Source organism: Pseudomonas sp. Marseille-Q5299 (assembly GCF_943737035.1).
In the GTDB taxonomy this organism is placed as follows: Bacteria; Pseudomonadota; Gammaproteobacteria; order Pseudomonadales; family Pseudomonadaceae; genus Aquipseudomonas; species Aquipseudomonas putida_E.
Genome location: NZ_CALSFR010000002.1, coordinates 790,988 through 904,059, shown reverse-complemented (window position 1 = coordinate 904,059; position 113,072 = coordinate 790,988). Strand labels below are relative to the sequence as shown.

102 protein-coding genes, 2 tRNA genes and 3 rRNA genes (2 of these 107 running past the window's edge) are annotated in these 113,072 nt (G+C 62.5%); 62 read left to right on the top strand and 45 right to left on the bottom strand.

All coding sequences use genetic code 11. The features are described from left to right. The 10 genes from msrP to recD all read left to right on the top strand — a co-directional run. Positions 1-616 carry the 3' portion of a protein-methionine-sulfoxide reductase catalytic subunit MsrP gene (gene msrP, locus NGJ21_RS08595; RefSeq protein ID WP_046788178.1) on the top strand. 398 nt of this gene lie to the left of the window's left edge, so the window shows 616 of its 1,014 coding nt (coding positions 399-1,014); its start codon lies beyond the left edge, outside the window; its stop codon occupies positions 614-616. Beyond that, on the top strand, positions 616-1,230 hold the full coding sequence (gene msrQ / locus NGJ21_RS08590) for a protein-methionine-sulfoxide reductase heme-binding subunit MsrQ (RefSeq protein ID WP_251962011.1): 615 nt from the start codon (positions 616-618) through the stop codon (positions 1,228-1,230). The genes msrP and msrQ overlap by 1 nt, the downstream gene beginning before the upstream one ends. Before the next feature lie 558 nt (positions 1,231-1,788). Beyond that, positions 1,789-3,325 (top strand): 16S ribosomal RNA (locus NGJ21_RS08585). 86 nt (positions 3,326-3,411) lie between these two features. Continuing rightward, a tRNA-Ile gene (locus tag NGJ21_RS08580) sits at positions 3,412-3,488 on the top strand. A 24-nt stretch (positions 3,489-3,512) separates the two neighbouring features. Then, positions 3,513-3,588 (top strand) — tRNA-Ala (locus NGJ21_RS08575). 236 nt (positions 3,589-3,824) lie between these two features. Next, positions 3,825-6,716: ribosomal RNA gene (locus NGJ21_RS08570) — 23S ribosomal RNA — on the top strand. Positions 6,717-6,847: 131 nt separating this feature from the next. Continuing rightward, positions 6,848-6,963, top strand: a 5S ribosomal RNA gene (rrf, locus tag NGJ21_RS08565). The 16S, 23S and 5S rRNA genes sit together here with 2 tRNA genes alongside, the layout of an rRNA operon. A 133-nt stretch (positions 6,964-7,096) precedes the next feature. Beyond that, a complete protein-coding gene (recC, locus tag NGJ21_RS08560; RefSeq protein ID WP_251962010.1) occupies positions 7,097-10,573 on the top strand; it encodes an exodeoxyribonuclease V subunit gamma in 3,477 nt (1,158 codons plus the stop codon). Then, positions 10,570-14,241 carry an exodeoxyribonuclease V subunit beta gene (recB, locus tag NGJ21_RS08555; RefSeq protein WP_251962009.1) on the top strand — a complete coding sequence of 1,224 codons (3,672 nt, stop codon included), beginning with the start codon at positions 10,570-10,572 and terminating at the stop codon, positions 14,239-14,241. Before recC ends, recB begins: the two co-directional genes overlap by 4 nt. Beyond that, the gene (gene recD / locus NGJ21_RS08550) at positions 14,238-16,313 is read left to right on the top strand and encodes an exodeoxyribonuclease V subunit alpha (RefSeq protein ID WP_115273562.1); all 2,076 of its coding nucleotides are present in this window, start codon (positions 14,238-14,240) and stop codon (positions 16,311-16,313) included. The genes recB and recD overlap by 4 nt, the downstream gene beginning before the upstream one ends. A 221-nt stretch (positions 16,314-16,534) precedes the next feature. Here recD and NGJ21_RS08545 read toward each other — a convergent pair whose 3' ends face one another. Then, positions 16,535-17,485: a LysR family transcriptional regulator gene (locus NGJ21_RS08545; RefSeq protein ID WP_115273563.1), complete on the bottom strand. Its 951-nt coding sequence runs from the start codon at positions 17,483-17,485 to the stop codon at positions 16,535-16,537. Positions 17,486-17,617: 132 nt separating this feature from the next. Here NGJ21_RS08545 and NGJ21_RS08540 point away from each other — a divergent pair, with 132 nt between their 5' ends. Continuing rightward, on the top strand, positions 17,618-19,144 hold the full coding sequence (locus tag NGJ21_RS08540; protein ID WP_115273564.1) for a CoA-acylating methylmalonate-semialdehyde dehydrogenase: 1,527 nt from the start codon (positions 17,618-17,620) through the stop codon (positions 19,142-19,144). Positions 19,145-19,154: 10 nt separating this feature from the next. Beyond that, positions 19,155-20,042, top strand: a complete 888-nt coding sequence (mmsB, locus tag NGJ21_RS08535) for a 3-hydroxyisobutyrate dehydrogenase (RefSeq protein WP_046784696.1) — start codon at positions 19,155-19,157, stop codon at positions 20,040-20,042. A gap of 132 nt (positions 20,043-20,174) precedes the next feature. Here the strand turns inward: mmsB and NGJ21_RS08530 are convergent, their stop codons facing one another. Next, positions 20,175-20,519, bottom strand: coding sequence for a cupin domain-containing protein (locus tag NGJ21_RS08530; RefSeq protein ID WP_003258412.1), 345 nt, complete (start codon positions 20,517-20,519; stop codon positions 20,175-20,177). Between the two features lie 123 nt (positions 20,520-20,642). Next, positions 20,643-21,527, bottom strand: coding sequence for a LysR family transcriptional regulator (locus NGJ21_RS08525; RefSeq protein WP_115273565.1), 885 nt, complete (start codon positions 21,525-21,527; stop codon positions 20,643-20,645). 78 nt (positions 21,528-21,605) lie between these two features. On the opposite strand from NGJ21_RS08525, the gene NGJ21_RS08520 reads away from it, so the two are divergent. Continuing rightward, positions 21,606-22,370: a sulfite exporter TauE/SafE family protein gene (locus tag NGJ21_RS08520; RefSeq protein ID WP_115275470.1), complete on the top strand. Its 765-nt coding sequence runs from the start codon at positions 21,606-21,608 to the stop codon at positions 22,368-22,370. Here the strand turns inward: NGJ21_RS08520 and NGJ21_RS08515 are convergent. After that, entirely contained in the window at positions 22,360-22,674 is a 315-nt protein-coding gene (locus tag NGJ21_RS08515) for a putative quinol monooxygenase (protein ID WP_046784702.1), read from the bottom strand. The two genes, NGJ21_RS08520 and NGJ21_RS08515, sit on opposite strands and share 11 nt — an antisense overlap. A 157-nt stretch (positions 22,675-22,831) precedes the next feature. Here NGJ21_RS08515 and mdaB point away from each other — a divergent pair, with 157 nt between their 5' ends. From mdaB to ggt, 3 genes are all read left to right on the top strand, one after another. After that, the gene (gene mdaB / locus NGJ21_RS08510) at positions 22,832-23,422 is read left to right on the top strand and encodes an NADPH:quinone oxidoreductase MdaB (protein ID WP_115273566.1); all 591 of its coding nucleotides are present in this window, start codon (positions 22,832-22,834) and stop codon (positions 23,420-23,422) included. A gap of 89 nt (positions 23,423-23,511) precedes the next feature. Continuing rightward, complete coding sequence (locus NGJ21_RS08505) at positions 23,512-24,408, top strand: LysR family transcriptional regulator (protein ID WP_115273567.1); 897 nt, start codon at positions 23,512-23,514, stop codon at positions 24,406-24,408. Positions 24,409-24,525: 117 nt separating this feature from the next. Further along, positions 24,526-26,193, top strand: coding sequence for a gamma-glutamyltransferase (gene ggt, locus NGJ21_RS08500; protein WP_046784705.1), 1,668 nt, complete (start codon positions 24,526-24,528; stop codon positions 26,191-26,193). 130 nt (positions 26,194-26,323) lie between these two features. Here ggt and NGJ21_RS08495 read toward each other — a convergent pair whose 3' ends face one another. Both NGJ21_RS08495 and ypfJ read right to left on the bottom strand, forming a co-directional pair. Next, positions 26,324-28,243 (bottom strand): methyl-accepting chemotaxis protein, encoded by a 1,920-nt coding sequence (locus tag NGJ21_RS08495; RefSeq protein WP_115273568.1) that lies wholly within the window; start codon positions 28,241-28,243, stop codon positions 26,324-26,326. A 187-nt stretch (positions 28,244-28,430) separates the two neighbouring features. Then, positions 28,431-29,315, bottom strand: a complete 885-nt coding sequence (ypfJ, locus tag NGJ21_RS08490; RefSeq protein ID WP_046784707.1) for a KPN_02809 family neutral zinc metallopeptidase — start codon at positions 29,313-29,315, stop codon at positions 28,431-28,433. Positions 29,316-29,503: 188 nt separating this feature from the next. On the opposite strand from ypfJ, the gene pcaH reads away from it, so the two are divergent. Beyond that, positions 29,504-30,223, top strand: a complete 720-nt coding sequence (pcaH, locus tag NGJ21_RS08485; protein WP_046784708.1) for a protocatechuate 3,4-dioxygenase subunit beta — start codon at positions 29,504-29,506, stop codon at positions 30,221-30,223. 10 nt (positions 30,224-30,233) lie between these two features. Further along, positions 30,234-30,839, top strand: coding sequence for a protocatechuate 3,4-dioxygenase subunit alpha (pcaG, locus tag NGJ21_RS08480; protein WP_046784709.1), 606 nt, complete (start codon positions 30,234-30,236; stop codon positions 30,837-30,839). 38 nt (positions 30,840-30,877) lie between these two features. Here the strand turns inward: pcaG and trmA are convergent, their stop codons facing one another. The 3 genes from trmA to NGJ21_RS08465 all read right to left on the bottom strand — a co-directional run bounded on the left by trmA (position 30,878) and on the right by NGJ21_RS08465 (position 34,630). Then, positions 30,878-31,963: a tRNA (uridine(54)-C5)-methyltransferase TrmA gene (gene trmA, locus NGJ21_RS08475; RefSeq protein ID WP_046784710.1), complete on the bottom strand. Its 1,086-nt coding sequence runs from the start codon at positions 31,961-31,963 to the stop codon at positions 30,878-30,880. Then, positions 31,960-33,255: an NCS2 family permease gene (locus NGJ21_RS08470; protein WP_046784711.1), complete on the bottom strand. Its 1,296-nt coding sequence runs from the start codon at positions 33,253-33,255 to the stop codon at positions 31,960-31,962. The genes trmA and NGJ21_RS08470 overlap by 4 nt, the downstream gene beginning before the upstream one ends. Before the next feature lie 154 nt (positions 33,256-33,409). Beyond that, a complete protein-coding gene (locus NGJ21_RS08465) occupies positions 33,410-34,630 on the bottom strand; it encodes an MFS transporter (protein WP_125923832.1) in 1,221 nt (406 codons plus the stop codon). A 347-nt stretch (positions 34,631-34,977) separates the two neighbouring features. Between NGJ21_RS08465 and NGJ21_RS08460 the strand changes: the two genes are divergently transcribed. The 3 genes from NGJ21_RS08460 to NGJ21_RS08450 are packed head-to-tail and all read left to right on the top strand — an operon-like array spanning position 34,978 to position 37,589. Next, positions 34,978-36,414, top strand: a complete 1,437-nt coding sequence (locus NGJ21_RS08460) for a cytochrome ubiquinol oxidase subunit I (protein WP_046784713.1) — start codon at positions 34,978-34,980, stop codon at positions 36,412-36,414. 3 nt (positions 36,415-36,417) lie between these two features. After that, on the top strand, positions 36,418-37,425 hold the full coding sequence (cydB, locus tag NGJ21_RS08455) for a cytochrome d ubiquinol oxidase subunit II (RefSeq protein ID WP_012312717.1): 1,008 nt from the start codon (positions 36,418-36,420) through the stop codon (positions 37,423-37,425). Positions 37,426-37,433: 8 nt separating this feature from the next. After that, complete coding sequence (locus NGJ21_RS08450; protein WP_080765861.1) at positions 37,434-37,589, top strand: DUF2474 domain-containing protein; 156 nt, start codon at positions 37,434-37,436, stop codon at positions 37,587-37,589. Between the two features lie 32 nt (positions 37,590-37,621). Here the strand turns inward: NGJ21_RS08450 and NGJ21_RS08445 are convergent, their stop codons facing one another. Beyond that, complete coding sequence (locus NGJ21_RS08445; RefSeq protein ID WP_046784714.1) at positions 37,622-38,746, bottom strand: methyltransferase; 1,125 nt, start codon at positions 38,744-38,746, stop codon at positions 37,622-37,624. 92 nt (positions 38,747-38,838) lie between these two features. Next, positions 38,839-39,549 (bottom strand): autoinducer binding domain-containing protein, encoded by a 711-nt coding sequence (locus NGJ21_RS08440; protein ID WP_046784715.1) that lies wholly within the window; start codon positions 39,547-39,549, stop codon positions 38,839-38,841. A gap of 212 nt (positions 39,550-39,761) precedes the next feature. Between NGJ21_RS08440 and NGJ21_RS08435 the strand changes: the two genes are divergently transcribed. After that, positions 39,762-40,538: a ferredoxin--NADP reductase gene (locus NGJ21_RS08435; RefSeq protein ID WP_115273571.1), complete on the top strand. Its 777-nt coding sequence runs from the start codon at positions 39,762-39,764 to the stop codon at positions 40,536-40,538. A gap of 62 nt (positions 40,539-40,600) precedes the next feature. On the opposite strand, the gene mscL is transcribed toward NGJ21_RS08435, so the two are convergent. Next, positions 40,601-41,020, bottom strand: coding sequence for a large-conductance mechanosensitive channel protein MscL (mscL, locus tag NGJ21_RS08430; protein WP_012312722.1), 420 nt, complete (start codon positions 41,018-41,020; stop codon positions 40,601-40,603). A 176-nt stretch (positions 41,021-41,196) separates the two neighbouring features. Between mscL and radA the strand changes: the two genes are divergently transcribed. Further along, complete coding sequence (gene radA, locus NGJ21_RS08425; protein WP_042111159.1) at positions 41,197-42,564, top strand: DNA repair protein RadA; 1,368 nt, start codon at positions 41,197-41,199, stop codon at positions 42,562-42,564. A gap of 96 nt (positions 42,565-42,660) precedes the next feature. Here the strand turns inward: radA and NGJ21_RS08420 are convergent, their stop codons facing one another. The 3 genes from NGJ21_RS08420 to NGJ21_RS08410 all read right to left on the bottom strand — a co-directional run bounded on the left by NGJ21_RS08420 (position 42,661) and on the right by NGJ21_RS08410 (position 45,192). Further along, positions 42,661-44,178: a nucleobase:cation symporter-2 family protein gene (locus NGJ21_RS08420; RefSeq protein WP_046784717.1), complete on the bottom strand. Its 1,518-nt coding sequence runs from the start codon at positions 44,176-44,178 to the stop codon at positions 42,661-42,663. A gap of 263 nt (positions 44,179-44,441) precedes the next feature. Continuing rightward, positions 44,442-44,807, bottom strand: coding sequence for a PilZ domain-containing protein (locus NGJ21_RS08415; RefSeq protein WP_046784718.1), 366 nt, complete (start codon positions 44,805-44,807; stop codon positions 44,442-44,444). Positions 44,808-44,910: 103 nt separating this feature from the next. Continuing rightward, the gene (locus tag NGJ21_RS08410; protein WP_231386145.1) at positions 44,911-45,192 is read right to left on the bottom strand and encodes a lytic polysaccharide monooxygenase; all 282 of its coding nucleotides are present in this window, start codon (positions 45,190-45,192) and stop codon (positions 44,911-44,913) included. Positions 45,193-45,440: 248 nt separating this feature from the next. Here NGJ21_RS08410 and NGJ21_RS08405 point away from each other — a divergent pair, with 248 nt between their 5' ends. From NGJ21_RS08405 to yjiA, 3 genes are all read left to right on the top strand, one after another. Beyond that, on the top strand, positions 45,441-47,507 hold the full coding sequence (locus NGJ21_RS08405) for a carbon starvation CstA family protein (RefSeq protein ID WP_119688274.1): 2,067 nt from the start codon (positions 45,441-45,443) through the stop codon (positions 47,505-47,507). Between the two features lie 13 nt (positions 47,508-47,520). After that, entirely contained in the window at positions 47,521-47,718 is a 198-nt protein-coding gene (locus NGJ21_RS08400) for a YbdD/YjiX family protein (protein WP_008094130.1), read from the top strand. 72 nt (positions 47,719-47,790) lie between these two features. After that, complete coding sequence (yjiA, locus tag NGJ21_RS08395) at positions 47,791-48,768, top strand: GTPase (RefSeq protein WP_119688275.1); 978 nt, start codon at positions 47,791-47,793, stop codon at positions 48,766-48,768. Here yjiA and NGJ21_RS08390 read toward each other — a convergent pair. Continuing rightward, complete coding sequence (locus NGJ21_RS08390; RefSeq protein ID WP_115273575.1) at positions 48,704-50,215, bottom strand: methylenetetrahydrofolate reductase C-terminal domain-containing protein; 1,512 nt, start codon at positions 50,213-50,215, stop codon at positions 48,704-48,706. The two genes, yjiA and NGJ21_RS08390, sit on opposite strands and share 65 nt — an antisense overlap. A 215-nt stretch (positions 50,216-50,430) precedes the next feature. On the opposite strand from NGJ21_RS08390, the gene metE reads away from it, so the two are divergent. Beyond that, positions 50,431-52,731, top strand: coding sequence for a 5-methyltetrahydropteroyltriglutamate--homocysteine S-methyltransferase (gene metE / locus NGJ21_RS08385; RefSeq protein ID WP_119688277.1), 2,301 nt, complete (start codon positions 50,431-50,433; stop codon positions 52,729-52,731). Positions 52,732-52,805: 74 nt separating this feature from the next. On the opposite strand, the gene NGJ21_RS08380 is transcribed toward metE, so the two are convergent. Next, positions 52,806-53,984 carry an acetyl-CoA C-acetyltransferase gene (locus NGJ21_RS08380; protein ID WP_125923837.1) on the bottom strand — a complete coding sequence of 393 codons (1,179 nt, stop codon included), beginning with the start codon at positions 53,982-53,984 and terminating at the stop codon, positions 52,806-52,808. Positions 53,985-54,306: 322 nt separating this feature from the next. On the opposite strand from NGJ21_RS08380, the gene fabV reads away from it, so the two are divergent. Together fabV and NGJ21_RS08370 are read left to right on the top strand one after the other, a co-directional pair. Next, a complete protein-coding gene (fabV, locus tag NGJ21_RS08375; protein ID WP_115273577.1) occupies positions 54,307-55,506 on the top strand; it encodes an enoyl-ACP reductase FabV in 1,200 nt (399 codons plus the stop codon). Positions 55,507-55,594: 88 nt separating this feature from the next. Beyond that, positions 55,595-56,503 carry an alpha/beta hydrolase family protein gene (locus NGJ21_RS08370; protein WP_119688278.1) on the top strand — a complete coding sequence of 303 codons (909 nt, stop codon included), beginning with the start codon at positions 55,595-55,597 and terminating at the stop codon, positions 56,501-56,503. 24 nt (positions 56,504-56,527) lie between these two features. On the opposite strand, the gene NGJ21_RS08365 is transcribed toward NGJ21_RS08370, so the two are convergent. The 4 genes from NGJ21_RS08365 to NGJ21_RS08350 all read right to left on the bottom strand — a co-directional run bounded on the left by NGJ21_RS08365 (position 56,528) and on the right by NGJ21_RS08350 (position 58,498). Next, complete coding sequence (locus NGJ21_RS08365; protein WP_251962008.1) at positions 56,528-56,869, bottom strand: HopJ type III effector protein; 342 nt, start codon at positions 56,867-56,869, stop codon at positions 56,528-56,530. Beyond that, positions 56,862-57,158, bottom strand: coding sequence for a DUF1244 domain-containing protein (locus tag NGJ21_RS08360; protein ID WP_012312735.1), 297 nt, complete (start codon positions 57,156-57,158; stop codon positions 56,862-56,864). The genes NGJ21_RS08365 and NGJ21_RS08360 overlap by 8 nt, the downstream gene beginning before the upstream one ends. A 9-nt stretch (positions 57,159-57,167) precedes the next feature. Next, the gene (gene folM, locus NGJ21_RS08355) at positions 57,168-57,860 is read right to left on the bottom strand and encodes a dihydromonapterin reductase (protein WP_115273580.1); all 693 of its coding nucleotides are present in this window, start codon (positions 57,858-57,860) and stop codon (positions 57,168-57,170) included. A gap of 77 nt (positions 57,861-57,937) precedes the next feature. Then, positions 57,938-58,498, bottom strand: coding sequence for a putative antibiotic biosynthesis monooxygenase (locus NGJ21_RS08350; protein WP_046784728.1), 561 nt, complete (start codon positions 58,496-58,498; stop codon positions 57,938-57,940). Between the two features lie 220 nt (positions 58,499-58,718). On the opposite strand from NGJ21_RS08350, the gene NGJ21_RS08345 reads away from it, so the two are divergent. Continuing rightward, entirely contained in the window at positions 58,719-59,651 is a 933-nt protein-coding gene (locus NGJ21_RS08345; protein WP_251962007.1) for a MerR family transcriptional regulator, read from the top strand. Here NGJ21_RS08345 and NGJ21_RS08340 read toward each other — a convergent pair. After that, entirely contained in the window at positions 59,636-60,253 is a 618-nt protein-coding gene (locus NGJ21_RS08340; RefSeq protein ID WP_046784730.1) for a hypothetical protein, read from the bottom strand. The two genes, NGJ21_RS08345 and NGJ21_RS08340, sit on opposite strands and share 16 nt — an antisense overlap. Positions 60,254-60,299: 46 nt before the next feature. Continuing rightward, positions 60,300-60,740, bottom strand: coding sequence for a PAS domain S-box protein (locus NGJ21_RS08335; RefSeq protein WP_251962019.1), 441 nt, complete (start codon positions 60,738-60,740; stop codon positions 60,300-60,302). Between the two features lie 102 nt (positions 60,741-60,842). Between NGJ21_RS08335 and NGJ21_RS08330 the strand changes: the two genes are divergently transcribed. The 3 genes from NGJ21_RS08330 to NGJ21_RS08320 all read left to right on the top strand — a co-directional run bounded on the left by NGJ21_RS08330 (position 60,843) and on the right by NGJ21_RS08320 (position 63,444). After that, positions 60,843-61,298 (top strand): flavodoxin, encoded by a 456-nt coding sequence (locus tag NGJ21_RS08330; protein WP_046784732.1) that lies wholly within the window; start codon positions 60,843-60,845, stop codon positions 61,296-61,298. A 206-nt stretch (positions 61,299-61,504) separates the two neighbouring features. Further along, positions 61,505-62,410, top strand: coding sequence for an alpha/beta fold hydrolase (locus tag NGJ21_RS08325; RefSeq protein ID WP_039601836.1), 906 nt, complete (start codon positions 61,505-61,507; stop codon positions 62,408-62,410). A 113-nt stretch (positions 62,411-62,523) separates the two neighbouring features. Continuing rightward, a complete protein-coding gene (locus NGJ21_RS08320; protein WP_115273584.1) occupies positions 62,524-63,444 on the top strand; it encodes an SDR family oxidoreductase in 921 nt (306 codons plus the stop codon). Positions 63,445-63,710: 266 nt separating this feature from the next. Here NGJ21_RS08320 and NGJ21_RS08315 read toward each other — a convergent pair whose 3' ends face one another. After that, on the bottom strand, positions 63,711-64,493 hold the full coding sequence (locus tag NGJ21_RS08315; RefSeq protein ID WP_046784734.1) for an IclR family transcriptional regulator: 783 nt from the start codon (positions 64,491-64,493) through the stop codon (positions 63,711-63,713). 113 nt (positions 64,494-64,606) lie between these two features. Here NGJ21_RS08315 and hmgA point away from each other — a divergent pair, with 113 nt between their 5' ends. Genes hmgA through maiA form a run of 3 tightly spaced genes read left to right on the top strand, consistent with a single transcriptional unit; the run spans position 64,607 to position 67,849 of the window. Further along, positions 64,607-65,908, top strand: a complete 1,302-nt coding sequence (gene hmgA, locus NGJ21_RS08310; protein ID WP_012312745.1) for a homogentisate 1,2-dioxygenase — start codon at positions 64,607-64,609, stop codon at positions 65,906-65,908. 3 nt (positions 65,909-65,911) lie between these two features. Then, positions 65,912-67,204 carry a fumarylacetoacetase gene (fahA, locus tag NGJ21_RS08305; protein WP_046784736.1) on the top strand — a complete coding sequence of 431 codons (1,293 nt, stop codon included), beginning with the start codon at positions 65,912-65,914 and terminating at the stop codon, positions 67,202-67,204. Positions 67,205-67,216: 12 nt separating this feature from the next. Then, a complete protein-coding gene (gene maiA / locus NGJ21_RS08300) occupies positions 67,217-67,849 on the top strand; it encodes a maleylacetoacetate isomerase (protein WP_174142302.1) in 633 nt (210 codons plus the stop codon). On the opposite strand, the gene NGJ21_RS08295 is transcribed toward maiA, so the two are convergent. Next, complete coding sequence (locus tag NGJ21_RS08295) at positions 67,843-68,649, bottom strand: SirB1 family protein (protein ID WP_046784738.1); 807 nt, start codon at positions 68,647-68,649, stop codon at positions 67,843-67,845. The genes maiA and NGJ21_RS08295 overlap by 7 nt on opposite strands. Positions 68,650-68,774: 125 nt before the next feature. Between NGJ21_RS08295 and NGJ21_RS08290 the strand changes: the two genes are divergently transcribed. Next, on the top strand, positions 68,775-69,794 hold the full coding sequence (locus NGJ21_RS08290) for a Glu/Leu/Phe/Val dehydrogenase family protein (RefSeq protein WP_046784739.1): 1,020 nt from the start codon (positions 68,775-68,777) through the stop codon (positions 69,792-69,794). A 27-nt stretch (positions 69,795-69,821) separates the two neighbouring features. On the opposite strand, the gene NGJ21_RS08285 is transcribed toward NGJ21_RS08290, so the two are convergent. Next, positions 69,822-70,085: a YebG family protein gene (locus NGJ21_RS08285; RefSeq protein WP_046784740.1), complete on the bottom strand. Its 264-nt coding sequence runs from the start codon at positions 70,083-70,085 to the stop codon at positions 69,822-69,824. A gap of 227 nt (positions 70,086-70,312) precedes the next feature. Between NGJ21_RS08285 and NGJ21_RS08280 the strand changes: the two genes are divergently transcribed. Continuing rightward, positions 70,313-70,783: a phosphate-starvation-inducible protein PsiE gene (locus NGJ21_RS08280; protein ID WP_115273586.1), complete on the top strand. Its 471-nt coding sequence runs from the start codon at positions 70,313-70,315 to the stop codon at positions 70,781-70,783. Positions 70,784-70,786: 3 nt separating this feature from the next. On the opposite strand, the gene NGJ21_RS08275 is transcribed toward NGJ21_RS08280, so the two are convergent. Continuing rightward, the gene (locus tag NGJ21_RS08275; RefSeq protein WP_046784955.1) at positions 70,787-71,077 is read right to left on the bottom strand and encodes a DUF3509 domain-containing protein; all 291 of its coding nucleotides are present in this window, start codon (positions 71,075-71,077) and stop codon (positions 70,787-70,789) included. 173 nt (positions 71,078-71,250) lie between these two features. Here NGJ21_RS08275 and NGJ21_RS08270 point away from each other — a divergent pair, with 173 nt between their 5' ends. Then, the gene (locus NGJ21_RS08270; RefSeq protein ID WP_251962006.1) at positions 71,251-73,206 is read left to right on the top strand and encodes a pilus assembly protein TadG-related protein; all 1,956 of its coding nucleotides are present in this window, start codon (positions 71,251-71,253) and stop codon (positions 73,204-73,206) included. Here the strand turns inward: NGJ21_RS08270 and NGJ21_RS08265 are convergent. After that, on the bottom strand, positions 73,191-75,836 hold the full coding sequence (locus NGJ21_RS08265; protein WP_251962005.1) for a PAS domain-containing sensor histidine kinase: 2,646 nt from the start codon (positions 75,834-75,836) through the stop codon (positions 73,191-73,193). The two genes, NGJ21_RS08270 and NGJ21_RS08265, sit on opposite strands and share 16 nt — an antisense overlap. Further along, positions 75,833-76,273 carry a TadE/TadG family type IV pilus assembly protein gene (locus tag NGJ21_RS08260; RefSeq protein WP_039603864.1) on the bottom strand — a complete coding sequence of 147 codons (441 nt, stop codon included), beginning with the start codon at positions 76,271-76,273 and terminating at the stop codon, positions 75,833-75,835. The genes NGJ21_RS08265 and NGJ21_RS08260 overlap by 4 nt, the downstream gene beginning before the upstream one ends. A gap of 75 nt (positions 76,274-76,348) precedes the next feature. Between NGJ21_RS08260 and NGJ21_RS08255 the strand changes: the two genes are divergently transcribed. Beyond that, on the top strand, positions 76,349-76,783 hold the full coding sequence (locus tag NGJ21_RS08255; protein ID WP_115275473.1) for a prepilin peptidase: 435 nt from the start codon (positions 76,349-76,351) through the stop codon (positions 76,781-76,783). A gap of 15 nt (positions 76,784-76,798) precedes the next feature. Here NGJ21_RS08255 and NGJ21_RS08250 read toward each other — a convergent pair whose 3' ends face one another. Genes NGJ21_RS08250 through cpaB form a run of 8 tightly spaced genes read right to left on the bottom strand, consistent with a single transcriptional unit; the run spans position 76,799 to position 84,222 of the window. Next, positions 76,799-77,062 (bottom strand): DUF3613 domain-containing protein, encoded by a 264-nt coding sequence (locus NGJ21_RS08250; protein WP_012312770.1) that lies wholly within the window; start codon positions 77,060-77,062, stop codon positions 76,799-76,801. 15 nt (positions 77,063-77,077) lie between these two features. Beyond that, positions 77,078-77,779 carry a tetratricopeptide repeat protein gene (locus tag NGJ21_RS08245; protein ID WP_046784779.1) on the bottom strand — a complete coding sequence of 234 codons (702 nt, stop codon included), beginning with the start codon at positions 77,777-77,779 and terminating at the stop codon, positions 77,078-77,080. Positions 77,780-77,789: 10 nt separating this feature from the next. After that, a complete protein-coding gene (locus NGJ21_RS08240) occupies positions 77,790-78,677 on the bottom strand; it encodes a type II secretion system F family protein (protein ID WP_115273589.1) in 888 nt (295 codons plus the stop codon). A 2-nt stretch (positions 78,678-78,679) separates the two neighbouring features. Next, a complete protein-coding gene (locus NGJ21_RS08235) occupies positions 78,680-79,561 on the bottom strand; it encodes a type II secretion system F family protein (RefSeq protein WP_115273590.1) in 882 nt (293 codons plus the stop codon). Then, on the bottom strand, positions 79,558-80,814 hold the full coding sequence (locus NGJ21_RS08230) for a TadA family conjugal transfer-associated ATPase (RefSeq protein ID WP_119688288.1): 1,257 nt from the start codon (positions 80,812-80,814) through the stop codon (positions 79,558-79,560). The genes NGJ21_RS08235 and NGJ21_RS08230 overlap by 4 nt, the downstream gene beginning before the upstream one ends. Then, entirely contained in the window at positions 80,811-82,001 is a 1,191-nt protein-coding gene (locus NGJ21_RS08225) for a CpaE/TadZ family protein (RefSeq protein WP_046784783.1), read from the bottom strand. The genes NGJ21_RS08230 and NGJ21_RS08225 overlap by 4 nt, the downstream gene beginning before the upstream one ends. Beyond that, a complete protein-coding gene (locus NGJ21_RS08220) occupies positions 81,998-83,257 on the bottom strand; it encodes a type II and III secretion system protein family protein (RefSeq protein ID WP_251962004.1) in 1,260 nt (419 codons plus the stop codon). Before NGJ21_RS08220 ends, NGJ21_RS08225 begins: the two co-directional genes overlap by 4 nt. 17 nt (positions 83,258-83,274) lie before the next feature. After that, positions 83,275-84,222: a Flp pilus assembly protein CpaB gene (gene cpaB / locus NGJ21_RS08215; protein ID WP_237860149.1), complete on the bottom strand. Its 948-nt coding sequence runs from the start codon at positions 84,220-84,222 to the stop codon at positions 83,275-83,277. A gap of 294 nt (positions 84,223-84,516) precedes the next feature. On the opposite strand from cpaB, the gene NGJ21_RS08210 reads away from it, so the two are divergent. Together NGJ21_RS08210 and NGJ21_RS08205 are read left to right on the top strand one after the other, a co-directional pair. Continuing rightward, complete coding sequence (locus NGJ21_RS08210) at positions 84,517-84,696, top strand: Flp family type IVb pilin (protein WP_046784786.1); 180 nt, start codon at positions 84,517-84,519, stop codon at positions 84,694-84,696. A gap of 48 nt (positions 84,697-84,744) precedes the next feature. Then, on the top strand, positions 84,745-85,155 hold the full coding sequence (locus tag NGJ21_RS08205; protein ID WP_115273593.1) for a response regulator: 411 nt from the start codon (positions 84,745-84,747) through the stop codon (positions 85,153-85,155). Between the two features lie 69 nt (positions 85,156-85,224). On the opposite strand, the gene NGJ21_RS08200 is transcribed toward NGJ21_RS08205, so the two are convergent. Further along, on the bottom strand, positions 85,225-85,572 hold the full coding sequence (locus tag NGJ21_RS08200) for an HPF/RaiA family ribosome-associated protein (protein WP_012312780.1): 348 nt from the start codon (positions 85,570-85,572) through the stop codon (positions 85,225-85,227). Positions 85,573-85,847: 275 nt separating this feature from the next. Here NGJ21_RS08200 and NGJ21_RS08195 point away from each other — a divergent pair, with 275 nt between their 5' ends. The 6 genes from NGJ21_RS08195 to NGJ21_RS08170 all read left to right on the top strand — a co-directional run bounded on the left by NGJ21_RS08195 (position 85,848) and on the right by NGJ21_RS08170 (position 92,088). Next, a complete protein-coding gene (locus tag NGJ21_RS08195; protein WP_046784788.1) occupies positions 85,848-86,153 on the top strand; it encodes a DUF3649 domain-containing protein in 306 nt (101 codons plus the stop codon). Further along, positions 86,150-87,730 (top strand): PepSY-associated TM helix domain-containing protein, encoded by a 1,581-nt coding sequence (locus NGJ21_RS08190; RefSeq protein ID WP_251962003.1) that lies wholly within the window; start codon positions 86,150-86,152, stop codon positions 87,728-87,730. Before NGJ21_RS08195 ends, NGJ21_RS08190 begins: the two co-directional genes overlap by 4 nt. Further along, positions 87,724-88,050, top strand: coding sequence for a DUF3325 domain-containing protein (locus NGJ21_RS08185; RefSeq protein ID WP_115273595.1), 327 nt, complete (start codon positions 87,724-87,726; stop codon positions 88,048-88,050). Before NGJ21_RS08190 ends, NGJ21_RS08185 begins: the two co-directional genes overlap by 7 nt. 55 nt (positions 88,051-88,105) lie before the next feature. Continuing rightward, the gene (locus tag NGJ21_RS08180; RefSeq protein WP_223255085.1) at positions 88,106-88,603 is read left to right on the top strand and encodes an RNA polymerase sigma factor; all 498 of its coding nucleotides are present in this window, start codon (positions 88,106-88,108) and stop codon (positions 88,601-88,603) included. Further along, positions 88,600-89,580: a FecR family protein gene (locus tag NGJ21_RS08175; protein ID WP_125923849.1), complete on the top strand. Its 981-nt coding sequence runs from the start codon at positions 88,600-88,602 to the stop codon at positions 89,578-89,580. The genes NGJ21_RS08180 and NGJ21_RS08175 overlap by 4 nt, the downstream gene beginning before the upstream one ends. A 117-nt stretch (positions 89,581-89,697) precedes the next feature. Beyond that, positions 89,698-92,088 carry a TonB-dependent siderophore receptor gene (locus tag NGJ21_RS08170; RefSeq protein WP_115273597.1) on the top strand — a complete coding sequence of 797 codons (2,391 nt, stop codon included), beginning with the start codon at positions 89,698-89,700 and terminating at the stop codon, positions 92,086-92,088. Here the strand turns inward: NGJ21_RS08170 and NGJ21_RS08165 are convergent. Continuing rightward, positions 92,085-92,960 carry an AraC family transcriptional regulator gene (locus NGJ21_RS08165; protein ID WP_046784794.1) on the bottom strand — a complete coding sequence of 292 codons (876 nt, stop codon included), beginning with the start codon at positions 92,958-92,960 and terminating at the stop codon, positions 92,085-92,087. The two genes, NGJ21_RS08170 and NGJ21_RS08165, sit on opposite strands and share 4 nt — an antisense overlap. 217 nt (positions 92,961-93,177) lie before the next feature. Between NGJ21_RS08165 and NGJ21_RS08160 the strand changes: the two genes are divergently transcribed. The 4 genes from NGJ21_RS08160 (at position 93,178) to NGJ21_RS08145 (ending at position 96,984) form a co-directional block, all read left to right on the top strand. After that, positions 93,178-94,074, top strand: coding sequence for a DMT family transporter (locus tag NGJ21_RS08160; RefSeq protein ID WP_204919776.1), 897 nt, complete (start codon positions 93,178-93,180; stop codon positions 94,072-94,074). Positions 94,075-94,163: 89 nt separating this feature from the next. Then, complete coding sequence (locus tag NGJ21_RS08155; RefSeq protein WP_251962002.1) at positions 94,164-95,684, top strand: glucosyltransferase domain-containing protein; 1,521 nt, start codon at positions 94,164-94,166, stop codon at positions 95,682-95,684. Continuing rightward, entirely contained in the window at positions 95,678-96,049 is a 372-nt protein-coding gene (locus tag NGJ21_RS08150) for a GtrA family protein (protein ID WP_115273600.1), read from the top strand. Before NGJ21_RS08155 ends, NGJ21_RS08150 begins: the two co-directional genes overlap by 7 nt. Next, complete coding sequence (locus NGJ21_RS08145) at positions 96,046-96,984, top strand: glycosyltransferase family 2 protein (protein WP_251962001.1); 939 nt, start codon at positions 96,046-96,048, stop codon at positions 96,982-96,984. Before NGJ21_RS08150 ends, NGJ21_RS08145 begins: the two co-directional genes overlap by 4 nt. A 40-nt stretch (positions 96,985-97,024) precedes the next feature. Here NGJ21_RS08145 and NGJ21_RS08140 read toward each other — a convergent pair whose 3' ends face one another. After that, complete coding sequence (locus NGJ21_RS08140) at positions 97,025-97,999, bottom strand: 2-hydroxyacid dehydrogenase (RefSeq protein ID WP_251962000.1); 975 nt, start codon at positions 97,997-97,999, stop codon at positions 97,025-97,027. A gap of 108 nt (positions 98,000-98,107) precedes the next feature. Beyond that, positions 98,108-99,055, bottom strand: coding sequence for a LysR family transcriptional regulator (locus NGJ21_RS08135; protein WP_046784800.1), 948 nt, complete (start codon positions 99,053-99,055; stop codon positions 98,108-98,110). Positions 99,056-99,233: 178 nt separating this feature from the next. Between NGJ21_RS08135 and NGJ21_RS08130 the strand changes: the two genes are divergently transcribed. From NGJ21_RS08130 to NGJ21_RS08110, 5 genes are all read left to right on the top strand, one after another. Further along, positions 99,234-100,763, top strand: a complete 1,530-nt coding sequence (locus tag NGJ21_RS08130) for an efflux transporter outer membrane subunit (protein ID WP_251961999.1) — start codon at positions 99,234-99,236, stop codon at positions 100,761-100,763. Then, complete coding sequence (locus NGJ21_RS08125; protein ID WP_251961998.1) at positions 100,760-102,937, top strand: FUSC family protein; 2,178 nt, start codon at positions 100,760-100,762, stop codon at positions 102,935-102,937. Before NGJ21_RS08130 ends, NGJ21_RS08125 begins: the two co-directional genes overlap by 4 nt. 4 nt (positions 102,938-102,941) lie before the next feature. Then, positions 102,942-103,142 carry a DUF1656 domain-containing protein gene (locus NGJ21_RS08120; RefSeq protein WP_008097766.1) on the top strand — a complete coding sequence of 67 codons (201 nt, stop codon included), beginning with the start codon at positions 102,942-102,944 and terminating at the stop codon, positions 103,140-103,142. 10 nt (positions 103,143-103,152) lie between these two features. Next, positions 103,153-104,010 carry an efflux RND transporter periplasmic adaptor subunit gene (locus NGJ21_RS08115; RefSeq protein WP_115273604.1) on the top strand — a complete coding sequence of 286 codons (858 nt, stop codon included), beginning with the start codon at positions 103,153-103,155 and terminating at the stop codon, positions 104,008-104,010. A 177-nt stretch (positions 104,011-104,187) separates the two neighbouring features. Further along, the gene (locus tag NGJ21_RS08110) at positions 104,188-105,228 is read left to right on the top strand and encodes a PDDEXK nuclease domain-containing protein (protein ID WP_115273605.1); all 1,041 of its coding nucleotides are present in this window, start codon (positions 104,188-104,190) and stop codon (positions 105,226-105,228) included. 24 nt (positions 105,229-105,252) lie between these two features. Here the strand turns inward: NGJ21_RS08110 and NGJ21_RS08105 are convergent, their stop codons facing one another. Beyond that, positions 105,253-105,699 carry a universal stress protein gene (locus NGJ21_RS08105; protein ID WP_115273606.1) on the bottom strand — a complete coding sequence of 149 codons (447 nt, stop codon included), beginning with the start codon at positions 105,697-105,699 and terminating at the stop codon, positions 105,253-105,255. Between the two features lie 267 nt (positions 105,700-105,966). Between NGJ21_RS08105 and NGJ21_RS08100 the strand changes: the two genes are divergently transcribed. From NGJ21_RS08100 to NGJ21_RS08080, 5 genes are all read left to right on the top strand, one after another. After that, entirely contained in the window at positions 105,967-106,875 is a 909-nt protein-coding gene (locus NGJ21_RS08100; protein ID WP_115273607.1) for a LysR family transcriptional regulator, read from the top strand. Between the two features lie 135 nt (positions 106,876-107,010). Then, entirely contained in the window at positions 107,011-108,552 is a 1,542-nt protein-coding gene (locus NGJ21_RS08095) for an MFS transporter (protein ID WP_251961997.1), read from the top strand. A gap of 27 nt (positions 108,553-108,579) precedes the next feature. Continuing rightward, positions 108,580-109,641: an HlyD family secretion protein gene (locus tag NGJ21_RS08090; RefSeq protein WP_115273609.1), complete on the top strand. Its 1,062-nt coding sequence runs from the start codon at positions 108,580-108,582 to the stop codon at positions 109,639-109,641. Further along, entirely contained in the window at positions 109,638-111,089 is a 1,452-nt protein-coding gene (locus tag NGJ21_RS08085) for an efflux transporter outer membrane subunit (RefSeq protein WP_174142259.1), read from the top strand. The genes NGJ21_RS08090 and NGJ21_RS08085 overlap by 4 nt, the downstream gene beginning before the upstream one ends. Positions 111,090-111,105: 16 nt before the next feature. Beyond that, positions 111,106-111,516, top strand: a complete 411-nt coding sequence (locus NGJ21_RS08080) for an SDR family NAD(P)-dependent oxidoreductase (RefSeq protein ID WP_119688302.1) — start codon at positions 111,106-111,108, stop codon at positions 111,514-111,516. On the opposite strand, the gene NGJ21_RS08075 is transcribed toward NGJ21_RS08080, so the two are convergent. The 3 genes from NGJ21_RS08075 to NGJ21_RS08065 form a co-directional block, all read right to left on the bottom strand. After that, on the bottom strand, positions 111,466-112,290 hold the full coding sequence (locus NGJ21_RS08075) for an SDR family oxidoreductase (RefSeq protein WP_046784809.1): 825 nt from the start codon (positions 112,288-112,290) through the stop codon (positions 111,466-111,468). The genes NGJ21_RS08080 and NGJ21_RS08075 overlap by 51 nt on opposite strands. A gap of 34 nt (positions 112,291-112,324) precedes the next feature. Next, positions 112,325-112,789: a hypothetical protein gene (locus NGJ21_RS08070; RefSeq protein ID WP_046784810.1), complete on the bottom strand. Its 465-nt coding sequence runs from the start codon at positions 112,787-112,789 to the stop codon at positions 112,325-112,327. Positions 112,790-112,934: 145 nt separating this feature from the next. Next, positions 112,935-113,072: the 3' portion of a mannose-1-phosphate guanylyltransferase/mannose-6-phosphate isomerase gene (locus NGJ21_RS08065; RefSeq protein WP_046784811.1), read on the bottom strand. 1,317 nt of this gene lie beyond the right edge of the window; only the last 138 of its 1,455 coding nucleotides appear in the window; its start codon lies off the right edge, out of view; its stop codon occupies positions 112,935-112,937.

The following is a 113,072-nucleotide window of genomic DNA, read 5'->3' as shown; positions in this document are numbered from 1 at the left end:
GCTGGAAGACTTTGTCAAACCCTACGCGCTTGAGGAGCGTATCTATCGGTTACGCTGCGTGGAGGCCTGGTCAATGGTCATCCCCTGGTTGGGCTTTCCCCTGGCGCAAGTGCTCAAGCAGGTTGAACCGACCTCAAAAGCGCGTTATGTACGGTTCGAGACCCTGCAGGATCCGCAGCACATGCCGGGGCAGCGTTCGGGCTTCGCGTTGATCGATTGGCCGTACGAAGAGGGCTTGCGCCTGGATGAGGCGATGAACCCGCTGGCCATCCTGGCGGTCGGCATGTATGGGCGCGAGTTGCCCAACCAGAACGGTGCGCCGCTGCGCCTGGTGGTGCCGTGGAAGTACGGGTTCAAGAGTATCAAGTCGATCGTGCGGATCAGCCTGGTGGCCGAACGGCCGCGCACGACCTGGGAGAGTCTTGCGCCTGATGAATATGGTTTCTATGCCAACGTGAACCCCGAGGTCGATCACCCGCGCTGGAGTCAGGCGCGCGAGCGGCGGCTACCCAGTGGCCTGTTCAGTCCCAACGTGCGACAGACCCAGATGTTCAATGGCTATGCCGATGAAGTGGCGTCGCTGTACGCTGGCCTCGACCTGCGGAAGAACTATTGATGCGTTATCCCTGGCTGCGCCTGGTTATCTTTATAGTCGGTTGTCTGTTTCCGCTGTGGTGGTTGTATGAGGCGGCCATGAACCTGCTTGGACCGGACCCAGGGAAGATTCTTATGGATCGGCTTGGGCTGGGGGCGTTGATCTTCCTTTTGATCACGCTGAGCATGACGCCGCTGCAGAAGCTGACAGGGTGGTCGGGGTGGATCGTTGTGCGTCGGCAACTGGGGTTGTGGTGTTTTGCCTATATCGTGCTGCACCTCTTTTGCTACCTGTTCTTTATCCTGGGGCTGGATTGGGGGCAGTTTGCCGTCGAGCTGCGCAAGCGGCCGTACATCATTGTGGGGGCGCTCGGCTTTCTTTGCTTGCTGGCGTTGGCGGTGACTTCCAATCGTTACAGTCAGCGGCGCTTGGGCGCGCGCTGGAAGAAACTGCACAAGCTTGTATATGTGATTCTCGTTTTGGGCCTGCTGCATTTTCTATGGATCGTGCGCTCCGATCTGCGCGAGTGGGCGATCTACGCGGTCATTGGTGGTTTCTTGATGGTGCTGCGAGTGCCAGCGGTGGCGCGGCGAGTGCCTCGCATTATGGGGCGGCGGGGAAGGGTGGCTTCGTAGGCGCTTGAAGGATAGCGTCCCACACCAGGTACGCTTAGGGCTATTTCCACCTATATTTCAATTTCTTGAATTAAAGCCTTGACGGGCGTTCGAATCCCCTTATAATGCGCCCCACTTCCAGCGTAGTCGGAACGAGAAACTCCTTGAAATTCAATGAGTTGCTTAATCCAGGTAGTGCTGGTGGTGCTTCGGTCGACTGATCGATAGCGGTTAAAAAGGTGGTTGACAGCGGTTCTAAACGCTGTATGATTCGCCTCCCGCTACGAGAGATCGCAGCGAGCCAAGTGTTTGAAGCTAAACGAGTTTCTCGCAAAAAACTTCAAAATAAACGCTTGACAGGCTCTGAGGAAAGCGTAGAATGCGCGCCTCGGTTGAGACGAAAAGCTCTTAACCAAACGCTCTTTAACAAATCGAATCAAGCAATTCGTGTGGGTGCTTGTGAGTACGGACTGATAGTCAGAAAGATTATCAGCATCACAAGTGACCATGCGAGAAATCACATAGTCATTTGAGATTGCTGAGCCAAGTTTAGGGTTTCTTAAAAACCCAAGCAGTATTGAACTGAAGAGTTTGATCATGGCTCAGATTGAACGCTGGCGGCAGGCCTAACACATGCAAGTCGAGCGGATGACGGGAGCTTGCTCCTTGATTCAGCGGCGGACGGGTGAGTAATGCCTAGGAATCTGCCTGGTAGTGGGGGACAACGTTTCGAAAGGAACGCTAATACCGCATACGTCCTACGGGAGAAAGCAGGGGACCTTCGGGCCTTGCGCTATCAGATGAGCCTAGGTCGGATTAGCTAGTTGGTGGGGTAATGGCTCACCAAGGCGACGATCCGTAACTGGTCTGAGAGGATGATCAGTCACACTGGAACTGAGACACGGTCCAGACTCCTACGGGAGGCAGCAGTGGGGAATATTGGACAATGGGCGAAAGCCTGATCCAGCCATGCCGCGTGTGTGAAGAAGGTCTTCGGATTGTAAAGCACTTTAAGTTGGGAGGAAGGGCATTAACCTAATACGTTAGTGTTTTGACGTTACCGACAGAATAAGCACCGGCTAACTCTGTGCCAGCAGCCGCGGTAATACAGAGGGTGCAAGCGTTAATCGGAATTACTGGGCGTAAAGCGCGCGTAGGTGGTTTGTTAAGTTGGATGTGAAAGCCCCGGGCTCAACCTGGGAACTGCATCCAAAACTGGCAAGCTAGAGTACGGTAGAGGGTGGTGGAATTTCCTGTGTAGCGGTGAAATGCGTAGATATAGGAAGGAACACCAGTGGCGAAGGCGACCACCTGGACTGATACTGACACTGAGGTGCGAAAGCGTGGGGAGCAAACAGGATTAGATACCCTGGTAGTCCACGCCGTAAACGATGTCAACTAGCCGTTGGAATCCTTGAGATTTTAGTGGCGCAGCTAACGCATTAAGTTGACCGCCTGGGGAGTACGGCCGCAAGGTTAAAACTCAAATGAATTGACGGGGGCCCGCACAAGCGGTGGAGCATGTGGTTTAATTCGAAGCAACGCGAAGAACCTTACCAGGCCTTGACATGCAGAGAACTTTCCAGAGATGGATTGGTGCCTTCGGGAACTCTGACACAGGTGCTGCATGGCTGTCGTCAGCTCGTGTCGTGAGATGTTGGGTTAAGTCCCGTAACGAGCGCAACCCTTGTCCTTAGTTACCAGCACGTTATGGTGGGCACTCTAAGGAGACTGCCGGTGACAAACCGGAGGAAGGTGGGGATGACGTCAAGTCATCATGGCCCTTACGGCCTGGGCTACACACGTGCTACAATGGTCGGTACAGAGGGTTGCCAAGCCGCGAGGTGGAGCTAATCTCACAAAACCGATCGTAGTCCGGATCGCAGTCTGCAACTCGACTGCGTGAAGTCGGAATCGCTAGTAATCGCGAATCAGAATGTCGCGGTGAATACGTTCCCGGGCCTTGTACACACCGCCCGTCACACCATGGGAGTGGGTTGCACCAGAAGTAGCTAGTCTAACCTTCGGGAGGACGGTTACCACGGTGTGATTCATGACTGGGGTGAAGTCGTAACAAGGTAGCCGTAGGGGAACCTGCGGCTGGATCACCTCCTTAATCGACGACATCAGCCTGCTGATGAGCTCCCACACGAATTGCTTGATTCTTTGTATAAAGACGATGCTGTAACGCGACCCTGTTATAGGTCTGTAGCTCAGTTGGTTAGAGCGCACCCCTGATAAGGGTGAGGTCGGCAGTTCAAATCTGCCCAGACCTACCATTACATGGTTCAGCCGTAGAATACGGGGCCATAGCTCAGCTGGGAGAGCGCCTGCCTTGCACGCAGGAGGTCAGCGGTTCGATCCCGCTTGGCTCCACCACTTTTGCAGTAACTTGTCAGAACTTAGAAATGAACATTCGGCTTGAATGTTGATTTCTGGCTTTTGTCAGATCGTTCTTTAAAAATTCGGATATGTGATAGAAATAGACTGAACACCAGTTTCACTGCTGGTGGATCAGGCTAAGGTAAAATTTGTGAGTTCTGCTCGAAAGAGCAACATGCGAATTTTCGGCGAATGTCGTCTTCACAGTATAACCAGATTGCTTGGGGTTATATGGTCAAGTGAAGAAGCGCATACGGTGGATGCCTTGGCAGTCAGAGGCGATGAAAGACGTGGTAGCCTGCGATAAGCTTTGGGGAGTCGGCAAACAGACTGTGATCCAGAGATCTCTGAATGGGGGAACCCACTCAGCATAAGCTGAGTATCTTGTACTGAATACATAGGTGCAAGAGGCGAACCAGGGGAACTGAAACATCTAAGTACCCTGAGGAAAAGAAATCAACCGAGATTCCCTTAGTAGTGGCGAGCGAACGGGGACCAGCCCTTAAGTTGGTTTGAGATTAGTGGAACGCTCTGGAAAGTGCGGCCATAGTGGGTGATAGCCCCGTACACGAAAATCTCTTATCAATGAAATCGAGTAGGACGGAGCACGAGAAACTTTGTCTGAACATGGGGGGACCATCCTCCAAGGCTAAATACTACTGACTGACCGATAGTGAACCAGTACCGTGAGGGAAAGGCGAAAAGAACCCCGGAGAGGGGAGTGAAATAGATCCTGAAACCGTATGCGTACAAGCAGTGGGAGCCTACTTTGTTAGGTGACTGCGTACCTTTTGTATAATGGGTCAGCGACTTATATTCAGTGGCGAGCTTAACCGAATAGGGGAGGCGTAGCGAAAGCGAGTCTTAATAGGGCGTTTAGTCGCTGGGTATAGACCCGAAACCGGGCGATCTATCCATGGGCAGGTTGAAGGTTAGGTAACACTGACTGGAGGACCGAACCGACTACCGTTGAAAAGTTAGCGGATGACCTGTGGATCGGAGTGAAAGGCTAATCAAGCTCGGAGATAGCTGGTTCTCCTCGAAAGCTATTTAGGTAGCGCCTCATGTATCACTGTAGGGGGTAGAGCACTGTTTCGGCTAGGGGGTCATCCCGACTTACCAAACCGATGCAAACTCCGAATACCTACAAGTGCCGAGCATGGGAGACACACGGCGGGTGCTAACGTCCGTCGTGAAAAGGGAAACAACCCAGACCGTCAGCTAAGGTCCCAAAGTCATGGTTAAGTGGGAAACGATGTGGGAAGGCTTAGACAGCTAGGAGGTTGGCTTAGAAGCAGCCACCCTTTAAAGAAAGCGTAATAGCTCACTAGTCGAGTCGGCCTGCGCGGAAGATGTAACGGGGCTCAAACCATGCACCGAAGCTACGGGTATCACCTTTGGTGATGCGGTAGAGGAGCGTTCTGTAAGCCTGTGAAGGTGAGTTGAGAAGCTTGCTGGAGGTATCAGAAGTGCGAATGCTGACATGAGTAACGACAATGCGAGTGAAAAACTCGCACGCCGAAAGACCAAGGTTTCCTGCGCAACGTTAATCGACGCAGGGTTAGTCGGTCCCTAAGGCGAGGCTGAAAAGCGTAGTCGATGGAAAACAGGTTAATATTCCTGTACTTCCAGTTATTGCGATGGAGGGACGGAGAAGGCTAGGCCAGCTTGGCGTTGGTTGTCCAAGTTTAAGGTGGTAGGCTGAGATCTTAGGCAAATCCGGGATCTCAAAGCCGAGAGCTGATGACGAGTTGCCTTTAGGCGACGAAGTGGTTGATGCCATGCTTCCAAGAAAAGCTCCTAAGCTTCAGATAACTGGGAACCGTACCCCAAACCGACACAGGTGGTTAGGTAGAGAATACCAAGGCGCTTGAGAGAACTCGGGTGAAGGAACTAGGCAAAATGGCACCGTAACTTCGGGAGAAGGTGCGCCGGTGAGGGTGAAGGACTTGCTCCGTAAGCTCATGCCGGTCGAAGATACCAGGCCGCTGCGACTGTTTATTAAAAACACAGCACTCTGCAAACACGAAAGTGGACGTATAGGGTGTGACGCCTGCCCGGTGCCGGAAGGTTAATTGATGGGGTTAGCGCAAGCGAAGCTCTTGATCGAAGCCCCGGTAAACGGCGGCCGTAACTATAACGGTCCTAAGGTAGCGAAATTCCTTGTCGGGTAAGTTCCGACCTGCACGAATGGCGTAACGATGGCGGCGCTGTCTCCACCCGAGACTCAGTGAAATTGAAATCGCTGTGAAGATGCAGTGTATCCGCGGCTAGACGGAAAGACCCCGTGAACCTTTACTATAGCTTTGCACTGGACTTTGAATTTGCTTGTGTAGGATAGGTGGGAGGCTTTGAAGTGGGGACGCCAGTTCTCATGGAGCCATCCTTGAAATACCACCCTGGCAACTTTGAGGTTCTAACTCAGGTCCGTTATCCGGATCGAGGACAGTGTATGGTGGGTAGTTTGACTGGGGCGGTCTCCTCCCAAAGAGTAACGGAGGAGTACGAAGGTGCGCTCAGACCGGTCGGAAATCGGTCGTAGAGTATAAAGGCAAAAGCGCGCTTGACTGCGAGACAAACACGTCGAGCAGGTACGAAAGTAGGTCTTAGTGATCCGGTGGTTCTGTATGGAAGGGCCATCGCTCAACGGATAAAAGGTACTCCGGGGATAACAGGCTGATACCGCCCAAGAGTTCATATCGACGGCGGTGTTTGGCACCTCGATGTCGGCTCATCACATCCTGGGGCTGAAGCCGGTCCCAAGGGTATGGCTGTTCGCCATTTAAAGTGGTACGCGAGCTGGGTTTAGAACGTCGTGAGACAGTTCGGTCCCTATCTGCCGTGGACGTTTGAGATTTGAGAGGGGCTGCTCCTAGTACGAGAGGACCGGAGTGGACGAACCTCTGGTGTTCCGGTTGTCACGCCAGTGGCATTGCCGGGTAGCTATGTTCGGAAGAGATAACCGCTGAAAGCATCTAAGCGGGAAACTTGCCTCAAGATGAGATCTCACTGGGATCTTGAATCCCCTAAAGGGCCGTCGAAGACTACGACGTTGATAGGTTGGGTGTGTAAGCGCTGTGAGGCGTTGAGCTAACCAATACTAATTGCCCGTGAGGCTTGACCATATAACACCCAAGCAATTTGCTTCTGCAGATTGTGGTGGTGAAGACGAAAGAACCGAAAGTTCGCAACATCACAACTATCGCATATCCGAATTCGCTGGGCTGTCCATCTGGACATTCTGGCTACAGAATTTCTTGACGACCATAGAGCATTGGAACCACCTGATCCCATCCCGAACTCAGTAGTGAAACGATGCATCGCCGATGGTAGTGTGGGGTTTCCCCATGTGAGAGTAGGTCATCGTCAAGATTCATTTCGCAAAACCCCTATCTGCGCGAGCAGGTAGGGGTTTTGTCTTTTCTGGCTTTTACAGATCCCGGACTCGGCGGCTAGCCGTGATATCGTTCCCCATCAGCCCGAACTGCCTTCCAGAGAACCATCAATGGCCAACCCGACTTCACTCCATCCCGGCTTCATGATCGTGCACGGCAATCGCCTGGACGACTTGCGCAGCCTGGTGGTGAGCTGGATGCGGCGCTATCCGCTGGCCCCCCTGGAAAACGAAATCGCCCTGGTACAAAGCAATGGCATCGCCCAGTGGCTCAAGCTGGCCTTGGCCGAGGACCCGCTCGAAGATGACCAGGGTGGTTGTGGGATCGCTGCTGCCATCGAAGTGCAGTTGCCGGGCAGCTTCATGTGGCAGCTGTACAGAAAAGTCCTCGGGCGTGACGAGATTCCAGAGGTTTCCTTGCTCGACAAGGCCCCGCTGACCTGGCGACTCATGCGTTTGCTGCCAGCGCTGATCGAGCGCACGCATTTCGAACCGTTGCGACGCTTCCTCACCGACGACGGTGATCTACGCAAACGCTATCAGCTGGCAGAGCGCCTGGCTGACCTGTTCGACCAGTATCAGGTCTATCGTGCCGACTGGCTCAAGGATTGGGCTGCCGGCCAGCACGTCCTCAATACGGCCCGTGGCGAACGCAAACCCCTGGCACCTGGCAACCGCTGGCAGGCCGAGCTGTGGCGGGCCTTGCTCGAGGATGTAGGTGAACAAGGCATGGCCCAGAGCCGTGCAGGGGTGCACCAGCGATTCATCGAACGGATCAACAGCCTTGAGCAACCCCCTGCGGGCCTGCCTTCACGGGTAATCGTATTCGGTATCTCATCGCTGCCTGCCCAAGCGTTGGAGGCACTGGCAGGCCTTGCGCGTTTCAGCCAGGTATTACTGTGTGTGCACAACCCTTGTCGCCATCACTGGGCGGACATCGTCGCCGACAAGGACCTGCTGCGCCACCAGTACAAGCGCCAGCAGCGCAAGCAGGGCATGCCCGTGCAGTTGGATGACGAGTCCTTGCACCAGCACGCCCACCCCTTGCTGGCCGCCTGGGGCAAACAGGGCCGCGACTACATCAACCTGCTCGACAGTTATGATGACCCAGGCAGCTACCAGGGCGCATTCAGCGATGGACGCATCGACCTGTTCAGCGAAAGCGAGCCGGCAACACTGCTCAAGCAGCTGCAGGACGATATCCTCGAACTGCGCCCGCTTGCCGAAACCCGTGAGCTGTGGCCTGAGGTCGATCTGGCGCAAGACCGCTCCGTGCGCTTCCACATCGCCCACAGCCCACAACGCGAAGTAGAGATCCTGCACGACCAATTGTTGGCCCGCTTCAGTGCCGACCCCACCCTGCGCCCACGTGACGTCATCGTGATGCTCCCGGCAATCGACAACTATGCACCGCATATCCGTGCCGTTTTCGGCCAGCTACAGCGCAACGACCCGCGTTACATACCCTTCACCCTGACCGATCAGGGCCAGCGCGGGCGTGATCCATTGTTGATTGCCCTGGAGCATCTGCTCAAGCTGCCAGACAGCCGTTTCGCCGTCAGCGAAGTGCTCGATCTGCTGGACGTACCGGCTGTACGAGCGCGTTTCGGGATCCGCGAAAGCGACCTGCCCACGCTGCACCGCTGGATCGAGGGCGCCGGTATCCGTTGGGGGCTCAATGCCGAGCAGCGAGCGTCCCTGGGCCTGCCCGAAGGGCTGGAGCAGAACAGCTGGCGGTTCGGCCTGCGGCGTATGCTGTTGGGTTATGCCGTGGGTATGGGGGAGGGCTGTGACGGTATCGAACCTTACGACGAAATCGGCGGCTTGGATGCTGCGCTGATCGGCCCGTTGGTGGCCTTGCTCGACGCCCTCGATGTGGCCAACCATGCCCTCTCTCAGCCAGCCACTGCGGCCCAGTGGGGCGAGCGACTGAACGCGCTGTTGCAAGTGTTCTTCCTGGCAGAAGGCGAGCACGACGAATTCCTGCTCATGCAACTGCAGGAGCTGCGCGATAGCTGGCTACAGGTGTGCGAGACCGTAGGCTTGCAGGACTTGTTGCCCCTCACGGTCATACGCGAGGCGTGGTTGTCGGGCCTGGATCAGGGCAAGCTGTCCCAGCGTTTTCTTGCAGGTTCGGTAAACTTCTGCACCCTCATGCCGATGCGTGCCATCCCGTTTAGAGTGGTCTGCCTGCTTGGCATGAACGATGGCGATTACCCGCGCGCCCAGCAGCCGCTGGACTTCGACCTGATGGCCAGTGACTACCGCCCCGGCGACCGCTCGCGCCGCGAGGATGACCGTTACCTGCTGCTCGAAGCGTTGTTGTCCGCGCGCGATCAGCTGTACATCAGCTGGGTCGGCCGGAGCATCCTCGATAATAGCGAGCGCCCGGCATCTGTGCTCATAGGCCAACTGCGCGATCACCTGGCGGCAGGTTGGCGGCTGGCCGGTGGCAGCGGCAGCCAGCAAGCGGGCGAGCAGTTGTTGCATGCGTTGACTCAAGAGCACCCGCTGCAGCCCTTCAGCCCGCGTTATTTCCAGAAAGGCAGCGCGTTGTTCAGTTATGCCCATGAATGGCAGCTGCTGCACCAAGTCTGCGATGAGGCTAAACAGGCGGATGTTGGCCTGCCGGCTTACAGCAGCGATGAAGCCCTGACCCTTACGCAACTGCAGGACTTTCTGCGTCATCCGGTGCGTCACTTCTTCAGCCAGCGCCTGAAAGTGTTCTTCGAGGCGCTGGAGGCGCCGACGCCGGATGAGGAGCCGTTTGTCCTCGATGCCTTGCAGCGCTATAGCGCCAGTGAAAGCCTGCTCGGCGCGGCGCTGGCCGAGCCGGAAAACGCCGAGCAGGCGCTGCAAGCCCAGGCGCGCCGGCTGCAGGCGTGCGGCATGCTGCCGTTGGCCGGGTTCGGCGAGCTTCTGCAGGCAGAGCTGATCCAGCCGCTGCCCGATCTGCTGCAACGCCATCGCCAATTGTTGCAGCGCTGGCCCAACGTGGTCGAGGGCGCACTGCCGATCCATTTCGAGCATGGCAGCCATCGCCTGGAGGGTTGGCTTGGCCGGGTGTATCAGGCCGATGACCAAAGCCTGTTGAGCATCTCCACGGTGCCCAACACCATCAGCGCCGGGCGTAACAGCCTCAAGTGGCACCGGCTGATCGCCAGTTGGGTCATGCACCTGGCGGCGTGCGCCGAAGGCTATCCGCTGCATAGCGCCCTGTTGGCCAGCGACATCACCCTGCTGCTCGCGCCACTGCCACAACACGAAGCTGCCGAGCAGCTCGGCCATCTGCTGGTGTCACGCCAGGCCGCAATGAATGCGCCGCTGCCGGTCGCCGCCAAGACAGCGTTCGCCTGGCTGGCCCAGGACGATCCTGACAAAGCCCTCGCCGCAGCTGCCCGTGCTTACGAAGGTGATGGCCGCACCAGTTTCGGTGAGCGCAGCGAAAGCCTGGCCCTGGCCCGACAGTTCCGTGACTTCGCCGCACTCAGTGCCGACGAAACTTTTGAAGGCTGGTGCGAAACCCTGTACCGCCCGTTATTCAGCGCAGCCTGGCAGACGCTGGGCAACCCGGAGAGTGGCGCATGACCCAGGTCCGTCCCCTGGCACTGAGTTTCCCCCTGCATGGCAGCCAACTGATCGAAGCCAGTGCCGGTACCGGCAAGACGTTCACGATTTCGGCGCTTTATCTGCGGCTGATCCTCGGCCATGGCGGCGAGTGCGCTTTTGGCCGCGAGTTGTTGCCACCGCAGATCCTCGTGGTGACCTTCACCGATGCGGCCACCAAGGAACTGCGCGAGCGTATTCGCGCGCGCCTGGCCGAAGCTGCACGCTTCTTTCGCGGCGAGTTACAGGAAGCCGACCCGCTGCTGCACCAGCTACGTGACGATTACCCACCCGAGCACTGGCCGCGCTGCGCCAACCGCCTGGAGATCGCCGTACAGTGGATGGACGAAGCGGCAGTCTCGACCATTCATGGCTGGTGCCAGCGCATGCTTCGCGAGCATGCCTTCGACAGCGGCAGCCTGTTCACCCAGAGCCTGGAAACCGACCACAGCGACCTGCTTGGCCAGGTCATGCGCGACTACTGGCGGCGGTTCTGCTACGGCATGCACGGCGAGGCCCTGGGCTGGGTGCGTAGCCATTGGGGCAGCCCCGATGCATTGTTGCCCAGGATCCGCCCCCTGTTTGGTCGCGTGCGTGCGCAGCTGGATGAGCAGGAACCGCAAGCGCTGATTGATGCAGCGCTGCTGCAGCGCGCCGATCAGTTGCACCAGCTTAAAGCCCCATGGGCGCAATGGGTCGAGCAGTTGCAACAGATCTGCCGGGACGCCGTCGCCGCCAAGCAGGCCGATGGCCGCAAGCTGCAGGCGCGCTTCTTCGAACCCTGGTTCGACAAGTTACGCGCCTGGGCTGCTGATGAGCAGATAGTGGAACTTGACCTTGGGACTGGCTTTACGCGCCTGACTCCAGCAGGCATGGCCGAAGCCTGGAAGGTCGGTGAGCCTCCAGATCACCCAGCGCTGCACGCCATGCAAGACCTGCCACAACAGCTGCAGGCTCTGGCAAGCCCCGATGCACGCCTGCTCGAACACGCCGCTGTCTGGGTTTCGGCGCGCTTCGAGGTGGAAAAGCGCCGCCGCGCCGAAATGGGCTTCGATGACATGCTGCTGCGCCTGCAACATGCGTTGGCCAGTGAAGCCGGGGAGAGATTGGCAGGCCTGATTCGCGAACAGTTCCCGGTAGCCCTGATCGACGAATTCCAGGATACCGACCCGGTTCAATACGGCATCTTCGAGCGCATCTACCGCATCAGCGAAAATCGTGAGGAAACCGGCCTGTTCATGATCGGCGACCCCAAGCAGGCCATCTATGCCTTCCGTGGCGCCGACATTTACACCTACCTGTCCGCGCGGCGCGCCACCGCCGGGCGGCTGCACAGCCTGGACACCAACTACCGTTCCAGCGAGGCCATGGTGGCTGCTGTCAACCGGGTGTTCCTGCAGGCTGAAGCCCGTGAGCAAGGGTGGGGCGCCTTCCTGTTCCGAGAGGACGATGACAACCCGTTGCCGTTCATCGAGGTGCGCGCCAAGGGGCGCAGCGAACGCCTGCTGATCGACGGCCAAGCCATCGCGGCCCTGCAGTGCTGGCAACTGGAAAGCGACGACCCCGTCTCCAGCACACTGTACCGGCAGCAACTGGCGGCCAGTTGCGCCAGCCACATCGTCGCCCTGCTCAACGGTGCCCAGCGCGGCCAGAGCGGTTTCAGCAAGGCTGACGGTGAGCTGCGCCCGTGCCTGCCCTCTGACATCGCCATCCTTGTACGCGACGGCCATGAAGCGCAGCTGGTGCGAGCCGAGCTTGCCGCCCGTGACGTTCGCAGCGTGTACCTGTCCGACAAGGACTCGGTTTTCGCCGCCCAGGAGGCGCATGACTTGCTGGCCTGGCTCAAGGCCTGCGCCGAGCCGGACTCCGAGCGCCTGCTCAAGGCCGCCTTGGCCAGCCTGACCCTGGACCTGTCGCTGGCCGAACTGGACCAGCTGAACCAGGACGAGCGGGTCTGGGAAGACTGGGTAATGCGTTTTCGCCGCTACCGCGACACCTGGCAGCGCCAGGGCGTACTGCCGATGTTGCGGCACCTGCTGCACGACTTCCAGTTGCCGCGTACGCTCATTGCCCGCAGCGATGGCGAGCGGGTGTTGACCAACCTGCTGCACCTGGCCGAGCTGCTGCAGCAAGCGGCGGGCGAACTGGACGGCGAACAAGCGCTGATCCGCCATCTGGCCGAGCACCTGGCCAATGCCGGGCAGGCCGGTGAGGACCAGATCCTTCGCCTGGAGAGTGATGAACAACTGGTCAAGGTCGTGACCATCCACAAGTCCAAGGGCCTGGAATACCCCTTGGTCTACCTGCCGTTCATCTGCACCAGCAAACCGGTCGACGGTAGCCGCCTGCCGCTGGCCTGGCACGACAGCCAGGGCAATGCGCAGATGACCCTGACCCCCGACCCGGTACAGATTGCCCTGGCCGATGATGAACGCCTCGCTGAAGACCTGCGCCTGCTCTACGTGGCCCTCACACGTGCCCAGCACGCATGCTGGCTGGGCGTCGCCGACCTCAAGCGCGGTAACCAGAAAAGCTCGCAGCTGCACCGTTCCGCGCTCGGCTATCTGCTTGGCGGCGGAGTGCCACTGCAGGGCTCGGAACAACTGGCGGACTGGCTGCAGAGCTTGCAGGCAGGCTGCCCGTACATTGCCTGCCCCGGCCTGCCGGAGGCTGACGAAGTGCGCTACTGCTCGCCCCATGCCGAACGCGAGCTGCTGCCTGCACGCAAGCCTCGTCGCGCAGCGGCGGAGCATTGGTGGATCGCGTCGTACAGCGCCTTGCGGGTGGGTGAACAGACACTGGGGGGCGACAGTTCCCAGGCCCAGCAGTTGCTCGACGATGAGGGGATCGATGCTCAACTGCCCCGAGAGGTGCCCGCCGACAGCGGCGACATTCACCGCTTCCCGCGCGGGCCGAACCCCGGCACCTTCCTCCATGGTTTGCTTGAGTGGGCCGGGCGCGAAGGCTTCGCCGAGGTCGCTGCCAACCCCAAACTGATCGAGCGCACCGTCGGCCAGCGCTGCAACCGGCGCGACTGGACCGGCTGGATCCCGACGCTCAGCCAATGGTTGCAGCAACTGCTGAACGAGCCACTGCCGGCCCGTGACATGAGCCTGACGTTGGCGCAGTTGCAGCACTATCAGATAGAAATGGAATTCTGGTTCGCCAGTCATCAGGTCGATGCAGAGCAACTGGACCGGTTGGTCGCCCGCCACACCCATCCAGGCGCAGCGCGCCCCGCTGCTCAGCCGACACTGCTCAACGGCATGTTCAAAGGCTTTATCGACCTGGCGTTCGAGCTCGATGGCCGCTACTACGTGGCCGATTACAAGTCCAACTGGCTTGGCCCGGATATCCAGGCCTATGACACGCTGGCCATGGAAAAGGCGATCCTTGAGCACCGCTACGACTTGCAATACGTGCTTTATCTGCTGGCCCTGCATCGCCAGCTGCGTGCACGGCTGCCCGATTACGATTACGACCGGCATGTGGGCGGTGCGCTGTTCATCTTCTTGCGCGGGGCCAGCAGCAGCGGCCACGGCGTGTACTTCGTCAAGCCGCCACGTGAGTTGATCGAGGCGCTCGATGCGCTGTTCCGTGGCGTTCACGCGCCTCAACAACAGGACCTGTTCGCCGGAGCTGCGCCATGAGCCGCACCCTTGATGACCTCTTGCCTACCCCATTGAACGCAGAGCACCTGCTGACGCTGGCGCCACAACGTAACAGCGCAGACCTGCTGCAACTGCTCGACCGCTGGGTTGAGCGCGGCTGGTTGCGGGCTTTGGACCGGGCATTCGTGTCCTTCCTGGAAGAGCGCGCACCCGGCAGCGATCCGCTGTTGCTGCTGGCCGCTGCGTTGGCCAGCCATCAACTGGGCCACGGGCATGTCTGCCTGGACCTGCAGCAAACCCTTGCCGAGCCGGATTTCGCCCTGTCGCTGCCGCCGGAGGGCGATGCTTTGGCAGGCCCGTTGCTGCTACCGTCGCAATTGCTCGCCAACCTCGACCTGCACACCTGGCGCGAGCGCATTGCCGCCAGCCCCCTGGTTGCAACTGGCAATACCCCTGGTCATAACGCCCGGCCATTGGTGATCAGCGGCGAGCGCCTCTACCTGCGCCGCTACTGGAGTTATGAGCGGCAGATAGACGAAACCCTGCGCCAGCGCCTGAGCCAGGACGAGGCCACGCCCGCCGACCTGCCTGCACGCCTTGCGCAGTTGTTCGACGGAGGCGCTCTGGCAGGCCAGGTGGATTGGCAGAAACTGGCCTGTGCCCTGGCCACCCGCGCCGGCTTCAGCATCATCACCGGGGGGCCCGGCACCGGCAAGACCACCACGGTAGTGCGCCTGCTGGCCTTGCTGCAGGCACCTGCGGTCGAGCAGGGCAGGCCTCTGCGCATTCGCCTCGCAGCGCCCACCGGCAAGGCTGCAGCACGCCTGACCGAGTCCATTGGTCAGCAGGTCGAGCGCTTGCAGGTGAGTGCCGATGTCCGCGGGCAGATTCCTACCGATGTCAGCACTGTGCACCGGCTGCTCGGCAGCCGTCCGGGGTCGCGGCACTTCCGCCACCATGCAGGCAACCCGCTGCCGCTGGATGTGCTGGTGGTGGATGAAGCGTCGATGATCGACCTCGAAATGATGGCCAACCTGCTCAATGCCTTACCCCCCAAAGCCCGGTTGATCCTGTTGGGGGACAAGGACCAGCTGGCCTCGGTCGAGGCGGGCGCGGTGCTGGGCGACCTGTGCCGGGATGCCGAAGAGGGCTGCTACTCACCCGCTACCCAGGCATGGCTGGAGCAGATTGGCGGTCAGTCGCTGGCCGACAGTGGCCTGAAGGCCGGCGACGCGCAACGCAACCCATTGGCCCAGCAGGTGGTGATGCTGCGTTTTTCCCGCCGCTTTGGCGAAGGCAGCGGCATCGGCCAGCTGGCGCGCCTGGTCAACCGCCAGCAAGCCCAGGCGGCCCGAGACCTGTTGACCATGCCCCCGGCCGATGTATTCGGCCTGGCCCTGCGCGGCGAGCACGACCGCGCCTTTGATCGGCTGATACTGGACGGTCTGAACCGCAGCGCTGAGGGGCCACAAGGCTATCGTAGCTATCTGCGTACCATTGGCCGCCATCGTCCAGCGCCTGGTAGTGCTTTCGACGACCCGCACTGGGAGCAGTGGGCTGGCAAGGTGCTGCGCAGCTTTGAGGACTTCCAGTTGTTGTGCGCGGTGCGCAAGGGCGCCTGGGGGGTTGAAGGCCTTAACGAGCGAGTAGCGCGGGTGCTGCACAGCGCCGGGCTGATCGACAGCCAGCAGCCTTGGTACGAAGGGCGCCCGGTACTGGTGACGCGCAACGACTACGGCCTGGGCCTGATGAACGGTGACATCGGCATCGCCCTGCGCTTGCCGGACGAGCAGGGCGAGCCTTTGCTGCGCGTGGCCTTCCCACGTAACGACGGCAGTGGCGGGGTACGTTTCGTGCTGCCCAGCCGGCTCAATGAGGTGGAAACGGTGTTCGCCATGACCGTTCACAAGTCCCAGGGCTCTGAGTTCAGCCACACCGCGCTGGTACTGCCCGATGCGCTCAACCCCGTGCTGACCAAGGAGCTGGTATACACCGGTATAACCCGGGCCAAGCATTGCTTCAGCCTGGTCGAGCCACGCCAGGGCATCTTCGAAGAAGCGGTGGCACGCAAGGTACGGCGTATCTCCGGGCTGATGCTCGAACAGGTGTGATGCACTGCTGTAGGAACTGCCGTTTGCCGCGAAAGGGCGCTCTCCCCGCAATGATGGCGTTGCGCTATCGTTGAGCCGCGGCCAACGAGGCCTTTGAGCTGACTGCCAGAACCTCAGAGCAGCGGGCGCAAAGTGTGGCCAAGGTGTGCTTCCACAACTACCTCGAAGGCAGTGGAAAACGTGGGGCCGGCTTGCCGGCGATGGGCTGCACAGCAGCCCCATCACTCCTGAGCGAAACGCATCTCACGCGTTTGCCCCATCAACAACGGCGCATTCGCCTCCGTCACCCCACGAATGTACTCCCACAGCAAGGTAATGCGCTTCAACTTGCGCAGATCCTCCCGGCAATACATCCAGAATTGCCGCGTCACCTCGATCTGCTCAGGCAGCACCGTGACCAATCGCGCATCCTGCGCCGCCAGGAAACACGGCAAGATCGCCAACCCTCGCCCCTGCAACGCCGCCGTGTACTGTGCAATCACGCTGGTACTGCGAAGGTGCGCGCTGGCGTTGGGAATCAGGTTGGCCAGGTACAGCAGCTCTGAGCTGAACGCCAGGTCATCCACATAGCTGATGAACGGATGGCCAACCAGGTCGCTGACCTGGTTGATCGGCGCATGGTTGTCCAGGTAATCCTGGGTCGCATACAGCCGCAGGCGATAGTCGCACAGCTTGCAGCACACATACGGCCCATGCTCGGGCCGCTCCAGGGCGATGACGATGTCCGCCTCGCGTTTGGAGAGGCTTATGAAGTGCGGCAGCGGCAGGATATCCACCGATATCGCCGGGTAGGCATCGACGAAATGGCTCAGCTGCGGGGTAACGAAAAAGCTGCCGAAGCCTTCGGTACAGCCCATGCGCACATGGCCCGACAACGCCACACCTGAACCGGACACCTGTTCGCAGGCCATGTGCAGTGTGCTTTCGATCGACTCCGCGTAGCCCAGCAAGCGCTGCCCCTCGGCGGTCAGGACAAAGCCGTTGGTCCGCGATTTTTCGAACAGCAGCGTGCCCAGCGCGCCTTCCAGTGAAGTGATGCGCCGCGACACCGTGGTGTAGTCCACGCTCAGGCGTTTGGCGGCGCTGCTGGCCTTGCGGGTGCGGGCCACTTCGAGGAAAAACTTCAGGTCGTCCCAGTTGAGCGCGCTCAGGGAGGTGAGATCTTTTTGCATGTTGATCCGGTTTTTTTGTGCGTTCTTGTTGGATGTTTGCACATCTATACTCGAAAAAAGCCCCATGACGCCACCTCGCGTTTGCACGGCGCTGGCGATCTCGTCCTGACAATAATTCCAAGGAGAACGCAGATGAACGCACCCCAATCCCCCGACCAGACCAAGGTCGAGCAGGTCAAGCTGCTGATCGACGGCCAGTGGGTCGAGTCGAAAACCACCGAATGGCGCGACATCGTCAACCCGGCCACCCAGCAGGTGCTGGCGCGAGTGCCGTTCGCCACCGTCGAAGAAGTGGATGCCGCCGTGGCTGCTGCCGAGCGCGCCTTCAAGACCTGGCGCGACACCCCGATCGGCGCACGCATGCGCATCATGCTCAAGCTGCAGGCGTTGATCCGCGAACACAGCAAGCGCATCGCCCAGACCCTGAGCGCCGAGCAGGGCAAGACCATTGCCGATGCCGAAGGTGATATTTTCCGCGGCCTGGAAGTGGTCGAGCACGCCGCGTCCATCGGCACCTTGCAGATGGGCGAGTTCGCCGAAAACGTCGCCGGCGGTGTCGACACCTACACACTGCGCCAACCCATCGGTGTGTGCGCCGGCATCACCCCGTTCAACTTCCCGGCGATGATCCCTCTGTGGATGTTCCCGATGGCCATCGTCTGCGGTAACACCTTCGTGCTCAAGCCGTCCGAGCAGGACCCGCTGTCGACCATGATGCTGGTCGAGCTGGCGCTGGAAGCCGGCGTGCCGGCCGGTGTGCTGAACGTGGTGCACGGCGGTAAGCAGGTGGTGGATGCGATCTGCACACACAAGGATATCAAGGCGATTTCCTTCGTCGGTTCCACCGAAGTCGGCACCCATGTGTATAACCTGGGCAGCCAGCACGGCAAGCGCGTGCAGTCGATGATGGGCGCGAAGAACCACGCCGTGGTCCTGCCCGATGCCAACCGCACCCAGACCATCAACGCCCTGGTCGGCGCAGCGTTCGGCGCGGCGGGTCAGCGCTGCATGGCCACCTCGGTGGCGGTGCTGGTGGGCAAGGCGCGTGAATGGCTGCCGGACATCAAGGACGCGGCCAGCAAGCTCAAGGTCAACGCCGGTAGTGAGCCAGGCACCGATGTCGGCCCGGTGGTCTCCAAGCGCGCCAAGGAGCGCGTACTAGGCCTGATCGAGAGCGGTATCAAGGAGGGCGCCAAGCTCGAACTCGACGGTCGCGATGTGAAGGTGCCGGGCTACGAGCAAGGCAACTTTGTCGGCCCGACGCTGTTCTCCGGGGTGAAGACCGACATGCAGGTTTACACTCAGGAAATTTTCGGCCCGGTACTGGTGACCCTGGAAGTCGACACCCTCGACGAGGCCATCGCCCTGGTCAATGCCAACCCGTTCGGCAACGGCACCGGCCTGTTCACCCAGAGCGGCGCGGCGGCGCGCAAGTTCCAGAGCGAAATCGACATCGGTCAGGTCGGCATCAATATCCCGATCCCGGTACCGGTGCCGTTCTTCAGCTTCACCGGTTCGCGTGGCTCCAAGCTCGGTGACCTTGGCCCGTACGGCAAGCAGGTGGTGCAGTTCTACACTCAGACCAAGACCGTTACCGCCCGCTGGTTCGATGACGACAGCGTCAATGACGGTGTGAACACCACCATCAGCCTGCGCTAAGGAGATCGCCATGCGTATCGCATTCATCGGCCTGGGCAACATGGGCGCCCCCATGGCCCGCAACCTGATCAAGGCCGGGCACCAGCTGAACCTGTTCGACCTGAACAAGACCGTACTGGCCGAGCTCGCCGAACTGGGCGGGCAGGTCAGCGCCTCGCCCAAGGAAGCGGCAGCCAACAGCGAACTGGTGATCACCATGCTGCCGGCCGCAGCCCATGTGCGCAGTGTCTACCTGAACGACGACGGCGTGCTGGCGGGCGTGCGCCCGGGCACACCGACCGTGGACTGCAGCACCATCGATCCGCAGACTGCGCGCGAGGTGTCCAAGGCCGCTGCGGCCAAAGGCGTGGACATGGGCGATGCGCCGGTTTCTGGCGGCACCGGCGGCGCGGCGGCCGGCACACTGACCTTCATGGTCGGCGCCAGCACTGAACTGTTCGCCACGCTCAAGCCGGTGCTGGAACAGATGGGCCGCAACATCGTGCACTGTGGTGAGGTCGGCACCGGGCAGATCGCCAAGATCTGCAACAACCTGCTGCTGGGCATCTCGATGATCGGCGTGTCCGAGGCCATGGCGCTAGGCAATGCGCTGGGCATCGATACCAAGGTGCTGGCGGGCATTATCAACAGCTCGACAGGGCGTTGCTGGAGTTCCGACACCTACAACCCGTGGCCGGGCATCATCGAAACCGCCCCGGCATCACGCGGCTATACCGGCGGGTTTGGCGCCGAGTTGATGCTCAAGGACCTGGGGCTGGCTACCGAGGCTGCGCGCCAGGCGCATCAGCCAGTGATTCTCGGTGCTGTGGCCCAGCAGCTCTATCAGGCAATGAGCCTGCGGGGTGAGGGTGGCAAAGATTTCTCGGCGATTGTCGAGGGGTACCGCAAGAAGAATTGACGAGCGAGGTGGACTTCATCGCGGGCCGGGCGGCCTTCCCTCTGTAACTGCGCACCAGAGGGAAGGGCACTTGCTCCGCGATTTTTTTGTCTGTTGAGGCCCTTCGCCGGGGACAACAAACAACACGTTGGATCAGGCGAAAACGAAATACTTGCGTACCGTCTCAACCACTTCCCAAGTCCCTTTCATCCCAGGTTCGATCACGAACACATCACCCGCCTTCAGGTGCTTGGGCTCCTCACCTTCCGGAGTGATGATGCAATAGCCATCGAGGAAGTGGCAGAACTCCCACTTCTCGTAGTTGACCTCGAATTTGCCCGGTGTGCAGATCCAGGTGCCCATGATCTTGCTGCCGTCGGCCGACAGGTAGGCATTGAGGTTGACGGTGTGTGGATCGCCGCCGATGCGCTTCCACTTGGTGGCGTCCACGACCGGCGTCGGGCAGGTTTCGCGCAGGACGGTAATGAAATCGGACATGGCACAACTCCTGTGACTGGCTGAATGACTCGACACCATAGGGCCATTGGCCGAGCCGCAGTTGCCTGGGCTCGACGCTCAGGTGCCTGACTGCGCTATGCGCATGCGTGTGGGGATGAGCGTTCAGGCCTTTGCCAGCCGTTCGACCAACCCGGCCGCATAGCCCGGCAACGCCGCAAAATCCCGTGCGCACAGCAGCAAGCGGCGATTCGCCCAATCCTCGCGCAGCGCCACCCAGTGCAGCGGCAACAGGCCTTCCCAGCGCTTCACTGCCGCCAGCGGCACCACGCCAACCCCGGCGCCACCCGCAACCATGCGGATCACCCCGTCAAAGCCTTCGGCGCGCACCCGTACGCGCATGCGCCTACCTTCGCGCAGGGCCTGTTCCTCCAGATACAACGCCAGGGCGCTGTTCGCACCGAGCCCGACATGCCCGTGGGCAAGGCTGTCGATGAAGCTTGGGGCAGGCTCCGAGCTGAGGGGGTGAGCCCGCGGTGTGATCAGCGCTAGCGGGTCGTCTCGAAACGGTCGGGTTTGCAGGTGCGTGCTGGGCGCAGCGGTGGAGATGATGCCCAGGTCGGCCATGCCTTGGGTGATCGACTGCACGATCCTCAGGCTCGGCATTTCCTGCACGTCGACGCTCACGCCAGGGTTGTCGGCCAGATACCCGGCCAGCAGCTCCGGCAGGTATTCGGTCAGCGCCGCCGTGTTGCACAGCAGGCGTACCTGACCCTGCTGCCCCTGAGCGTACTGGCCCAGGTCGAACTGCAGGCGTTCGACCTGCTGGCCGATCAACCGCGCATGCTGAAGCAGCGCCTGGCCAGCCGGGGTCGGTTGCACACCGCGGCGGTTGCGTTCCAGCAACGCAGTACCGAGTGAGGCTTCCATGGCGCGGATTCGCGCACTGGCAGCAGGCAGCGACAGGTGGCTGCTGCGGGCCCCGGCCGTGATGTTGCCGCACTCCAGGGTGTGCCGGAACAGCGTGAGATCAATCAGGTCGAAATGCATCAGCCTCTGTCCTGGCGAGAGTCAGGGTGAGTATATGGCAGATTTTCAGCCACTGCGGTGCACGCCATCATGGTGGTCATGAATAACCTGATCGCTTTCTATCAACATATCGGGCCGGCCTTGTCCCTGCTGGTAATCGTGACTTTCGTGCTGGCTGGCGCGGTAAAAGGCGTGATCGGCCTGGGCCTGCCGACCATTGCGATGGGGCTTTTGGGCCTGGCTATGCCTCCGGCGCAGGCTGCCGCCTTGCTGATCGTGCCATCGACCATCACCAATCTCTGGCAACTGGCGGCGGGCGGCCATCTGTCGGCGTTGCTGCGGCGTCTTGGGCCGATGCTCGCCATGATCTTCATCGGCACGCTGGTCGGCAGTGCCTGGCTGGGGATCAACAGTGGCCCATGGGCGGCGCACGCGTTGGGCGCGGCGCTGCTGGTGTATGCGGTGTATGGCTTGAGCGGGCCTGGCCTGCGGCTGGCGCCGGGCAGGGAAGGGTGGCTGGGACCAGTGTGCGGGGTGGTGACCGGTATCGTGACTGCCGCCACGGGTGTGTTCGTGATGCCCGCAGTGCCCTACTTGCAGAGCCTTGGCCTGAGCCGCGACGAAATGATCCAGGCATTGGGCCTGTCGTTCACCGTCTCGACCGTGGCGCTGGCCTTGGGGCTGGCCGGGCAAGACGCCCTGGGCAGCCAGGCACTGGGCGCTTCATTGCTGATGCTGGCGCCCGCGCTGCTGGGCATGCTGGCTGGCCAGTGGTTGCGGCAGCGCATCAGCGCCGAGCTGTTCAAACGGTGCTTCTTCATCGGCCTGGCCGCGCTGGGCGGCCATCTGCTGATCAACGGCTAGCGGAGGACGCACTGAGCATTTCGATCAGCTGGATATCGAAGTCGCGCTCCAGGTAGTCCATACGTTTTTCGAAGAACTCGACCATATGCGGCAGGGCCGAATGCACGTCCAACGCTGCTTTGTTGGCCCACACCTCAAAGAATACGAACAGGCTCGGGTCTTCCTTGTCGCGCAGCATGTGGTATTCGATGCAGCCAGGCTCATTGCGGCTCGGTTCAACGTAAGCACGGAACAGGGTATCGAAGGCGTCGGCCATTTCCGGACGGGTCTTTGCCTTGAGAATGAAGGCGTATTGCTCGCTCATTGATCACAACTCGTTGGTGGAGGGTGAAGCGATTCTAAGGCAATAATAAGCTTCGTATTCGTGACTTATGGTCAATTGTATTTTGCCCCGCTCACCCTGTATCCCGTGACCCTGAATCGCTAATCTGCCGGCCATTGATTCTTGACGTGAGGTCAGCATGAAAAAGATTCTCCTGCTCAATGGCGGTAAACAATTCGCCCATTCCGAAGGTCGCCTTAACCAGACTTTGCACGACGCCGCCCTTGCTCATCTCGACCGAGCCGGTTTCGACGTGCAGCAAACCTTCATCGACGCGGGCTACGACGTGCAGGCAGAGGTGGCGAAGTTCCTCTGGGCCGATGTGGTGATCTACCAGATGCCGGGCTGGTGGATGGGCGCACCCTGGACCGTGAAGAAATACATCGACGAAGTCTTCACAGCAGGCCACGGCAGCCTCTACGCCAACGACGGCCGGACTCGCTCGGATGCTTCGCAGAAGTACGGCAGCGGCGGTCTGGTGCAGGGCAAGCAGTACATGCTGTCGCTGACCTGGAACGCACCGCAGCAGGCCTTCGACGACCCGAGCGATTTCTTTGAGGGCAAAGGGGTGGATGCAGTGTATTTCCCGTTCCACAAGGCCAATGAGTTTCTTGGCATGACCGGCCTGCCGACCTATCTGGCAGTCGATGTGATGAAGCGCCCGGATGTGCCGGCTGCATTGGCAGCTTATGAGGCGCATCTGAATAAAGTGTTCGGCATGGCTCGGTAAGTGCCTTTCAATAGGGCCGCTTCGCGCCCCCTTGCATAGAGGCTGATCAGCCGCTATCAATCACGGCATATCATTGTCAGGCCAATCCTGTGAAAACCCGATCCGAAGAACTCCAGGTATTCGTCGCCGTTATCGACTGCGGTTCGATTTCCGCTGCCGCCGAGCAACTGGGGCAGACCCCTTCGGCGGTCAGCCGCACATTGTCGCGCCTGGAGGCAAAGCTGGGCACTACGCTGGTCAATCGCACCACCCGGCGCATGGACCTGACCGAAGAAGGGCGCTTCTTCCTGGAACGCTCACGGTTGGTGCTCGAGCAGATGAATGACATGGAAGAGCGCCTGTCGATGAACCGCCAGACACCTTCCGGGCGCCTGCGCATCAACGCCGCAGCGCCGTTCATGCTGCACGCGATCTTGCCGTGGATCGGTGAATTTCGCAGCCAGTACCCCGACATCGAGTTGGAACTGAACACCGATGACCTGATCATCGACCTGCTGGAGCAGAGCACCGACGTGGCGATCCGCATCGGTGAGCTGGCCGACTCCAGCCTGCACGCGCGTTCGCTGGGGTGCAGCCCGGTGCAGGTACTGGCAAGTCCGGCGTACCTTGAGCGGCACGGTACACCGCAGCATGTAGAAGACCTGAACCATCACTGCCTGCTCGGTTTCAGCCAGCCCGAGTCACTCAACCAGTGGCCGCTGCGCCATGCCCAGGGCGACCGCTGGGCGATCCGCCCGGCGCTGATCGCCTCCAGCGGCGAGACCCTGCGCCAGTTGGCGCTGGCCGGGGAGGGTATCGTCAGCCTGTCGCACTTCATGACCCACGAGGACATCCGCGCCGGCCGCCTGCAGGTCATTCTGAGCGAGGCCAACAACGGCTACCGCCAGCCGATCCACGCTGTTTACTACCGCAACACGCAACTGGCCCTGCGCATCCAGTGCTTCCTCGACTTCATCCAGCGCAAACTGGCGATGTACGCCTGCTGAGTTGCCTGAACGCGACAAATCCTGTCCAAGGGCGGCGAAACTTCCTACATGTGATTGCACAGTCGAGCCGCTTCGGCCTTACTGAGTGATCAACAAAAACAACACCAAGGAAGTGTCATGCGTATTGTCCTGTTCCAGTCCATGGCCCTCGGCGCCGCGATCTTGAGCTGTTCATCGGCCTATGCGGTAACCCTGGAGGGTGGCGCAGTGGCCGCGCCCGATCAATATGGCGCACAGGTAGCCGCCGACATCCTGAAAAAAGGTGGCAACGCGGTGGATGCAGCAGTGGCCACCGCCTTCACTCTGGCGGTGACCTACCCTGAGGCCGGCAACATCGGTGGCGGCGGTTTCATGACCCTGTTCGTCGACGGCAAGCCGTATTTCCTCGACTACCGGGAAGTGGCGCCCAAGGCCGCGACCCGCAACATGTACCTGGACGAAAAAGGCGAGGTGATCGAGAACCTCAGCCTGGTCGGCGTGCGCGCAGCCGGCGTGCCCGGCACGGTGATGGGCCTGTGGGAAGCGCACGAGAAATTCGGCAAGCTGCCCTGGAGCGAGCTGCTGACCCCCGCCATCGGCTATGCGAAAAACGGCTTCAAGGTTGCCGAAAAGCAGTACCAGTACCGCAATGACGCGCAGGGCCTGTTCAAGACCGCGACCAACTTCAACGACTATTTCGGCACCATGAAGGTGGGCGAGCTGTTCAAACAGCCAGAGATGGCCCAGACCCTCGAACGTATTGCCGACAAGGGCGTGAGCGAGTTCTACCAGGGCAAGACCGCCGACCTGCTGGTGGCGCAGATGCAGGCTGACAAAGGCCTGATCACCAAAGAAGACCTCAAGGACTACAAGGCCGTCTGGCGTGAGCCCATGGCCCTGAGCTGGCGCGGCAACGTGGTCTACACCGCGCCACCGCCAAGCTCGGGCGGCGTTGCACTGGCCCAGTTGCTGGGCATCAAGGAAGACCGTGCGGCCGACTTCAAAGGCGTGGCGCACAATTCGGCGCAATACATTCACCTGCTGGCCGAGATCGAGAAGCGCGTGTTCGCCGACCGCGCCGACTACCTGGGCGACCCGGCCTTCACCAAGGTGCCGGTCGACCAGCTGATCGCCAAGGATTACCTGGCCAAGCGCGCCGCGCAGGTCAACCCGAAGGCCATTTCCGCGACCGACGATGTCAAACCGGGCCTGGAGCCGCACCAGACCACGCACTTCTCGATCGTCGACAAACAGGGTAACGCGGTCAGCAATACCTACACCCTCAACCTCGACTACGGCAGTGGTGTGGTGGTCAAGGGCGCGGGCTTTTTGCTCAACGACGAAATGGACGACTTCAGTGCCAAGCCGGGCGCAGCCAATGCCTTTGGTGTAGTGGGCGGTGATGCCAACGCTATCGAGCCGGGCAAGCGCATGCTGTCGTCCATGAGCCCGAGCCTGATGACCCGCGATGGCAAGGTTGCACTGGTGATCGGTACGCCCGGCGGCTCGCGGATCTTCACTTCGATCTTCCAGGTAATGAACAACCTGTACGACTACGGCATGCCCCTGGACAAGGCCGTGGCGGCGCAGCGTGTGCACCACCAGTTGTTGCCCAAGGACACCATCTACTTCGACAGCTACGCACCGCTGAGCGGGCCGGTAGCCGACGACCTGAAGAAGATGGGTTACGTGCTGGAGGATCAGGGCTGGGAGATGGGGGATATCCAGGCGATCCGGGTGAACGGGGCGAAGCTTGAGACGGCTTCGGATCCGCGTGGGCGCGGGGTGGGGATGGTCGTTAAATAATCGGCTGTCAGCTCTACCATCATCACCGGCAAGCCGGCTCCTACTGGTATCGCGCAGCCTCGAGCCTTGCGTATCCCTGATGGAGCCGGCTTGCCGACAATGGGCCGCAAAGCGGCCCTAAAGCACGAGGTCAGACGCGGAACTGGCTGACCAGCGTCTGCAGGTGCCCACCCAGGCGCGCCAGCTCGACACTGGACGCCGCGGTCTCATCACTGGCCGCTGCGGTCTGCTCCGACACATCGCGCACATTCAGGATGCTGCGGCTGATCTCCTCAGCCACCGCACTCTGCTGCTCGGCTGCCGCGGCAATCTGCTGGTTCATCGACTGGATGCTCGACACCGTGCTGGTGATGTTTTCCAGCGAAGTGCCGGCTTTGCGCGCCAGTTCGACACTGCTGTCGGTCAGGGTGCGGCTGCCTTGCATGGCGTTGGCCACTTGCTGGGTGCCATGTTGCAGGCCAGCCACCAATTCTTCGATCTCTTCGGTGGATTTCTGCGTACGCTGGGCCAAACCACGTACCTCGTCGGCGACCACGGCAAAGCCACGGCCAGCCTCACCGGCACGGGCGGCTTCGATGGCAGCGTTGAGCGCCAGCAGGTTGGTCTGTTCGGCTACCGACTTGATCACATCCATGACACTGCCGATTTTCTGGCTTTCCTGCTGCAGCAGGTTCATGGCTTCGGTGGAGCGGTGCACTTCCTCGGCCAGGCGTTCGATCTGGCTGATCGCTTCACCGACCACGCGATCACCTGCGCGTGCTTCGTCATCGGCGCCGGTCGCTGCGTGCGAAGCCTGCTCGGCATTGCGCGCCACTTCCTGAACGGTCGCGGCCATTTCGTGCATGGCGGTAGCGACCTGGTCGGTTTCGACCTTCTGGCTGTTTGCGCCAGCGCTGGTCTGCTCGGTGACCGCCGACAGTTCCTCAGCGGCGCTGGCGATCTGCGTGACACCGTCGCGGATGCCGGTGATGAGCTCGCGCAGGGTGGTGCCCATGCGGGCGATGCCCTGCTGCAGCACGCCGATTTCGTCGCGACGGGTAACCCGCAGGTCGTGGGTGAGGTCGCCACCAGCGATGCGCTCCACCGCTTGCAGCGTGTCATGCAGCGGGCGGGTGATCTGGCGGGTGATCAGCACCGCCGCCAGTACACCGACCAGCAGGGCCAGCAACGTGGCGATGGTCTGCAGGCTGCGCGCCTGGGCGCTCTCGGCGTCGCGGCGGTCGATCTGGATCTTGTACAGCGCGTCGCTGCGCTTGACGATATCGCCGCCCTGCACGGTCATCTCTGCACGGGCGGTGGTGATGTCGGCGACTGCATCGCGGAACTGGCGCACGGCCTCGCGGTAGGCCTGTATCGATTGCTCCAACTGCTGCACGCGCGTGGCTTCGGCAGGCAGCTGACGCTTCAGGTTGTCGATCTCGGCAAGTGCCGACTCCAGCTGGCGCAGGGCGGCCTGTTCGTTGGCCGCAGAGTTTTCGGCAATATAACCGCGCACATCCACTCGCAGTTGCAGCAGTTGCTGGCGCGCCTTGCTGATCAGTTGGTATTGCGACAAGCGCACGCTATCGGCTTCGGGGCGGCCCATGACGTCCTCGCCGAGCAGATCCATGGCCGCGTCGGCCTTGGCAGCCGATACATTCATCGCGTCACGTGCAGCCAGCGAGCCTTTGTAGCCGGCACGCATCTTGTTCAGCGAAACCTCGTACTCGCTGATGGTCTGGCCCAGTTCTTTGAGCAGCTTGACGTTTTCCGGGCTCTTGAAAGTACTGACCAGGTACTGTTGCTGCTTGCTGAAGGCATCCAGCTTGGCCTGGGTGTTGGCTGCGGCAGCATCGTCGCCATTGGCGATCATGTACTGCAGGCGCGCCACGCGCAGGTCGGTCAGGTCTTTGTTGAGCTTGCCGATATCGCCCATCCAGTTGCTGCGGTCGATGAGGCTGCCCAGGCTGTTCCAGCCGGTCAGGGCCAGCAGGCCGGTGAGGACCAGCACCAGGCCGAAGCCCAGGCCGAGTTTGAGGTTGACGCTGATGTTGGCAAACCAGCTGTTCATGCACGCTCTCCAGAAATGATTTCGCTCACTTGATCAATGTTCGATCGCGAGGCGTTGTTGTTCTGGATGCCCGCTGAATCGTGCAGGGGTTATCGGCAAATGGCGGGGAAGCTGAAACGCTTTTTCAGCTCAATTGCAACACCACGCGCGGCAGCGGGCTTGCCGCGCGCAGGGACCCCTTGAAATTTCAAAGGCTTCGCGCACTGAACGTGTCGCAGCTGTTCACATCGCCCTGGGCAAACCCGGCCTTGAACCAACGCACCCGCTGCGCCGAGGTGCCGTGGGTAAAGGAGTCAGGTACCACGCGCCCCTGGCCCTTTTGCTGCAGTCGGTCATCACCGATGGCATTGGCAGCATTGAGTGCTTCCTCGACATCCCCTGGCTCCAGCCAGTTCAGGCGTTGCTGCGCCTGGTAAGCCCATACACCGGCCAGGCAGTCGGCCTGCAATTCCTGGCGCACCAGCAAGCCATTGTCACCCTCCAGGCGCTGGCCTGCACGGCGCGCGGCATCGACCTTGGCCGACACGCCAAGCAAGGTTTGCACGTGGTGGCCGATCTCGTGGGCGATCACGTAGGCCTGGGCGAAGTCGCCTGCGGCGGCGAAGCGGGTTTCCATTTCACGGAAGAACGACATGTCCAAGTACACCCGCTGGTCGGCCGGGCAGTAGAACGGCCCCACCGCCGCTGAAGCGAAGCCGCAGGCGGAATTCACCTGGCCGCTGAACAGCACCAGCTTAGGGTCGCGATACTGCTTGCCAGCCTGCGAGAACAGAGCCTTCCAGGTGTCTTCGGTGTCGCCCAGGATCGAGGCGACGAACTGGGCCTGCTCGTCGTTGGCCGCTGGGGCCTTGTTGCCCGCACCGCTTGGGGCTTGCTGCTGCTCCATCTGGCCAGTGAGCTGGCCGAGGATCTGCAGCGGGTCCTGGCCAGTGAGCCAACCGATGCCGACGATCAGCAGGATGGCCCCGAGCCCCAGGCCCTTGCCGCCGCCAAAGCGCATGCCACCACCGCCGCCGCCTTGGCCACGGGCATCGACCACATTGTCGCTACGACGGCCTTTTCGCCATTCCATGAAGTGCACTCCAGAGCCTGAAACATGAAGACAAAGGTTAGTTCACGCCAGCCAAAGGTACTAATGCATAACCATTTGGTTAAGTAACGGTCGGCGGAATTCAATATTCATCTGGGGCGACCTATCCGAAACTGCAAGTCCGCCTGCGAACCACAGGCGCTTTGATAACTCCAAGAGAGGAAAACGGCATGCCCGCCCAGGACAACAGCCGCTTCGTGATCCGTGATCGCAACTGGCACCCCAAGGCCCTGACCCCCGACTACAAGACTTCCATTGCCCGCTCGCCGCGCCAGGCATTGGTCAGCATCCCGCAGTCGATCAGCGAAACCACCGGCCCGGACTTCACCCACCTGGGCTTCGGCGCCCACGACCATGACCTGCTGCTGAACTTCAACAACGGCGGCCTGCCGATTGGTGAGCGTATCATCGTTGCTGGCCGTGTCGTCGACCAGTACGGCAAGCCAGTGCCCAATACCTTGGTAGAGATCTGGCAGGCCAACGCCGGCGGCCGTTACCGCCACAAGAACGACCGCTACCTGGCCCCGCTGGACCCGAATTTCGGTGGTGTCGGCCGCTGCCTGACCGACAGTGAAGGCTACTACAGCTTCCGCACCATCAAGCCCGGCCCATACCCATGGCGCAACGGCCCGAACGACTGGCGCCCGGCGCACATCCACGTCGCTGTCAGCGGCCCGTCGATCGCCACCAAGCTGATCACCCAGCTGTACTTCGAGGGCGACCCGCTGATCCCGATGTGCCCGATCGTCAAGTCGATCGCCAACCCTGAAGCGGTGCAGCAACTGATCGCCAAGCTCGACATGAGCAACGCCAACCCCATGGATTGCCTGGCGTACCGCTTCGACATCGTGCTGCGCGGCCAGCGCAAAACCCACTTCGAAAACTGCTGAGGACCCCGCCATGCCAATCGAACTGCTGCCGGAAACCCCCTCGCAGACCGCCGGCCCCTACGTGCACATCGGCCTGGCCCTGGAAGCGGCCGGTAACCCTACCCGTGATCAGGAAATCTGGAACCGTCTGGCTAAGCCGCAGGCACCGGGTGAACACATCCTGCTGATCGGCCAGGTGTATGACGGCAACGGCCACCTGGTGCGCGATTCATTCCTGGAACTCTGGCAGGCCGATGCCAATGGCCAGTACCAGGATGACTACAACCTGGAAAACGCCTTCAACAGCTTCGGTCGCACCGCCACCACCTTCGATGCCGGTGAGTGGACCGTGCAGACCGTCAAGCCCGGTGTGGTGAACAACGCTGCCGGTGTGCCGATGGCCCCGCACATCAACATCAGCCTGTTTGCTCGCGGCATCAACATCCACTTGCACACGCGGCTGTATTTCGATGATGAGGCCGAAGCGAACGCCAAGTGCCCGGTGCTCAACCTGATCGAGCAGCCGCAGCGCCGTGAAACCTTGATTGCCAAGCGTTGCGAGGTGGATGGCAAGACGGCGTACCGTTTCGATATCCGTGTTCAGGGGGAAGGGGAGACGGTCTTCTTCGACTTCTGAATGTATTGGGGCTGCAAAGCAGCCCCAATTTCCGTCAATCAGCGCCGAACCAGCAATACCCCACTTTCCATGTGGTGGGTATACGGGAACTGGTCAAACAACGCACAGCGTTCGATGCGGTGCGTGTCCTGCAACTGCTCGATGTTGGCCGCCAGCGTTTCTGGATTGCACGAGATATACAGAATCCGTTCAAAACGCCGTGTCAGCTCGCAAGTATCCGGGTCCATCCCCGCGCGTGGTGGGTCGACGAATACGGTCCCGAACGCATAACTCTTCAGGTCGATCCCTTCCAGCCGTCGGAACGGACGAACCTCGTTCAGCGCCTGGGTCAGCTCTTCCGCTGACAGGCGCACCAAGCGCACGTTATCCACCGCGTTCTCTTCGAGGTTGCTCAGGGCGGCGTTGACCGAGGTCTTGCTGATCTCGGTGGCCAGCACCTGGCGTACGCGGGTGGCCAACGGCAGGGTGAAATTGCCGTTACCGCAGTACAGTTCCAGCAGGTCGTCATCGCGCTCGCCGATGGCGTCGTACGCCCAGCTCAGCATCTTCTGGTTCACCGCGCCATTGGGCTGGGTGAATGCGCCTTCCGGCTGGCGATAGCTGAACACCCGGCCAGCCACATCGAGTTTTTCCATGGCGTAATCACGGCCGATGACCAGCCGCTTGCCCTTGGAGCGGCCGATCAGGCTCACGCCCAGTTCTTCGGCCAACTGCCGTGCTGCCACTTCCCAGGCCTCGTCCAGCGGGCGGTGGTAGCACATCGTGACCATCGCATCGCCGGCAAGGGTGGTGAGGAACTCCACCTGGAACAGCCGATTGCTCAGTTCTTCACTGGCCTGCCAGGCAGCCTTGAGGCGCGGCATCAATGCGTTGATGCGCTCGCTGGCGATGGGGAAATCGTCGATCAGGATGGCCTTGTGCTTCTCGCCCGGGGCGAACATCGCATAGTGGCGCTGGCCATCCTCGCGCCACAGGCGGAACTCGGCACGCAAGCGGTAATGCTCGCGCGGCGAGTCGAACACAGCGGGCTGCGGCGCACCGAAGGGGGCCAGCAGCTCGCGCAGGCGGGTAACCTTGGCCTGCAGTTGCGCGTCGTAGGCGCTAGGGTCGAAGGCAGCACTCATGCGTTGAACCAGCCCAGCTTGATGACGAACAGGATGGAAAGGATCACCAGTGCCGGGTTCAGGTCGCGGCGGCGGCCGGAGATCAGCTTGACGGCGGTCCAGCAGATGAAGCCGAAGGCGATGCCGTTGGCGATCGAGTAGGTCAGCGGCATGGCCAGGGCGGTGACCACCACCGGTGCGGCCTCGGTCACGTCGTCCCAGTTTATTTCCGCCAGGCCCGAAGCCATCAGCACGGCGACGAACAGCAGCGCCGGTGCGGTGGCAAAGGCCGGTACGCTACCGGCCAGCGGGGCGAAGAACAGCGCCAGCAGGAACAGCACGGCCACCACGATGGCGGTCAGGCCGGTGCGGCCACCGGCGCTCACGCCTGCCGCCGACTCGATGTAGCTGGTGGTGGTCGAGGTGCCCAGCAGCGAACCGGCCATGGCCGCAGTGCTGTCGGCGATCAGGGCACGGCCCATCTTCGGCATGTGGCCGTCCTTGCCCATCAGGCCGGCGCGCTTGGCCACGGCGATCAGGGTGCCGGAGTTGTCGAACAGGTCGACGAACAGGAAAGCGAAGATCACGCTGACCAGGCCTACGTCGAGTGCCCCGGCGATGTCCAGCTGCAGGAAGGTCGGTGCCAGCGAAGGGGGCATCGACACGATACCGCCGAACGGCGTGACGCCCATGGCGATCGCAGCGACCGTCACGGCGAGAATACCGATCAGCACCGCGCCGCGCACCTTGAGCGCTTCAAGGCCCACGATCAGGAAGAAGCCCAGCGTGGCAAGGATCACCGACGGCTGCTTGAGGTCGCCCATGCCCACCAGGGTGGCCGGGTTATCGACGACGATGCCGGCGTTATGCAGGGCGATGAGCGCCAGAAACAGGCCAATGCCCGCGGCAATGGCCGAGCGCAGCGGCAGCGGGATGCTGTTTACGATCCACTCGCGGATGCGGAAGATCGACAGCAGGAAGAACATCACCGCCGAGAGGAACACCGCGCCCAACGCGACCTGCCAAGTGTGCCCCATGTGCAGGACCACGGTGTAGGTGAAGAACGCGTTCAAGCCCATGCCCGGCGCCAAGGCGATGGGGTAGTTGGCGATCAGGCCCATGGTCGCCGAGCCGATGGCGGCAGCCAGGCAGGTGGCGACGAAGATCGCGCCCTTGTCCATGCCGGTTTCGCCAAGAATGCTCGGGTTGACGAACAGGATGTAGGCCATGGCCAGGAAGGTGGTGACGCCCGCAAGAATCTCGGTGCGCACGTTGGTGTTGTGTGCTCTTAGTTGAAACAGCCTTTCCAGCATGCCCGCTCCCCGAGGCGCCCCCGGCGCCGTGAATGTATCGACCCCATCAGCAAAGCACAGACCGTAACGGCTGCCGTGGTTTTGCGTGGGGAGGAAAAAAGCCGCGCATCATACCAGCATGGCTGGCAGGGGCCTATGGCCGTTCAGGCCCCCGTCAACCATTGTGCAACCGATCCCGCGTGGCCAGTGTCGGGAACAACTTTATCCACACTCCGGTCACCACCAAGGTGCCGACGCCACCCAGCACCACCGCCGGCACCGTGCCGAACCAGTGCGCCGTGACCCCCGATTCGAATTCACCGAGCTGATTGGAGGCACCGATGAACAGGCCGTTGACTGCGCTTACCCGGCCACGCATCTCATCCGGCGTCTCCAGTTGCACGAACGCACCGCGTATCACCATGCTGATCATGTCTGCTGCACCCAGCACCACCAGTACCGCCAGCGAGAACCAGAATGAGGTCGACAGGCCAAAGGCGATGGTTGCCACGCCGAACACCCCGACTGCGGTGAACATGGTGCGGCCGACCTTGCGCTCCACCGGGAAGCGCGCCAGCCAGAACGACATCAACAGCGCGCCCACCGCTGGCGCCGACCGCAACAGGCCCAGGCCCCAAGGGCCGGTGAGCAGGATATCCTTGGCGAACACTGGTAGCAGTGCGGTGGCGCCACCCAGCAGTACGGCGAACAGGTCGAGGGAAATCGCCCCGAGAATGTCTGGCCGGCTGCGGATGAAACGCACGCCTGCCAGTAGCGACTCCAGGCTGGCGCGACCGCGTTGCGGCACTTGCTGGCGCGAATCCAGGGTCAGCATAAGCAGGCAGGCAATGGCATACAGGGCCACGGTCGGGCCATACACCCAGGTACTGCCGAAGGCATACAGGAGCCCACCCACGGCCGGGGCGACGATGGTCGCCGCCTGGGTGGCCGAGGCTGAGGCCGCTACGGCCCGAGGAAACAGCCCGGGCGGCACCACATTGGGCAGCAGCGCCTGGGTGGCGGGCATTTCGAACGAGCGGGTGGCTCCGAGCAGGAAGGCGAGGGCGAAGATCAGTTCGCGGCTGACGTTGTCGGTGGCGCTGCCCAAGGCCAGCACCAGGGCGATCAACCCCTGCAGCGTCTGGCACAGGGCCGCGACCTTGCGCCGGTCATAGCGGTCGGCGACGTGCCCGGTGTGCAGCATGAACAGCACCCGCGGCGCGAATTCGACGAGGCCTACCAGGCCCAGGTCGAGCACATTGCCGGTCAATTGGTAGAGGTGCCAGCCAATGGCAACGGTAAGCATCTGAAAACCGCTGGCGGTGAACACCCGGGCCAGCCAAAAGGCAATGAAAGGTCGGTGATGGCGCAACAACTGCGGTGCGGAATCGGACATCGGAAACCTGTGGCCTCGGCGCAGTAGAGGGGGGGCGGCAGATTATCATCTGTTTGTAACAAACGGTTACTGTTTGCCGTTGTCGACACGGTTTCTTCGGCTCTGGAAGGGGGTGGGGCAACCGGTCACGCGGCAAACAACCGCACCGCCTGCCGGGCCATTCGGGACTATGCTTGCTATCAATCGTTGATCTGGATCAATCGTTCCAGAAACAACGATTTGGCCAGTGGGCCGAAATCCCTGCGATCGAACAGAACAATTCCAACGTGCCGCACTCGACACTAACGCGGGGGCAGTGGGCGACGGGCCACGAGCCCGGAAGCCGGATTACCTGAAGAGGAAGCACCATGTTCGGAATAGAAGCCCTCGAGCTCGCCCGAATTCAGTTTGCCTTTACCGTGTCGTTCCACATCCTGTTCCCGGCCATCACCATTGGCCTTGCGAGTTACCTGGCGGTTCTCGAAGGCCTTTGGCTGAGGACCCATGAGCAGGTCTACCGTGACCTTTACCACTTCTGGTCGAAGATCTTCGCCGTCAACTTCGGTATGGGGGTGGTTTCCGGCCTGGTCATGGCCTACCAGTTCGGTACCAACTGGAGTCGTTTTTCCGACTTCGCCGGCGCTGTCACGGGCCCCCTGCTCACTTATGAGGTGCTGACCGCGTTCTTCCTCGAGGCGGGCTTCCTCGGCGTCATGCTGTTTGGCTGGAACCGCGTGGGCCGCGGCCTGCATTTCTTCTCCACCGTGATGGTGGCATTGGGTACGCTGGTGTCGACCTTCTGGATCCTGGCGTCCAACAGCTGGATGCAGACCCCGCAAGGCCACGAGATCATCGACGGTCGGGTCGTCCCGGTGGACTGGCTGGCGATCATCTTCAACCCGTCGTTCCCCTACCGCCTGATGCACATGGCCACCGCCGCGTTCGTTGCCACAGCCTTCTTCGTTGGTGCCTCGGCGGCCTGGCACCTGCTGCGCGGGCGCGATAACCCGGCGGTGCGCAAGATGCTGTCGATGGCCATGTGGATGGCGCTGATCGTCGCCCCCATCCAGGCTGTGATCGGTGATTTCCACGGGCTTAACACCCTCAAGCATCAGCCGGTGAAGATTGCCGCAATCGAAGGCCACTGGGAGAACGTTCCTGGCGAGCCGACCCCGCTGATCCTGTTCGGCATCCCGGACATGGAAGCCGAAACCACCCGCTTCAAGGTCGAAATCCCGGCGCTCGGTAGCCTGATCCTTACCCACAGCCTGGATAAGCAAGTGCCGGCGATGAAGGAGTTCCCGCCAGAAGACCGTCCCAATTCGACCATTGTCTTCTGGTCGTTCCGGGTCATGGTCGGGCTTGGCTTCCTGATGATCTTCGTTGGCCTGTGGAGCCTCTGGCTGCGCAAACGCGGCACCCTCTACACTTCACGCCCGTTCCTGTACCTGACACTGTGGATGGGCCCATCGGGCCTGATCGCCATTCTTGCCGGCTGGTTCACCACCGAGATCGGCCGCCAGCCGTGGGTGGTGTACGGCCTGATGCGTACCTCGGAGGGTGTCTCCAACCATAGCTACGCCCAGCTGGGCTTTACCCTGATTGCATTCGTGGTGGTGTACTTCGCGCTGTTCGGCACTGGCCTGGGCTACATGATGCGCCTTGTGCGCAAAGGGCCGAAAACGGGCGAGGGCGACGAGCACACCCCTGGCGGTCCCGGCCAGAAACGCACGCCGGCACGGCCGCTTTCCGCCGCCGATGAAGGCCGCAAGGCCACTGCCCCCAGCCTGAGCAAGGAGAACTGAGCCATGGGTATCGACCTTCCGCTGATCTGGGCCGTGATCATCATCTTCGGTGTCATGATGTACGTGGTGATGGACGGGTTCGATCTGGGCATCGGCATGCTCTTCCCCTTCGTCAAGGCTGAGCAGGACCGGGATGTGATGATGAACACCGTCGCCCCCGTATGGGACGGTAACGAAACCTGGCTGGTCCTGGGCGGCGCCGGTTTGTTCGGGGCCTTCCCGATGGCCTATTCGGTGGTGCTCGAAGCGCTTTATCTGCCGCTGATCCTCATGCTGATCGGCCTGATCTTCCGCGGAGTGGCCTTCGAGTTCCGTTTCAAGGCCAAGGACGACAAGCGCCACATCTGGGACAAGGCGTTCATCGGCGGTTCACTGGTGGCGACTTTCTTCCAGGGGGTCGCGTTGGGGGCATTCATCGAGGGCTTCAAGGTAGTGGACCGGCATTACGCCGGCGGCACGCTCGACTGGCTGACCCCGTTCAGCCTGTTCAGTGGCCTGGGCCTGATCGTCGCGTACACTTTGCTCGGGTGCACCTGGCTGATCATGAAGACCGAGGGGCCTCTGCAAGCGCAGATGCACAAGCTCGGCCGGCCGCTGGCCCTGGTGTTGCTGGTGGTGATCGGCATCGTCAGCTTGTGGACGCCGATCGCTTACCCACAGATTGCCGATCGCTGGTTCAGCATGCCCAACCTGATCTGGTTCATGCCGGTACCGCTTCTCGTGCTGGTAACGTTCTACGGTTTGTTCAAGGCAGTGGCGCGCAGTGCCAACTACACCCCGTTCCTGCTGACGTTGGTGCTGATCTTCCTTGGCTACAGCGGCCTGGGCATCAGCCTCTGGCCGTATATCATCCCGCCGTCGATCTCGATCTGGGATGCAGCTGCGCCGCCACAGAGCCAGGGCTTCATGCTGGTCGGCACATTGTTCATCCTGCCATTCATCCTGGGGTATACCTTCTGGAGCTATTACGTGTTCCGCGGCAAGGTCACCCACGAAGACGGCTATCACTAGGAGGGCCCATCATGGCTGGCAAACATGGCCTTGAAGAGAAGAAACCCCTGTGGCAACGCCTGGGCTGGTTGTTGCTGATCTGGGCTTTGAGCGTGGCCGCCCTGGGCGTGGCGGCCTATGTGATGCGGCTGTTCATGAGCGCGGCGGGGCTGACCACGCATTGAGGGCCGTGGGGCTGCACTGAGCAGCCCCCGCTTCACTTGCGGGCTTTGAGGATCACGAACTTCGGTGTCGCGGCCACCTGTTCAACTCCCCGGAACAGGCGCGCCAGCTTGCTGTGATAGCCCAAGTGGCGATTACCGACGATATACAACGCACCGCCGACCACCAATGCCTCACGCGCCTGCTGGAACATGCGCCAGGCAAGGAAGTCGCCCACCACCTGCTGTTGATGGAACGGCGGGTTGCACAGCACCACATCCAGCGATTGCTTTTCCACCCCCGCCAGGCCATCGCCTGCCACTACCGTCACCGCGCGATCGCCCAGCGCAGCCTGCCAGTTTTCCTGCGCCGACTGCACCGCCATGTACGATTCATCCACCAGTGTGTAGTGCGCCTGGGGGTTGGCCAGCGCGCTGGCGATGGCCAGCACGCCGTTGCCGCAACCCAGGTCGGCGACACGTGCATTGCCCAAGTCGTGTGGCAGGTGTGGGAGGAAGGCCCGCGTGCCGATGTCCAGGCCGTCGCGGCAGAATACGTTGGCATGGTTGAGCAGTTCGAGCGCAGGTGAGTCGAGGCGGTAGCGGGTCGGGTACGGGGAGCTGGCGGCAGGGCGCTGGGCGAAGGTGGCCGTCAGCAGGCGCGCTTTTTTTTGCGCCAGCGAAGCCTGTACCGGGCCGATGTACTTCTCCAGCAGATCACCCGCAGCCCGTGGCAAGTGTTTGATCATGGCCGCAGCGATGACCTGTGCGCCGGGCGCCAGGTGGCCTTGCAACCTGATCAGTTGCTCTTCGAGCAGTGCAAGTGTTTTCGGCACGCGCACCAGTACGCGATCGAAGTGCCCCTGCCAATGCTCGCTGGCGGGCACGAAAGGTACGCTGTCGAATGCCTTGCCGTTACGCGCGAGGTTTTTTTCCAGGGCCATGTGGGCCAGGTGCGAGTCACCGCTGCTGACCACCGGCACGTGGTCGACCAGGCTGGCGGCCAGCGCGCCGAAGCTGTCATTGAGTACCAGCACCCTGCTCCCGGCCGCCAGTTGCTGAGCGTGCAACTGCTCGAGCAGGTATTCATCGGCGGCGTCAAAGGCCTGCAACGGGTCGTTGGCCTGGTCCGGCTGGCGGATCAGGTCGAGTTCGGCGTAGGGTGTGATCAACAGGGGCATGGCATCAGGCTCGGGCACGGGTCGCCCGTCACAGATCGTCACGGGCTTCGGTACGCGATTCTACAGGGCTTTGCCTCTGGTCGCAGGCCGGGTTATTGATCGATCAGGCCTCGCATCACGGCAATGGCGACGGCGCCTGCCTTGTTGGAAGCATTGGTCTTGGTAATCACGCTGCGGATATGGAAGTTCACTGTGCTTTGCGACAGTGACAGAATGCAGGCGACGTCGGCGGCGGTCTTGCCGGCGGCCGACCATTTCAGCACCTCGAGTTCCCGATCGCTCATCTTCAGCGGCGAACTCAACTTGGCCAGGTGATGCTCACAAATGGTGTCGTGCAGCGTATGGCACAGCCATTGTACTTGGCCGGCCTTGTCGTACAGCTCGTGGGTGTCGATCTTGCCACAGGGCCGTGCCACGCTGACTTGGGTCTCGTTGTGCCTGAGGTCATGCAGCGATTGTGTCCAGCCGTGGCGCAGGCCATGTTTGCAGGCCTGCTCACGAAAATCCGGCGCTTCGCGATACAACTCATCGGTCCACAGTACCGGCCCGGTCGACGTGTGACTCAATGCTGCTGCCGAGTCCTGCTTGTAGAACTCGTCGCGTTGATAACGCTCGATCCAGGCAAGCGGGTAGTTACTGTACAGGTAGAGCCTGGGTGCCTGGGCTGCAAGCTGAATGCGAAGCTTGAGCCCCATGAACTCCATGCCCAGGTCCTGTGCCAGGTGAACCGCGAGGTCGAACACCTTTTGCGGGGTACTTTCGTTGACCAAGCGGTCTAAATGCTCGTGATTCCAGTGAGGCATCAACCCTCTCCCTTGCGTCCAGAGGACCCAATCCGTTTGCATACCGGTGGGATTGTAGGAAAAGACCGAGCGTTTTGTTGGGATTTTTTTGTTAAGAATGTCTCATCATTCCAGGACAGCAGCCAGGCCGTGGCCTGTGACCCTACAATCGAACGGTTTTTATCCTGGCCGCTTTGCGCGACACTGTGCGCACGCTATTCACGGAGCCCGTCATGACCGCCAGTGCCGAAAAGTTTACCCGCCAGACCTTGCTGGACGTCCAGCCACTGACGCCTGGCCTGTTCAGCCTGCGGGTGACTCGCGATCCGGGGTTTCGCTTTCGGGCCGGGCAATTCGCCCGGCTTGGCGTGACCAAGGCCGATGGCAGCGTGGTCTGGCGTGCTTACTCGATGGTCAGTGCGCCGCATGACGAGTATTTAGACTTCTTCTCCATCGTGGTCCCGGGCGGGGAGTTCACCAGCGAGCTCAGCCGCCTTGGCGAGGGTGATTCACTGCTGATCGACCGCCAGGCATTTGGCTACCTGACCCTTGATCGCTTCGTCGGTGGCCGTGACCTGTGGCTGTTGGCGACCGGTACCGGCATTGCGCCGTTCATGTCGATCCTGCAGGACTTCGAGGCCTGGGAGCGTTTCGACAACATCAAACTGGTGTATTCGGTACGCGAGGCCAAGGAGCTGGCCTATGTGGATGACATTGCCGGGCTTGAACAGCGTGATTACCTGGCAGAGTTTGCAGGCAAGCTGCAATTCATTCCCGTGGTTACCCGTGAGCAGTATCCGGACGCGCTGAATGCACGCATCACTACACTGATCGAGAATGGCGAGCTGGAAAAGGCGGCGGGGCTGGAACTGTCGCCTGAGCACTCACGGATCATGCTTTGCGGCAACCCGCAAATGATCGATGAGACCCGCAAGGTGCTCAAGGCGCGTGACCTGCAGTTGAGCTTGAGCAAGCGGCCTGGGCAGGTGGCGGTGGAGAACTACTGGTAGCTGCAAGCTGCAAGCTACAAGTGCTGCCCTTGAGCGGCCTTACGCTTGCAGCTTGCCACTTTTCAAGGCAGGCGATTCTGGTTCTGCGACTTGAGCAGGTCACGAATCTCGGTCAGCAGCGTTTCCTGAGGGGTCGGGGTCGGCGGGGCGCTTGGCGCAACGGCCTCTTCGCGTTTCAGGCGGTTGATCGCCTTGACACCCATGAAGATGGCGAAGGCCACGATCACGAAGTCGATCACGGTCTGGATGAACTTGCCGTAGGCCAGCACCACGGCCGGTATATCGCCCTCAGCCGCCTTCAAGGTAATGGCCAGGTCACTGAAGTCCACGCCTCCGATCAATATCCCCAGTGGCGGCATGATGATATCGCCGACGAATGAGGAGACTATCTTGCCGAATGCAGCGCCGATAATGATACCGACTGCCATGTCGACGACATTGCCCTTGACCGCGAAGGCCTTGAACTCACTGATCATTCCCATGTTCGATTCCCTTGTGACAAATGGTGATGTTTACGCAGTGTAAGCCACTGCATCGCTTCATGCGTGCCGTTCACGGGTAGTGACTGCGCTTGGAACGAATAGTTTTGTCGCATGCCGACGCGCTCGAGACACGTCTGCGTCGGCTATCATGGCGATTTTTCCAGGAGACCCTGCCCATGGCCAAGGCCAAGCGCTTGTATGGCTGCACCGAGTGCGGCGCTACCTTTCCCAAATGGGCCGGCCAGTGTGGCGAATGCGGGGCGTGGAACACCCTGGTCGAAACCATGATCGAGAGCGGCGGTGCGGCGGCACCCAGCGGTCGCGCCGGCTGGACCGGGCAACAGGCGCAGATCAAGACCCTGGCCGAAGTCAGCGTCGAGGAAATTCCGCGGTTCACCACCAGCAGCACCGAACTCGATCGTGTGCTGGGCGGCGGCCTGGTCGACGGTTCGGTGGTGTTGATCGGCGGTGACCCGGGCATCGGCAAATCGACCATTCTGCTGCAGACCTTGTGCAACATCGCCGTGGGCATGCCGGCGCTGTATGTCACCGGCGAAGAGTCGCAGCAGCAGGTGGCCATGCGCTCACGCCGCCTGGGGCTGCCCCAGGACCAGCTCAAAGTGATGACCGAGACCTGTATCGAAACGATCATCGCCACCGCGCGCCAGGAAAAGCCCCGGGTCATGGTCATCGATTCGATCCAGACCATCTTCACCGAGCAATTGCAATCAGCGCCCGGCGGTGTCGCCCAGGTGCGCGAAAGTGCGGCATTGCTGGTGCGCTATGCCAAGCAGAGTGGCACGGCGATCTTCCTGGTCGGCCATGTCACCAAGGAAGGCTCGCTGGCAGGCCCGCGGGTGCTGGAGCACATGGTCGACACCGTGTTGTATTTCGAGGGAGAGTCCGATGGCCGCTTGCGCTTGCTGCGCGCGGTGAAGAACCGCTTCGGTGCGGTCAATGAACTGGGGGTCTTCGGTATGACCGACCGTGGGCTCAAAGAGGTTTCCAACCCATCGGCGATCTTCCTCAACCGGGCTCAGGAAGAAGTACCGGGCAGCGTGGTCATGGCCACGTGGGAAGGTACCCGGCCGATGCTGGTAGAGGTACAGGCACTGGTCGATGACAGCCACCTGGCCAACCCGCGGCGTGTCACCCTGGGCCTGGACCAGAACCGGCTGGCCATGTTGCTGGCGGTGCTGCACCGCCATGGTGGTATTCCCACCCATGACCAGGACGTGTTTCTCAATGTCGTCGGCGGGGTGAAGGTCCTTGAAACCGCGTCGGACCTGGCCTTGTTGGCTGCGGTGATGTCCAGCCTGCGCAACCGGCCATTGGCCCACGGGCTGCTGGTATTTGGCGAGATTGGTTTGTCGGGCGAGGTGCGGCCGGTTCCCAGTGGCCAGGAGCGCCTCAAAGAAGCGGCAAAACATGGCTTCAAGCGGGCCATCGTGCCCAAGGGCAACGCACCGAAGGAATCACCGGCGGGGTTGCAGGTGATCGCCGTAACCCGGCTGGAACAGGCTCTGGACGCCTTGTTCGAATAAGCCGCTGGTTGTGCAGGCAATCGGCCGGTGCAGGCAAACAAAAAAGGGAGCCGACGATGCGCATCGGCTCCCTCTGGGTCACCGCTCAGTCAGCGGTCAGTGCTCGGCTACCGGCGTTCGCCTGGGCGCCGCATTGCCATGCTCGTCCAGCTCCAGCACCGGCACCTCATTGCCCTCTGCGTCGAACAGCTTGCCTTCCTTGAAGTAATCTCCATCACGCAGTGCAGAGATGTCCGAGTACTGGATGGTGCGCTCGTAGCCTGCCGCGAACACTGACTGCTGGTCTGAATTGCCTGCCGTGAAATGGTTGAAGATCAGGTTCAACACGATGGCCATGATCGCTGCCGAGCTGATGCCGGAGTGGAAGATGGTCTCGAACCAGTTCGGGAAGTGGTGGTAGAAGTTCGGCGCGGCAATCGGGATCATGCCAAAGCCCAGCGAGGCGGCGACGATGATCAGGTTGACGTTGTTCTTGTAGTTGACCTTGGACAGGGTGCGGATACCGCTGGCAGCCACAGTGCCGAACAGCACGATGCCTGCGCCGCCCAGTACCGGGGTTGGCACTGCTGCAATCACCCGGCCCATCACCGGCAGCAGGCCCAGCACTACCAGGATCACACCACCGGTGGCCACCACGTAGCGGCTCTTGACCCCGGTCACGGCCACCAGGCCTACGTTCTGCGCAAAGGCGCTCTGGGTGAAAGAGCCGAATACCGGTGCCAGGATGCTCGAAGCCATGTCGGCGCGCAGGCCATTGCCCAGGCGCTTGGAATCGACCTTGGTATCGATGATCTCACCCACGGCCAGGATGTCGGCCGAGGTTTCCACCAGGGTCACCATGATCACGATGCACATCGACAGGATCGCCGCGATGTGGAAGGTCGGCATACCGAAGTGGAACGGGGTGGGGAAGGCGAACATCGGGCCTTCGGCCACCTTGCTGAAGTCGGTCATGCCCAGCGCCCAGGCGATCAGGGTGCCGAAGACCATGGCCAGCAGGATCGACAGGCGCGAAATGGTCGCGCTGCCCAGTTTGCTCAGCAGCAGCACGATGGCGAACGTCAGCGCTGCCAGGCCGATGTTGGCCATGCTGCCGAATTCCGGCGAAGCACTGTTGCCGCCCATCACCCAGCGTGCGGCCACCGGCATCAAGGTCAGGCCGATGGTGGTGATGACGATACCGGTGACCAGAGGCGGGAAGAACTTGGTGATGCGCGAGAACACCGGGGTGATCAGAAAGCCGATCAGCGATGCCGCCATGACTGCGCCCAGCACGCCTGGCAAGCCGCCACCGTCCTGGCTGCTGAGAATCGCCCCCATGGTTGCCACGCCTGCGAACGACACGCCCTGCACCAACGGCAACTGGCATCCGAAGAAGGGCAGGCCGAGCGTTTGCAGCAGCGTGGCCAGGCCACCGGCAAACAGCGAGGCCGCGATCAGCATGCCGATCTCGGCACCATTGAGGCCCGCAGCCTGCCCCAGGATCAGGGGTACTGCGACGATCCCTCCATACATGGTCAGCACATGCTGAAGGCCATAGGCCAAGTTGGCTCCAAGGCCGAGGTTTTCGTCCTCGGGGCGCTTGGCGGGAGACGTGCTAGGGGACGTAGTCATTGAGCAGGCTCACTGTTTATTGTTGTGCCGCTACTGTAGACACTTCCTACAAATGATTGCTACAAGAATTGTATACAATATTTTGATTGGAGGGCGAACAAGCAGGCTTGCAGGGTGTGCAAGAACGCAATGCAGATCGCGTACCAACTCATTGAATACGGTGTTAGAGGGGTGTGTACAACGTTGCGATACCCAGGTTGAAAGCTGTCTGGGTAGACAAGAAACACAAGTTGGGAAAGCTATTAGCTAGCTAAGAGATCCCATTATTCGATGAGTTGTCGCAGCTCGCGCATCATTTCGGTGCTGTCGGCCACGTTCAATTCCACAAGACGGTGCAAATGGCTCATCGAATCGATGTCGATGTAGAGGCAGATGAACCCCAGCCGCTTCGCCTCTTCATGGCGTAGTTCCACCTGCATCTGCACATGGGTGTGCGGGTCCAGTTGGATGATCGCATCGAAATCCTGAGTGAGGTCGGCGTTCCACGGCTCAGGGCGCTCGATCAGCAGGCCCTTGAGCGACAGATCCAGGAGTTTGACCGGCCAGCGGCGATCGCCCTGGCGCAGTTCGGTGGGGGCGTCGAAGTCAATGCGCTGGAAGCGCCGGCGATCGTCGGAAGGAGTGGTCATGGCGGGCCCTCGTCAGTAGCACTGACTATAGACCAGCCATGGGCACTCCTGCCGGATGACGGGTAATACGGATGACATATGGCCGAGTCACCCGGCGCCACCGTTAGCTGGTGACGAAATCGAGGTCGACCACCTGATAGAAGGCCTTGTCGGTCTCGGCTATTTCCCAGACGCCCAGCAGTACGTGATAGCCCTGGCGTTCAGGTAGCTCCAAGGTATGCGTAGTGGGTTGTGCCGGCCACATCTGCTCGTCGGTGAAGCCCCAGTAAGGCTGAAGTTCATTGAGGAATGTGGCGAACGGCTGCGGTTCGAACTGGGCACGGGTCAGCGGCTCCCCGGCTTTCAGATGATCGACGCACGATTTCAGCGTGTGCAGATTCGTCAATCGCGTGTCTTCCAAGGGCAATCGGATTGCCTGATCATTGAAAGCGCGTGCCCCTTTCATGCACAGCTGGCAAAAATGACAGGCCCGCCAGGGCGCGTGTTGCTTCCCAGGCATGAGGTTGTACGGGTAGCGGCGTTCTAGAGCCTGTGCTCGCCACCGGCTGTATGCCAATTCGGGATGGTAAACCCTTCAAGCAAGCCCTAGACTCAAGGGGCTGTCTATTCCAACCACTTAGCTGGAAGCATGCCATGAACAACAATAACAGCCTGCTACGCCACATCCCGTGGCTGGCGCTGGCGGTCATAGGGGCTTGTGCGCTGGGTGTGGTCGCCCTGCGTCGAGGCGAGGCGATCAATGCCTTGTGGATCGTGGTCGCGGCAGTGGCCATCTACCTGGTCGCCTACCGTTACTACAGCCTGTTCATCGCCACCAAGGTGATGCAACTCGACCCTCGCCGAGCCACCCCTGCGGTGCTCAACAACGATGGCCTGGACTACGTCCCGACCAACAAACACATTCTTTTCGGTCACCACTTCGCCGCCATCGCTGGCGCCGGCCCCCTGGTCGGTCCCGTGCTTGCGGCGCAAATGGGCTACCTGCCTGGCACGCTCTGGCTGATCGCCGGCGTGGTGCTGGCCGGCGCGGTCCAGGACTTCATGGTCCTGTTCCTGTCTACCCGCCGCAACGGCCGCTCGCTGGGCGACATGGTGCGCGAGGAGATGGGGCGCATCCCTGGCACCATCGCCCTGTTCGGCTGCTTCCTGATCATGATCATCATCCTGGCGGTGCTGGCGCTGATCGTGGTCAAGGCCCTGGCTGAAAGCCCATGGGGCATGTTCACGGTGATGGCGACCATCCCGATCGCGATGTTCATGGGCATCTACATGCGCTACATCCGCCCGGGCCGTATCGGCGAGATCTCGGTCGTCGGCGTGGTACTGCTGCTGGCGTCGATCTGGCTGGGGGGCCAGATTGCCGCGGATCCGGTCTGGGGCCCGGCGTTCACCTTCACCGGCGTGCAGATCACCTGGATGCTGGTGGGTTATGGCTTCGTCGCTGCCGTGCTGCCAGTGTGGCTGGTGCTGGCGCCGCGTGACTACCTGTCGACCTTCCTCAAGATCGGCACCATCGTCGGCCTTGCCATCGGTATCCTGATCATCGCGCCAGAGCTGAAAATGCCTGCGCTGACCCAGTTCACCGACGGTACAGGCCCGGTGTGGAAGGGCACACTGTTCCCGTTCCTGTTCATCACCATCGCCTGTGGTGCGGTGTCCGGCTTCCACGCGCTGATTTCCTCGGGGACCACGCCGAAGCTGCTGGACAACGAAACCAACGCCCGCTACATCGGCTACGGCGGCATGCTGATGGAATCGTTCGTCGCCATCATGGCCATGGTCGCCGCCTCGGTCATCGAGCCAGGCGTTTATTTCGCCATGAACAGCCCGCCCGCAGTGGTCGGTGCCGACGTCGTGTCGGTGGCGCAGACGGTCAGCAGCTGGGGCTTCCTGATCACCCCCGAACAGCTTGAGGCCGTGGCCCGCGACATCGGCGAGCACACCATCCTGGCCCGTGCCGGTGGTGCGCCGACGCTGGCGGTGGGTATTGCGCAGATCCTGCACCAGGTGCTGCCGGGTGAAAACACCATGGCCTTCTGGTACCACTTCGCGATCCTGTTCGAAGCGCTGTTCATCCTGACCGCAGTGGACGCCGGTACCCGTGCCGGCCGCTTCATGCTGCAGGACCTGCTGGGCAGCTTCGTGCCGGCGCTCAAGCGTACCGAGTCGTGGACGGCCAACCTGATCGGCACGGCCGGCTGCGTGGCCCTTTGGGGTTACCTGCTGTATCAGGGCGTGATCGACCCGCTGGGTGGCATCAACACCCTGTGGCCGCTGTTCGGCATCTCCAACCAGATGCTGGCCGGTATCGCTCTGATGCTGGGCACGGTGGTATTGATCAAGATGAAGCGCCAGCGCTACATGTGGGTCACCTTGCTGCCAGCGGTGTGGCTGCTGATTTGCACCACCACTGCCGGGCTGATCAAACTGTTCGACCCGAACCCTGCGGTTGGCTTCCTGGCCCTGGCCGAGAAGTACAGCACCGCCCTGGACGCCGGCCAGGTGCTGGCCCCGGCCAAGGACATCGGGCAGATGCAGCACGTGATCTACAACGCCTACACCAACGCCGGGCTCACCGTGTTGTTCCTGATTGTGGTGTTCAGCGTGTTGTTCTTTGCCATCAAGGTCGGCTACGCCGCCCTCGGCCGCAAGGAACGCACCGACAAGGAAACCCCGTTCCAGGCACTGCCTGACGCTTGAGAGGAATGCTGCGATGTTCAACGACCTGGGTCGGCTGGGTAAATACCTGGGGCAGGCAGCCCGCCTGATGGTCGGCATGCCCGACTACGACAACTATGTCGAGCACATGCAGACCAAGCACCCGGACAAGCCGGTGATGAGCTACGAGGCGTTCTTCCGGGAACGCCAGGAAGCCCGCTACGGTGGCAAGTCCGGCCCCAAGTGCTGCTGATTCGGCACACTGCGTGAACCTGTGGGAGCCTGTGGGCTCCCACAGTCATTTTCAGCTTCAGGAGATTTCTGCGTGCAGACGCCAATTCCCGTAACCGTGCTCACCGGTTTTCTCGGTGCCGGCAAAACCACGTTGCTCAAGCACATGCTAAAAGCCGAGCACGGCCTGAAAATTGCCGTGATCGAGAACGAGTTCAGCGAGGCAGGCATCGACAGCCAGCTGTTGGGTGACGAGCCGGTGCAGGTCATGACCCTGGCCAACGGCTGTGTATGCTGCAGCATTCATGGCGACCTGACCCGTGCCCTGTTCCTGCTGCTCGAGCGCCTGGACGCCGGGGAGATCGCTTTCGATCGCCTGGTGATCGAATGCACTGGCCTGGCCGACCCCGCGCCGGTGGCGCAGACCTTCTTCGTCGAAGAGCAATTGCGCGACCGCTATATCCTCGATGGCATCATTACCCTGGTCGATGCGGCCCATGCCGAGCTGCATCTGGCTCAAACCATCGCGCAGGCCCAGGTGGGCTTTGCCGACCGCCTGTTGCTGAGCAAGACCGACCTGGTCGAGCCGGCGGCGGTGGACGCCTTGCGCGAGCGCCTGGCGCGTATCAATGGCCGTGCGGCGTTGCGCGTGGTCGAGCACGGCCGTATCGACCTGGCCGAACTGCTCGACGTGCGCGGGTTCAACCTCAACCCGGATCTGGGCGCCAACCTCAAGCCAACCCTGCGCCCGGCGTTCAAACCCGCCACACCTGATCGTATCTCGACCCTGGTGTTGCGTACCGAGGTCCCCCTGGACATCGACCGCCTCAGCGACTTCATGAACGAATTGCTCGAGACTCACGGCAAGCAACTGCTGCGCTATAAAGGTGTGCTCAACATTGCCGGAGAAGACCGTCGCCTGGTGTTCCAGGGCGTGCTCAAGCTCTATGGTTTCGATTGGGACGCCGAGTGGGCCGAAGGCGAAACGCGCGAAAGCGTGATGGTGTTCATTGCCGATGAACTGCCTGAGGCGAAGATTCGGGCGGGTTTCGAAGCGTTGGCTGCGGGCTGAACCGGGCAGGCGTCTGCACGGCGAACCACTGCGGCCATGAACTGCGGTGACGCGTTTGTACCTCGATGCAGGGGATCAGCCGTTCGGTGAGCACGGCGGTCTGTTGCACGGCTTTGGCGGTGCGGTATTTGACGCTGTGGATGCACTCGCGGTCGCCGAACTCACAGCGGTTCAGCGCAGTACCGCCACAGGGGCCGTTGGCCAGGCCCTTGGGGCAGGTTTCGGGGCAGATGTACAAGGTGTCTTCCAGGCGGCACCGGCCACAGGTGTCGCAGCCCAGCAGCGGGCGCTTCACGATGCGCTCCAGCCCGTGCAGCCAGCGGGCGCCGCTGTCGCTGGCCCACAGCGGCTGGCGCACGGCCCAGCCAAAGGTCTTGCTCAGCCAGTTGTTACGGCTGAACAACAGGGCGTGAAACCCATGCAGCAGGTGATAACGCAGTTTCTCCCTGGCGGTTGCGCTGACCCTCGACTGGCCTTGGCGCCAGTCTGCTTGTGGTGGGTGAAAGGTCACCGCCGGCAGGCCTGGCATCTGCCAGCTGCCGGCCCAGGCCGTTGTCCACTGTTCCTGTGAATGGACACGTGCTTGCCAGTCCTCGATGCGCGCCTCCAGGGCGAGCAGTTGCTTGAGTTCGTGAACACCTGAAAGGTGCACCCCGGCATACCCCATCAACTTTACGCCAATGATCTGCAGGGCCAGGCGATCAAGGCCGCGTGCCTGGGCATAGGCTTTGGATACGCCCGCTTCGGCCTCAAGCATGTCGCGCATCGACGGCGATACGGTAACGCCGGCGACATGCTCGAGCATCGCTGCACGGCCATGGCTCAGGCTCATCAGGCAGGCCAGTAGGGGCTTGGGTTCGGCCTGACGCCCCATCCACTGCATGGCCTCCAGATGCTTGCTGGCATCGAAGCCCAATTGCAGGGTGAGGAAATCGGCGCCCGCAGCGAGCTTCTTCTCTGCCTTGAAATACTGCGCACCGCCTTCCTCCTCGCGGTATTTGAATGGGTTGAGTGCAGCCCCCAGCAGCCAGTGGGGGCAGGCCTTGCGAGCAAGTTGCAGTGCGGCGACCGATTCCAGATAGCGCACCGGGCGCTCGCCTGGCTGGTGGCCTGGCAGGCGATCGCCGGTCAGTAGCAGCAATTGGTCGAGGCCGGCGGCGTCCATTCTTTTCAGCTGCGCGAGCAGATCATGGCGTTCACGGTCCTTGCCGGAAAAGTGGGGCAGGGCAGGGACGGGTTTACTGAAGCTGGACAGGGCGTCCAATGGTGAGAGGTCCAGCGGGCTGCCGACACGGTCGCCGATGGCTACGGTCATTGGCCAGCCGCACAAGTGCCCACGGGCCATGATCGCCTCCATCGCAGCGAAGCGTTCGGCCGACGGCTTGGGCACGAACTCCATGACGCAGACGAAGGTTTTTTCGCGCAGCGCCGATTTCAGCAGGCTCATGGCAATGGGGCACCTGGATTGTTCAGTGAGGCATTGTGCGACGCGTCTTGGGCGCAGGCTTGTCTGCGAGCGTACCAGGCTGCTCTGAACAAGACGTGCCCGGCCTATTCATCATGAAAGAATCTTGACTTCATCTCAAATTAAATGAGTTTGTCTCATTGTGTGGCGGGCCGGAAAATCCCCTTCATTATTTTTTGCATTCTGAGGGACAAGAGATGGCACTGGCACATAACCTGGGTTTTCCGCGTATCGGCCGCGACCGCGAACTGAAAAAAGCCCAGGAAGCCTTCTGGAAAGGTGAGTTGGACGAAGCCGGCCTGCGCAAGGTTGGCCGCGACTTGCGCGCGGCGCACTGGCAAGCCCAGAAGGATGCTGGCATCGAGCTGTTGCCCGTCGGCGATTTCGCCTGGTACGACCAGGTACTGACGCACTCGCTGACCTTCGGCGTCATCCCCGAGCGTTTCCGAGGCCATGACGGTGCCAAGCCCACCCTGCAAACCCTGTTCGCCATGGCCCGTGGCGTGGCGACCGAGCGCAGTGCCAACTGCTGCGGCGCTGCCCACGCCCAGGAAATGACCAAGTGGTTCGACACCAACTACCACTACCTGGTACCTGAGTTTACCGTCGATCAGCATTTCGCCCTGAGCTGGGAGCAGCTGTTCGAGGAAGTGGACGAAGCCACGGCATTGGGCCATGCCGCCAAACCGGTGGTGATCGGCCCGCTGACCTACCTGTGGCTGGGCAAAACCAAAGGTGGCGACTTCGACAAGCTGGAGCTGCTCGACCGCTTGCTGCCGGTGTATGACGAAATCCTCAATCGCTTGGCTGGTCAGGGTGTGGAGTGGGTGCAGATCGACGAGCCGATCCTGGTACTCGATCTGCCGCAGGAATGGAAAAACGCCTATGAGCGTGTCTACAACATCCTCCAGCGCGCCCCTTTGAAAAAACTGGTGGCCACCTATTTCGGCGGCCTGGAAGAAAACCTCGGCCTTGCCGCCAACCTGCCCGTCGACGGCCTGCATATCGACCTGGTGCGGGCGCCGGAGCAGTACCCGACCATCCTCGACCGCCTGCCGGCCTACAAGATACTGTCGCTGGGCCTGGTCAACGGCCGCAATGTCTGGGCCTGCGACCTGGAAAATGCCGTTGATGTACTGCGTCACGCTGCCGAGCGTCTGGGTGACCGCCTGTGGGTCGCACCATCCTGTTCGCTGTTGCACAGCCCGGTGGACCTGAGCCGTGAAGACCAGCTCGACACCGAGCTGAAAAGCTGGCTGGCCTTCGCCGTGCAGAAATGCCAGGAAGTCGCCGTGCTGGCCAAGGCCGTCAATCAGCCGGACGCTGCCGAAGTTGCCGCCGCACTGGCGCGTAGCCGCGCCATCGAGGCTGGCCGCGCCAGCTCGCCGCGTATCCACAAGCCTGCCGTACAGGCGCGTGTCGACGCGATAAAGCCTGGCGACAGCCAGCGCCTGTCGGCGTTCGGCCAGCGCATTGCCAAGCAGCGAGCCGGGCTGAACCTGCCTGCCTATCCGACCACCACCATCGGCTCTTTCCCACAGACCCCTGCCATACGCCTGGCACGCCAGGCGTTTAAACAGGGCAAGTTGACCGAAGCCGATTACGTCGAAGCCATGCACAGTGAAATTCGCCATGCCGTACAGATCCAGGAAAACCTGGGCCTGGACGTACTGGTGCACGGCGAGGCCGAGCGCAACGACATGGTGGAATACTTTGCCGAGCAACTCGACGGTTACTTGTTCACCCGTTTTGGCTGGGTGCAGAGCTATGGTTCGCGGTGCGTGAAGCCGGCGGTGATCTACGGTGACCTGAGCCGGCCTGAGGCGATGACCGTGGCCTGGACCCGCTATGCACAAGGGCTGACCGGCAAAGTGATGAAGGGCATGCTGACCGGCCCGGTGACCATGCTGATGTGGTCGTTCCCGCGTGAGGATGTCAGCCGCGAAGCCCAGGCCCGTCAACTGGCGCTGGCGATTCGCGATGAAGTGCTCGACCTTGAGGCAGCTGATATCAAGATCGTGCAGATCGACGAGGCCGCCTTCCGCGAAGGCCTGCCGCTGCGTCGCAGTGCCTGGCCGGCTTACCTCGAGTGGGCCACCGAAGCCTTCCGCCTGTGCGCTTCGGGCGTTCGTGACGAAACACAGATCCACACCCACATGTGCTACAGCGAATTCAATGATGTGATCGAGTCGATCGCTGCGATGGACGCCGACGTCATCACCATCGAGACATCGCGTTCTGACATGGAATTGCTGGAGGCGTTCGAGAAGTTCGACTACCCCAACGAGATCGGCCCAGGTGTGTATGACATTCACTCGCCACGGGTACCGACCAGAGAGGAGATGGTCAAGTTGCTGCGCAAGGCGGCTTTGCGTATTCCGGCCGAGCGTCTGTGGGTCAACCCGGATTGCGGATTGAAAACCCGTGCCTGGCCTGAGACCGAGGCGGCGTTGGTGAACATGGTGGCGGCGGCTCGTGAGTTGCGCGCCACAGCCTGAGCATTTGCTGCTTGTACCGCCCTCATCGCCGGCTTGCCGGCGATGAGGGCGGTGCTGTCTGCCTTAAACCAGGATCAACGCTCGATCGCCAAAGCGACACCCTGGCCCCCGCCGATGCACAGCGTGGCCAACCCCTTCTTGGCGTCGCGCTTGATCATTTCGTGCAGCAAGGTCACCAGCACCCGGCACCCCGAAGCACCGATCGGGTGCCCAAGGGCAATTGCCCCGCCGTTGACGTTGACCCGCGCGGCATCCCACTCCAGCGCCTTGCCCACCGCCAGCGCCTGTGCGGCAAAGGCCTCGTTGGCCTCGATCAGGTCAAGCTCGGCCAATTGCCAGCCAGCCTTGTCCAGGCAACGCTGGGTGGCCGACACCGGGCCAATGCCCATGACTGCCGGGTCCACCCCCGCACTGGCGTAGCCGGCAATTTTGGCCAGTACCGGCAGGCCAAGGGCCTTGGCCTTGCCCGCACTCATCAGCAGCACCGCAGCGGCGCCGTCGTTGAGGCTGGAGGCGTTGCCAGCGGTGACGCTGCCGTCTTTCTTGAAGGCCGGGCGCAGCTTGGCCAAGGAATCAGCGGTGGTGTCCGGGCGTGGCTGCTCGTCACGGTCAAAGACCTTGGGGTCACCTTTTTTCTGCGGCATCACAATGGGCGTGATCTCGTCCTTGAAGCGGCCGGCATCGATGGCGGTCACGGCCTTGCGTTGCGATTGGGCAGCGAACGCATCCTGCTGTTCACGGCTGATGCTGTACTTCTCCACCAGGTTCTCGGCCGTAATGCCCATGTGGTAGTCGTTGAAGGCATCCCACAGGCCGTCGGTGATCATGCTGTCGACCAACTGGCCGTGGCCCATGCGCTGCCCGGTTCGCGCCGAAGGCATCACGTAGGGGGCCAGGCTCATGTTCTCCTGGCCTCCGGCGATCACCACCTCGGCATCACCGCAACGGATGGCCTGGGCCGCCAGGTGCAGGGCCTTGAGGCCAGAACCGCAGACTTTGTTCAGGGTCAGCGCCGGCACACTGTAGGGCAGGCCGGCCTTGATCGCGGCCTGGCGGGCAGGGTTCTGCCCGGCGCCGGCGGTGAGTACCTGGCCGAGAATCACCTCATCGACCTGTGCCGGGTCCAGCCCGGTCTGCTCCAGCAGGCGCTTGATCACGGCAGCGCCCAGGTCTACCGCAGGCACGTTGGCCAGGGCACCCTGGAAGCTGCCGATGGCGGTGCGGGTTGCGGCGACGATGACCACATCGTTCATCTTGTTGTTCTCCGTGTGCAGGTGGGCGCCCAGCGGGCGCAGTGCCACCAGCTTCGGCGGGTTTGGCTCATTTGTTAAGTTTGTTTTTCTTTGCCATTGATGTGAAAAACCAATCAATGGCTCCTGGGCTGGTGTCCGGTCTTTGCTCTTAACCACCGGATCTTGCCGGCGACAGAGTGTTCATCGGGGGGCGCATCGTTTTGCATCCCTTTGATCACCCCGTAATATGTGTCGGATAACCTGTGGGGGTAGTCTCACCCTCTGATCAATCGGAATCGCCCAAGGCGGCGCTTCCCTGCATAAACCTGACGAGGTACAGACATTGGCCATCATTCATCCTAAGGTTCGCGGTTTCATCTGCACCACGACTCACCCCAAGGGCTGCGAGCTGAACGTCCGTGACCAGATCGAAGCCACCCGCAAGCTGGGCGTGCGCGAGGATGGCCCGAAGAAGGTCCTGGTCATTGGTGCATCCAGCGGCTACGGCCTGGCGGCACGCATTACCGCAGCCTTCGGCTTCAAGGCCGATACCCTGGGCGTGTTCTTCGAAAAGCCAGGCACCGAGACCAAGGCTGGCACTGCCGGCTGGTACAACGCTGCTGCCTTCGACAAGTTCGCCAAGGCCGAGGGCCTGTACAGCAAGTCGATCAACGGTGACGCTTTCTCCGATGAAGCCCGTGCCAAGGTCATCGAGCTGATCAAGAACGAAATGGGCGGTCAGGTCGACCTGGTCATCTACTCCCTGGCCTCGCCGGTGCGCAAGCTGCCGCAGACCGGTGAAGTGATCCGTTCCGCGCTCAAGCCGATCGGCCAGCCGTACAAGTCGACCGCCATCGACACCAACAAGGACACCATCATCGAGGCCAGCATCGAGCCGGCCACCGAGCAGGAAATCGCTGACACCGTCACCGTCATGGGCGGCCAGGACTGGGAACTGTGGATCGACGCCCTGAACGCCGCTGGCGTGCTCGCGCCACAGGCTCGCACCGTGGCCTTCAGCTACATCGGTAGCGACATCACCTGGCCGATCTACTGGCACGGCGCCCTGGGCAAGGCCAAGCAGGACCTGGACGAAACCGCCCAGCGTCTGGCCGGTAAGGTCGGTGGCAGCGCCAACGTGGCCGTGCTCAAGTCGGTGGTCACCCAGGCCAGTTCGGCCATTCCGGTGATGCCGCTGTACCTGTCGATGGTCTTCAAGATCATGCAGGAGAAGGGCGTTCACGAAGGTACCCAGGACCAGCTGGACCGCATGTTCCGTGACCGCATGTACCGTGCTGACGGCGCCCCGGCGGAGCTGGACGAGAAGGGCCGCCTGCGCCTGGACGACTGGGAGCTGCGCGACGACGTGCAGGGCGCCTGCAAGGCCCTGTGGCCGCAAGTGACCACCGAGAACCTGTTCGAACTGACCGACTACAAAGGTTACAAGAAGCAGTTCCTCAACCTGTTCGGCTTCGAGCGCGCTGACGTCAACTACGACGAAGATGTGGCGACCGATGTGAAGTTCGACTGCGTCGAGCTGTAAGCCCTCTGGCTGTACCGGCCCCGCGAAAGGGCCGGTACAGCCCTCGCGTTTTTTGCTAGCGTTGGCGCACAACAACAGGAAGCGCGCCATGAGCAGCCTCACCCGACCGGCCACGCCTTTTCGCCAGACCACAGCCGACGGCTACAGCCTTGGTGGTTTCTACTGGCGCCACGCCCTGGCCAATCCCCAGCGCCCGCTGGTGATCATCAATGCCGCCACGTCCGTGCGCTGCCGTTACTACACCCGCTTTGCCGATTACCTGTTCGCCCAAGGCTGCGACGTGTTGACCTATGACTACCGCGGCATCGGCGAATCCCGGCCGCCTTCCTTGCGCGGTTTCCAGGCCTCCTGGAGCGACTGGGGCAGGCTGGATTTCGAAGCCATGCTGGCGTACGCCGCCCAGGCATTTCCCTGCCAGCCGGTGGATGTCGTTGGGCACAGCTTCGGCGGTTGCGCCGTAGGGCTGGCGCCGTCTGCCGAGCGGATCAGGCGGGTGGTGATGGTGGGTGCGCAGTTTGCCTACTGGCGTGACTACGCGGCCGATCAGCGTTGGCGACTGTTCGGTAAATGGCATGTGGCGATGCCGTTGCTGACCCGTGTGTTCGGTTACTTCCCTGGCAAGCGCCTGGGCTGGATGGAAGACACGCCTGCCGGTGTGGTCCAGGACTGGACTACCCGTACTGCGCGCTACGAGCAAAGGCCCAGCGGGCGCCAGTTGCAGTACTTGCCGTTTGCTCAGGTGCGGGCGGCAACGTTGGCGATCAGCCTGGCCGATGACCCGTTTGGCACGGTTGCCGCTACAGAGCGATTGCTAGGTTATCTGGAAGGCGCCGAGCGTCGGCATCTGCGGATCGCACCTGTGGATATCGCGGTCGAGGACATTGGCCACTTCGCGTTTTTCCATGACCGATTCCGCGAGAGCCTGTGGCCGATTGCGCTGGCGTGGTTGCAGCGCGGCGGGTTGCCGGCCGACGGGCCGGGGCAGATCATCAGTTGATGGGGCCTGCCCGGCCCGGCAGTATCAGGCGTTGCGCGAAAGCGGCTGGGCGTTGAACTTCACGCCTGCCAGGCCATGCGCGATCAGCGCACGGATGTTGCCATGGTCAGTGCCCTCGGGCGTGGCCATCACGTCGCGGTAGTGTTCACCGAAGGCCAGCAGCGCCTCCTGGTCGCTCAGGCCTTCCAGCAGGGCCAGGCCCAGCGTCTTGCACGAGCCTTCGTTCTGCCCGGCGGCGTTTTCCACGCCACCGTTGGTGAAAGCCTGTGGCTGGTAGCTGTAGTTGGCAGCGATGAACGCCAGGGTGTCGGCGAAGGCGTGTTTGCCGCTGGCCAGGCTGGCGCGCAGGGTGTTCAGATCAGTCACGAGGTTTTCCTTTTTCAAACGCCGCTTGCTGGTCGGCGCTGGCTTCTTTCTGGTACTGGGTTTTCCATTCGGCGTAGGGCATGCCATACACCGCTTCACGGGCGTCATCCAGGCTGATGTCGACCTGGCGTTCGTCGGCCGCGGCCTTGTACCACTTGGACAGGCAGTTACGACAGAAGCCAGAGAGGTTCATCAGGTCGATGTTCTGCACATCGGTGCGGTTCTGCAGGTGTGCGACCAGGCGCCGGAAGGCGGCGGCTTCGAGTTCGAGTTGTTCTTGCGCAGTCATGGGCTTCTCTCAGGTCATGCGATTCTTCAGGTGGCGGCCACCGTTGATGACCACCTGGCTGCCGGTGCTGTATTGGCTGTCGAGCAGGTATTTGACCGTCTCGATCAGCGGGCCGGCGCCGGGTTCGAATTCCAGCAGGGCCTTTTTCAGGGTCTGCTGGCGATAGGCTTCGTCGCCCCCTTCCTTGAGGATCAGCAGCCCGGGCAGGATACCGTTGACGTGTACCTTGGGCGCATATTTTTCGGCGAACGACAGCACCATGTTCTGCAGCGCTGCCTTGGTGGCGGCGTAGCCGATATGGCTCTTGCTGCCACGCGAGGAGGTTTCGTCGCAGATATGGATGATATCGGCCTTGTCGACCTTGTTCAGCAAATCACCCAGCGCCAGGTTCAGGTGGTAGGGCGCCTCGACGTGGAGGCGGAACATGGTCTGCAGGTTGTCCAGGCCATCGTCGAGCCACAAAGAGGCATTGTGGATGATCGCGCGCAGCCCATCGTAGTGCTGCTGCAGGTGGTCGATCAGCGCCTGACGGTCGGCCGCCAGGCAAAGGTCGGCCTGGAACTGCACGATGTTGGGGTGCGCAGGCTGGGGCTGGACACTGCGGCTGGCACTGACCACGGTATGGCCGGCCTCTGCCAGCTCAAGGGCCAAGGCCAGCCCGACGCGCTGGCTGGCTCCGGTAACGAGAATTGGGCTGTTCATGTGCGGGCGGTCAACTTGTCTTTCCTGTCGTTGCCGCCCAGCATACCCGAACTGTTTCCCTCTTGTATGGCCTGGCCTCAGCGGCTGCGCAGTGCGGCGCCTGAGGGCGGCGAGGCATGAAGCCAGCCGGCCAGCAGGCGGGTGGAGAGGGGAATGAACAGGTAGACCATCAGCGGCGTCAGGGCCAGGGTGCTGAGCATCACGCGCGGCACCAGTTCAAATTCGGTCAGCCAGTGGCCGAACAGCACGTTGAACAGCAGCGAGACGGGGAAAAATGCCAGCCAGATCGCGATTGCCTGTTTCCAGCGTGGTGGTTTTTGCACTGTGTTGGTGCCGAACCAGTCATCAATGCCACTGACGCGCCTTTCTTTGGGGCGCTCGAACAGGCCGTTGCCGCGTTGCAGCCAGGCCCGGCGCGACGCGGAATGCTCCCAGGCGTGCAGGGTGGGTTCATCGCTGAAGCGGAAAATGATCTGGAATTCATCGCTGTCGCGGGGCGGTGCGAGGATGCCTGAACCGAGATAGCCGGGGAAGTCGGTGGCCAGTTGCTCGCCTTCGTGCAGCCAGGCCAGCAGGTCCTGGTAGCGGCCATGGGCGGCGCGGCGCGACACCATCAGGGTGACGGGTGGGGTAGACATCGTGTATCTCCTGGCGACGGGGCTGGCGGGTAGCCGGCCCCTTGGCTGCGTTGCCCGGGGTGGTGGGCGACGCAGGCTTGCATGCAAGAATCGGGCGCGGATTATCGCTTATTGGACTTCGTTGGCAACTGCTCCGCTGCAAAAGGGAGGCTAACCTGAGACGTTCCCGGTCGTAGTAGACTGTACCTCCAATTTTTTGCGCACAGGTCACTAAGTGCAGATGGACAAACAGGGACTTATCGCGCAAGTCGAAGCAGGCCTGCAGCATTCGGAGCTGTACCCGATTCGTGAAGTTTCCCGGCTCACCGGGGTCAATGCCGTGACCTTGCGTGCCTGGGAGCGGCGCTATGGGCTGATCCAGCCAACACGCACCGACAGTGGCCATAGGCTCTATTCGCTGGCAGACATCGACGAAATCCGGCGCATCCTCGGGTGGCTCGAACGCGGTGTGGCGGTCAGCAAGGTCGGCAGTATCCTGGCGCGTGATCAGGCGAACGTGCATGACGCGTTTGCAGCCGATTCCGCCATCCGCTGGCAGGCGCAATTGCGCGATGCCGTGCAACGCTTTGATGCCGCGAGCCTTGACCGCTTGTTCGACCAGGTGTTTGCCTGCATCAGTCAGGACCAGGTTTTCGCTGATGTGTTCATGCCTGTCTGGCACGACCTGGCGGCGGGGCAGGGTGCGTTCGGCCAGGTCAGCGAGTGGCTGTTCCTCGATCAGTTCTTGCGTGCCCGGGTGTTCTCGCGCCTGCAGCTCACGCGTCGGCAGCGCAGCCGCTGCGTGCTACTGGCACCGTTGCCAGGGCAGTGCCTGGAACTGGAACTGCTGGTCACCGGCCTGTTGTTGTGCAGCGATGATGTCGGGGTGACGGTGTTGACGCCTGGGCAGCCGCTGGATGAATTGGCGGTCGTCTCTGGAAAGCTCCGGCCCGATGCTTTGGTGCTGTTCTCCAACCACGCGCCGACCGCTGAGCTGAGCAAGCGCTTGAGCCGTCTGGCTGCCGGGCTTGAGTGCCCATTGCTACTGGCGGGGGAGGCTGCCGAAATGGCCCAGGAAAGCCTGGCCGGCAGCCCGGTGGCGTGCCTGGGTGCAGAGGTAAGCCTGATGCGGCGGCGCCTGCGGCAATACCTGGCCGGTCAGCTCGACAGCTGAGCGTGCAGCTCCGGGTGGGCCTGAAGGTGAGCCTGCAGAATGTATTCACGCAAGCGCTCGGTTTCTTGCGCCGGGCTGCGGCTGAGGTCGTAGGCAGCGAGATCCGAGCCAATACGCCGGCGTAGCCTGCCGTGCAGTGTGATGGCCGGGATGCCCCCTGGCGCGAAGCGCAGGTCGAAGCGCGAAGGCGCTTCGGGCAGGCCGCGAATTTCCAGCAGCGCCCCTTTGAACGAAATCTCGCGCACGAAGAGCCCGCTAACCTTCCCGTGCGCATCCAGCAGCGCAGTGGGCTGGTCCATCGACAGGCGCCAAGGGCGCAGCATCGGGCCGTCTTCGTAGATTTCCGGCGAGCCGATCTGCAAGTGCACGGCGTGGAACTCGTCTTCCACCAGGTGCAGGGGGAAGTTGATCTGCTGGTTGTTGAACTGTGCCTGCAGGGTGACTTGCTCGTTGGCCACCAGCCGAGCCAGCAACGACTGAATACGACGGTCGCCATTGACCAGCAGGCTCGACATCGGGTCGGTCTGGTTCAATTGCGGGGAATGCTGCATGTCCTGGATGAAATCCAGCTCGTCCTGGGTCAAAAGCGCATTGGCGTGCATGATCGAACTCGGAGTTGACGGCTTCTTCAACGGGATTGACTCTGCCTTAAGCGCTTGGTTCCTGGCGCTTGACGAAATTCCGACGAACGTTCATCTCGGCCAGTTCACGTTCCAGCTCGACCTGGCGGCTGACATCCTTCTGGATGCCGATGAAATACGTGCGATGATCGGCATCGCATTTCACCGGCGTGATCGACAACTCGTTCCAGAAGGCGCTGCCGTCCTTGCGGTAGTTGCGCAGTACTTCGCGGCAGGGACGGCCTTCGGCCAGCGCCTTGCGAATGCGCGCTCGGGCAAGCTGGTCCCGGTCATCGCCCTGCAGGAAACGGCAATCCTGGTAAAGGATCTCGTCGCGGCTGTAGCCGGTCAGGCGCTCGAACGCCGGGTTGACGTAGATCAGAATGGTGTCATCGCCTTCCTGTTCGGCGACCACGATGCCGTCGTTGGACGCATCGACCATCGATTGCAGCAGTTGTGCGTTGATCATGTCCTGGCCAGTAGACAAAGGGGGCATAGGGATGGGCGGCCTTTTGCCACCGCCGGATGCTAGTATCCTACGTTTTCACTCAGTTTCGGAATCCATCTCTCGATGAAAATCGCCATTATTTCCGGCTCCGTGTACGGTACTGCCGAAGAAGTTGCCCGTCATGCCGAGTCGCTGCTCAAGGCTGCAGGCCATGATGCCTGGCACGCTGCCCGCGCCACCCAACAGGATCTCGAAGGTTTTGCGCCAGAAGCGTTGCTGGCAGTGACCTCCACCACCGGCATGGGTGAGCTGCCGGACAACCTCATGGCGCTGTACAGCAGCATCCGTGACACCCTGCCCGCCGCCTGGCGTGGCTTGCCGGGGGCGGTCATTGCGTTGGGCGACTCCAGTTATGGCGATACTTACTGCGGCGGTGGCGAGCAGTTGCGTGAACTGTTTGCCGAATTGGGTGTGCGTGAACTGCAGCCGATGCTCAAGCTCGATGCCAGCGAGACAGTAACCCCGGAGACTGACGCCGAACCGTGGTTGGCAGCATTTGCCCAGGCCCTGACGGCCTGAGGTTGTAGTGGCGACCCGTGTGCGCAGTGACCGTTCGTGCCACTGACTCGCTCGGTCATCAAGCTGGCTGTCAACGCAAGTTTCACCGAGTGGGCGGCTGACTAGACTCAGCCTCGACATAGAGAGCACATGTATGTGCCGAGGTGAAATGCAATGACCGCAGCCTTGCCCTATAACCACAACCTTTGCATACCGGGACGAATCTGATGCCTTTGGCCGAGATACCATTGTGCGTCTGGCGTACCCGGAGTCAGAGTTTTTCATTCCGGGGCCAGAGCATCCGCTACTGGACCGCAGGGCAAGGAGAGCCCCTGCTGCTTTTGCATGGATTCCCGACGGCAAGTTGGGATTGGCATTACCTCTGGACGCCGCTGGCCCAGCGCTTTCGCCTCATCGCCTGCGACATGCTCGGCTTTGGCGATTCGGCCAAGCCGCTCAACCATGGCTACAGCCTGATCGAGCAAGCCGACCTGCAGCAGGCCTTGCTCGCCCACCTCAAGGTCGACCAGCCTGTGCACCTGCTGGCACACGATTACGGCGGCAGTGTGGCCCAGGAGTTGCTGGCGCGACACCATGAACAGCGTGCCGACATCGCCAGTTGCGTGTTCCTCAACAGCGGTCTGTTCCCTGAAAGCTGCCGGGTACTGTTGATACAGAAGCTGCTGCTCAGCCGCCTGGGTTGGCTGGTGGCGCGTTCGTTCGGGCGCGACGACCTGGTGCGCAACGTCAGCCAGGTCTATGGGCCGTGCACTCACCCCAGTGAAAGCGCGCTGGATGACTTCTGGAGCCTGATCGCTTCCAACGGCGGCACTCGCATCCTGCACAAGCTGGTCGGTTTCGTGACCGAGCGCAGGCTGCATCGCGAGCGCTGGGTGGGTGCGCTGCAGCGTGAGGGCGTGCCGCTGCGTTTTATCAACGGCGTGGTCGATCCGCTTAGCGGAGCGCAGATGGTCGAGCGTTACCGGCAACTGGTGCCCAACCCGGACATCGTGCAATTGCAAGGCATTGGCCATTACCCGCACACCGAGGCCCCTGCGCAGGTATTGCGCCACTATCTGGCCTTTCGCGAACAGCCGCTGAGCTACTTCCCGCAAAAAGTGGCCTGGTCCTGAGCCACTGACATCGTTGCGCGTTATCGCCTGGCATTCAGGCTGAGTGAGCTTGATTGTCCGCTGGCAGAGGCTGGTGGACACTCGAGGCCTTCAACCTGTCTGGAGCCAAGAGCATGAGCGAGCCGGTAAGTCTGCAAGACCGTGTGGTGATCGTCACGGGGGCCGGTGGTGGCCTGGGCCGCGCCCATGCACTGTTGTTCGCCGCGCGTGGCGCCAAGGTGGTGGTCAACGATCTTGGGGGTTCCACCCATGGGGAAGGCGCCAGCGCTTCGGCGGCCGATCGGGTTGTCGAGCAGATCCGCGCCGCAGGTGGTACGGCTGTGGCCAACCACGACTCCGTCAGTGACGGCGCACGCATCGTCGAACAGGCGCTGGACAGCTTTGGTCGGGTCGATGTACTGGTCAACAATGCCGGCATCCTGCGTGACAAGACGTTCCACAAGATGGACGACAGTGATTGGGATCAGGTTTACCGGGTCCATGTCGAGGGCGCCTACAAGGTTACCCGCGCTGCCTGGCCCCATTTACGCGAGCAGAACTGGGGGCGGGTGATCTTCACCGCTTCGACCTCCGGTATTTATGGCAACTTCGGCCAGGCCAATTACGGCATGGCCAAGCTTGGGTTGTATGGCTTGACCCGTACCCTGGCCATCGAAGGGCGCAAACACGGCGTACTGGTCAATGCCATCGCGCCCACCGGTGGCACGCGCATGACCGAAGGGCTGATCCCGGCACAGGTGTTCGAACGCCTCAAGCCTGAACTGGTCAGCCCCCTGGTGGTTTACCTGGGCAGCGAGCAGTGCCAGAGCAGCGGTGAGCTGTTCGAGGTGGGCGGGGGCTGGATTGGCAAGGTGCGCTGGGAGCGTAGCCTGGGTGTCGGCTTCGACCCGAGGGAAGGTTTTAGCCCTGAGCAGGTGGCTGACAGCTGGGCGCAGATTGGTGATTTCGCTGATGCGGTGCACCCGCAGGACAGCTTGCAGGCGTTGCAGCAGATGATGACGAACCTGCAGCAGTATCCGCTGCAGCGTCCTTGAAAACGAGCACCATCGCGGTCGCCGCTCGGTCTTCTGGCCGCCAGAGCACACCCCATAAAAAAAGGCCGCTGCAAGCGCAGCGGCCAATCGAGACGTCAGATCAAGGAGCTTCAAAATCAACGTCGGTGAACCTCGCAGGCCTGAAAGGCGGGGGGAGTGCCCTTCATGCCGGCCAGTGATTCAAGAATAAGCGCTTGATCCGGCAGGAAAAATAGCCGCTTGCGACATTCACCTTTACGTTTCAGGCAATAGTGCCACGGCCGTTCTCAGGCCTTCGGCGAGTGACCCATGCGCCAACTGGTATCCCGCGCTGCTGCCAGCAGGCGCTGCGCCGCCGGCCCATGTTCATCGGCGTGAAAGATCGAGGTCGGCCCTACCACGGTCATCACCGCGGCGATCTGCCCCATGGCATTGAACACGGGGGCCGAGAGCGCATCCACGCCCGGCATCAGCAAACCGTGCACATGGTGCAGGCCCCGTTCGCGAATGCCTGCCAGCAGCCGGTCGTAATCGCTCGCGCTTTGCTGCAGCACGGCCAGTTCCTTGTCGCGCAGCTCCAGGGTTTCGCGCTCAGGCAAGTACGCGGCAAACACCAGCCCGGTAGAGGAACTGAGCAGCGGCAACACCGAGCCGATCTGGGTCACCACCGTCACCGCCCGTACAGCAGGCTCGATGCTGACCACCGTTGCTCCCTGATTGCCCCACACGGCGATGAAGCAGCTTTCGTTGAGCTCGTCGCGAAGCTGCGACAAGGGCAGCGCCGCCAGCTTCAGCACATCAATGCTGCCCAACGCTGCCAGCCCCACGCGCAATGCTTCACGGCCAAGCCCGTAGTGGTTGGTGGCCGCATCCTGCTCGGCAAAACCACTGGCAATGAGTGCTTGCAGGTAACGGTGCACTTTGCTCGCGGGCATCTGCACGTGCTCGGCCAACCGCGACAGGGAGGTGGACGGCGAGAGCTCGGCGAGGGCCTTGAGGATGTCGGTGCCGACTTCCGCCGAGCGGACCTTCTGCTTGCCGTTGTCGGTGGGGGAGCTGGCTTTGGCCATGGGTTGGGTTTTCCGGATTCGTCGAGTCGCGCCTTTATAGCTTGACGGGTTGCACGGAGCAAATTACGTTATTCGTAATCTGATTACGATAAAAACAAAATCCGGAGGCATCGATGAACCGCGACACGTCGCCCGACCTTCAGTACCTGAGCGGCTTCGGCAATGAGTTCGCCAGTGAAGCCCTGCCCGGGGCCCTGCCCGTCGGGCAAAATTCTCCGCAGAAGGCCCCCTACGGCCTGTATGCCGAGCTACTGTCGGGTACGGCGTTCACCATGGCGCGCAGCGAACTGCGCCGGACCTGGCTGTATCGCATTCGCCCGTCCGCCCTGCACCCGCGCTTTGAACGGCTGGCGCGTCAGCCACTGAACGGGCCGCTGGGCGGCGTCACCCCCAATCGCCTGCGTTGGAACCCTCAACCGCTCCCAACTGAACCGACTGACTTCATCGAAGGCTGGCTGCCGATGGTGGCCAATTCGGCTGCGGACAAACCGGCGGGGGTGAGTGTCTATATCTACTGCGCCAACCGCTCGATGGAACGGGTGTTCTTCAACGCTGACGGTGAACTGCTGATAGTGCCGGAGCAGGGCCGCCTGCGCATCGCCACTGAGCTGGGGCTGCTGGAGGTCGAGCCGCAGGAAATCGCCGTGGTACCGCGCGGCATGAAGTTTCGCGTCGAACTGCCTGATGGCCAGGCCCGGGGCTACATTGCCGAGAACCACGGCGCGCCGTTGCGCCTGCCGGACCTGGGCCCGATCGGCAGCAACGGGCTGGCCAACCCCCGAGACTTCCTGGCCCCGGTAGCGCACTACGAGGAGGCTGAAGGCCCGGTGCAGCTGGTGCAGAAGTTCCTGGGCGAACACTGGGCCTGTGAGCTGCAGCACTCACCACTGGATGTGGTCGCCTGGCACGGCAGCAACGTGCCCTACAAGTATGACCTGCGTCGTTTCAACACCCTCGGCACGGTCAGCTTCGATCACCCCGATCCGTCGATCTTCACCGTGTTGACGTCACCGACCAGCGTGCATGGTCTGGCCAACATGGACTTCGTGATCTTCCCGCCGCGCTGGATGGTGGCCGAGAACACCTTCCGTCCCCCGTGGTTCCACCGCAACCTGATGAACGAATTCATGGGCCTGATCAGCGGTGCCTACGATGCCAAGGCCGAAGGTTTCCTGCCCGGTGGCGCTTCGCTGCACGGGGTGATGAGCGCCCACGGGCCCGATGCCGAAACCTGCGAAAAAGCCATTGCCGCCGACCTTGCGCCGCACAAGATCGACAACACCATGGCCTTCATGTTCGAGACCAGCCAAGTGCTGCGCCCGAGCCTGCAGGCGCTCGAGTGCCCGCAGTTGCAGGCCGACTACGATAGTTGCTGGGCCACCTTGCCGAGCACCTTCAACCCGAACCGGAGATAACCCATGAACCAGTCCGCCATTGCCCGTAGTTGGGTCGAGCACGCCAACGGGCACAGCGACTTCCCGCTGCAGAACCTGCCGCTGGGCATCTTCAGCCGCCCAGGTGAAACGCTGCGCTGCGGCGTTGCCATCGGTGATGCGATTCTTGACCTGGAGGCCGTGCTGGCTGCCGGGCTGTTCGAGGGCCAGGCCAAGGCCGCCGTGGAGGCTACCCGTGGTGGTGCGCTGAACGCCTTCTTCGCCCTCGGCCGAGAGGCCCGCGTGGCGTTGCGCGAGCGGTTGCTGGCGCTGTTGGGCGAACACAGCGAGCATCAGGCTGTGCTCAAGGGCGCGCTGCATCCTGCCGGCGATTGCCAGTTGCACCTGCCAGCCAAAGTCGGCGACTACACCGATTTCTACGTAGGCATCCAGCACGCTACCAACGTCGGCAAGCTGTTCCGCCCCGATAACCCACTGCTGCCCAACTACAAGTACGTGCCGATCGGCTACCACGGCCGCGCCTCGACGCTGCGCCCGTCAGGCACCGATGTACGCCGCCCCAAGGGCCAGACGCTGCCCGCCGGGCACACCGAACCGAGCTTCGGCCCGTGTGCGCGCCTGGATTACGAACTTGAACTGGGTATCTGGATTGCCCGGGGTAACGAGATGGGGCAGGCGATTCCGATCGCTGAAGCCGACCAGCACCTGGCTGGCCTGTGCCTGCTCAACGATTGGTCGGCGCGTGATATCCAGGCCTGGGAATACCAGCCGCTGGGGCCGTTCCTGTCCAAGAGCTTCATCACCACGCTGTCGCCCTGGGTGGTCACCGCCGAGGCCCTGGAGCCTTTCCGCTGCGCCCAACCGGCGCGTGCGCAAGGTGATCCACAACCGTTGCCCTACCTGCTTGACCCACGTGACCAGGCCAATGGCGCCTTCGACATCGAGCTGGAAGTGCTGCTGATCACCGAGCGCATGCGTGAGCAGGGCTTGCCGGCCCACCGCCTGGCGCTGAGCAACACCCTGAACATGTACTGGACCGTGGCACAGCTGATTGCCCATCACAGTGTCAACGGCTGCCAGTTGCAGCCAGGCGACCTGTTCGGTTCGGGCACGCTGTCCGGCGCTTCGCCCGACGCCTACGGCAGCCTGCTGGAGACCACCTTGGGTGGCAAGCAGCCGGTGGAGCTGGCCAGTGGCGAGCAGCGCAAGTTCCTCGAGGATGGCGATGAGATCATCCTGCGTGCCCGTTGCAAGCGTGATGGCGTGGCCAGCATCGGCTTTGGTGAGTGCCGCGGCAAGATCATCGCCGCCAACTGAGGGAGCAGGGCAATGGAGCTGTACACCTACTACCGTTCCACCTCTTCCTACCGGGTGCGCATTGCCCTGGCGCTCAAGGGCCTGGATTACCAGGCCCTGCCGGTCAATCTGCTCAAGGGCGAGCAGCGCGGTACCGAGTATGTAGCGGTGAATCCGCAGGGCCGGGTACCGGCTCTGCGCACCGACGATGCCCAGCTGCTGGTGCAGTCGCCGGCGATCATCGAGTACCTGGAAGAGGTTTATCCACAGCCTGCGCTGTTGCCCCGTGGCGCTGCAGCACGGGCCAGGGTGCGCGGTGTGGCGGCGATCATCGGTTGCGATATCCATCCGTTGCACAACGTCAGTGTGCTCAACCAATTGCGCCAGTTGGGCCATGACGAGGCCAAGGTCAACCAGTGGATTGCCCACTGGATTGGCCAAGGCCTGGCGGCTGTAGAGCAGCTGATCGGCGATGATGGCTACTGCTTTGGTGAGGCGCCGGGGCTGGCAGACGTCTATCTGGTCCCGCAACTGTATGCCGCCGAGCGATTCAACATCGACCTTGGCAGCTATCCGCGTATCCGCCGGGTTGCGGCATTGGCCGCCAGGCATGCTGCATTCGCCAAGGCGCACCCGTCCTGCCAGCCGGATACACCGCTTCAGTGAATCGAACGGTTCGCCAGCGGTAGCTGGCCGATGCGTTCGGACAGCTTCAGGCGCTGGACCGGGTCCTCGGTGAGCAGCAAGGCATGCTCCAGGTCGAAGCGTTCGGCCTGCGGGCAGTCGAGGTGTTGGTAGAGCGAGGCGCGGGTCATGTAGTCGCTGACTTGCACCGGGCCCAGTTGCATGACCCGTTCGGCGTCGACCAGCGCGGCCAGGTGGTTGTCATTGCTGATATGCAGCTGGCGCAAATTACGCGAAAGGCGCTGCAGCATCTGGGCCGGGCTGGCCGTGCGCAGGTGCTCGGCTGTCAGCGGCACATGCGGGCCAAACTGGCGGGCCAGCAACTCGCGGCAATCATTGGGGTACAGGCGCCGGCCACCGCAAGGGTCGAGCAGGTGATCGGCACCGGGTACGCGCAGCAGAAAGTGCCCTGGGAATGCCACACCCTCCAGCGCTATGGACAGGCGCCGGGCCAGCTCCAGGGTAATGATGGCCAGCGCCAGCGGTTGGCCCCGGCGGCGCAGCAAAACCTTGTCCATCAGTGCTGCCTGCGGGCGCAGTGGGTGGAATTCATCCTGCTGGAAGCCCAGCGCATTGAGTTGGCGCAGCAGTGGCTGAGCCAGCTCGCACACCGGCAGCATCGGCAGGCTGGCGCTGATTTCGGCTTGCAGGTGGTGCAGGCTGGCAAGGCTGGCTGCGGGCTCGACCTTGCGATCGTGCTCGGCGGCAATCCACAAGGCAGCTTCCAGCAAGGCGACCGGTTCGCGTTCCAGGCAGGCCAGGCAGGCTTGGCGTGGGTTCATGGGGGCATCTCCGCATACCCTTGAGTAATAGCGCTGGCGTCGTGATTCGTCCAGTGGTCCGGTCGCAGCTTGGCGTGCATGTGGATGCCTATACTGCTAGGAGCACCTCCCAGGGGAGCCCGCCGATGTTCGCGCTGATGCAAAGCACCCGCACTCAGTCACTGCACCTGTTCACCGACCCGAAAACCGGCCTCAAGGCTGTGGTGGCCATTCATAACGAGATTAGAGGCCCGGCGCTGGGAGGTTGCCGCTACCTGCCCTACGCCGACGACGAGAGCGCCATGGCCGATGCCATCCGCCTGGCGCAAGGCATGAGCTACAAGGCGGCGCTGGCCGGGCTGGCGTTGGGGGGTGGCAAGGCGGTGGTCATGCGCAACCCGCACGTGGAAAACCGCGCGGCGCTGTTCGAGGCGCTGGGGCACTTCGTCGATACCCTGCAGGGGCGTTTCATCATCGCTGTGGACAGCGGCACCTCCACGCTGGACATGGATTGCATCGCCCAGAGTACGCCCCATGTGACCAGCACAACGGCCTCGGGTGATCCCTCGCCACATGCGGCCATGGGGGTATTCGCCGGTATCCGTGCAACCTGCCTGGCCCGCCTGGGCAGCAGCGACCTCAAAGGCTTGCGCATTGCGGTGCAAGGCCTGGGCAATGTGGGTTACGCATTGGCCGAGCAATTGTACGCAGCAGGTGCCGAGTTGCTGGTGAGTGACCTGGACCCCGGTCGGGTGCGGCTGGCGGTGGAGCAGTTCAACGCCCATCCGGTGACCAACGATGCCTTGATCAGTACGCCCTGCGATATTTTTGCGCCGTGTGGCGTGGGCCCGGTGCTCAATGGCCAGACGGTGATGCAATTACGCTGTGCTGCGGTGGCAGGGGCGGCGAACAACCAGCTGACCACCTTGCAGGTTGCTGACCAGCTGGAGGCTCGCGGGATTCTTTATGCTCCGGACTACGTGATCAATGCCGGTGGTTTGATCTACGTGGCAATGAAGCACCGCGGCGAGGAGCTGGGCACCATCACCGCGCACCTGGCACGGATCCCGACGCGCCTGACCGAGGTGTTCGCTCACGCTCAGGCCGAGAAGCGTTCGCCCGCCCGTGTGGCGCAAATGCTGGCGGAGCGGTTGCTATACGGCTGAAGCCGCACGGCGGCCCGGCCGTCGACATCATTCTGCAGCGTCACCTTGCAACAACTCACCCAACGCGTCCGGCTGGCTCTTGAATGCCCGCGCGAACACGTCGCGGTTCTTCGCCATGTAAATGCCGGCTTCCTCGACCTGCTGCTCGGTCAGCGACGGGACCGCCTTGTGCAGCACCTCGGCCAGGCGCTCGGCCAGTTCGAGCATCTTGTCGTGACGATCAGCTTCGGCCTTATCCATGAACAAGCGCTCCGGGTCGCGGCTGCTGCGGTACACCACTTCGACGGCCATTCATCACCTCTGTGCCTTTTTGCGGTTGGTTTATCGATAACTGTATGCGCATACAGTAATAGCAATCGCACCTCAGGTGCAACCCGTGCCGCAAAAAAGCGTAGCCCACAGGTGCCTTGCGGCAATCTGCCGCCTTCCAAAGCAGGGGCCTGGCCCTTTAACTGCATGGCACAAGCGTCACACGCGTGACGCATCATCCTTCATGTCGTATCGGGGAATCGCACATCGTGAACATCAAATGGGCAGAAAAGCTGCGCAAGGGCCTGCATGGCTCGGCCGACTCGCTGGGCAATCTGTGTGTAGAGGGGTTTCACTACCTTGCCCTGTTCGGCATCGGCGCCATTACCGCCTACGCGGCGGTGATGACGTTCCTGGACATGCTCGGCAAGGGCGGCATCAGCGTCGATGACATCCTGCTGCTGTTCATCTACCTGGAGCTTGGGGCGATGGTCGGGATCTATTTCAAGACCAACCACATGCCTATCCGCTTTCTGCTGTATGTGGCGATCACCGCGCTCACCCGCCTGCTGATCGGTGATGTGTCGCACCACAAGGCGCCGGATGAGGGCCTGCTGTACCTGTGCGGGGGCATCCTGCTGCTGGCGTTTTCGATCCTGGTGGTGCGCTACGCCTCGTACCGTTACCCCTCGACCAAGGTGCTGGACGCCAATGGCAAGGCAGTGGAAGAGGGCAAGTAGCCGTCAGTTGGCGATGGAGTGACCTGGCTGCTGGCGCGGGTCGCGGGTGAGGGCGGCCAGTACCTGCAAAGGGTTCTGCCCCAGTTCGATGGCCAAGCCCAGGCGAATGCTGTCGATGACCCGCTGCAGGCGCACCGGGTCGTTGCGCTGGGCCTGGGTTATCAGGCGCTTGGCGACCACCCCGGCATCATCGGACAGTGTCAGCATGATGCTGCCGTCCAGGCGCTCGATGCTCAGGTTTACGCGGTACTCGGGGGCGAAGGCGGCGCTGATCTGTTCGAATGGATTGTTCATGGTCTGGGCCCGCAATAGGTGATTGCAGGAATTGACCGGGTAGATGCCGGGTTGGTTCAGGGCATTTGATCGGTAGCCCTCGCGCCCCAGGGCAAGGCAATTAGCCACTATTGTGACTACACTCCTGTGACCAAAGCCGCGATGGCTGGCCTCTGGCCTGCAAAGGAGTGCCCGTGGTTCCCTCTTCCGCTGCCCGCCAGCGTGGCGCGATCGGCCTGATGGCGGTTACCACACTGGCCCTGGCCTTGCTTTTCATGCTGGTAGTGGTCGACAGCGGCCGTCTTTACCTTGAGCAGCGCAAGTTGCAACGCATCGCCGACATGGCCGCGCTTGAAGCTGCAGGCCAGTCTGCCGTGTGCACGGGCAGTGGCCCACAGGCCACGGCCATCGCCAGCGTAGCCGCGGCCCGCAACGGCCACACGCCTGGCAGCCCCTTGGTGGCCAGTTGCGGTTACCTGCAGACCGGTGCCAATAGCCTGCGCACGTTTACCAGCGACAATGCCCGTAACGAAGCGATACGGGTCGATGTCAGCAACACAGTCACCACCAGTTTTGCCGCCGGCATCTACATCCTGACCCAAGGTGGCGGGGCTCCCCTGACCACCACCCTGCAGGCCCATGCGGTGGCGTCCAAGGCATTGCCGCCACAGGCCATGCTGAGCATTCGCACTACGTTGGCTACGGTGGATTCGCAACAGTCGGTGTTGCTCGATGGCCTGCTCGGCGCCTTGGGAGGCAACGTGCAGCTTGGCCTCGCAGGCTGGAAAGGCATAGCCGCAACCGACCTCAACCTGCTCAACTACCTCGAGCAGTTGGCTGTCGACCTGCAATTGACCGTTGGCGACTACGAGCAACTGCTCAATGCCGACGCCACCGCCACACAATTGCTGGAAGCGGCGGTCAAGGTACTTGAGCAAAGCGGTGCCGCCGCCGATGTTGTCACCAACCTGGGCAAGGTCGCCCTGGGGGCCGGCAACAGCACGTTGCTGCAACTGAGCGACATTCTCGATATTCAGAACGGTACTGCCCAAGCGGGGCTGGACGCCAGCATCCAGCTGCTGCAACTGGTGCAGGGGGTGATCCAGCTGGCTGCGAGCGAAAGCGCAGCCACTGCCGACTTGCCGATTAGCGTGCTCGGCCTGATCAACGGTCGGGTGCGGCTGAAGGTGATCGAGCCGCAACAGGTCTCGGCGGTCGGCGATCCGCGTACGGATGAACTGAGGGTTCACACGGCTCAGGTACGGGCGATGATTTCGCTCGACCTGCCGCTGCTCAGCACGGTCTTCGGCTTGGTCAATGCGGTGCTCGACCTGGCCTCGCCACTGACCAACGTGCTCAACAACCTGCTCAGCCTGAACCTGGCTTCGACACTGGAGTCGGTGCTATGCCTGTTGGGTGTGCCGTGCACCGTGACCGATATCGTGCTCGTGCCTGACAAGCTTCAGCTGAACATTGGCCTTCAGGTCGCCGAAGCCACGGCACGCCTCGACCCGCAGTCTCCTGACACGTTCAGATGCTCGCCCAAGCGTTTGACCGTCCAGGCCCAGAGCGCTGCTGCCAAGCTGGCGGTGGGGCGCTTCGAATCCACTGACGCGTTCTTCACCACCGGCACTACCGCAGTCAAGGCGCTGCCATTGATCGATATCGGCACCAAACGCTGCACCAAGCTGCTGATACTCGGAACTTGCCAAAGCCGAATACCCTACGCCGGTGGCGGCCTTGGCCTGCGGGTCGACAGCAAGCTGCTGGGCAGTGGCCCGGTAGAGCACTCGCTGGTGTTCCAGGGCCCGGTTAGCGAACCGCCCAATATCGGGCAGCCCGCCGCCTACCTGAACATGCGCCCGGTCAATGACAACGTGGTCGGCAGCCTCAGCGACACCTTGCTGGGCGTCCAGCTCCAGGCCTTCAAACCCACCGCCAACAGTGGCCTCGGCGATGTACTGGTGATCGCCGGCAATGTACTCGGTACGGTCAAAGGCATCATCGAACCCTTGATAAGAGGGTTGCTCAGCCCCCTGATCGACCCGTTGGTCAATGTGCTGCTGAAGGTTCTGGGAATCGACCTGGTCAATACCGACGTCGGCGCCAACCTCAGTTGTTCCACCGGCCGTGCTCAGTTGGTGTTGTAGATGGGCAGCAACACCTGGAAGCAGGCACCGTCAACGCCATTGAGCGCTTCGAGCCTGCCGCCCATGGCTTCGACGATGCCGAAGCTCACCGACAACCCCAGCCCGGTACCCACGCCCGCAGGCTTGGTGGTGAAGAACGGCTCGAAGATGCGCTCGATCAGGCGTGGGTCGATACCGCCGGCGTTATCTTCCACCTGCAGGCACAGTTGCCCTTGCTCGATACACTGGCAGATGCCGATCCGTGGGCTGGCCACCTGACGCTCGAGCAAAGCGTCCCGGGCGTTGACCATCAGGTTGATCAGCACCTGCTCGAGCTGGTCCTCATGCCCTTGCACCTCCGGGCAGAAATCCGGCTCTTCGACTTGCAAGGCCACACCTTTGCCGCGCAACCCTTCAGCCAGCAACGCCACTGCGCCATCCACCGCAGTCCAGGCTGCAAACACCTGGTGCTCAAGCGTGGAGCGCCGCCCATAGGTGCGCATATGCTCCACCAGCCTGGCCACGCGCCCCACCTGTGCATCGATGCGCTGCAGCTTGCCTGTCAGGTACTCGACTTCGACCACCCCGCTTTCCACGCGCTTGAGGGTGTTGGCAATGGCCAGGCGCATCACGTTCAGCGGCTGGTTGATTTCATGCACCAGCCCTGTCGCCAACTCGCCGAGCGTGGCCATCTTGGCGCCCTGCATCAATTGTTGCTGGCTTTGCCTTACCTGCGTGTTGTCGCGCCCCACTGCCTGCACTTCCAGCAGCCGGCCTTGCTCATCGAACAGCCCACGCTCGGCCCACACCCACCAGGCATGCCTGTGCCCTGGCAGTTGCAGGCAGATCTCCGCGCTGCCCAGCGGCTGCTCCGGGGTAAGGTCGGCCAGGCGTTGCAGAAACGACAGGCGCTGGCTGTCGGACATCCATTGGCCCAGGTTCATCTCGCTCAGTTGCTCAGGTGCGCACTCCAGTTGTTCGGCGAGCGGCCGGTTGCCGAACAGCAGCTGCAGGTCCGGGGTGTAGCGGCAGATCATCGCGGGTGAATCCTCCACCAGCACCCGGTAGCGTTCCTCACTCTGGCGCACACGCTCGGCTGCCTCGGTCGCTTCGCTGACATCCAGCCACAGGCCGACCACCTCGACCGGCTGGCCAAGGTCGTCACGCAACAGCCGGGCTTCGTCCAGCACCCAGTGATAGCCACCCAAGTGGTCGCGCAGGCGATAGCGGCTGCGGACCTGGCCATCGCGCAGCAGCGTACGTGTTCGCTCAAGCCATAGCGCCCGGTCGTGCGGGTGTACCGCCTGGCCTGGATGGCGCGCCAGCTCGCTATCTTTGGGCCAGCCCAGCATCGGCGTCAGGCTGGCGCTGAAAAACTCACTGTGCAACGCGCCCTCGCAACAGCGCTGGATATAGATCACCGCAGGCGAACTGGCGATCAGGTTCTCCAGCCGGGCGCGCGCGGCGCTGGCCTGAAGCTCCTGGGCTTTCAGTGCGCTGATGTCGAGCACAAAGCCGTGCCCCTGGCCGCCGTGCAACTGCCCGACCCAGTGCAGCCAGCGAGGCGCCGCGCCACTGTCGGCTTCGAGCAGCCGCACGTTCAAGCTCAATGCCACACCGTTGCGCAGCTGCTCCAGGGCCATTTGCGCAGCCTCCCGATCAGCCGGGTGCAGGCGCGCCAGCCATTGCTCGATGCTCACCGCACTGGGCAGGCCAAGGCTGGCGGCCAGGGCCGGATCGAAATGCAGCTGCCCTTGCCCCGGCCATTGCCACCAGCCTGCGCCCAGTTGCTGTTGCAGCTCGTCCAGATGGCGCGAGCGCTGCTGCAGCTGGTGTTGCCGCAGGCGCGCGAGCAGCGGCTCGAGCAAGGCTTGCAAGAGCGCCTTGGCCGCCTCTGGTGAAGGCACCGATGGCGCGCCCGCACACAGCAACCAGGCCTGTACCTCATGGCCGTGGCTGTAAGGCACAAGGAACAGCGGCAACCCAGCGCACGTCGCCCGCCAGTGCGGCAAGTCAGGCGCGACCTGCTGAAAATGGGCGGGAAGTGCCTGCAGCCACGGCTGCAGGCGTTGGTCATCGGGCCAAGGCCAGTCGCTTTCGCTGCAGGTATGCGCCCGCCAGCCCGATGGGTCCGCCAACATCAGGCGTACCGAGCCGGCATGCCAGTGCTCGGCCAGGCGCAGCAGTTGCTCGGCGGTCGTCTGCGTCAGCCAGTCTTCGCTGCAGTCACGCACGGCCTGGCCGACGTCTGCGGCCAGCTGGCGCAAGGTCAGGCACTGCTCCTGCTGAGCGCCTTGGCGCAGCAGGTCGCTGATATCGAACAGCTGCAGCATCCAGCCGACAGCCTGGTGTTGCAGCCAGCCACGGGTCTGCAGGGCCTGGCCGTGCACGGTATGAAAATCCAGGTCCAGTGCTTGCCCTTGCCAATCGGCGGGCACACCTTCGAGGGCCAGCCAGCTGTGCCGATACAGGTAGTCGTGCACCCGCGCCTGCGCGTGGCTGGGTACGGCCAGCAGCGTGCGCAAGGGCCCGGCCAGGCGCAGCACATGCCCCTGATCGTCCAGCCACACCTGCAGGCCCACGGCATGCGGCACCTGCGCGGCGGGCTCTGCGCCATGGCTGCCCAGCCAGCGATCGAACAGGCCACTCACAGTTGCAGGCTCGCTTCGGCCTGCAAGCTCTCAGGCAGGCGGGGCACTTCGCCAATCAGCGGTATCACCAGCAGCGGCAGCACCTTGTGCAGTTTGCTTTTCGGATAATTGATCGTCACCTTCAGCAGCTTGTCATCATCCACGCTCACCTGTGCATCGGCCGGCTGGAAGTCGAGTGCCTCAGGCATCCAGGCCAACTGCTCGCGGATCACTGCATGGGCAAGCGCCTGTACATCGTCGTCATAGGTCTCGCTGCTCGGGTCCAGAGCCACGCAGCGGCGCACGGCCTCGCTGCTGGCCTGGTTGAACGATTGCAGCATCAGCATTGGCAGGGTGTAGCTGACCAGGCCGTAGAACACTGTGAAAAAGATCATGAAGACGGCGACGAACTCGATGGCTGCCGCGCCTTTTTGCCGTGCTACCGGGCCTGCTTGCATGATTGCGTCTACCCTGACGAGGAGTCCTGAGTTACAGCATAGAAGCCTTCGACGAACAGGGATGGCCAATTGCCAATATCCAGTATCGCCCTGCTGCTGTGGCTTGCCTTGTGCAGCCGGCAAGATGTCCGCGAACGGCAGATTTCCAACCTTCTGACCCTGGGCGTCGCAGCCTGTGCGCTGGTGTGGCTGGCGGTTACCGGGCATAGCTGGATCGGCGCCCGGGCCAGTGATGCCGGCTGGGCACTGGCGATTGTGTTGCTGCTCACGTTGCCCGGCTACGCGATGGGGCGTTTCGGTGCCGGCGACGTCAAGTTGCTCGGCGCGCTGGGGCTGGCCACCAGCCAGGACTACGTGCTCGGTACGTTCATCGGCGCCGGCGGCACCTTGCTGGTCTGGGCGCTGTTGCGACGGTGGGCGCGGCGCAGGGCAGGGCAGGGGGCTGAAAAGCAGCCTTTCGCGCCCTTTGTGCTGGTGGGTTTTTTGCTGACCAGCGCGTGCCTGCAGTGAGATCGCCAGGCCCGGTCAGTTGTTCGACTCAGTCATCTTGGTCCAGCGATAGAAATCCGGAATGGCGTACTTGTAGGTTTCCAGCCAGCGCTGCTTGGACAGATCACGCTCGCGCGCCGTCTGCACCTGCAGGCGCGTGGACGCCTGTTCGCCACTGGACTGCACTCGCAGCAGCGCTTCGGTTGCCGTCAGCGCAGGCGGTTGCTGGCGTGGGTAATCCTCTGCCCAGGCCGTGGTAATACCGGTGCAGCAGGCCAGCAGCATCACATACCTGATCATGACCTTCTCCTTTGCTCAGTTGACCATCACACCTGCGCCACTGGCCGAAGCTATCGGCCCGCGTCCTGTGGCTTTGATCTGGCTGGCGCGTGCCTGGGCCTGGGCAAACTGCGCCGGTTTGAGCCGCAGGCGGCCGACCAGGTCGGTGGCTTGCTGCCAGTTGTCCTGCAGCAGCGCCAAGGTCACCAGGTTGACGGCGGGCAGCGGGTTGTCATCCTTGAGCTCGATGGCGGTCAGGAATTCGAACCGTGCCTGTTCATACCGGCCCATGCTCATCAGCACCACACCCAGGTCGTTGCGAACCCGCTCGTCGGTGGGGGCCAGACGCGCCGCACGCTGCAGGTTCTGCAAGGCCTGCACGTCATCGCCCCGGGCCGAGGCGAGCTGGCCCAGGCCATGTTCACCTTCGGCCGCGAGGCAGCCGCCGAGCAGGCTGCGGTACAGCGGTTCTGCTTCGCTACGCCCCAACAAGCGCGAGACCCTGGCCTTGCGCAAGCGTACCTGGTCGAGGGTGTTGGGCAACTGCTCCAGGTGCGCCAGGCTGGCATGCGGGCGGCCATCGTTGAGCATCTCGTCCGCCAGGTTCAGCGCCAGTTGCTGATCGGCGTTCGGCTTGCCGCAGCTCGAGGTGCCGAACAGGTGTCCGAACCCTTCAGGCTGCTGGCCGGCGCATCCTGTCAGCAAGAGCAGGCCGGTGAACAACAGGGTCGCTTTCATCCATTACTCCCTAGGGGCCCAAGGCCCGCGTCAAGGCGGAAAATCCCGGCCCGGCCAGGACGATGAGCAGTGCCGGGAAGAGGAATACCATCATCACCGCCGACATTTTTGCCGACATTTTCGATACCCGTTCCTGCATGCGCGTCAGGCGCCGGTCATCGAGCAGGTCCTTGAGTGCGAGCAGCGATTTCATCGCACCACTGCCCTGTACCAGCAACTGTTGAAGGATCACGCAGGTGTCGATGAACTCATCCACGGCCAGTACCCGGGCGCTCTTTTCCAGCTCCGGGCCGAGCGCCAGGCCCGAGTCCACCCGTTGCAGCACCTGGCGCAACTCTTCGCTGATTTCGGGGACCAACGCCTGGCCTTCCTGGCTCAGCACGCGCAGTGCCTGCTCTACGGCCAGGCCGGTCTCGAAGAGAATGCGCAGCAGCGGAATCATCAGGCTGACTTCCTGGGCGATACGCTGCTGGCGCCGTCTGGCGGCAACCGCCAGCAAGCGCTTGGGCAACAGGTAGCTGGCACCCAAGGCGCATAACGGCCAGACCAACCAGTGCGTGCCTTCACCGCCTAGCACGCCTTGCTGCAGGATCAGTGTCAGCACGACCGCCAGCAGCGGCAGCCCCAGTTGCATGGCAGCGAACAGCGCCCGCTGGCGGCTGCGGCGCCAGCCGACACGGTCAAGCAAGGCTTGGGTTTCCCCGTCGAGTTTCTGCAGGCGCCGCCCCAGCGGGCTACTGCCCAGCCAGTGCAGCCAGTCCCCCAGGCGCTCCTCGCGCGTCAGCCGCCCCTGCAGCCTGCGAGCGACCAGGTAGCGGGCACGCAGCTGCCGGGCGGCCTGCACGCCAAGCAAGCCGGCGGCGATGAACAGGCACACGGCGCAGAGCAACAAGGCCATGGTCAGAGGCTCCTCATCATGCGCCACAGCACCAGGCAGCCGACCACCTGCAGGGCGAAGGCGAACAGCAGCATCATCTGGCCGCTGCTGTCTTGCCACATGGTCAGCAGGTAGTGCGGATTGGCCATCAGGAAGTAGCCGACCATGCACAGCGGCAAGGCACCCAGGACCATCGCTGTGATGCGGGTTTCGCCGGTCATGGCCTTGAGCTGACGGCTGCCTTGTTCGCGCTCGCGGATCAGCTTGATCAGGTTCTCCATCAGCTCGCTGGTATTGCCGCCGTAGCGCTGGTTGATGCGCAGCCCCATGGCGAACAGACGCAGCTCGTCCTGGTTGTAAAGCTCGGCCAGTTCGTTGACCGCATCGTCCAGCGGCACGCCCAGCTGTACGTTGCGCCGTACCCGGGTCATGGTCGAGCGCAAGGGCTCGCGAGAGCCGTCGATACCACCAAGGACCGCATCATTGAGGGTGCGCCCGGCCTTGAGGCTGCGCACGCTGTAGTCCAGCAAAGCGGGCAGTTGTTCGACAAGCTGGTGCACGCGCCGTCGGCATAGCCAACTGAGGGTGAAATAGCCGAGCAGCGGCAGGCCGACCAGCACCATCAGCCCGGCCACCCACCCGGCCCCCAGCAGCGCCACCAGTGCCAGGCCGAGCCAGGCCAGCAGCCAGCGCTGCGGTTGCCAGTCGGTTGCGCCAAGCCCGGCACGTTGCAACAGCGGCTCGAGCCAGGCGCGCCGTGCATTGCCGCTGCGGACCAATTCAAAGGCCCGCCCCAGGCGCTGGAGAATGCGCTGTTCGCTGCGCTTGTACAGGCCCAGGCGAAACAGCATCAGGGAGACGCCCAGCAACAGGGGCGCCAGCGCCAGCAGCAGGGGGCCGGTCATTGCACACCTTCATGGCGCAGTTTGCTGCCCGCGGGGTTCGGCGCCTCCCGCAGAAACACGTCGCCGCCGCGGCGGTCGAGGCGGAACAGGGTATTGGTCACATACACGTCGTCACGCACGCCGACCACTTCCAGCACTTCACTGACGCAGCGGCGACCGTCGGGCAGGCGGGTCAGCTGGATCACCACGTCCAGTGCCGCGCAGATCATCTGCCGCAAGGTCTTCTCGGCGATCTGCCGCCCGCTCAGGCCAACCAGGGTTTCCAGGCGCAGCAAGGCGTCCTGCGCGGTGTTGGCGTGCACGGTACTCATCGAGCCGTCGTGGCCAGTGTTCATCGCGGTGAGCACGTCCAGCACCTCGGTGCCGCGGATCTCGCCGAGGATGATACGGTCCGGGCGCATGCGCAGGGCATTGCGGATCAGCTCGCTGGCCTTGATCTCGCCGTGCCCCTCGGCATTTGGCGGGCGGGTTTCCAGGCGTACCACGTGGGGATGGTGCAGTTGCAGTTCGGCGACGTCTTCGATGGTCACCAGGCGCTCGCGCGGGGCGATCATCTGGCTGAGGATGTTCAGCAGGGTGGTCTTGCCGGTGCCGGTGCCGCCGCTGACCAGGATGTTGCAGCGCCGACCCACGGCGCGCTCGAGGAAGTCGAAAATGTGCTGGTCGATGGCACGGGTAGCGAGCAGGTCGGCACTTTTGAGCATGTCCTGGCGGAATTTGCGGATCGACAGGCACGGCCCGTCCAGGGCCACGGGTGGAATGATCGCATTGACCCGGCTGCCGTCGGGCAGGCGCGCGTCGACCATCGGCGACGATTCGTCCAGCCTGCGCCCGAGCGGTGCAAGGATGCGCTGCATGACGCGCTCGACGTGTTGGGCATCGATGAAACGCAGGTCGGTCTGTTGCAACTGCCCGGCCCGCTCGACGAACACCCTGTGCGGCCCGTTGACCAGAATCTCGGTGACACTGGCGTCCCGCAGCAGCACCTCCAGCGGCCCGAACCCGGTCAGCTCGTCGACCAGTTCTTCGGCCAGGCGCTCCATTTCGTAGCGTGACAGTGCCAGGCGCAGGCGCGCCACGTAATCGCCCACCTGCTCCAGCACAAACTGCGTCAGTGCCGGGCGCGCGCCTTCGAGCAGGTTGCGGCCGCTGTCTTCGATGGCATCGATGGCAAAGCGGTGCAGTGCACGCTTGAGCGCATAAGGGTCGCCCGTGGCATGGTGGGGGCCGCCGAAGGGTTGGTCGCCGTTCATTTGCTGCCCCATAGCCGACGCAGCCAGGTAAAGGCCGGTGGCGCAAGGTTTTCCGAACGCTGCGCCAAGCGCTCACCCAGGCCGCGCAGGGCTTGTGTAAGGTTTTCGCGCGGGGCCAGTTCGAACAGGCTCAGGCCCTGGTTTTTCACGTTCAGCCGCACCTCGGGGCTGTCGGGCATGACCTTGAGCAGCGGCAGCGCATAGCGCTTGGCCAGGCTCTCGGCATCCGGGGCGACATTGCCCAGGTAGCGGTCGACCAAGAGGCTGGCATGCTCCAGCTTGATGCCATGATCGCGCCACAGCTCCAGCACTTCGAGGTTGCGCCGGCAGTCGAGGATGTTCTGGTCGGTATAGATGATGAGCTTGTCGCAGTGGCTGATGATGGTGCGCAGGGCTTCGCTGTCGGCATGCCCGGTCAGGTTCACGACGATGTGCTGGAAGTGCTGGCGCAGTGCGCTGAGCAGCATGTACAGCTCGGCGGCACTGGTCTGGCGCAGCGGGTCATCGTTTTCGGCAAAGGTCAGCAGGCGCAGGCCTTTCTTGTCGCGGGTGAAAGCACTGTCGATCAGGGTGGTGTCGAGCCGGCGCAGGTGGCGCAGGGCATCGCCGAAATAGAACGACGCCTCCAGCCCCAGCAGCGCCAGGCTGTCGCCACGTGGCATGCCCAGGTCCAGCAGCAGGGTCTGCTGGCCGCTTTCCTGTACCACCCGCGCCAGGTGCGTGGTCAGCAAAGCGCCGTCGGCACCGGTCTGCACGCCGTACAGCACGGTCAGGCCGCCCAGGCTGGGGTTGTTGGTGACGGTGGGCATGCGTTTGCCCAGGCGCCGAACCAGCCCGGCCACTTCACTGGCCCGCGAGCCATAGGCGACGAAATCGCGGGCGCCGGCACGCATGGCGTGCAGCACCAGTTGATTGTCCATGCCATCGCCCAGAGCGACGATCGCCAATAGCGGCTTGGCTTCAAGCACGCCCTCGATCAGTGCGCACTGATTGACCAGTTGCTCACGGTCCAGGCCGATGAACACCAGGGTGCTGAATGTCGCATTGATCAGCGCCAGCAGTTCGTCGAGGCTGCCGCCACTGGCGCCGATCACCTGGCCTTGGGGTGCTAGCGCGCTCTGCAGCCACTGCAGGTCTTCTTCATTGCGGGTGATGCCCAGAAAGGTCTGGTTGAGGCTCTCGTTCATCGTGATAACCCGCTTTGGCCATCGAAGTTGCCGTTTTCCATGAAGAACAGCCGGCCCCAGCTGGGGTCGTAGGTACGCAACCCCTCGCCGGGCAGTTCCGGCAGGCGGGCATTGGCCGCCAGCGGTTGAACCAGGTGCGGGGTGACGATCATCAGCAACTCGGTCTCCTCACGCACCAGGGCCGATTGCCGGAAGAACGCGCCAAGGATCGGCAAGTTGCCCAGCCCGGGGAGCTTGTCCACGGCGGAGCGGGTGTTGTTGCCGACCAGGCCGCTGATGATGAAGCTCTCGCCATCGGCGAGGGAAATGCTGGTATCGGTGCGCCGTATGCTCAGCCCCGGTACGCTTGTGCCGCCAATGGTCACCGCATTGGTGTAATCCAGCTCGCTGACTTCAGGCGCTACCTTCAGGGTAATGCGGTCGCGGCTGATTACGGTCGGCGTCAGTGCCAGGCGCACGCCGAACTCCTTGTACTCGATCGAGAAGTTGTCACTGCCGGCGCTGGGCACCGGGATCGGTATCTCGCCACCGGCCAGGAAGCTTGCAGTCAGGCCGCTGAGCACGGTGAGGCTGGGGCGCGCCAGGGTGTAGGCGAAACCGCTGTTTTCCAGGGCATTGATGGCCGCCAGGAAGCGGCTGCTGCCGCCGCCCCAGACGATGTTGAACACACCGTCGTTGAGCGGGATCTGTGGCGAGGTGACAGGCACGGCACCCGGTGTCACCGAAGTGCCTGGCACGGTACCCGGCGATCCGATCAGGCTGTTGTTCGAGCCGCTGAAAAACAGCCGGGCGCCGGCTTCCTTGTACTTGGTGCGGCGCACCTCGACGAAGCGGATATCGGCCTGCACCTGGCTTGGCAACTCCGGATCCAGCGACGGTGGCAGGCCCGTTTCGGCCATGGCGGCACTGGCCTGGCCTTTGACGAACAGCATGGCCCGGTGTGGCGCCGGTGCGCAGGCTGTCCACAGCATGAGCGTGGTATTGCCCTGGCCCACGGCCGTCACCAGCACGGCGCGGTCACCGCTGGGTTGCACGTCGGCAACCTTGGGGTCGCCGACGGCGGCGCGGGTGATCGCCAGCGGCAAGCGCAATTCTTGCTGCAGGCCTTGGTCGATTTCGATCACTGAAGGCAGTTGGGCAAATGCTTCGCAGCCGTTGCTGGCGGCATGGGCCTTCGGCAGCAGCGCAACCATGAGCAGGGCAAGGCACGCGAGGCTGAAGAACCGTTTTGAACTGCAACGCTCGGAACTACGCATACTGCATCCTTGCCTTGTCAGGGGGTCTTGTTGGCGTCCGCGGCCTGTGCGCCACGGATGATCTGCATGCTTGCAACGGCTGCAGCGGTTGAGGCGGTTTTGGCCAATGGCGCCTGGGAAAGCTGGCTGAACCGATAGAGTTCCCGGTTGATGCTTTCTACCTGCGGTTGGCTATCCGCTTGGGCCCAATAGCGGGCCAGCCGCTGCTCGGCGGCACTGCGCACGGCCAGGCGCAGGGTGCCGACCTGGGCTGCCAGCATCAGGCGGCTGGCCAAGGCTTCAGGGACTGCCAGCACCACGGTGCGGGTGCTTGCGGGGTTGCCTGGGGTCGCCTGCTCGCGGCGCGCCTTGAGCTCCTCGGCGGTCAGTGCCGGGCGGCCGTCATTGGTAACGCCCATCTGTTCCCCGACGCTCAGCACGCGCAGGGCCGGCAGCACGACCTGGGCAGAAGACTGCGGGTTGTTGGCCTCTTCGCGCAGGTACAGCAGCACGTCGACAAAATCACCCGGGTACAGTTGCCCGGCGGCGCCGACCACGTCGTCCACGCCTACCGCAACGGCCCGCTCGTGGGCACGGATCATCCGTGCCAGCGGTCCGCCGGGCTGGAAGCTCGACTCGTCCAGCCAGCTACCTGCGGCCAGTGGCCTGGCGCTGCTGCGTCCGATCACTTGGTCCACTTGCTGGAAGGCACCGGCAGGGACTACCTGCAAACGCTCGAGCAGCACGTCGTCTGCGGTCAAGGGCGTATTGGCCGGCAGCGCCTTGCGCAGCACGACGATGGGGAAGCGCTGCGGCTCGGGCGGTTGCGGGGTGGGCGCTGCAACCACCGCAGGCGGCTGCTCGGCGACGGGGGCTACCGGCTGGGGTGGTGCAGGGGGGCGGCTGAGCACGACCCCCCAGTATCCCGCGAGCAGTGCGCCGAGCAGGAAAAGGGCAGCCAGAATCATGGTCAAGCGACTGCTCATGGCTGGCCTCCGTGCACGCGTCGGGTGGTGGCAAAAAGTCACTATTTCGCTATTGCACGGTAGCCCACCCATCGCCATTCGCCATTAGGCGCTCGGCTTTTTTTGTAGCCAGAACGTAAACCCAATTAAAACAGTCAGTTGTTGAAATAAAAGGATCTAATGCTTTTGGATTATCACCTGATGACTAATGCTTTTTTATATTTGCAGACGGCTCCAGCTTGGCAATCCTTTGATGGCAAACAGGCGTCACTTTGACACCATTGTCGCCGGCGAGTTCGCCGCAAGGAGCTGGTCATGTTGCTGAAACAGGTCATCCTTCACTGCAAGCAATTCCTGCATCGCAAGGACGGTGCCTCGGGTATCGAGTACGCGGTCATCGCGGCGATGGTGGCGGTGGTATTGGCCGGGTTCGTTCCCGGGATCTCCGGCAACATCAGTACCATGTTCACCGCAATCCAGACGGCCCTGAACTAGACCAACAACAGGCGATGTCTCGTCGGACCGGATCAACAGGAGCCGCACATGCAGAACTCTCCCTCGCGTCAGCAGATTCTTCTGGTCGATGACGAGGAAGAGCACCTGCTTGAGTTGGCCGAACTCCTCGACAACGAGGGGTACTACTGCCACACGGCAGGCTCGGTGAAAGCTGCCCTGCAACTGCTCACCCGTTATCCGGACGTTGCCTTGGTCATCACTGATCTACGCATGCCGGAAGAAAGCGGCATCGGTTTGATCCAGCGCCTGCGCGACCATACGGCCCGGCAGCATTTGCCGGTGATCGTCATGTCGGGGCACGCCGGTGCGCAAGACCTCAGCGACCTGCTGCGCCTGCAGGTGCTGGATTTCTTCCGCAAGCCCATCTATTACGCACGGTTGCTGGAGACACTGGACAACCTGTTCCCGCAACCACTGTTGCAGGTTGCCAAGTACTGACTCAACTGGACGAAGGTGAAAACGAAAACGCCCGGCACATGGCCGGGCGTTTTTGCTTACTGGCAAGGGTCAGGCGTCGGGATCGCTCAGTTCCAGTACGCCGCGCTTGCTGCGCAGCTTGCCGTAGAAATGATCCAGCGCATTGTTCAGCTTGCTGGCGGCTCCATCCACCGCCTGGTCCAGCGAAGCGGCGGTATGGGTCACGGAAATCGGTTGATGGCCTTTGGGGCGAGCCTCCATCTGGCAGCGTTTGTCATGCGGCCCGGGCTTGGCGCCGTTCTCGTCGCGCAGGTGCACCTCGATGCGGGTGAGGTCCTCCTCGTAACGTTCGAGTGTGGTTTGCAGCGTACTGCGGACCCACTCGTTGAGACGGATGTTGCCTTCGATATGGTTGCTGCTGTTGACCTGGATTTGCATGATTCAATCCTTATTCAGCTTGCTCGCATGGAGGCGTGCCTAGGCCCTTGAGGCCCTTGGAAATTCTTCGCCTCTTGACTCTAAGGTCAGGCAACCGAAGCCTGAATTCAAGCCCTTCGTGAAAATAAATTTTCTGTTGCAATTAACCCCACAGAGGCTACCGGGCAGACCTTTGACGACATAAGACCGGTTAAAAACCCCAAGTCTTTCAGACTTTGCTTATGCGAATTGAAATCATTACTATTGCAACCCCCAGAGTTTCCCGGACCTCCGCCATGAAGCGCAATGCCGCCGGACTGCCCCTCAGCTACCGCCTGGCCGTGACCTCACGCTGCCTGGCAGCGGTGCTGGGTGGGTACCTGCTGGCGTCCATGGCCAGTGTCTGCATCACCTTGCTGGTGCCGTTGGCGCAAGTCGACGCGGCCATGACCGGCATGATGCTGTCGTTCGTTTTCTACCTGTTGGCCTTCATCTGGTGCTTTGCCTGCCGCAGCGCCTGGCATGCCTGGCTCGGCGTGTTGCTGCCGAGCCTGCTGCTGGGGCTGATCAACGGGCTGGCCTATTGGATGAAGAACCCATGAAGGACGGTTTCCGCCAGGCGATGGCCTGGCTGCACACCTGGACCGGGCTGATTTTCGGCTGGCTGCTTTTCGCAATTTTCCTGACCGGCACACTGTCGTATTTCAAGGAAGAGATCAGCCACTGGGCACAGCCCGAAGTCCGCCGCCACGCGCTCGACCCGGTGGCCAGCCTGGGCCTGGCCCAGCGCTACCTGGAGGCCAACGCGGCGCACTCGGGCAACTGGATGATCCGCTTGCCCAGCGAGCGCGAAGCCGCGTTGAGCGTCGGCTGGCGTGACCCTGCCGGCGGGCGCCGTGGCTTTGTCAGCAAGCAACTCGACGCCCAGACCGGGCAGCCAGTAGAGGCCCGTGACAGCCGCGGCGGCGAGTTCTTCTACCGCTTCCACTTCCAGCTGCAGATGCCCCACCCCTGGGGGCGCTGGCTGGCGACCTTCTGCGCGTTCATCATGTTGCTGGGCCTGGTCACCGGCATCATCACCCACAAGAAGATCTTCAAGGAGTTCTTCACCTTCCGCCCCGGCAAGGGCCAGCGCTCGTGGCTGGATGGGCATAACGCAATCGGTGTGCTGGTGTTGCCGTTCCATCTGATGATCAGTTACAGCAGCCTGGTGATCTTCATGTACATGGTGATGCCGGCCAGCATCATGGCCAGCTATGGCGGCACTACCAACGGCTACTTCAACGACCTGTTCGGCCCAGAGGAGGTGCCCAAGGTGGCCAACGTCGCTGCGCCACTGGTGCCGTTGGCCGGCTTGTACGCCAAGGCTCAGGCGCAGGTCCCCGGTGCCCGCATGGGTTACATCCAGGTGCACAACCCGGGCGACCGCAACGCTCGCGTGAGCTTCGCCCAGGCTTCGGCCGACAACATCGCCTACAAGCGCAGCGCCAACTGGATGTTCGACGGCAGCACGGGCGAGCTGCTGAGCCAGGGGGCACCGGAAAGCGCTGCGATGATGACTTCGTTCAGCTTCGTCGGCCTGCACATGGGCAACTTCGCCGGGCCCTGGTTGCGCTGGCTGTACTTCGTGTTCGGGGTGGCGGGTACTGCGGTCATCGGTACGGGCCTGGTGATGTGGCTTGGCAAGCGCCAGCTCAAGCATGCCAAGCGCGAACGCATGCCCGCTGAGTTGCGCCTGGTCGAGGTGCTCAACATCGCCAGCATGAGTGGCCTGCTGCTCGCGGTGGCCGGCTTTTTCTGGGCCAACCGCTTGCTGCCTGTGGCGCTGCAAGGGCGGGCGGACTGGGAGGTGAACACGTTCTTCGTGGCCTGGCTGTTGTCGCTGGTACATGCCGTGCTGCGCCCCGGGCGCCGAGCCTGGGGCGAGCAGCTTGGGTTGGGCGCGCTGGCCTTCGCGCTGCTGCCTTTGCTCAATGCGCTGACCACCGGCCAGGGGCTGAACCACAGCGTAGCCGCCGGCGACTGGGCGATGGCGGGCCTGGACCTCACGGCATTGGGCACCGGTCTTTTCCTGGCCTGGGCCGCAGGCAAGATGCTGCGTGCTCCGAAGGCTGTGGCCAAGCGTGAGCCCCGGGTGTCAAAGGCAGCGGCTGAAACGCTCGAGGTGAACGGATGCTGAGCGTCGCCCTGATCGGTTTTGCCGGGTTCGCCGCCTTGTGCCTGGCGATGGAAAAGCACTTCAGCGACCTGCTCGGGCGCAAGCCTGCTGTCGGCCAGTTGCGCAGGCTGCGTATGGCGGGTTGGTTGCTGCTGCTGGCATCGCTGTTGCTGTCGGTGCACCTGCGTGGGTGGGCCCATGGCTTGGTGGAGTGGGTCGCTGTGTTGATGGCCGGGGTGACCCTGTGGGTCTTCGCCTTGCCTTACCAGCCGCGCCTGTTGCTGGGGCTGGCGGGGATCAGCCTGGTACTCGGCCCGCTGCTGGTCATATCTGGCGGGTGATGCCTTGATCGAACCTGACAGCGACAGCACGCGCGCACGTTTCGTCCAGGTCTTCATGGCCCAGCGCGCACGCATGGAAGCCCTGGTCAGCCGTCGGGTAGGCTGCCGCGCCACTGCATCGGACCTGGTGCAGGAGCTGTTCTTGCGCTTCTGGCGGCGCCCCGAGGTCAAGGTCGAGGCGCTGGATACCTACCTGCTGCGCTGCGCCGGCAACCTGGCCATCGACCATCTGCGCAGCGAAGGCAGCCGCGAACGCATCGCCGAAGCTTCGCTGCAACTGGATGAGTGCTCGGCCCAGGCACCGGAGCAGGCCCTTGAGGTAGACCATGACCTGCAGCGCATCGAAGCGGCACTGCGCGCCCTGCCCGAGCGCACCCGGCAGATCTTTTTGCTCAACCGCATACACGGCTGCAAGTACGGCGAAATCGCCAAGGCCATGCAGCTGTCCCAGAGCGCCGTGGAAAAGCATATGATGCGCGCCCTCCAAGCGTGCAAGGCCAGTGTTGCCGAACCCGCGACCCCGATGCGCAGGCCAGGGAGCGCCCGTCGATGAGCCATTCAGACTTGACCACCGCCGACCCGTCGCACGCTGCACTGCATTGGCTGGCCAGGATCAACGAGCAGCCTGAGGTAGCGCACAGTGCGGCGTTCAAGCGCTGGTTGCTGGCCGACCCCAGGCACCGTGAAGCCTATGCCCAGGCCCAGGCGCTGTGGCACAAGAGTGCGGCACCCGCGGCACGCCTGGCCGAGGAAGAACACGCAGACCTGCAACGATACCTGGATGCCATGGCCAAGGCGCCTGCCCCGCCTCGCTGGCGGCGCGCCCGCGCACTGGCCGTAGCGGCCTGCCTGGTGCTTGCCGTGGGCGTTGCCGGGGGCTGGCATCCGGGGTACTGGCTGCAGGACCTGCAGGCCGACTTCAGCAGCACAGACGCCATTCGCCAGGTGACGCTGGCTGACCAGTCGCAGGTGACGCTGGATGCGGGCAGTGCCATTGCTGTCGATTTCCAGCAGGGGCAGCGCCATGTGCGGCTGTTGCATGGTGCTGCATTCTTCAAGGTCACGCACACCGGTGACCCGTTTGTAGTAAAGGCGGCGGGGGGGCAGGTGCGGGTGCTGGGCACCGAGTTCGAAGTGCGCGAGCAGGCCGAGGGGGCACAGGTCACGGTGCGCAACGGTCGGGTGGCGGTCACGCCGGCTCAGGGGCAGGCCGCCCGTGAGCTGACGGCCAACCAGCAACTGGCCTATGCCAGAGGCCGGGCCGGTGAGACGGCGAGTGTGGACAGCGACAGCCGTCTGGCCTGGCGCCAGGGCTGGGTCAATTACTACCAGGTGCCATTGGCGCAGGTGGTCGAGGACCTGGGGCGCTATTACCCGGGGCGGATCGTGCTGCTCGACGGCGAGTTGGGGCAGCGCAAGGTCAGCGGCAGTTTCCCGGTGCGCGAGCCACTGGCGGCACTGGATTCGCTGGGCAAGGTGATGGGGTTCTCGCGGCAGACGGTTTTCGGCCGGTTGACCGTTATCCGTTAAGCGGCGGCACTGGAAAAATAATTTTCAAAAGCGGATGAGGTAACAGGACGTGACATCCGTGTAATGAGTGGAAGTGCGATTCATTCGCAGTCATCACCCTCTCACAGGTCAGCGTCCATGAAGTTCACCCACCGTTGCGTCCCTCTCTGGCTAGGTTTCTCTGCGCTTTCGGCCTTGGCTGCTGCCCCTTGTGTCCTTGCCGCCGAGCAGCTTGAACTGCACCGGTTCGCCCAGCCGAGCCAGCCCTTGCCCCAGGCGCTCAATGCCTTCAGCCGCGCCACCGGCCAGAGCGTGGTCTACACCTTGGAACTGCCTGCCGTGCAGGCACCGGCCCTGCAGGGTACGTTCAGTGCCGAACAGGCGCTGCAGCGATTGCTGGGCAACGCTGGCCTGACGTGGCGCCGGGTCGATGCCCGCACCCTGACGCTTGAACCGGTGGACACCTCCGGTGCGCTCAACCTGCAGGCCACCACGGTGACCTCGCAGATGGACACCTACAGCTACCAGCCGCCGGCCAGCGCCTCTATCATGCGTGGCCAAGGCCCGTCCCAGGACATCCCCCAAGCCATCAACGTGGTCCCTGCCCAGGTCATCCGCGACCAGGCCCCGCGCAACCTGGATGACGCCCTGGCCAATGTCAGCGGCATCACCCAGGGCAACAATTTCGGTGGCACCTCCGACACGGTGATGAAGCGCGGCTTCGGTGACAACCGCGACGGTTCGATCATGCGCGATGGCATGCCCGTCGTGCAGGGGCGCAGCCTCAATGCGAACACCGAGCGGGTCGAGGTGCTCAAGGGCCCGGCTTCGCTGCTGTATGGCATCCAGGACCCGGGCGGGGTGATCAACGTGGTCAGCAAGCGCCCGCAATTGCAGCAGTACAACGCCCTGACCGTGCGCGGCTCGACCTACGGCAGCGGCAAGAACGGCAGCGGCGGTGGGTTCGACAGCACCGGGGCACTGGGCGACAGCAACTTCGCCTACCGTTTGATCGTCGATCATGAGGACGAGGATTACTGGCGCAACTATGGCGTGCACCGCGAATCGCTGGTGGCGCCGTCGCTGGCCTGGCTGGGCGAGGACACCCAAGTGGTGCTGGCTTATGAGCACCGTGAGTTTCTCTACCCGTTCGACCGGGGCACTGCGTTCGGCAGCAACGGCCACCCGCTGGACATTCCGGCCACGCGCCGCCTGGATGAACCCTTCAACGACATGGAAGGCCGCTCCGACCTGTATCGCCTTGAGGTCGACCACCAGTTGGCCGACGATTGGAAGCTGCACGTGGGCTACAGCTTCAACCGCGAGACTTACGACGCAAGCCAGGTGCGCGTGACCGGCGTCAACGAAGCCAAGGGCACGCTTACGCGCAGCATCGATGGCACCCACAACGCCATGAGCCGCGACCAGTTCGCGACCCTCAGCCTCAATGGCAACGTCGAGCTGGCCGGAATGCAGCATGACCTGCTCATTGGCATTGATCACGAAGACCGCAAGGTCTTTCGCGGCGACCTGATTCGCCAGACCGCTCAGTCCACCTTCAGTTATGTGAACCCGGTCTATGGCCAGGAAGTGGAGGGCAGTACGGTGCGCGCCAGCGACAGCGATCAGACCGACAAGCTGCGCACCGAGGCGCTGTTCCTGCAGGACGCACTGCACCTGGACCAGCACTGGATACTGGTGGCCGGCGCCCGCTTTCAGCAGTACGACCAGTACGCCGGCCGCGGCCGGCCGTTCAAGGCCAATACCGACACCAGCGGCCAGGCCTGGGTACCGCATGCCGGCATCGTCTACAAGGTCGATGAGCAGTTGTCGTTCTATGGCAGTTACAGCGAGTCGTTCAAACCCAACTCCAGCATTGCCCCGCTGACCGGCGGTGTGGTGCTGGATTCGTCGATTGCGCCGGAAGAGGGCAAGTCGTGGGAGCTGGGTGCCAAGCTCGACATGCCTGGCAGCCTGACCGGCACCCTGGCGCTGTTCGACATCACCAAGCGCAACGTGCTGGTCTCCAACTTCGACAGCGGTACCGGCGAGACGGTCTACAGCAATGCGGGCGAGGTCAGTTCAAGGGGGGTGGAGCTTGACCTGACCGGACAGCTCAGTGAGCGTTGGAGCCTGATCGGCAGCTATGCCTTTACCGACGCCAAGGTGACCAAGGACCCGGACCTCGAGGGTAACCGCCTGCAGAACGTGGCCAGGCACAGTGGCTCATTGTCGGCGGTGTACGACTTCGGCAGCCTGTTCGGTGGCGACCGTTTGCGTTTCGGTGCCGGAGCCCGTCATGTCGGCGAGCGCCCGGGCAACTCGACCAACACCTTCGACTTGCCCAGCTACACCGTTGCCGATGCTTTCGCCACGTACGAGACCCGGCTCGACGAGCACAATGTGCGCCTGCAACTGAACGTGAAGAACCTGTTCGACAAGGTTTACTACAGCTCGGCGGTGAACCAGTACTTCGTTGCCATAGGTGATGCGCGCCAGGTGAGCCTGTCGAGTACCTTCGAGTTCTAGTGGCTGAAGGCGGCGCGATAGTCGCCAGGTGTCGCGCCGACTGCCTGGCGAAAGCGGTTGCTGAAATGGCTGGCACTGGCAAACCCGCACAGCAGTGCAATGTCTCCCAATGGCAGCTGGCCCAGGCGCAGCAGTTGGCAGGCCCGATGCAGCCGGCGGGCCAGCAGGTACTGGTGTGGCGGCAAGCCGAAGCTGGTGCGGAACATGCGTGCGAAGTGATACTCGGAGAGGTTGCAACGCACGGCCAACTCACCGAGGGTGATGGGCTGATCCAGGTGTGTCTCGATGTATTCCACCAGTTGCCGGCGCAGGTTCGGTGCCAACCCGCCTTTGAGGCGTAACCCCTGGCGCAGCCCTACCTGGCTGAGCACGGCGTGATCGACAATCTCGTGTGCCAGGCTGCTGGCCAGCAAGCGCTCGCCTGGCTCTTCCCAGGCCAGGCTGATCAACTGGCGAAAACGCACCGACTGCCGTGGGTCGTCGAGAAATGTCGCTTCCTGCAGTTGCATCTCCCGCGGTTCCCGGTCGAGCAGGCGCACGCAGCCCAGGGCGAATTGCACCTCGCTGATGTACAGGTGCGCCAGGCGGATCTGCCCATTGACCACCCAGTTGGACTCGTGGCCGGCCGGCATGATGCACAATTTGTCCGGCGCTCCTTTGTCGGCTGGGCGCTGGCGGCGAAAGGTGCCGGTGCCGTGGGCGATGTAGCACGACAGCGTGTGGTGGCTGGGCGCCTGATAGTCGCGGGCATCGTCACGGTTGCTCCATAGCGCCGCCGCCAGCCCGTCGCCCAGGTGCGCGCTCAGTTCCAGCCTCGCGTGGGGCGAGGCATGCATGGCGTTGAACACGTGCAACTGGGTCAGTGGGGTCATGAGCGTTTCCTCTGTCGCCATCGTACTGCCGATGCGCCGAGGTGGCAGCTCCCTGAATGCTGAAAAGCGCAAGTTTGTGCAAGCGCACTTCACTGGCCGCAGAGAACACTGATGGCCCTGGCGAGGGCTGCGCCCTCGATCGCCGGCAAGCCAGCTCCCACAGGTTGGCCGCATGGTGCCCCCCCGCAATGCATGGTCGTATGCCTAAGGAACCCCCATGAACCTTTCCCTGTACCTGCTCACTGTCCTGATCTGGGGTACCACCTGGATCGCCCTGAAACTGCAATTGGGTGAAGTGGCCATCCCGGTTTCGATCGTCTACCGCTTTGCCTTGGCCGGCCTGATTCTGTTCGCCATCCTGCTGCTCACCCGCCGCCTGCAGCCGATGAATCGGCGCGGTCATCTGCTGTGCCTGGCGCAGGGCGTGTGCCTGTTCTGCGTCAATTTCATGTGTTTCCTCACCGCCAGCCAGTGGATCGCCAGTGGCTTGATCGCCGTGGTGTTTTCCACTGCAACACTGTGGAATGCGCTGAACGCGCGCCTCTTTTTCGGCCAGAGGGTTGCCAGCAACGTACTCGGTGGCGGCGCGCTTGGCCTTTTGGGGTTGGGGCTGCTGTTCTGGCCGGAGCTGTCGCACCATGCGGCAAGCCGTGAAACGCTCTATGGTCTCGGCCTGGCCTTGCTCGGTACGTTGTGCTTTTCGGCAGGCAACATGCTGTCGAGCATGCAGCAGAAAGCTGGCCTCAAGCCCATGACCACCAATGCCTGGGGCATGGTCTATGGCGCCGCGATGCTGGCCGTGTATTGCCTGATCAGCGGTATTCCATTTGCGATGGAGTGGAACACGCGCTATGTCGGCTCGCTGCTGTACCTGGTGATACCGGGTTCAGTGATCGGTTTCACCGCGTACCTGACGTTGGTCGGGCGCATGGGCCCGGAGCGGGCTGCGTATTGCACGGTGCTGTTCCCGCTGGTGGCGCTTAACGTGTCGGCGTTTGCCGAGGGCTATCAATGGACAGCCCCCGCTTTGCTCGGGCTGGTCGCTGTCATGGCGGGTAATGTGTTGGTGTTTCGCAAGCCCAAACCCACGTTGGCAGGTGCTCTGGCACGTTGAGCGCTGCGCAGCAACTGACATAAATGCCAGGTGTTGGCACGCAGTGGCCTGTTTAGACTTGCCCGGGAGCCATTAGCCCGGAAACGTCAATGTCACCATTGCTCCCCTGGAACAAGCGACTGTCGCATCGTCAGGTGCAGCTGCTCTGCCTGTTGGCCTTGGCGGTGCATCTATTGCCGCTGGTGCTTGCCGATTACGCCTATATCGATGATGTGTGGCGCGCCCAGAACGCTGGCCTCACGCCTACCGGCAATGAATCCTGGACAGGGCAGGGGCGCTTCCTGCTCTACCTGATGCATCGCATGCTGGGCTTCTCTGTCGGGGCTGTGAATCTGTTCCCTTTGCCTATTCTGCTGGCTGCCAGCGTGACTGCACTGGCGCTCGCCCGGCTGGTGTCACATTACTTCCCGGCCCCCACGGCGACCTCTGTGCTGGTGGTATTGCCCTTATGGTACAACCCCTTCTTTCTGCAAAACCTGTCGTACCAATACGACGCACCCGGTATGGCGTTGGCGCTGGCTGCATGCGTCTGGGCCATCACGCTGAGTGCCGAGCGCTGGCAGCAGTGCCTGCTGGGCGGCGTGCTGGTGGCATGTGCCGCGAGTTTCTACCAGGTCAGCATCAACGTCTTCGCTGGCTTGTGTTGCCTCGAAATCATGCGTCAGGTGCTCGGCCATGCCGGGTTGCGTCAGGTCTGCCGTCATCTTTTCGGCCGGCTGACACAACTGTTCGGCGGGTGCCTGCTGTACTCGCTCACGGCCCATCAGTTCATAGATGTCCCCCGCACCGCGTTGCTGCCTCTGGATGCCCAGTGGTGGCCTGAGGTGTTGCGGCGCCTGGAAGTTATCTTGGGGCACGTGGCGTTGTTGATCACGCCAGGAACGGCGTGGGTGTTCATCGGCCTTTCGGGGCTGGCGCTTGTGGCGCTGCTGATCGCCTTGCGTGAGGTATTGGTTGATCCACGCCCTGTATGGGAACGGGGGGTGTTGACGGCTGCGCTGCTGCTGCCCATCCCGGCTGTGGCGTTGCTGGTGTACGGCCTGATGATGGTGTTCGCGCATTTTGACGGTCGCGCACGCCTGTTGATGGGGTTCGGCGTGGTCTTGATGATGCTGGCACTGCTGGCCCATCGGCTACTGTCAGGGCTTGGCGGTCGGCTGAGGTGGCTGCTGGCTATTCCTGTGTTGTTCATGTTGTCATTTTCGTTTGCTTACGGCCGAACGCTGATCGTGCAGAAGGAACTGCAACGCATGGTGACGTCTTCGCTCGCCAATGCCATCCAAAGCCGGCCGCAGTTGTACGAGACCAAGCGATTCTATGTTCTCGACATCGGTAGCAGCGCACGTTGGTTGCCTGCAGCCAGCGCCAGTTATGAACAGATGCCAGCGTTGCGTTATGTCCTGAACATCGATTTTCTGCTGTTGCCTGAGATGATGCCGCGCCTCGGGCTGGTCAACTTCACTACAAATCCCCCGCTCGACCGTGAGCAGGTACTTGCGCGCAGCCATGCAGCGGTGGTGAAGAGCACGTTTTTCGACATCCACCTGGTCGACGGTAACGGCTATGTGCTGATGAAAGCACCTGCCCAGAGCGAGGCCTACCGATGGTAACGACCCTGCGTTTCTACCGGTATGGCCTCATCGGTGTTGGAAATACGCTGTTGCACTGGGCGGTTTTCTTCCTGCTGCACCAGGCTGCCGGGCTGAACCAGGCATCGAGCAACTTGCTGGCATTCGCAGTGGCTGTCAGTGCGTCCTATTACCTCAATGCTCGCTTCACGTTCGCCACCGCGCCGAGCAAGCTGCGTTACCTGGCGTTCGTATCGGGCATGGGTTGCCTGAGCCTGAGCATGGGGGCGCTATCGGACCGGGCTGGTTTGTCACCCTGGCTGACCTTGGTAGCTTTTTCAGCCGTCAGCCTGATCATCGGCTACGGCTACTCGCGGACAGTGGTGTTCAAGCGGAGGCAGCCATGAACATTACCTTGGTCGTGCCCCTGTACAACGAGCAGGACACCCTCGAACGGTTCTATCACACGGTGCGTAACGAGCCGTCTTTACAGGGCGTGGTGGTCGAGATCCTGCTGGTCAATGACGGCAGCAATGATGCCAGCGAGGCCATCTGCGCCGAGTTGGCGGCACGGGATGAATGGGTAACCGTCGTCAATTTCTCGCGTAACTTTGGCAAGGAGTCGGCGTTGTTCGCCGGCCTTGAGTACGCCGAGGGCGACGTCGTGGTGCCGATCGATGTCGACTTGCAGGACCCGGTCGAGCTTATCGCGCAGATGATCGATGTGTGGCAGCAAGGGGCGGAGGTCGTTCTGGCAAAGCGCCGTAGCCGTGCCGCTGACACACGGTTCAAACGGTGGAGCGCACGCTTGTACTACCGCCTGCACAACCGCATTGCCTCGACCCGGATCGAGGAGAACGTCGGTGATTTTCGCCTGCTGGACCGCAAAGTGGTAGCCGCCATCCGCCAGTTGCCGGAGCAGCAGTTGTTCATGAAAGGTGTGTTGTCCTGGGTAGGCTTTCGTACCGCCATCGTCGAATACGACCGGCCCGAACGTACGGCGGGCAACAGCAAGTTCAGCTTCTGGCGGCTGTGGAACCTGGCCCTGGATGGCATCACCTCGTTTAGCACTGTGCCTTTGCGGCTATGGAGTTACGTGGGCGGAGGTGTATCGCTGTCGGCTTTTGCCTTTGCGGTGTACATGGTGATCGACAAACTGCTGTTCGGAAACGATGTGCCGGGCTATCCGTCGTTGATGACGGCAGTGCTGTTCCTTGGCGGTGTGCAGTTGATCGGTATCGGAATACTGGGGGAGTACGTAGGGCGGATCTACCAGGAGACCAAACAGCGGCCCCGGTACGTGGTGCGCAAGGTGCTGAGGCGGCGCAGACAACCCACGTGAAGGTTGTCTGCGCAGGCCCCTTGGTGGGACAAACGCGTTATCAGCCCTTCCACACCTGCGGATTCACCAGGTCCTGCGGCCGCTCGCCCAGCAGCGCCGCACGCAGATTGTCCATTGCCCGGTTGGCCATGGCCTCACGGGTTTCGGCGGTGGCCGAGCCGATGTGCGGCAGTGTCAGGGCATTGGGCAATTTGAACAGCGGCGATTCTCTAAGCGGCTCTTTCTCGTAGACATCCAGACCAGCGCCACGAATGGTGCCGTTGTGCAGGGCCTCGACCAGCGCTGCCTCGTCTACCACAGGGCCACGGGCAATGTTGATCAGGAAGGCGCTCGGCTTCATCAGCTTCAGCTCGCGAGCACCGATCAGCTTGCGGGTGGCGTCGGACAGCGGCACCACGATGCAGACGAAATCGGACTCTGCCAGCAGTTGTTCGAGGCTGCGGTATTGCGCCCCCAGTTCCTGCTCCAGCGCCGGTTTGCGGCTGTTGCCGGCATACAGCACCGACATGTTGAAGCCGAAGCGGCCACGGCGGGCGACGGCCGCGCCGATGTTGCCCAGGCCGACGATACCCAGTGTCTTGCCGTACACATCGCTGCCGAAGTGCGCCGGGCCGACGGTGGCTTGCCATTGGCCGGCCTTGGTCCAGGCATCCAGTTCGGCCGTGCGGCGGGCGCAGCCCATGATCAGCGAGAAGCCCAGGTCGGCGGTGCTTTCAGTGAGCACATCGGGGGTATTGGTCAGGGCGATGCCGCGCTCGTTGAAGTAGTCGACGTCGTAGTTGTCGTAGCCCACCGATACGCTGGACACCACTTCCAGTTTGGCTGCCCCCTCGAGCTGCGCGCGGCCGAGCTTGCGACCGGCGCCGATCAGGCCGTGGGCTTGGGGCAAAGCTTCATTGAACTGGACACTGATGTCGCCGAGCTTGGGGTTCGGCACGATCACGTTGAAATCTTGCTGCAGGCGCTCGGCCATGGCCGGGGTGATACGGCTGAAGGCCAGGACGGTCTTTTTCATCGGGCTACTTCCAACGCAAAAGCTACAAGCTACAAGCTACAAGCTTCAAGCCGCAAGAAAAAGCAGCGCGTGCACCAATCTGCTTTTTCTTGCCGCTTGCAGCTGCTTTCAGTTCGCGATCAGCAACTCGTGGGTTTTCAGGTCCGCTTCATGGGCTGCGAGAATCTCTGGCAACGAGTTGCGCAGGTACTCAACCCAGGTCTTGATCTTCGCATCCAGGTACTGGCGCGACGGGTAGATCGCATACAGGTTCAGTTCCTGCAGCCGGTAGTCCGGCATCACCCGCACCAGGCTGCCATCACGCAAACCATCGATGGCCGAGTAGATCGGCAGCACGCCCATGCCCATGCCGCTGCGAATCGCGGTTTTCATCGCGTCGGCCGAGTTGACCTGGAACGGCGAGCTGGTGATGTTGACCAGTTCCTGGCCTTCCGGGCCGTCGAACAACCACTTTTCCAGCGGGATCACCGGGCTGACCATGCGCAGGCAGGCATGCTGCAGCAGGTCGACCGGCTTGTGCGCGAAGCCGTGCCTGGCCACGTACTCGGGCGAGGCGCAGACGATGCTGTAGGTGATGCCCAGGCGCTGCGACACGAAACCTGAGTCCGGCAGCTCGGTGGCCAGCACGATGGACACGTCATAGCCTTCGTCGAGCAGGTCGGGGACGCGGTTGGCCATGGTCAGGTCGAAGGTCACGTCCGGGTGCGACTCGCGGTAGCGGGCGATGGCATCGACCACGAAGTGCTGGCCGACCCCGGTCATCGAATGCACCTTCAATTGCCCGGCAGGCCGGGCATGCGCGTCGCTTGCCTCGGCTTCGGCTTCTTCGACATAGGTGAGGATCTGTTCACAGCGCATCAGGTAACGCTTGCCCGCCTCGGTCAGGGCGATGCGCCGGGTGGTGCGGTTGAGCAGCCGGGTTTGCAGATGGGCTTCCAGATTGGAGACCGCCCGCGACACGTTCGCGGTAGTCGTATCCAGTTGCGCCGCAGCGGCAGTGAAACTGCCAAGCTGGGCTACGCAACTGAAAGCACGCATGTTTTGCAGGGTGTCCATGGGTCACTCTCAAGGTAGAGGGCAAATTGTGTCACGAAGTTAGTTGCATGTGCCTTCGACCAAAGCCGGATTATCGCTGTTTTGGTAACAAAGATTCGCAGGAATCTGCGCTTATCGCCAGTGCGGCCGCCCCCTAGAATTGCCCAGCCCTCCACCTCTTCCTCGGGAAATCGCAGCTGTGCCGCGTCGCATCATCAGAACGCTTCAGGCGTTCAGTGCCTGTGCCCTTAGCCTCACCTTGAGCGGCTGTATCGGAACCTGGGGCATTGCCCCACAAAGCAAGACCCTCCAAGCCAATACCCTGACCACCGATGCGGCCATCCGCGAAGCCGCCAGCGATGCCCGCTGGCCCGACCAGCAGTGGTGGCACGCCTACCGTGATCCACAGCTCGATCGTTGGCTCGACCTGGTTATGGCCGGTAGCCCGACCCTGGCCATGGCCGCAGCGCGGGTGCGCGCAGCCAAGGCCATGGCCGGTGTGGTCGAGTCGGCAGAAAAGCTGCAGGCCAACGGCCAGGCGTCGCTCAAACGCCACAACTGGCCTGAAGACCAGTTCTATGGCCCTGGCGCACTGTCGGGTGCCAACACCTGGGACAACAACGCCGCCATCGGCTTCAGCTATGCCCTGGACCTCTGGGGGCGCGAGCGCAATGCCAGCGAACAGGCCGTGGACCAGGCACACATGAGCGTGGCCGAGGCCCGCCAGGCGCAACTGGAACTGCAGAACAATGTGGTGCGTGCCTACATTCAGCTCAGCCTGCACTTCGCCCAGCGCGACATCGTCAAGGCCCAGCTGGAGCAGCAGGAGCAGATCCTGGCTTTGGCCAAGCGCCGCCTGGACGGCGGTATCGGTACCCATTTTGAGGTCAGCCAGGCCGAAGCACCGTTGCCCGAAACCCACCGTCAGCTGGATAGCCTGGACGAAGAAATCGCCCTTACCCGCAACCAGCTGGCCGCGCTGGCGGGCAAGGGGCCGGGTGAGGGCGCGCAGATCCAGCGCCCCAGCCTGGCCCTCGCCGCCCCTTTGAAACTGCCGTCGGCCCTGCCGGCCGAGCTGGTCGGCCAGCGCCCCGACGTGGTCGCCAGCCGCTGGCAGGTGGCCGCGCAGGCGCGTGGTATCGACGTCGCCCACGCCGGCTTCTTCCCCAACGTCGACCTGGTCGGCAGCCTGGGCTTCATGGCCACCGGTGGCGGGCCGCTGGAATTCCTCACCGGGCGCAAGTTCAACTACAACGTCGGGCCGGCCATCAGCCTGCCGGTCTTCGACGGCGGCCGCTTGCGCTCGCAGCTGGGTGTGGCCTCGGCGGGCTATGACGTGGCCGTGGCGCACTACAACCAGACGGTCATCGGCGCGCTGAAGAACATTTCCGACCAGTTGATCCGCCGTGAGTCGATGAAGGAGCAGGCCCATTTCGCCGCCGAATCCGTGGCCGCTGCACAGAAAACCTACGATATTGCCATGGTCGCCTTCCAGCGCGGCCTGACCGACTACCTCAACGTGCTCAATGCCCAGACCTTGCTGCTGCGTCAGCAGCAGGTGCAACAGCAGGTGCAGGCCGCGCGCCTGATCGCCCATGCCGAGCTGGTGACCGCGCTGGGCGGTGGCCTGCAGGCCGGCAAGGACGTGCCTGAGCAGGAGCGCCAGGCGGTGCCGAAAACCCCAGCCACCCTGGCTGTTTTCGACCGCAAACCGGACCACGCCGAATGAGTACATCGAGCCTGCCCCTGCGCTGGCTGCACAGCCTGCAGTGGCGCCGGGGCTTCTTTGCCTGGGCGCGTACCGACGGGGTGACCTGGGTCTACATCTTCAAGGTGCTGGCCGCTGCGTTCATCACCCTGTGGCTGGCCATGCGCCTGGAGTTGCCGCAGCCGCGCACGGCGATGATCACCGTGTTCATCGTCATGCAGCCGCAGAGCGGCCATGTCTTCGCCAAGAGCTTCTACCGGGTGCTCGGCACTCTGGCTGGCTCGGCGATGATGGTGGCGCTGATCGCCCTGTTCCCGCAGAACACAGAGCTGTTCCTGCCCAGCCTGGCGCTGTGGGTGGGCCTATGTTCAGCGGGCGCCATGCGCTACCGCACCTTGCGCGCCTATGGCTTCGTGCTGGCCGGTTACACCGCTGCCATGATCGGCCTGCCGGTGCTGGAGCACCCTGACCAGGCGTTCATGGCTGCGGTGTGGCGGGTGCTGGAGATTGCCCTGGGCATTCTGGTCTCGACCTTCGTCAGTGCCGCGATCTTGCCGCAATCGGCCAGCGCCGCCATGCGCAATGCGTTGTACCAGCGTTTTGGCGTGTTCGCCGGGGTGGTGGTCGAAGCCTTGCGCGGTGACAGCCAGCGTGACCGTTTCGAAACCAGCAACGTACGGTTCGTCGCCGAGGCGGTCGGCCTGGAAAGCCTGCGCAACGTCACCGCCTTCGAAGACCCGCACATGCGCAGGCGCTCTGGCCGGCTGGTGCGCATGAACAGCGAGTTCATGGCCATTACCACGCGCTTCAACGCCCTGCACCGGTTGCTTGAGCGCTTGCGCGCCCGCGGCCCGCTGCAGATCGTCGGGGCCATCGAGCCGGGCCTGAACACCTTGGTCGAGCTGCTTGAGCCCTATGTAGGGCGTGCGCTGACCGATGCCGATGCACTGCGCCTGACGCTGGAACTGGCGGCCTACAAAGAGGGCCTGCAGGCTCAGGTACGCGGTCTGCGCGCCGAGTACCTGCTGACCGAGCCCAGCGAGTCCGACCTGCTGGATTTCCATACCGCTTTCGAACTGCTCTATCGCTTCGTCGACGAGATGTACAGCTACGCCGAAACCCATGCCTCCCTGGCAGCGCACACGCACGCGCGCGAGCAGTGGGACGAGCCTTACGTGGCCCGGACCAGCTGGCTGGTGTCGCTGGCCGCTGGCGTGCGCGCCTCGGCGGTGCTGTTGCTGCTGGGTAGCTACTGGCTGCTCAGCGACTGGCCCAGCGGGGCCATGATGACCTTGATCGCCACCGTCACCGTGGGCCTGTCGGCGGCTTCGCCGAACCCCAAGCGCATGTCGTTCCAAATGGCCTGCGGCACGGCGATCGGCGCGTTCGTCGGCTTCTTCGAAACCTTCTTCGTGTTCCCCTGGATCGATGGTTTCCCGCTGCTGTGCATGGTCCTGGCGCCGGTGTTCGTGCTCGGCGCGTTCCTGTCTTCGCGGCCGGCTTACGCAGGTTACGGCATAGGCCTGCTGGTGTTCTTCGCCATCGGTTCGGTGCCCAACAACCTGACCGTGTACGACCCTTACACCTTCATCAACGACTACATCGGCATGGTCATCGGCATGTTCGTCTGCGCTGCGGCCGGGGCGATCATCCTGCCGCCCAACAGCCGCTGGTTGTGGAGCCGCCTGGAGCAGGAGCTGCGCGAGCAGGTGCTGTTCGCCATCAGCGGTCGCCTGCGCGGTCTGGGCTCGGCTTTCGAAAGCCGCACCCGTGACCTGTTGCACCAGGCCTATGGCCTGGCTGCCGGCAAGCCGCAGGTCCAAAGCCAGCTGATGGGCTGGATGTTCACCGTGCTGGAAATCGGCCACGCGGTCATCGAGCTGCGCAAGGAGCAGGCCCGCGCACCAATCCACCCGGCGTATGCCGAGTCGCAGCCGTGGCGCCAGGCCATCCGTGTCATGGGCCGCGCCTTGGCACGACTGTTCCTGCAGCCCAGCGCCAGCAACCACGAGCGCGCGCTGGTGGCGGTGGACCACGCCATCAGCCGCGTGCAGGCCACCGACGAACCCTTCGCCCGGCACTTCGACACCTCGGTGTTACGCCGCGCGCAGAGCTACCTGCACTTCATCCGTTCCTCCCTGCTCGACCCACAGTCGCCGTTGGCTACGACGAAAGGATTGCACGATGTTCCGTGAAATCATGCCCCGTGAGATCGCTTTTCATGGCGTGTACATGCCCACCATGACCTTGATGTTCCTGTTCGCCCTGGGCCTGGCCTGGGGCCTGGACCGCTTCATTGCCAGCCATGATGGCTACCGCTTCTTCTGGCACCCGGCGCTGTTGCGCCTGAGCCTGTTCGTCTGCCTGTTCGGCGCCCTGGCGCTGTCGCTCTACTGGTGAGAATCCTTCGATGAAAAAGTTCTTCAGCCTGATCGCTACCTTGCTGGTGCTGACCGCTGCCGTGGTGATCGGTCGCCAGTTGTGGCTGCACTACATGACCACGCCCTGGACCCGTGACGGCCGCGTGCGGGCCGACATCATCAATGTCGCCGCCGACGTGCCCGGTTATGTAGTGGACGTACCGGTCAAGGATAACCAGCGGGTGAAGAAGGGCGACCTGCTGATCCGCATCGACCCCGAGCACTACCAGCTGGCTGTCGACCAGGCCAAGGCGCTGGTCGCCTCGCGCAAGGCCACCTGGGAGATGCGCAAGGTCAACGCCCGGCGCCGTGCCGACATGGACAACCTGGTGATCTCCAAGGAAAACCGCGACGACGCCAGCAACATCGCCAACGCCGCCCTGGCCGACTATCAACAGGCCCAGGCAGCATTGGCAGCGGCCGAGCTGAACCTCAAGCGCACCCGGATCGTTGCCACGGTCGATGGTTACGTGACCAACCTGAATATCCACAAAGGTGACTATGCGCGGACCGGTGAGGCGGTGATGGCAGTGGTCGATGAAAACTCGTTCTGGGTTTACGGCTTCTTTGAGGAAACCAAGCTGCCGCACGTGAAGGTGGGTGACCAGGCTGAGCTGCAGATGATGAGCGGCGAACGGCTCAAGGGCCATGTGCAGAGCATCGCCCGCGGTATCTACGACCGCGACAACCCGCAGAGCCGCGAGCTGATTGCCGATGTGAACCCGACCTTCAACTGGGTGCGCCTGGCCCAGCGCGTGCCGGTGCGGATTCACATTGATGAAGTGCCGGACGGGTTTCTGCTGGCGGCGGGGACGACGTGTACGGTGGTGGTGAAGAGGGAGGAATGAAACTGTTATCGCGGGATGCCGTAAGAACGTTAGTTTTGAGCTCAGGGAGGGATTGGGAAATATCCTACTTGATTTAGGGAGAAATCGCCTGCTGGAGCTCTTGGCGGTGCTTTTCCATCGGAGCAGCCTGGGTTGTCACGAAAGCAACCCATCGATTGTTCGAGGAACTCTGATCCCATGCCCGAAAAAACGCTATCCCTGATCGACACCCCTCAGGGCTACAGCGCTTGGCTAGCTGACCTGAAAGGTCGTATTCAAAAAGCCCAGCAAAGGGCCAGCCTTGCCGTGAATCGGGAGCTGGTGGGTCTTTATTGGCATCTTGGGCGAGATATTGTCGAACGCCAAGCGGCTCAAGGTTGGGGAGCGAAAGTCATAGAGCGGCTGGCTCATGACCTCAAAACTGCGTTCCCCGCGATGAAGGGGTTCTCACGAGCCAATCTGATGTATATGCGAGCATTTGCTGAGGCTTGGCCAGAGGAAGCAATTGTCCAACAGGCTGTTGGACAATTGCCATGGGGCCATAATCTGGTGTTGCTGACCAAGTTAAAAAAGCCACAAGAGCGGCTTGCTTATGCAGTGCGGGCATCGGAGTGCGGTTGGTCACGGTCGACCTTGCAGATGCATATCGAGTCCAGGTTGCTGGAGCGCGAGGGTAATGGTGTTTCAAATTTTTCGGCGCTCTTGCAACCGCCAGGGACTGACCTGGCTCGCCAGTTTCTAAAGGATCCTTATCTTTTCGACTTCCTGAATGTAACCCAAGAGGCGAGTGAACGAGAGATCGAGGCAGCGTTGGTGGAGCACATCACCCAATTTCTGCTTGAGCTAGGGGCAGGTTTTGCCTTCGTCGGCCGCCAAGTGCATATGGAAGTCGGAGGTGATGACTTCTATATCGATCTTCTGTTTTACCACCTGAAGCTGCGTTGTTATGTAGTCATTGAGTTGAAGGCAGAAAAGTTCAAGCCGGAGCATCTGGGTCAGCTGAGCTTCTACCTCACTGCAGTTGATTTACAGATGAAGCTAGAGCAAGACAACCCCACGATTGGCTTGCTGCTGTGCAAAGGCAAGAACAAGGTGGTGGCCGAGTACGCGTTACGCGGCAAGTCTCAACCCATTGGTGTCGCTGAATTTCAGTTGATCAATACCTTGCCGGAAGAGCTGCAGGCAAGCTTGCCCACTGTCGAGCAGATCGAGCGGGAGCTGGCTATTCGTCAAGAGTGAGCCATGGCTTTTGAAAATGTCCCCTCAAGCCGCTCCCACCAGCACTGGCACCTCAACCCGATCGATCACTTTAGTGCTGATCGACGGATCCAGCATCCGCCCCAGCCGCGACAGGTGCCGGTGGCCCATGATGATCAGCTCGCATTGCAGTTCCCGTGCCTTGGCGACAATGGCCTCGACCGGTTGCCCGGCGACCATGCAGCCGTGGCTGGTGAAGCCGGCCTGCTTTAGCCATGCAACAGCCTCGGCCACGGCGCGGTCGCCGAGGCGTTGTTCCTCACAGGCGGCAGGGTATTGCTCCAGTTCCTCGGCGGTGTAGGGCGCAGGCTTGTCGTGCACCGCGAAAGTCGAGTCGATGGCCAGCAGTACATGCAGTTCGTGTTCGTCGGGCCGGCAGTAGCGGCGGGCGAGGGTGAGCAGGGCGGTCGAGGCAGGGGACGCGTCGATGGCGATCAGGACGGGGCTGGGCATGGAGGTTCCTTGCTGAAAAACTGGCTGGTCGGTTGCCTGTACCGCCCCATCGCCGGCAAGCCGGCCCACAAGTAATGCACCGATCGCAGGGCAGTGGGGCACCTGTAGGAGCCGGCTTGCCGGCGATAGGGCCGGTACAGCCACAGCATCATTAATGGCTCATCTCGCCCTCGAGATAAATGCCCCTCCACGCACGAACGCATTGCGTCTGGTGCAATCATGCGACCTGTTAACATCGCGTTCCCACAACTGCCACGGAAATCGGCCATGCCACTCCCGGACATGAACCTGCTCGTCGCCCTCGACGCCCTGCTCGATGAAGGCAGTGTGGTCGGTGCGGCGCAGCGCATGAACCTCAGCCCGGCGGCGATGAGCCGGACCCTCGGGCGTATCCGCGATGCCTTGGGCGACCCGATCCTGGTGCGCGCGGGTCGTGGCCTGGTACCTACACCTCGGGCGCTGGCCCTGCGCGAGCAGGTGGCGGCGCTGGTGGAGCAGGCCGGTGAGGTGTTCCGCAGTGCTGCAGAGGTGGATTTGCCCAAGCTCGACCGAGCCTTCAACATCCGCACCAATGACCTGTTCATTGCCCTGTATGGCGCCATGCTGTTGCGCCGCATGCATGAACAGGCCCCGCGCACGGTCCTGCGCTTCGTGCCCGAGAGCCCCGGCGGTGATGACGATAGCGTGCTGCGCGACGGGCGCACCGACCTGATCATCAGCTCGACCGTCGACCTGGGCCCGGAGATCAAGGTGCAGAGCCTGTTCCAGACCTACTACGTGGGTTTGGCGCGGCGCGACCATCCCATATTCGACCAGCCGATCACACCGCAGAGCTTTGCCAGTTATCCACAGATCAGCGTATCCAGGCGTGGCCGCGCCAATGGGCCGATTGACGTCGAACTGGCCAACTTCAAGGTGCAGCGGCGCGTGGCGCTGATCACGCCGAGCTTCCACTCGGCGTTGTTCTCGCTGCCGGATTCGGACCTGATCCTGCCGATGCCCGCCAATATCCTCAACAGTGTGCACAAGCTCGGCTTGCCGTTGCGCTCGTTCGAGATCCCGGTGCCGCTGGAGCGGGTAACCGTGCTGCAGGCCTGGCACCCGCGTTATCACAACGATCCGGCCCACCGCTGGTTGCGGCAGATCCTGAAAACCTGCTGCAGTGTCGATCCATAAACCCGCTTCGCCCTACGGCGGCTGGAGCGGATTGCGTTAAACGCAATATAAAGCTGCCGATAAGTCAGTTTTCGTAAGCATTCGACTTTCTTAGACTTGCCCCAGCCATAAAATTGTTGCTGGAGTTGTCTACCCATGAGTTCCCTGTCCGCCCCTGCCACCGCGATCGCCGCCGCCCCCGCGCCGGCTGCGCCCGTGCAGTCGGCGTTCGGCCTGCGCGTGGTGGTCGGGCTGTTCGGCGTGTTGCTGGCCGTGCTGTGCGCCGGCCTCAACGAGTCGGTGACCAAGATTTCCCTGGCCGATATCCGCGGGGGCATGGGCATCGGCGCCGACGAGGGCGCCTGGCTGCTGGCGGTGTACAGCGCCGCGTCGGTTTCGGCCATGGCCTTCGCGCCGTGGCTGGCCACTACCTTCTCCTTGCGCCGCTTCACCATGAGCGCGGTCGGGCTGTTTGCGCTGCTGGGGTTGCTGCAGCCGTTGGCCCCCAACCTGCACAGCCTCATGCTGCTGCGCATCCTTCAGGGTTTTGCAGCGGGCGCCTTGCCACCGATGCTCATGAGCGTGGCGCTGCGTTTTCTGCCGCCGGGCATCAAGGTCTACGGCCTGGCCTGCTATGCCCTGACGGCCACCTTCGGGCCCAACCTCGGCACGCCGCTGGCCGGGTTGTGGACCGAATACGTCGGTTGGCAGTGGGCGTTCTGGCAGATCATTCTGCCCTCGGCCCTGGCCATGTTCTGTGTCGGCTGGGGCTTACCGCAGGACCCGCTGCGCCTGGAGCGCTTCAAGCAGTTCGACTGGCGCGGCGTGTTGCTGGGCCTGCCGGCCATCAGCTGCATTGTCCTGGGCCTGTCGCTAGGGGACCGCTGGGGCTGGTTCGATTCGCCGCTGATCTGCTGGCTGCTGGGCGGGGGCGTGCTGTTGCTGGTGCTGTTCCTGTACAACGAATGGTCCGAGCCGCTGCCGTTCTTCCAGTTGCGCATGCTGTCGCGCCGCAACCTGAGCTTCGCGCTGCTCACCCTGGCCGGCGTGTTGGTGGTGCTTTCCGGTGTGGGCAGCATTCCCTCTGCCTACCTTGCGCAAATCCAAGGGTATCGCCCGGCGCAAACCAGCCCGCTGATGATGCTGGTGGCCATGCCGCAACTGATTGCCCTGCCGTTGACGGCGGCACTGTGCAACCTGCGTGCGGTGGACTGCCGCTGGGTGCTGGCCACGGGGCTGGCGATGCTGGCGCTGTCGTGCATCGGCAGCAGCCTGCTGACCTCCGAGTGGATCCGTAGTGATTTCTACCCTTTCTACCTGCTTCAGGTGTTCGGCCAACCGATGGCGGTACTGCCGCTGCTGATGCTCTCCACCAATGGCATGAGCCCGCAGGAAGGCCCATTCGCCTCCAGCTGGTTCAACACCGTCAAGGGGCTCGCCGCAGTGATCGCCGGTGGCCTGCTGGATGCCCTCGGTACGCTGCGCCGACACTTTCATTCCAACCACCTGGTGGACAGCCTGGGCAACGCCCCGCTGATCGATGACCACGCTACGGGCCTTGCCAAGCGTATCCATGACCAGGCGCTGGTGCTGACTTCGGCCGACCTTTACCTGGTCATGGCCGGTATCGCCGTGGCGCTGATCTGCCTGATTCCTTTCGTGCCTACCCGGGTCTACCCACCGCGCGCGGTGGCCTGAGCCCGGATGAATTCGAGACCGCTGAAAATGACCAACAAGCGCAAGACAATCGTGATCGGCTCGGTACTCGCCGTGGCCGTGCTGGCGGGTATCGTCGGCCCCTGGCTGCTCGGCAGTGACCACCGGCAAAGCACCAACGACGCCTACGTGATCGCCGATTACACCGTAGTGGCGCCCAAGGTGGCCGGCTTCGTCAAGCAAGTGCTGGTCGAAGACAACCAGCAGGTGCAGGCCGGCCAGTTGCTGGCGACCATCGATGCGCGGGACTACCAGGCCGCCCTGGATGCCGCGCAGGCCCAGTTGCTGGTGGCCAAGGCGCAAAGCGCCGATGCCCGTGCCACCCTGGAACGCCAGGCGGCATTGATTGCCCAGGCCGAGGCGGCGGTGAAGGCAGCGCAGGCTGAAGCATCGTTCGCCGACCACGAGGTCAACCGCTACAGCCGCCTCGCCCAGCAGGGGGCCGGCACCGTGCAGAATGCCCAGCAGGCGCGCAGCCGGGTCGACCAGGCCCGCGCACGGCTGGCCAATACCCAGGCTGCATTGGTTGCCGCGCGCAAGCAGGTGGACATCCTCAGCGCTCAGGTCGCCAGCGCCGATGGGCAGTTCAAGCGTGCCGAAGCGGGCGTTGAAAAAGCTCAGCTGGACCTGTCCTACACGCGCATTACTGCCCCGGTGGATGGCATGGTCGGTGAGCGTGCCCTGCGCGTTGGCGCCTTCGTCAACCCGGGCGCACGCCTGCTGTCGGTGGTGCCCTTGCAGCATGCCTATGTGGTCGGCAATTTCCAGGAAACCCAGCTGACCCATGTGCAGCCGGGGCAGCCTGTCAGTATCAGCGTCGATACCTTTTCCGGTGAAACCCTCAAGGGCCATGTCCAAAGCATTGCGCCTGCAACTGGCGTGACCTTCGCGGCAGTAAAACCCGACAACGCCACCGGCAACTTCACCAAGGTCGTGCAGCGCATCCCGGTGAAAATCGTCTTCGATGACGGCCAGCCGTTGCTTGCGCGCCTGCGTGTGGGCATGTCGGTGGAAGCGACCATCGACACCCGTGGTGACACGTTCAGTGGCAAAGAGGTGAGTGCACGATGAAACCGGCAGTACGCTTGAGCCCCTTGCTGCTGGCCGTACTGATGGCCGGCTGCACCCTGGGCCCCGACTTCAAACGCCCGGCCAGCCAGGCCCCGCAGCAATGGGCACCGCTGCAGGGCCAGGCGGCACCCAGCCAGCCGCAAGCAGAACCGCTTGAACTGCGTTGGTGGGAGACCTTCCACGATGCGCGCCTGAGTGCGCTGATCCAGCAGGTGGCCGAGCGTAACCTCGACCTGCAGATCGCCAGTGCGCGGCTGCTGCAAAGCCGCGCCTTGCGCAGCACGGTGGCTGCCGACCAGGCGCCGTCGGTCGATGTGGATGGCGGCTACAGCCGCGCCCGTAACAGTGCCGAAGGCCTCAGCGACCCGTCTGGCAAAGCAGGCAAGTCGGCGTTCAACCTGTGGCAGGGCGACCTGGTCGCCGGTTGGGAGCTGGACCTCTGGGGCCGGGTGCGCCGGCAGGTGGAGGCTGCCGACGCCACGGTGGAAGTGGCCGAGAATGACCGGCGCGGTGTGCTCTTGGCGCTGTTGTCGGAAACCGCAGGCAACTACATCCAGTTGCGTGCCGTGCAGCACACGCTCGATGTCACGCGCGACAACCTGAAGGTCGCCCGGCACAGCCTGAAGCTGTCCCAGGACCGCCAGGCCGAGGGTGTCGCCACCCGGCTCGACGTGGCCCAGGCCAGTGCCCAGGTTGCCTCGATCCAGGCCCGTCTACCGAGCCTGGAGGCCCGGCGCGACGACCTGATCAACGCGCTCAGCCTGCTGGCGGCCGAGCCCCCACGCAGTTTGCAGGCACAGTTGCTTGAGGGCGGGGAGTTGCCCGCGCCGCAGCAGCAATTTGCGATCGGCTTGCCGTCCGAGCTGGCCGAGCGCCGTCCGGACATCCGCCAGGCCGAGGCGCGGCTGCATGCGGCCACTGCCAGCATTGGCGTGGCCAAGGCGGATTTCTACCCCAGCATCCGGCTGTCCGGCAGCGTCGGCTTCCAGGCCATGCAACTGTCGGATTTCGGCGCCTGGGACTCGCGCCGCTTTGCCTTCGGCCCACAGCTGTCGTTGCCGATCTTCGAGGGTGGCCGGCTCAAGGGCACCCTGGCGCTGCGTGAGGCGCAGCAGCAGGAGGCGGCGCTCAACTACCGCAAGGTGGTGCTCGGTGCCTGGCACGAGATCGACGATGTGTTACGCCTGTACAACGCCAGCCAGCTGCGCCGTGATCATTTGGCCGAAGCGGTGCGGCAGAACCGCATCGCCCTGGAAACCGCCCAGCGTCAGTACGTGGAAGGGGCAGTGGACTTTCTCAACGTGCTGACTGTACAGAGTGCGTTGCTGGCCAGCGAAGAGCAGTGGATCGACAGTTCGGCGGCGGTATCGCAGGCATTGGTCGGGCTGTACAAGGCTTTGGGTGGTGGCTGGCAGGCGTTCGACGGGCAGCCGACGACAAAGGTGTGATCAAGCGGAGGCAGCCATGCACCTCTCCCTCAATGGAAAGCGCGCACTCATCAGTGGCTCCATGGCAGGGCAGGGCCTGTCTACCGCCATAGACCTTGCCGCCGCCGGCGCGGAGGTCGTGCTCAACGACCGCACCCAGGCGTTGGTCGACGCTGCGCTGAAAGCGATACGTGAGCGCTTGCCCAAGGCACGGATCATTGGTGTTGCCGCTGACCTGGGCACCGAACAGGGCGTACAGGCGTTGCTGGAGCAGGTGCCGCATACCGATATCCTGGTCAACAACGGCACGCGGGACGTTGCCCGGCGCCTGCAGCGTCATTACGCCCGCGGCATGGCCGAGCGCAAATGGGGGCAGGTGATCCACCTGGGCGGTGAATCAGAGCGGTCGCAGCAGCCCGAAGCGTTTGCGCAGTACCCAGTCCAGTAACCGGCGTGGCAGCCAGCGTGCCAGTAGCGGCAACGCCGTACTGCCATTGCCCAGCCGCACCACCGCTGGCACAGGCGATTTGCGCGTGGCCGCCAGCAGCCCTTGGGCAAATTGCGCCGCGGATGTGGGCCGGTCTTGCGAGGCGCGGGCCCGCGCCTGGATATGCTCGCGCAGCGGCCACCACGGCGACTGCGCCGCTACCACCTGATCGGCTTGGCGCTGGGCATTGCTGGCGAATTGTGAGGCGATCGCCCCCGGTTGCACTTCCATCACCTGAATGCCGAAAGGCGCCAGCTCCAGGCGCAGGGCGTCGCTCAGTGCGTGCACGGCAGCCTTGGAGGCGCAGTAGGCGCCGGCGAACGGCGTGACCAGTACGCCCGATACACTGCCGATGTTGACCACCAGCCCACGCGCACGGCGCAGCAGCGGGAACAGTGCACCGGTTACACCGATCACGGCGAACACATTGGTTTCGAACTGTTGGCGCAGGGCGTCCACGCCGCCATCGAGCAGGGGGCCCATGGCACCGTAACCTGCGTTGTTGACCAGGATGTCGAGCCGGCCGTGGCGTGCTTCCAGCTCCTCGGCCAGGTGCTTCAGGCCCTCGGCGTCGTTGACGTCAAGCTGCCGGGCGGTGAAGCCGGCGCCGGCCAGGTGTTCGACGTCTTCGGCTTTACGGGCGGTGGCCCAAACGTCGTGGCCGGCATCGCGAAAGGCTTCGGCCAGGGCGCGGCCGATGCCGCTGGAACAACCGGTGATCAGGACGGTGGGCATTGGGCAGGCCTGTGCTCAGAATAAGTTATGTATATCAGTTGGCGAATGTACCCTGTAGATGCTCGGCACGAAACTCCAGTGTCTGCGGCCGGTAGCCGGCGCGCAGTGGCGGCAGTGGCAGGCAATCGGTCCATTCGGCCCCAGGCTGCAGTTCGCCCGGCCCACGATAGCGCGGTGCGCTGTAGGTGTTTTCGGCCAGGTTGATGGTATCGCCCGGGGCATAGGCACCGACCCGCCAGCGCAGTTCTGTCAGCGGAGCCTTGTTGCCGTTTTTCATGTGTACCTTCAAGGCACGGTCGGCGGGGCATTGATCCGGGGCATAGGTCAGGCGCAGGTCAAGACGCGCCAGTTGCGAAGCTTCGCGTGTGTCCTGCCAGACGACGAACAGCGCGACCAGCCCGAGGCCGCAGACAGCGGCCAGCGAGATCGGCAAGGCCTTGGCCGGGTAACGCAGGAGCAGTACCAGCCAGGTGAGGATGAGGAAGGCGCCGATTATCATGTGGTCCGAATCCCGTTCGAGTCTTCGGACATCTTGGAGCTGCCAGCTACAAGCTGCAAGCGGCAAGAGAAAAGCGGGTCGGCGATGGCCCCACATCTGTAGGTACACCGCCGACCCGCTGTGCTTGTAGCTTGCAGCTCGTAGCTTACTGCGCGATGGTCTTCACCGATACGCCACGTTCGACGGGAGTTGCCGTGCGCCCATACACATCCTCGAAGCGCTCGATATCATCTTCGCCCAGGTAGCTGCCGGACTGCACTTCGATGATCTCCAGCGGGATCTT

Coding starts and splice junctions, on each gene's coding strand:
- mdaB (WP_115273566.1), top strand. CDS start 22,832: ATGAAAAAGATTCTCCTGCTCAATGGCGGTAAACAATTCGCCCATTCC.
- NGJ21_RS08345 (WP_251962007.1), top strand. CDS start 58,719: ATGGACAAACAGGGACTTATCGCGCAAGTCGAAGCAGGCCTGCAGCAT.
- NGJ21_RS08335 (WP_251962019.1), bottom strand. CDS start 60,740: ATGATCAACGCACAACTGCTGCAATCGATGGTCGATGCGTCCAACGAC.
- NGJ21_RS08285 (WP_046784740.1), bottom strand. CDS start 70,085: ATGGCCGTCGAAGTGGTGTACCGCAGCAGCCGCGACCCGGAGCGCTTG.
- NGJ21_RS08275 (WP_046784955.1), bottom strand. CDS start 71,077: ATGAACAATCCATTCGAACAGATCAGCGCCGCCTTCGCCCCCGAGTAC.
- NGJ21_RS08470 (WP_046784711.1), bottom strand. CDS start 33,255: ATGCTGGAAAGGCTGTTTCAACTAAGAGCACACAACACCAACGTGCGC.
- NGJ21_RS08520 (WP_115275470.1), top strand. CDS start 21,606: ATGAATAACCTGATCGCTTTCTATCAACATATCGGGCCGGCCTTGTCC.
- NGJ21_RS08420 (WP_046784717.1), bottom strand. CDS start 44,178: ATGACTACGTCCCCTAGCACGTCTCCCGCCAAGCGCCCCGAGGACGAA.
- NGJ21_RS08220 (WP_251962004.1), bottom strand. CDS start 83,257: ATGCGTAGTTCCGAGCGTTGCAGTTCAAAACGGTTCTTCAGCCTCGCG.
- NGJ21_RS08145 (WP_251962001.1), top strand. CDS start 96,046: ATGAACATTACCTTGGTCGTGCCCCTGTACAACGAGCAGGACACCCTC.
- NGJ21_RS08315 (WP_046784734.1), bottom strand. CDS start 64,493: ATGGCCAAAGCCAGCTCCCCCACCGACAACGGCAAGCAGAAGGTCCGC.
- NGJ21_RS08465 (WP_125923832.1), bottom strand. CDS start 34,630: ATGTCCGATTCCGCACCGCAGTTGTTGCGCCATCACCGACCTTTCATT.
- folM (WP_115273580.1), bottom strand. CDS start 57,860: ATGAACAGCCCAATTCTCGTTACCGGAGCCAGCCAGCGCGTCGGGCTG.
- ypfJ (WP_046784707.1), bottom strand. CDS start 29,315: ATGGAATGGCGAAAAGGCCGTCGTAGCGACAATGTGGTCGATGCCCGT.
- pcaH (WP_046784708.1), top strand. CDS start 29,504: ATGCCCGCCCAGGACAACAGCCGCTTCGTGATCCGTGATCGCAACTGG.
- NGJ21_RS08240 (WP_115273589.1), bottom strand. CDS start 78,677: ATGGCCTTGTTGCTCTGCGCCGTGTGCCTGTTCATCGCCGCCGGCTTG.
- NGJ21_RS08090 (WP_115273609.1), top strand. CDS start 108,580: ATGACCAACAAGCGCAAGACAATCGTGATCGGCTCGGTACTCGCCGTG.
- NGJ21_RS08405 (WP_119688274.1), top strand. CDS start 45,441: ATGAACAACAATAACAGCCTGCTACGCCACATCCCGTGGCTGGCGCTG.
- NGJ21_RS08120 (WP_008097766.1), top strand. CDS start 102,942: ATGCCCCGTGAGATCGCTTTTCATGGCGTGTACATGCCCACCATGACC.
- NGJ21_RS08080 (WP_119688302.1), top strand. CDS start 111,106: ATGCACCTCTCCCTCAATGGAAAGCGCGCACTCATCAGTGGCTCCATG.
- NGJ21_RS08210 (WP_046784786.1), top strand. CDS start 84,517: ATGTTGCTGAAACAGGTCATCCTTCACTGCAAGCAATTCCTGCATCGC.
- NGJ21_RS08230 (WP_119688288.1), bottom strand. CDS start 80,814: ATGAACGGCGACCAACCCTTCGGCGGCCCCCACCATGCCACGGGCGAC.
- NGJ21_RS08165 (WP_046784794.1), bottom strand. CDS start 92,960: ATGACCCCACTGACCCAGTTGCACGTGTTCAACGCCATGCATGCCTCG.
- NGJ21_RS08380 (WP_125923837.1), bottom strand. CDS start 53,984: ATGAACGATGTGGTCATCGTCGCCGCAACCCGCACCGCCATCGGCAGC.
- NGJ21_RS08070 (WP_046784810.1), bottom strand. CDS start 112,789: ATGATAATCGGCGCCTTCCTCATCCTCACCTGGCTGGTACTGCTCCTG.
- metE (WP_119688277.1), top strand. CDS start 50,431: ATGGCACTGGCACATAACCTGGGTTTTCCGCGTATCGGCCGCGACCGC.
- NGJ21_RS08290 (WP_046784739.1), top strand. CDS start 68,775: ATGTTCGCGCTGATGCAAAGCACCCGCACTCAGTCACTGCACCTGTTC.
- NGJ21_RS08545 (WP_115273563.1), bottom strand. CDS start 17,485: ATGCAAAAAGATCTCACCTCCCTGAGCGCGCTCAACTGGGACGACCTG.
- NGJ21_RS08225 (WP_046784783.1), bottom strand. CDS start 82,001: ATGAACGAGAGCCTCAACCAGACCTTTCTGGGCATCACCCGCAATGAA.
- NGJ21_RS08235 (WP_115273590.1), bottom strand. CDS start 79,561: ATGACCGGCCCCCTGCTGCTGGCGCTGGCGCCCCTGTTGCTGGGCGTC.
- NGJ21_RS08105 (WP_115273606.1), bottom strand. CDS start 105,699: ATGCCCAGCCCCGTCCTGATCGCCATCGACGCGTCCCCTGCCTCGACC.
- NGJ21_RS08110 (WP_115273605.1), top strand. CDS start 104,188: ATGCCCGAAAAAACGCTATCCCTGATCGACACCCCTCAGGGCTACAGC.
- NGJ21_RS08135 (WP_046784800.1), bottom strand. CDS start 99,055: ATGGACACCCTGCAAAACATGCGTGCTTTCAGTTGCGTAGCCCAGCTT.
- pcaG (WP_046784709.1), top strand. CDS start 30,234: ATGCCAATCGAACTGCTGCCGGAAACCCCCTCGCAGACCGCCGGCCCC.
- NGJ21_RS08320 (WP_115273584.1), top strand. CDS start 62,524: ATGAGCGAGCCGGTAAGTCTGCAAGACCGTGTGGTGATCGTCACGGGG.
- hmgA (WP_012312745.1), top strand. CDS start 64,607: ATGAACCGCGACACGTCGCCCGACCTTCAGTACCTGAGCGGCTTCGGC.
- NGJ21_RS08530 (WP_003258412.1), bottom strand. CDS start 20,519: ATGTCCGATTTCATTACCGTCCTGCGCGAAACCTGCCCGACGCCGGTC.
- NGJ21_RS08370 (WP_119688278.1), top strand. CDS start 55,595: ATGAGCAGCCTCACCCGACCGGCCACGCCTTTTCGCCAGACCACAGCC.
- NGJ21_RS08140 (WP_251962000.1), bottom strand. CDS start 97,999: ATGAAAAAGACCGTCCTGGCCTTCAGCCGTATCACCCCGGCCATGGCC.
- NGJ21_RS08350 (WP_046784728.1), bottom strand. CDS start 58,498: ATGTCTACCCCACCCGTCACCCTGATGGTGTCGCGCCGCGCCGCCCAT.
- NGJ21_RS08330 (WP_046784732.1), top strand. CDS start 60,843: ATGAAAATCGCCATTATTTCCGGCTCCGTGTACGGTACTGCCGAAGAA.
- NGJ21_RS08125 (WP_251961998.1), top strand. CDS start 100,760: ATGAGTACATCGAGCCTGCCCCTGCGCTGGCTGCACAGCCTGCAGTGG.
- NGJ21_RS08185 (WP_115273595.1), top strand. CDS start 87,724: ATGCTGAGCGTCGCCCTGATCGGTTTTGCCGGGTTCGCCGCCTTGTGC.
- NGJ21_RS08205 (WP_115273593.1), top strand. CDS start 84,745: ATGCAGAACTCTCCCTCGCGTCAGCAGATTCTTCTGGTCGATGACGAG.
- cydB (WP_012312717.1), top strand. CDS start 36,418: ATGGGTATCGACCTTCCGCTGATCTGGGCCGTGATCATCATCTTCGGT.
- recD (WP_115273562.1), top strand. CDS start 14,238: ATGAGCCGCACCCTTGATGACCTCTTGCCTACCCCATTGAACGCAGAG.
- NGJ21_RS08200 (WP_012312780.1), bottom strand. CDS start 85,572: ATGCAAATCCAGGTCAACAGCAGCAACCATATCGAAGGCAACATCCGT.
- mmsB (WP_046784696.1), top strand. CDS start 19,155: ATGCGTATCGCATTCATCGGCCTGGGCAACATGGGCGCCCCCATGGCC.
- radA (WP_042111159.1), top strand. CDS start 41,197: ATGGCCAAGGCCAAGCGCTTGTATGGCTGCACCGAGTGCGGCGCTACC.
- NGJ21_RS08195 (WP_046784788.1), top strand. CDS start 85,848: ATGAAGCGCAATGCCGCCGGACTGCCCCTCAGCTACCGCCTGGCCGTG.
- NGJ21_RS08295 (WP_046784738.1), bottom strand. CDS start 68,649: ATGAACCCACGCCAAGCCTGCCTGGCCTGCCTGGAACGCGAACCGGTC.
- maiA (WP_174142302.1), top strand. CDS start 67,217: ATGGAGCTGTACACCTACTACCGTTCCACCTCTTCCTACCGGGTGCGC.
- cpaB (WP_237860149.1), bottom strand. CDS start 84,222: ATGAGCAGTCGCTTGACCATGATTCTGGCTGCCCTTTTCCTGCTCGGC.
- NGJ21_RS08415 (WP_046784718.1), bottom strand. CDS start 44,807: ATGACCACTCCTTCCGACGATCGCCGGCGCTTCCAGCGCATTGACTTC.
- NGJ21_RS08460 (WP_046784713.1), top strand. CDS start 34,978: ATGTTCGGAATAGAAGCCCTCGAGCTCGCCCGAATTCAGTTTGCCTTT.
- NGJ21_RS08180 (WP_223255085.1), top strand. CDS start 88,106: ATGGCCCAGCGCGCACGCATGGAAGCCCTGGTCAGCCGTCGGGTAGGC.
- NGJ21_RS08495 (WP_115273568.1), bottom strand. CDS start 28,243: ATGAACAGCTGGTTTGCCAACATCAGCGTCAACCTCAAACTCGGCCTG.
- NGJ21_RS08400 (WP_008094130.1), top strand. CDS start 47,521: ATGTTCAACGACCTGGGTCGGCTGGGTAAATACCTGGGGCAGGCAGCC.
- NGJ21_RS08085 (WP_174142259.1), top strand. CDS start 109,638: ATGAAACCGGCAGTACGCTTGAGCCCCTTGCTGCTGGCCGTACTGATG.
- recC (WP_251962010.1), top strand. CDS start 7,097: ATGGCCAACCCGACTTCACTCCATCCCGGCTTCATGATCGTGCACGGC.
- mscL (WP_012312722.1), bottom strand. CDS start 41,020: ATGGGAATGATCAGTGAGTTCAAGGCCTTCGCGGTCAAGGGCAATGTC.
- NGJ21_RS08515 (WP_046784702.1), bottom strand. CDS start 22,674: ATGAGCGAGCAATACGCCTTCATTCTCAAGGCAAAGACCCGTCCGGAA.
- NGJ21_RS08095 (WP_251961997.1), top strand. CDS start 107,011: ATGAGTTCCCTGTCCGCCCCTGCCACCGCGATCGCCGCCGCCCCCGCG.
- NGJ21_RS08440 (WP_046784715.1), bottom strand. CDS start 39,549: ATGCCTCACTGGAATCACGAGCATTTAGACCGCTTGGTCAACGAAAGT.
- NGJ21_RS08540 (WP_115273564.1), top strand. CDS start 17,618: ATGAACGCACCCCAATCCCCCGACCAGACCAAGGTCGAGCAGGTCAAG.
- NGJ21_RS08525 (WP_115273565.1), bottom strand. CDS start 21,527: ATGCATTTCGACCTGATTGATCTCACGCTGTTCCGGCACACCCTGGAG.
- NGJ21_RS08160 (WP_204919776.1), top strand. CDS start 93,178: ATGAACCTTTCCCTGTACCTGCTCACTGTCCTGATCTGGGGTACCACC.
- NGJ21_RS08170 (WP_115273597.1), top strand. CDS start 89,698: ATGAAGTTCACCCACCGTTGCGTCCCTCTCTGGCTAGGTTTCTCTGCG.
- recB (WP_251962009.1), top strand. CDS start 10,570: ATGACCCAGGTCCGTCCCCTGGCACTGAGTTTCCCCCTGCATGGCAGC.
- trmA (WP_046784710.1), bottom strand. CDS start 31,963: ATGAGTGCTGCCTTCGACCCTAGCGCCTACGACGCGCAACTGCAGGCC.
- msrQ (WP_251962011.1), top strand. CDS start 616: ATGCGTTATCCCTGGCTGCGCCTGGTTATCTTTATAGTCGGTTGTCTG.
- NGJ21_RS08340 (WP_046784730.1), bottom strand. CDS start 60,253: ATGCACGCCAATGCGCTTTTGACCCAGGACGAGCTGGATTTCATCCAG.
- NGJ21_RS08175 (WP_125923849.1), top strand. CDS start 88,600: ATGAGCCATTCAGACTTGACCACCGCCGACCCGTCGCACGCTGCACTG.
- NGJ21_RS08360 (WP_012312735.1), bottom strand. CDS start 57,158: ATGACTGCGCAAGAACAACTCGAACTCGAAGCCGCCGCCTTCCGGCGC.
- NGJ21_RS08390 (WP_115273575.1), bottom strand. CDS start 50,215: ATGAGCCTGCTGAAATCGGCGCTGCGCGAAAAAACCTTCGTCTGCGTC.
- NGJ21_RS08150 (WP_115273600.1), top strand. CDS start 95,678: ATGGTAACGACCCTGCGTTTCTACCGGTATGGCCTCATCGGTGTTGGA.
- fahA (WP_046784736.1), top strand. CDS start 65,912: ATGAACCAGTCCGCCATTGCCCGTAGTTGGGTCGAGCACGCCAACGGG.
- NGJ21_RS08155 (WP_251962002.1), top strand. CDS start 94,164: ATGTCACCATTGCTCCCCTGGAACAAGCGACTGTCGCATCGTCAGGTG.
- NGJ21_RS08115 (WP_115273604.1), top strand. CDS start 103,153: ATGAAAAAGTTCTTCAGCCTGATCGCTACCTTGCTGGTGCTGACCGCT.
- NGJ21_RS08445 (WP_046784714.1), bottom strand. CDS start 38,746: ATGCCCCTGTTGATCACACCCTACGCCGAACTCGACCTGATCCGCCAG.
- NGJ21_RS08325 (WP_039601836.1), top strand. CDS start 61,505: ATGCCTTTGGCCGAGATACCATTGTGCGTCTGGCGTACCCGGAGTCAG.
- NGJ21_RS08190 (WP_251962003.1), top strand. CDS start 86,150: ATGAAGGACGGTTTCCGCCAGGCGATGGCCTGGCTGCACACCTGGACC.
- NGJ21_RS08100 (WP_115273607.1), top strand. CDS start 105,967: ATGCCACTCCCGGACATGAACCTGCTCGTCGCCCTCGACGCCCTGCTC.
- NGJ21_RS08435 (WP_115273571.1), top strand. CDS start 39,762: ATGACCGCCAGTGCCGAAAAGTTTACCCGCCAGACCTTGCTGGACGTC.
- ggt (WP_046784705.1), top strand. CDS start 24,526: ATGCGTATTGTCCTGTTCCAGTCCATGGCCCTCGGCGCCGCGATCTTG.
- NGJ21_RS08250 (WP_012312770.1), bottom strand. CDS start 77,062: ATGATCAGGTATGTGATGCTGCTGGCCTGCTGCACCGGTATTACCACG.
- NGJ21_RS08260 (WP_039603864.1), bottom strand. CDS start 76,273: ATGCAAGCAGGCCCGGTAGCACGGCAAAAAGGCGCGGCAGCCATCGAG.
- NGJ21_RS08075 (WP_046784809.1), bottom strand. CDS start 112,290: ATGCCCACCGTCCTGATCACCGGTTGTTCCAGCGGCATCGGCCGCGCC.
- NGJ21_RS08245 (WP_046784779.1), bottom strand. CDS start 77,779: ATGAAAGCGACCCTGTTGTTCACCGGCCTGCTCTTGCTGACAGGATGC.